The sequence below is a fragment of the Secundilactobacillus yichangensis genome, assembly GCF_016861565.1.
Classification (GTDB): domain Bacteria; phylum Bacillota; class Bacilli; order Lactobacillales; family Lactobacillaceae; genus Secundilactobacillus; species Secundilactobacillus yichangensis.
The window spans coordinates 57672-169951 of record NZ_BOLK01000002.1; the positions used below are offsets into that span (position 1 = coordinate 57672).

Consider the following 112280-nt stretch of genomic DNA (forward strand, 5'->3'; position numbering starts at 1 on the left):
GTGAAGTTGGTCGGTGGCGTGTTACTTGCCGGTTACCGATCAAAACAACCAGTCTCAAACGAAACAACCAGTCGGCTTTCCCAATACCTAGACACTTTTTAAAGTGCGACGTTGGGAGGTCGGCTTTTTTGCTAGAAACGTTAAATTGGATCGAACGCTATTTTGATGAAGTCACGGACGCAGTTTTTATTTTTAAGGAAGAGCAACTATTAGTCAGCAATCAATTAGCTAAAGACCTGCAAGAAGAACTGAATATCGACCCAAACTACCTGGCGGAAATTGCGAACACTTCCGTCAAGCAAAAACTTTCGCCTTCCGATGACTGCTTCAGGTGTTCCATCCGCAACCTGATGAAGGAAATTTCAATTCCAATCACTTTGGCAAACGATCGATTACACCCGTTGGAGTACTTTTTGATCTACCACGTCATCGACGCTGATAACCACATCTTTTCACTCACGCTTAAGAGCCGCGGTATTATTGAACGAATGGATCAAGTGGCTCAGCAGCGACAGTTGAACCAGTACGTGAATCGGGCTCACGAAGAAGAACGTAAAAAGATTTCCGAAGACCTGCACGATAGCATCGCACAAGGTGTCTATTCCGCCATTATGGGCGTTCGCCGCCTGCAAGAAGAAACGCTTGATGAGGCCGATATCAAAGCACTCGCCAGTATTATTGAACGACAGTTAACGGATACGCTGACCGAAGTTAAGGGTATGGCACTGGATATCCGCCCTTCCGTTCTGGATAACTTCGGCTTATTACCTGCCCTTCGCGTTTTAGCCCAGCGAACCGAGGAAAATTCCGGCATTGACGTTGACGTCGTTGGCAAAGCTGATACTGAGCAGCTGTCAACTAACGTGCAAAGTGTGCTTTACCGGATTGCTCAGGAATCAATTCACAATACGTTAAAGCACGCTCAAGCCAGTGAAATCAGCATCTTACTGGTTGCTCATAATCACTTTATTAACCTTGAAATTATTGACAATGGTGTTGGTTTCGATGTGCCAAAGCATCGTCAATTCAACGGCCGGTCACTTGGTTTGATGAACATGAACGAGCGGGTCAAAGCACTGAACGGGTCTTTTGAAATTATTTCAGCACCGGGAAACGGCACCACTGTGACCGCAAAGTTTCCAGTGGCAACAGCTTAAGGGGGAACGTTGATGTACAAAGTTTTAATTGCTGATGATCATGCCGTAGTTCGGTTTGGCCTTTCAACCTTAGTCAACAAACAGCCAGAGTTTGAAGTCGTGGACGAAGCAGCCAACGGTACTGATACTTATTTAAGGGTGGAACAAGGCGATATTGATATCCTCATCATGGATCTCAGTATGCCGCCTGGCGAAAGTGGTCTGATCACCACTAAACGGATTCACGATAATTTTCCTAAAGTGCGCATCCTGATTCTTTCCATGCACGAAGAACAGGAATATATCAATCAAGCGTTGCATAACGGCGCTATGTCATACGTTCTGAAAAGTTCGTCCGATGACGAACTGCTCCATGCGCTTCATGAACTCATGAACGGCCAAGAGTACGTCGATCAGAACATCAAGCTGACCACGGATGATTTAGCCGAAATCAACCAAGATGGCACCAACGTCAAACTTGAAGGCTATAAGGGCCTGTCCAAGCGCGAAAGCGAAGTGCTGCCGCTGATTACCCTTGGCTATTCCAATAAAGAAATCGCCTCAGAACTTTTCATTTCCACCAAGACGGTAGAAGCTCATAAGGCCAATATCATGGCTAAGCTTCACCTCAAGAATCGGGCAGAACTGATTCGGTACGCCATTCATAACAAATTAATTGATTTATAACTCATTTTAAGATTGCTTCATAGTAGGCTGTAGGCTCAAAACCAATACTTGTGTATTAGTTTTGAACCTTTTACTTTTAATTTTTATTGAGTGCTAGCAGCAAACGAGTTTATTGCTGTGGGGACCGGTGAAAGCCTGAGGGACGGTCTTTCACCTCGCATCTAAGCCACGCCAAAAACGCCTGTCTTAGATGTCGTCCCGTGCTGTAAGGGCGAAACGCCCTAACACCACCGACACAGCAGATAAACTCGTTTGCTACTCAATCTTTAAACTATTCATTTATATTATATGCGCTATTTCTTAGGTCTTTTCCCTATATCGTCCCCGCTGTTTATTGACTAAAATAAAGCTAACGAAATAAAACTGAAGGGAGCAACACTTATGGCACACAATGTTAGTCATGATGAGGAATTAATGGGGATCCTAAACGACGTCCACAACCACTGCTTTCGTCAGGGGCGTCAGCTAAACCCAAATTCAATGCTGTATACCACGATTAAAGCGGCCAACGACGAAGGCTATTTAAATAATGCGGTTTTGGACAATACCTACAGCGCAACCCTTGCTAGCGCCGATCTATCCGCAGCCACTCTCACCGAAAACGGCGAACAAAAACTGCAGGCCTTGATCAAGGCTTCAGAAGCATAGGAGGAAATCCGTGATGGAAATGGACGTCAAACAAAAACTAGCTAGCAAATATGACAATATTGCAATTTATACGTCCGGCTTTTATGCCGACCCCGAGGATGCTTTAGGCTCCCGCAGCAAATTAATGGAAACCTTAAAGTCACTGACCATGAACCAGCATGCTGACACCCCGTTCTCCCTTCAAATTATGACGACCAATGGCGAAATCAACGTGATGCCCCTGGGTCTTTTAAGCTTGGATGAACTAAAAAAATACGAAAATGACCACCGTAAAAAAGCTGGCCTCAATGCTGACGATGATAGTATTCCAATGGTGATTCAATTTGCGCCCCACACTGAACACGCCAAAATCCAGAAACAAATCGTGGGTACCACCAATGACCTGTTTGATCACTTTAACGACCAGTTTCCTAAGATTTGGGCAACTGTGAGTGATTACTTAGATGCCAATCAAGCGATTTTAACCGACATTGAACGGGATCTGCTGACCGATGCCAAAGACGTTCAGTCAGAGTATCTCAATAATTTTAAAACCATGACCCCCGATGAACGGAATCAAAATGTTGGCTACGAATTAAAGGATGAAGAACTAGACCACTTTAGTCATTTTATGGCTGATATGCATGAAGTCCAAGCTGTTGTAATGTCTGCCGCGTCCTTTACGCAGCATGAAATCATGGGTGATAACTTATTTACCACGGTGATGAATGACCGGGTACTGCGAAACACCTTCTTCTGGGTACTTGATAATACTTTTTACGAAATTATGTATTACTTCATTGAAAAAACTCGGAGAATGGCAGATAGCGACAAGATCATCAAGCATCTGCGCCATCAAAAGAAACTCATGATCATTAACATGCGTAATGATGCTTTTGAACGGGCTCAAAAGGCACTGGATGATCCTCAGCAAACCATCGATCTTAACCATTACTTTACGGACGTTTTCATTCCAGTGGCAGAACAGTTCTCTACTGAACTGGATAAGTTGACGTCTAAATAATGAGGAGATGTGGTGATGGTTTTTAATGTCAACAATTATACCGTTGACGTTGCACTGGAAGATGATTTTCAGTCATGGTTACGTCAACTGCCAACTACCGTCCTAGATGCTGCTAAAACCGTGGCTAATGATAATCAGCGCCATTTTCGGCAAGCGTTGTGGACAATGTTTTGTCAATCTAACAGTAACGCGCAAGATGGTGCCGAAACGTTATCGGGAACGGTTGAAGCCTTGGCTCTTGCCAGCGAGTTGATACCCGCCACCTTTAAGCCGCGGGCAATGTCGCTGAGCGATGTGGCGATGTCCAAAGCTAGGGCTTATAGCAGTCAGTACTTATACGGCCATGTCGTATCTACTTTTGCTACCGCTAACCTGCCTCAATCAGAAAAAACTACCCTTCTCCACACTGGTCAAGATTTTTGGCTAGCAAACAGTGCGCGCCTGCAGCTCAACTTTAACCAACGTGAACGGGTAGCTGATTATTTAAAAGATGCCAAGGCTAGAGACGGTGCTCTTTCAGCCATGACATGCCGTTTGGCTGCGGTAGTTGCAGGTGTCTCTGACAAAGCAATTACCGATTTAATTGGTACCATTGGGGAAACGCTGGGTGTCATCGTTCAAATTTTAACGTCAGTGAATAAGACTCACGACAGTTTAGACTTCAGGGCCTTGATCATGAGCGGTAACTATCCGCTATCACTACTGTTTGCCTTAGAGGAAGAAAGCGACTGGTTCAAAGCCTTCTTTCACGCCCCTAAAAAGCCAACTGCGGATCAATTTGAAATCGCACGCAAACTGACGATTCAAGCCGGCGAACAATCGGCCATCCAGTTGGCCATGGAATTGACCAGTCAAACTCAACTGGATGCCAAGGCCTTACCTGATGGGCCTACTCGGGAACGATTGAGACAATTTTTGAAGCAGTTAGAAACTGACTGCAACTACGAATCAAGTCGCCTAAGTACTAACTAAGAAATGGCCGTTGACGTACTTCACAAAAAGTTGGAAACCACTTTTGGGAGCATACAGCAACAGTCATTTTTCATTTGATACAAAAAAACGACCCTCACAGGTCGTTTTCGTTTGTTCTGTTTGATTTAGAATTTAACTTCGCTATCGTCAGAACCCTTTTCAATCAAGTTGACGTTGCTGTTCAAAGCATATTGAACCATATTCTTAACAGCAGTTTCAGTATAGAAAGCAACGTGTGGTGTAACCAGAACGTTTTCACGCTTGAGTAAGTTCTTCAAACGTTCATCTGGAATAGCATCAAAGCTGCCAAAGTCTGTGTTGAAGATACCAACTTCGTCTTCGTATACATCTAGAGCAGCACCAGCAACTTTACCTGAATCCAAGGCACGGATCAAAGCATCAGTGTCAATCAAAATACCACGAGCAGCGTTGATGATGAAAACACCATCTTTCATCTTAGCAAAGGCTGCATCGTTCAGCATATGTTCGTTTTCTTTTGTAGCTGGTGAGTGGACTGTAATAACATCAGCTTTGGCATACAGTTCATCCAAAGTATCAACATAAATACCGTCTTTTTCCAATTCAGGATTATGATAAACATCATACCCAATGATCTTAGCACCGAAGCCGCGGCAAATATCGATTACTTTGCGGCCAATACGACCAGTAGCAATCACACCAACAGTCATCTGATCTAATTCCTTAGCAATGGTTGGAGCCCACCGAAGATCACCTTGAGCAATTTTACGGTCAAAGGTGTTCGTCCGACGTAGCAAACGCATTAATTGTGTAACAGCCAATTCGGCAATTGCGCTTGGTGAATATGCAGGTACGTTAGTAACTTTGATACCGTTACGCTTGATAGCATCAGCATCAACGTTATCAACACCAACGTTACGTAGTGAAAGTGACTTGATTCCGAAACTAGCTAACTTGTCCAAAACTTTGCTGGTGTATGGCTTTTGTTGGTAAACAACAGCACCGTCATACCCCTTAGCTTGGTCAACAGTTGATTCATCTAATAACTCGGCAACAGCTTTAACCTCGATGCCCTTGTCTTTTGACCATTGTTTCAGATAAGGCATTTCATCGTCACGAATACCATATGCAATAATTTTCACAATTATTTCCTCCATTCACTAATATAACTCTATTTTATCATGCTTTTACCGGCTTGATAAGGGCTTCGTCAAATTGTGAAAAAAAGTGAACTGCTCCTTCATGCTTTACTTCAACAAGACACTTTAGTCCACGTGAACACCATGTGACGCTAAATAGGCTACCTTAGCCTCCCTTGGCTGATGCTTAAAAGCATATTCCGCTTTTAAAGCAGCTGATTTTGTCCCGAAGGTTTCAAAATAGATCAGCTTTAAGGGATGCCGGCTTTTCACCCTTGTATACTTAGCACCCTTGCCAGCTTGATGAGCAGCAAACCGTTTATAAACATCGGTTGAATAACCGCCATACAAGCTGTTATCCGCACAAAGCAACACGTAAAAGTAGTACTGATTCGTTTCGTTAGTCACCATATAACATCTTCTTTACTGGTGCTGAATACTCACCAGACTCATCATATGTCATGAGTGACGGCAGCACCTTCAGCCCCGTCATTCGGCCGTCTTTAATCGCTTCAACCAACACAATATTGGCATCACGACCGGGTTTAGGATAAACAAACTGCAGCCGTTTAACTGCCAGCCGATGCTTTGCCATCATGGAGGTTAAATCAAGCAACCGGTCTGGTCGGTAAACGAAAAAGGCCTTCCCCGTGGTTTTAAGCAATCCGCTAGTAACTGCCACTACCGTCTCCAATGAAGTCGCAATTTCATGGCGAGCAATCGCTAAATACTGATTGGGATTTTTCTTACTATCCGGTAGATCCGCAAAGTATGGTGGATTACAAACTACTGTTTCCACTGAATCCTTACGAATCTGGTCAAAAATTGTTGCCAGATCCTGTTCATACACCGTAATTTTTTGCTCAAGGTTATTTAAGGCTACTGACCGTCTCGCCATATCAGCTAAACGCGGCTGAATCTCCACCATGGCAATCTGCCCCTTTACCCTTGGTGCCATGAACAAGCCAACCGCACCGTTACCAGCACACAGGTCGACTAATCTTCCCGTCTGTTTGAGAGGCGGCTTGGCAAAATTTGCCAGCAAAACCGCGTCTAATGAAAACGAAAAAACTTGCGGACTCTGAATAATTTTAATATCCTGACTGTAAAGCTGGTCAATACGTTCACCTGGAAGCAATTCTGGAGCTGTCAAATAATCACCCATTCCGTTGATGTTTCAGCTATTTATCCTTATAATAGCTAATATTATAGTTCTTTATTTCAAATCAGCCTACCTGCTAAAACCGGTAGATCAATGCTTAACCATCTTACTATTTTAACCAAACATATCAAGCCTCAAATGGTTTGTTCATCTAATACCTGATTTCTCAAATAGCTGCAATATTCCTATTCAAGACTTTTAACACTGACTGGTTTATAATAATTATTACGATAATAACTTTACGTAAGAGAGGTTACACAATGTTTTATTCTTTTATCCGCGTTGTCGTTCGCATGATTGTTTACGTGATTAATGGTAAACCCCGGTTCGAACACACCGATAGATTACCCAAGGGCAATTATATTCTAGTCGGTCCGCATAGAACCTGGTTTGATCCCATTTACTACGCGTTGGCCGGCAGCCCCAAAAAATTTAGTTTTATGGCTAAAATTGAACTGTTTAAAAACCCAATTCTGCGGTGGATATTGAAACACGCCAACGCTTTCCCAGTGGACCGGCAAAATCCCGGTCCTTCAGCCATAAAAACGCCAGTCCGACTTTTAAAAAACAGTCATTTATCACTGATCATGTTCCCTTCTGGCACTCGTCACTCCCAGGACTTAAAAGGTGGCGTCGCGGTAATCGCTAAGCTGTCAAAAGTCCCAATTGTACCAACCGTTTACCAAGGACCACTAACTTTTAAGCAGCTTTTTAGCCGCCAAAAAATCACCGTTTCGTTTGGTGACTCATTCATGGTTGATCCTAAAATGAAGTTAAACGAAGAAGGGTTTAAAGTGATTGAGACCAAAATGCAAAATGGTTTTGATCGGCTGGATAAAGAAATCGACCCTAATTTCCACTACGTCGATCCCAAATCAAAGCCCCAATCACAAGCCTAGTTGCCGGCTGCACTTAATTTTCACTAAACCGTGGCTAGTTTGGCCGTTGAATGGTCGATTTACGTATCACTATCAGAAGTTTTATTCAAAAAGTCAGCTTTCGTAATTCAATACGGAGGCTGACTTTTTACTATTCGCTTTAATCTAAATGAGCCGTATTCTGCAACTGAATCATATCATAGTAAGCACCCTTTTTTGCCATTAACTCATCGTTGGTACCGCGCTCAATAATCTTGCCTTGCTGTAAAACAAGGATTAAATCAGCACTCTGAATCGTTGATAGTCGATGGGCAATTGCAATCGTCGTTCGACCGGATTGCAACTTAGCCAGACTCTTTTGAATTTCCTGCTCAGTTTCCGTATCAACGTTGGCCGTAGCTTCATCCAAAATCAGCACCTTAGGGTCGGTGACTACTGTTCTAGCAAAGGAAATCAGCTGCTTTTGACCGCTGGAATAGCCGTTCCCCCGTTCAATCACTTTTGAATCATACCCTCTGGGCAACGCCTCAATCATGTCATCTGCGTTTACGAAGGCAGCCGCAGCTCGAACCTGCTGATCAGAAATTGACTGATTGAACATTCTGATATTAGAGGCAACGGTTCCATAGAAAAGAAATGGCTCTTGAAGTACCAGCCCCATTTTTGAGCGCAGCGTAGCGTAATCATATTCACGAATATCATGATTGTCAATCAATACCTGACCTGACTGAAATTCATAAAACCGCATTAAAACGTTAATAATTGATGATTTACCGCTACCCGTTTCACCAACCAAGGCAACGGTTTGACCAGGTTGAGCAACAAACGAAATATCATCTAAAATTGGTGTTTCGCCATCGTACGAAAAACTCACGTGCTTAAATTCAATTTTACCGTTGGTAATGTCTCGACCAGTCACTGGATTCTGCTGCGGTACCGCCGTTTTATCAGCCATCAGCTTCATCACCCGGGAACCAGAAACGATCCCCTCTTGGAAATCACTCAAGTTATCCATCATGCTAGTCATGGGATTAAACAAATTATCCAAATACGTTACGAAGGCGTAAATCATCCCGGCTGGTACAAAACCATTCAAACCACGAACACCCAGCAAAGACAGAACGAAAATTACCCCAAGAGAATAAAAGAGGTCGATCAGCGGGCTCAATAACAGCGAATTGATTCGAATCATGGCTTGCCGTGACCGGAAATAAGCCCCGTTAGTTTCATCAAACTCACGGTTCATCCGCTTTTCCTGCCGAAACTGCTGGATAATGCTGATCCCAGTAATCGCTTCGGATAGCTTCGAATTAAGTTCACTTAACCGTTCACGCATCCGTCGGTAAACCTTTGAACTGTAACGTTGGTAGTACCAAATCGTGATTCCTAAAAGCGGCAGTAAAATCAATAACCAAACGGCTACTTTAGCGTTCAACACGAACATTGCGATCACTGACGAAATTACCGAAAATAGTGCCACGATCAGGCTACTAAACAATTGCCAAAACGTACTAAAAGACATCGTATCATTAGTGAGTCGTGACAGTATGGAACCACCTGGAATTTGATCATAAAAACGCATCCCAAAGTGGTGTAATCTTTCAAACAGCTGACGGCGGACACTTTCCAGCATGTATTCAGCACCCATATTGTACAGATATGCCTGACAAAACTGCATCACTGCACGGGTGAGCATTGCAAAAAAGTATAGCCCGGCAAATAGCCACATGATTTTTAAATCCGCGCGGCCGACTTTGAGGTAGTTATCCATATAATCCTTTAGGATCATAGGCAGCATGATATTAACCACGCTGACTAAGGCAGCCAACACGATGGCAACTACGAAATGACGCCAGTAAGGTTTGGCATAGCCAATCAACCGTGAAACGATGCTCATTTGTTCCTTCACTGGGATACTTTTCGCCCAGGCGGATTGATGTTCATTATTTTTCACCGTTAGCCTCCCCTTACGCGCATTTCAAGTTCCTGCCGTTCAAACATCTGGCGGTACCAGCTATCCTGTGCCATTAACTGATCATGGCTACCTCGTTCCGTGACCATGCCATGATCCATAACGATAATCTCGTCAGCTCGCATCACTGAACTTAACCTGTGAGCTGCAATGATAGTAGTTTTACCCGCCCGTTCATGATGCAAATTAGTTAATATTTTACTCTCGGTTTCCGCATCGACAGCAGACAACGCGTCATCTAAAATCAATAGTTCCGGTTTAATCAGCAAGGCACGGGCAATTGCCACCCGCTGTCGCTGACCGCCAGAAAGCGAAACTCCTTCTTCACCGACTAAGGTCTCATAACCATTTTCAAACTGTTCAATTTGATTGGAGAGGTCCGCGTCTTCAACGGCTGCTTCAACTTCAGCTTTGGTGGCAGTTGGTTTAGCAAAAGCAATGTTATCACGAACAGACGCTGAGAATAAAAAACTATCCTGCGGTACATAACCAATTGCCGGCAAATAACTATCCAATTGATAGTCAAGAATATTCGTTTCACCGTAACTGATCTGTCCTTGATACTGTTCAAATTGCCGTAGCAATAGACGCATAATCGTGGTTTTACCGGCACCGACCCGACCAACGATTCCCAAGGTTTTACCAGCTTGAATCGTAAACGACATGTTTTTCAAAGCGACCTGCGGATCATCTGGATAATGAAAATCAGTAATGTTGAAGACTAAATCACCTGCTGGTCGTTCACTGCGACCGCTAGTATGATCGATGACCTGAGACTTTTCGTTGATCAGCTTCATCACCCGATCATAACTGGCATTCCCACGTTCCATGGTATTAAACAGCATCCCCACCGCAAAAATTGGCCAGATCATCATGGATAAATAGGTAATAAATGAAACTAAGTTCCCAATTGTGATCACGTGGCTTACCACCAGCGACCCACCCATAACGATCGTAGCAACGTATGCTAAGCCAATAATGATGGTCGTGATAGGATCAAACATGGCATCCAACCGATTGACCCGGCGGTTGACTTTAATCGTTTGATCAACTTGCTGGTTAAAATCATCGATATCTTCTTGTTCTTGACCCAAACTTTTAATCACTTTGACACCGCTGATACTCTCCTGCGCCTTATTATTTAACCGTGAAAAAGCGGCTTGGGAATCACGAAACGCAATGTTGATTTTCTGACCTAAGTAATAAGCCATCACTGCCAAAAGTGGAAAAGGCAAAACAGCAATCAGCGTCAAGCGCCAGTTAACCAAGGTCATCATGGCAATCAACGTTGTTCCACCGGTAATAATTGAATCAGCAAATTGAAGGATACCACCACCGGCGACCCGCTGAATTGCCTGGAGATCATTAGTGGCTCGAGCCATTAAATCACCCGTCCGGTATTTCTGGTAAAAAGTTTGGTCCATCGTCATATAATGACCGAATAACCGTTGCCGCAAGGTTTTTTCCAGCTTAGCTGCCGCACCCCAAATAGCGGTCCGCCACATATAACGTGACCCATACTGACCCAGTGCGGCTACTAATAGAATCAGCAGATCCGTCACTAAGAGCCGGGCAGTTAGATGATGGCTGTGAATCAAATCAACAACATCCCCGATCATCCGTGGTGGAATCACCGCCAGCAAAGCGGTTATCAGCAGCCCTAGTAAGCCAAACAAATACGTTCTCCATTCAGCCTTAAAATACCAGCCTAACTTTTTAAAGATACTCATGTGGTCGCCTCCTTTATTTTGACAAAATTAAAAAAGACTCGGGATTAGATTACCCAAGCCTTCATTTCAAAAATGCGAATTAACGCTTTTCTGATTGCTGCTGTTTCATGCTGTTCATCATCTGATGCAATTTCTTTTCTGAAGGACGTTGTCCCATTTGCATCATCATCATGCGCAGTTGATCTTCGTTGATTGGCGGGTTTTCACGGATATACTTCTCCATGTACTTACGAGCTGCGAAGAACCCAAGTGCTAGACCAGCTAATAAAGCAACGATCACAATTAGAATCCAAATTCCAGTGCTCAAGCGGATGTGCCTCCTTTTCAGTAGCTTCCAATAAACAATATTACACAAGTTCAGCCCATTTTAAAAGGGAATCTGCAGGAATTGGTAAAACGATTACCGCAAACCCTTCTTTTTTTGAATTTCCTGAACCTTTTTAGGTGTAATTTCCTTACCGGATTTATCGAAGACACGTAACATTTCAATATCGTTTTTAAAGCCCTCACGGAACTTCTTCAAGTACTTCTGTCGAAGATCCTTACGTTCAACCTTTTCAAGCTCGGTTAAACCTTCTGACTTTGCTTTTTTAGCTAATTCATTAATACGGGCGATTAAATCTTTCATTTCGGTTTCAGCCATTAATATCACTCCCTTGTACAAACATGCTTTAATATAATAACGCCAAACCCTTATTGGTTCAAGAAAGAAAGCTTATCTATAGTAATAAATTTTCCTCAATTTTTAATTTAACGTGCCTTTTCCGACTATTTTCGCAAAAAAGCGAACACTTGTTTGAAATGGTGTCCCAACTATGCTATTATAACGGTAATAAAGAGGACATAGTGAGGTGAAATAATGACAAAATCTTCAGAATCGAAACAGCTCGCAATTTTGCGTTTTATTTATGACCAGACACAGTCACACGGTTATCCGCCAACAGTACGTGAAATCGGTGAAAAGGTTGGTTTAAGCTCAACTTCTACTGTCCACGGTCACATTGCTCGACTTGCTAAAAAGGGACTGTTAATCAAAGATCCTACCAAGCCACGAGCTTTGGAAGTTACCGATTTAGGTATCGAAGCCCTTGGTATCGTCAAAACACCGACTAAGATTCCTGTTTTGGGGACGGTTGCTGCTGGGGAACCCATCTTAGCTGTACAAGAAGCAACTGATTACTTCCCAATACCCGATCAGTTAATGGATGAAGCCGGTGATTTATTTATGCTGCAAATTCGCGGTGAAAGTATGATCAACGCGGGTATTTTAAACGGTGATAAAGTCATCGTCAAAAAACAGCATTCTGCAGAAAATGGCGAGATTGTGATTGCCATGACTGAAGAAAACGAAGCAACCTGCAAGCGATTCTATAAGGAAGATCACTACTATCGGCTGCAACCTGAAAACGATACGATGGACCCAATCATCTTAAACCAGGTAACTGTCCTGGGTAAGGTTATTGGCTTGTATCGTGACCAAATTTTTTAAACACGATTATTTTCCGTTAAAAAAGAAGCAGGCTCAATGCCTGCTTCTTTTTTAGATTGGAAAAAACGATCATGCCTGCTGACGGTCTAAGTATTGCCGTTGATCATGTTTAATGCCGGTTAACACAAACCGCGCGTCATCATGGCTTAAATCCAAGAGAACGTCGTGAGCTGGTAACTGCTGTGAGAAGAGCCGTTCATATTCCGGCATGTTCAGCCGCTGACGGTTCTTGAAAAAGTTTGCAAATTCATCTCGGGAAACCTGAACGTCAAATTGTTCACTGATTGTTCCGCTGAAGAACTCTCCTTCTGCCCCCGAACCATAGCTGAACAGGCCAATCCGTTCTCCTGGTTTCAATGACGCATTATCAAACAGCGAGCGTAAACTCAAATATAGCGATCCAGTGTAGAGGTTACCCACCCGCTGGTTATACTGCCGACTGGCTTCAAAATTTGCCATTAACTGTTTTTGCTGTGCTTCGCTGGCTTCTGGTAAAATTGCCCGCAGTGCTTTTAAACCCATCTTAGTAAACGGTAGATGGAAAGCAAACGCCGTAAAATCAGCAATGGTTCGGTTAGTTTGCTGCTGATAATCCTGCCAAACTGTTTTGAAGAAATCAATGTAGACGTTTTCTGAAAAACGCCCATCCACTAATGCCTCAGTTCGATATAATGGCCGCCAGAAATCCATGATGTCTTCAGACTTGAACGCCGTTTCATTATCGAGATTAAGTAATTTAGGTTCAGCACTGATTGTTAAGGCCACTGCCCCGCCACCCTGCGTTACTTCTCCCGGGGTGTTCAGTCCGTAACGGGCAATGTCAGCGCCAATCACCAGAACCTGCTTATCCGGGTGCAGAAAAACGTAATCGTGAGCAAACTGCACGCCAGCTGTGGCACCATAACAGGCTTGCTTTAATTCTATAGCCCGAATATTGTCAGGCAGGTTCAGCAGTCGTTTTAGATACACTGCTGCCGATTTTGAATTATCAATCCCTGATTCAGTACCGAACAATACCATGGCGATTTGGTCACGATTAGTTTCGTCGACAACTTTAGCTGCAGCATTGGCTGCCAAAGTGACAGCATCTTGGGTGACCGGAATGACTGCCTGCTCATATTGACCAATCCCAATCCGATATTTATCCGGTTCCTCGCCCCTTGCATGAGCGAGATCAACAAGATCCAAATAAGTGCTTGGCGTATAAAACGCTAACTGATCAATTCCAATTTGCATAATTCTCTCCTTACTGCTGTCTTTCTTTACTTTCCTAAATAGTGATAATTATAATCCATACCTTCCTTATACAACTGATAGGATGCCTCAGTTTCATCCGCAAAGATCACCGAAATGGCAGGTGTCCCCCATGATGAATAGCCCCAAAAGACGGTGTCATCATAGTCATAACTGTCATTAGGCTTACGGTAGAACCCCCGCGTGCGATCCCAGACCGTGCCATGAGTCCGTACCCAATCCTCTGCGATGCCGGCTTTGACTTCATCCAGCCGTTCATCATTATCTAAGATCAGCTGTCGCAGCCGATCCCAATCAATCTGCCAATCGTGCTGCTTTGGCCGGGGCTTCCCCGGTTGATAAACCGTTGAAGATTCAATAACGTTTAATTCAATCGGGACAAGATCTTGAAAACGCATTTGAATCACTCCTTATAATTAAATTCACTAATTACTGCTTCTGCTTTTCATTTAATCCCATACCATGCTATCATAGTATTAACCGCTTACCAAGCAGTGTCTTCACAACGAACGGCTGTTACAATGAATAAGAAACGCAAACTAATTTTATCTAAGATGGGGTGTTGAGATTGGTAAGTACTACAATTAAGGTCGTTGCATCAGATGGATTAACAGGCGATGTTGTCAACCAATTGACAAATGAATTATCAAAATATCAATTTAAAATCATGCTTAAGTATCAGGGAACCACCACGATTGCCACCAGTTCACTTGGCGTGATGAGTTTAGGCGTCCCTAGTGGTGCTAATATTGAATTAAGTGTTGACGGTACCACTGATCAACTGGAAAAGGTTGTTCAAACTTTAATTGATAACCAACTGGTTGCCAAAATATAACGTCCGATAATTAACCGATTGCCGATGAAGCAGTCGGTTAATTTAATAAAAAATAAATTTTATTCGAGTTATACTATTACTGCAACCACTACAACGAAAATGTTTAAGGGGATTTTATTAATGCAATTATCAAAACAATTATTAACCAGTCTGGTTACAGCTGGTGCCGTCTTTTTAGTCGGCGCTCACAGCGCCAGTGCTGCCCTTAGCCCTAACAGTTCACAGCCGCGAACTGATATGGTCGACTTATCCAGCTGGCAGTCTAATTTGGGAGCCAGTGATTACCAAAAAATGCACGATGCCGGTGTTAAAGCGGTGGCTATCAAAGCCACTGAAGGAACCTCTTATAAGAGTCCCGTTTTGTCCTCACAGACACAAAATGCGCAAAACGCTGGCTTGGCCGTTAACTACTACCATTTCGCTCATTTCACCTCTGTCGATAGTGCTAAAGCGGAAGCTCAGAACTTTATTAACGCTGTTCAGTCCGTCACCAGCTCAAAGAATATGGTCTTGGTAGTTGATTTTGAATCCAGCGAACTTTCAGGCTTATCCAAGAGTCAAAACGATGCTGATCTAGCTGCTTTCGACAGTGTCTTAAACGCTGCCGGATACAATAAAACTGATTTATACACAATGGCCAGCTGGGTTGGCAGCAAAATTGATACCAACGATAGTAATAAGGGCTGGATTGCACAGTGGCCTTCAAACCCAACCGGTACCGAGTACCCTTCCGCCAACGCATGGCAATGGGCCTCTGATTACCGTTTCAGCGGCGAGTCACAAAACTTAGATGTCAGTCAGCTGAACAACAGCTTCTACGTTAATGGTAATGCCAGCGCCTCAGTGCCTACTAGTTCCAGCAACGCAACACCAAAAACAACGTTGGTTAAGGTGCCTGCACCCGCTCCAGCTTCGACTTCATCTTCAACTTCTAATTACTCTGCTGCACGTTCAAACTCAGTTTCTCTTGTTTGGCGGGCCTCAATGCACCGACACGCCTACTGGACGCTTTCCGGTGCTCGCTACTCGAAACATTTAGGAATCAAGTACGCTGATATGAAGAATTTACCGCACACCACATGGTATACTGATGGTCATGAAAAGCTGTATCGCAAAGCCTCTCATAATTCAGCTATCTATTACCACGTCAGAAGCGGTAATGGTAAACACGCTGGTTGGATCTGGCGCGGTTATCTGCACGCTGGGGTCAATCCAAACGCTTAAAAAATCGTTTCATTAGCAAGAAATGGCGGATAAGACCTAAGTAGGTTTTATCCGCCATTTCTTGCTTATTAAAGCTACGTCGTTGAAGTTATTTCACCCCGATAATGCTATACTAAAACTGAAAAAGGAGTGACAGAAATGACTGATAAACCCGAAAAACCGGCAACTACCTTCAAAAAAATTCGTCGTGGTATGCTTGGTAATTGTCCTCAATGTCACCATGAAATGACCATCTACTACGGGATGAATCATTGCCCATCTTGTGGCTATCTTTTTAAATCAAATTTTATCGTTAAATAACGGTTAAGGAGAAGCAAAATGATTCAAACCTATCTTGAGTACTGGTCAAAGCTGACTGTTTTTAACGCGACGGCTACCCGTAAGCAATATTGGACTGCCTACATTATAAATACCGTTGTGATTTGACTTTATGGCGTGCTGACTCATCAATCCCAATATTTTGTAAACGGTCACTATGAAATGGCCGCCAATTTGAACGCCGTCATTTTCGGCCTCATCTTAGTTTTGGTGTGGATCGCTAACTTCACCATTCGAGCACGTCGGTTGCACGATTCGAATCACAGTAACTGGTGGTTACTGATTTCAATCATTCCCGTGCTTGGCATAATTTGGCTATTCATTCTGCTACTAATGCCTACCGTTGAAAACGAACGTTGGCCGTTAAATCAATCGCAAGTTCAGTAATAACAATGTAAAACAAAAGATCAGTCATTTTACCTAATGGGTTAAATGACTGATCTTTTGTTTTAAACTATTCATTCTCTTCTTCTGCGTTAACGACTAATACTTGAACGTTAGCGCGCCGAACAACGTACGCCGTAGTGGAACCAATCAATAACCGGTTAAGGGCGTCCACACCTGATTTGCCAATCACAACCAGATCATAATCGTTATGGTTAGCAGTGTCTACAATGACACTCTTGGGCGACCCGTTTTCGATGATGGTCTTGGCATCAATGCCAGCTTCTTCAGCCATCTCTTTGCCTTCTTTGAGGACCTCAACGGAATGGCTCCTTAATTCACTTTGAATGTCCATTGGGACGTTGCCAGCTGCCAGCGTCATTCGGGTCTGATCGACAACTGAAATCAACGTAATTGTAGAACCAAAATACCTGCTGATCTTAATAGCAACTTTTAATGCTGACTTAGAATTATCACTACCATCAAGTGGAACTAAAATATGGGAGAACATAGTCATCGCTCCTTCCGCAAGCTCATCATGAGCTATGCTAGCAAATCCGGCTTCCAACTGTTTTTAGTATGAATGATAATTCTAATGAAATCAATTTATATGCCCTTAATAGTGAAGAATCATACAAAGTGCGGTTGGTTTGAAGTTGAGATTCCACCACTGAAAGTTACCTGTTTTTGACCGCTATATACCCTTAATGAGTAGTTTCCTGGTTGCACCTTGATTGCACGAGTCATATGCCCGTCAGAAAACGATCCGGTGCCAACAGCTCGACCATTTTTAAAGAGCCGATAGTTGTATTGATGGTGACATAAATCCCCATTTTGATCGTAAGCCGTCACGACCATGTGCAGTTTATTCATGGGCCTTAATACAACTCGTCTCGTTGAAATCGATGTTGAGTTTGCCTGCTGTAAAGCCGAAGTTCTCCGGCTGGCTGCGGCTGTTGGCTGACCGTGACCAAATAACGGTCCTGCTGTCCCACAGGCCATAATCATTGCAACTATCGCTATCTTTAAAGGCTTTTTCATGTGGACCTCCTTTAGTTTCTAAGTTCATGACTACTAGAATAACCGAACCGGATTAATACACAATAACGAGAAGGTCACATTTTTATGACGGATTATTTCAAAATTTAAATTAATTGAAATCTTTTGCTGGTAATTAGTTCCAACTTAGGTTAGTCTTGTAAAAGTGATTTTAAGTAAGGAGTCGATATTGATGAAATTAAAAAAAGCGACGTTAGCAGATCTTGATACAATTATTGCGATTTTAAAGGACGGCAGCAACCAATTAGCAGAATCCGGTGTTGATCAATGGCAAGGCGATTACCCTTCCCGTGACCAAATCACCTATGATATTAACAACGGTTTTGCTTATTTAGCACAGTCAGATGATAACGAAACGGTTGGCGCAATTGCCATCGTCACTGCACCGGATACATCCTACGATACTATGCAGGGCACTTGGCTCAATAATTCTAACGACTACATTGTCATTCATCGGGTTGCCGTGCATTCTCAACATGCAGGACACGGCTACGCTACCCGTTTATTCGAAGCGGTAATCAGCCACGTGATTTCGGATCACCCAGAAATTAAGAGTATCCGAATTGATACGCATGCTGATAACAAGCCAATGCAGCATTTGATTGCTAAAATGGGCTTCACCAAAGTTGGCGAAATCTTTGGTGTTTACCACCCTACTGATCAAAGTTTTGTATATGAAATGCTGCCTCATGAAGATAATGCGGCAAAACACCAAGCAAGTTAATTTGATGTTACTGAAAACGCAGGTAAACCGTCAACTCGGTTTACCTGCGTTTTTTAATTTGTGAAGCATTTTTATAGGGATGAGGTTCGCCCTTTATTTCATGTGAAACGTGGCCTAGCATCGCGTCCACCATTTCAAGGATATGCGGATCATCCAAGCAATAGAAAACATGAGTCCCCATCTTATTCCGAGTTACCAGCTGATACTGATATAAAATTGCCAGTTGATGTGATACTAGCGGTTGCGGCAAATTGACGTTATCAACAATTGTCGACACATCCGCCTCATTATCTTCCAAAAAATAAAGAATTTTAATTCGGTTAGTATTGCTTAACACCTTATAAATTTTAGCGGCTTCCTCTAAAAGCGCATTGCTGACTTTCACGCCGATCACCTCAACTTTAAAGGATTAATACCTCTATTATGGTACAACTATCAGAAGAAAGCCACGATATGACTAATTAATCCACTATCCCAGAATACCCATAGACCAATCAAAACGTAGCAAACCTTCATTAACTTTTCACCATATCGCGTCATCAGATTAGTAATAACGGGAATTTCCGCTACTAATTTAATGATTAAAACAACTAGCAACGTTAATGAGCCGATGAAAACAAGCGTCAGTAAGAAGTGTGCGAAAGATTCGCCAACTAATACGGGCAGAAAAATGGATAGATTACACCCTGCACAGACCGATAAGTAAGTCATTGTCACACTCAGAATCTGAGACCGCTGGTGCTTATCACCAGTCTCATCGTCATCATCATGAAACGCCAGGTAAATTGGCAGAATTCCTAAGATACCTAGCAGCCATTCCGGTAGAAAGACTAACAGCGCTTTACCTACTGCATAGCTTAAAATCAGCAAGATCAAGTTACCAAACAGATAGCCGAGCATCACTTTGACAACCTGATATTTCTTGAGTAGAAAAATCAGCATAAAGAAAAAATCAAGGTTCACGCTTAAAAACGTTAACGTTAATAACCAATAATTCAAATTATTATCCTTCTCTCTTATTACGGATATATTATATGCCACATATAACATATTTAAAAGTAAATTCATAAAAAAACATCTCCAAGACGACTGGCCGTCATGAAAATGCTTTTCGACACTATTTCAAAATTTGGTTCAACTGCTGATACTGACTTAACATCCACTGCTTGTAGGTTAGATTATTTGGCAGCGTTTCAGTGACCTTCAAAACCGGAACGTGATTCTGCTTGGCCATTGCCACCAGATTATTAACCGTTTTACTATCAACTTGCTGATTGAAAACAAAGAACGCCACTCGCTGTTTCTTCAAGCCATTTTGCATTTGCCGAATCGATTTGGGTGACGGATCACTGCCATTTTCGATTGCTTCTTCAAAGCTATGGTTAGCCACTTTAAAACCTAGTGCCTGAATCGCATAGTCAAAAACTGGTTCGCTGACATAGACTTGTTTTTGTCCCCGCTTAGCACTGAGCTGTTTAATTTCAGTGATTTCATTGTTGATAGGTCTCAGCGATTGAATGTATCGGGCAGCATTTTTATCAAAATACGCTTTATTCCGAGGTTGTTTCTTACCAAATTGCTTGGCCAATGTTCGAGCTAAAGTCGGCATAGTTTGCGGTCGATACCACAGATGCGGATTATCACCGTTTTGTTTATTTAACAAATCATTGCCGACCCGAATGTAAGTCGCCTTCTTGCCCGTAACCAACCGGTCCATCCAACGATCATAACCGATACCATTAGCCACCACCACGTTGGCTTGGTGAACAGTCTTTGCAACCTTTGGAGTGGGTTCATAATCGTGAGGATCAGTTGCTGGTTGGTTAATTACCGAATGGACAGTTCCCTTATTTCCGACCACCGCACGGGCAACTTCACCGTAAAAATCCGTGCTAGTTACCACCTGAATTTTACCAGATGACGACTGCTTTGCGGCATGACCGCATCCACTTAATAATGTCCCAGCACCCACGACCGCAAACCATAATGCCACCAACGTCCTCATTCTCTTCATGCCAAACATATCATTGCCTCCAGCCCAAATAGTAATAATTACTCTTTAAACAATACAGGAAATTAGCTCATATGTAAATAGTAATTATTACCATTTTTCCTAGTTGTTTTGACCGCAACTATTTATGAAACGGTTTGACGCTTTATTGTTCGATTCAAAACGAGAATCAATAACAGTGAAATCAGCGAATAAATTGCCGCCCCAAAACTAATATCCCTTAACCCGATCACATCAAACATGATGGAAGCGGTCGCTGAACCTAATGAAATGCCGTAGTTGAAAAAGATTGAGCTCAATGACGATGCTAGCAGCAATGCTTGCGGATAATGATTTTCAGCAATTTCTAGAAAATAAACTTGAAGCGGTGCGCTGAGCAGTGTCACGATCATCGTCAGAATCATCAACGCACCTAGCCCCAACGCTTCATTATTGAGTGCTTCCGGTAGCAGCATCAGAATCACCAGATCAGCAACATAATATTTTGGCAGTCGTTTCAACCCGCCATGCTTGGCCAAGTGACCAGACCAGCGATTCGATACAATACTCATCAGACCAATCATAAATAGTAAGCTATTCAGGCTGCTTCTACTGAACCCTAGACCACTAGTGAGCAATGGCCGAATGTACGTGTAGTAGCCATACATTGTAGCTGCTGTAAACAGCGCCAATAAAATACCAATCTGAATTCGCCGATCCCGCAGTAATTTCAACTGAGCCCCAAAAGTACCAGTCACTTGTTTGACGTGTTTTGGCAGCAGCCAGACTAATAACCCATAAGCTGGCACCGTCAGCAATGACACCAATATGAAAGCGTCGCGCCAGCTATATTGACTGCTAATCATCGTTCCAATGGGCACCCCAAAAACTGACGCAATACTGTAGCCGGCAAAGACCCAGGCAACTAAACTGGCCCGCTTTTCTTTGGTAGCAATTACTGAGATAAACACCATCAACAGCGAAATAATGGCACCAGCAACGCTTGCCGCTATAACCCGTGAAACCAGCATCCAGCCATAGCTAGGGGCAATAGCGCTCAACGTATTACCAATGAGAAAAATACTGATCAGTACTAACAGCGTTTTATACCGATTATATTGACTGGTAAAAATGGTGATGACTGGCGTACTGATTGCATACACAACGGCGAATACCGTCACTAGATACCCAACTTGTGTTAGTGAAACGTGTAAATAATGCGCAATTTCCGACAAAATTCCAACCACCATAAATTCATTACAGCCTAATAAGAAAGTCACCCAAATAAAGGCTAAGGCTCTCAAACGCTCTTTATTCATTTCCAGCTCTCCTGTCGTAAACTGATGTTTGGACACCCGGTTTTAATCACAGGCAGTATAACTCAATTCTCAGGTGATTACTTAAATGGCATTTCCATGGCTAATTTTTTCACTTATACAGACAAGTCATTTGCAATCAGTGCTGATTTTTATCATAATTATGGTGTTCATAACTTTAGTAAAAAGGGGGATTATTATGTTTGATGCAAAAGTTGCACTTGGTACCTGGTCTTGGGGATCAGGTAAAAACGGCGGCGATCAGGTCTTTGGCAATCACCTGACGCAAACTGATTTGCAGGCCGTCGTCGATTCAGCAATGGCTAATGGCTTAAATCTTTGGGACACAGCTGCTGCTTACGGCGAAGGCTCCTCAGAAACGCTGCTGGGTAATTGTTTAAAGCCTTATAACCGCGATGAATATTTCCTATCCACTAAGTTCACACCAGTATTCGCTGGCTCAGGCGATGATGCCGTTGAACAAATGCTCGCTGGCAGTTTAAAGCGGTTGCATACTGATTATATTGACTTATATTGGATCCATAATTCAGACGATGTCGAAAAGTGGACACCAAAGCTGATTCCATTGGTTAAAAAAGGCGTCATCAAGCACGTTGGGGTTTCCAATCATAACCTTGCACAGGTTAAGCGTGCTAATGAGATTTTGAAGGCAGGCGGCGTTAAACTGGATGCCGTGCAAAATCACTACAGTTTACTCTATCGTCAATCAGAAAACACTGGGTTATTGGATTACTGTCATCAAAACGGTATCACCTTCTTCCCTTACATGGTTTTGGAACAAGGCGTGCTAACGGGTAAACACGATACTGCTCACCCATTTGAAGGCAACAGTGCCCGGGCAAGAACCTACAACCCAATGTTGCCAAGTCTAAACGAATTATTGGCAAAGCTGATTGAACTAGCCAATAATTACCACGTTGCTGTAGCTGACATTGCCACTGCTTGGGTCATTCAGAAGGGAACGACCCCAATCATTGGCGTCACCAAGCAGCATTACATTGCTGATACTAAGCACGCAATCTCACTCAGCCTGACGCCAGACGAAATGAAGGCGCTTGAAACTTTAGCTGATCAAGCACAAGTCAACACACGGGCAAGCTGGGAACAGAACATGAATAAGTAGTTTATAAGACAGCAAAAGGTCGGTCAATACCCATATTTGGGCGTTAGCCGACCTTTTTGATTTTATTTCAACTCTGCTTCAATTAGGTAATGGAGTTGTGTCTGAACTTGACTGAAAGCCTGTTTACTCAACTGTTGATGATTTTTGATCAACAGTGTATCGTTGATTGCCTTTTGAAAAATAGCAATGATCACCCGTCCTAATGACTGGCAAGCTTCGACTCCCAATGTTTTATTAACTTCACAGCTAGCCAAGCTTTGGCTCAGATTATCCTCCAATTGTTGCCAAGCTTGAGTGATTAAACTAACTTCTTCACTGGTTAGCAACAAACGTTCTCTAATAATGATCACGAACAATTCATAGATATCTTGAGCTTCAAATACTTTGCAGACTTGTTCAAAGACGGTCAATATGCCAGTTTCAAGCTCATCTTTGGTTGAAGCCTGACTAAAATCGATTTGAATACTGCCCAATTTCTCCAAACCGTTCTGTTTTAGAATACAGCCAAGAATCTCACGCTTCCCCTTTGGAAAATAATAGTACAGTAACCCCTTTGCAGCACCGCCCACCCGTTCAATAATTTCCCGGGTAGTTGTGCCGGTGTAACCTTGAGTAGCAAATAATGCCTTAGAAACAGTAATAAATTGACTCTTTGAAAATGTATTTTCCTTAGTCATACCCAATGCCTCTTTGATGGACTAAATCATTTAATGATTTGATTCTGAATTTATTTTTGCCTCAAGTCGCTTATTACCGCGATACAAGTCATAGATCGTCCAAACAAGTAACGCTAGAACAGCAGCAATCAAAACATAGGCAATCATATCAGCAGTGGCTAATTGTGACTTAGTTGCATGATCGCCGAAGAAACTTTCGATGGACCCAGGTAATCCCTTCATATTTAAGAAAGTTAAGGCAACCACAGAAATCCAGCCGAAAATTTTAACTAGTAAATTGTTCTTGAACCGTTCACCCATTTCCAACTTACTGTTGGTCATGATCAGCAATGGCAGCATTGAAAATGGTAGTGCGAAGGCTAAAAACACCTGAGAGTTGTTCATTAATGTATTCAGTGCTTCGTGTTGCTGCAACGGCGGTTTGCTCCCCGTCATGGCCACACAGATCAATACTGGAATCACCGAAATGAGCCGAGTCACTAACCGACGTAGCCACAGCGGCATCTTCATGTGGACGAAACCTTCCATGATCACTTGTCCGGTTAAGGTACCAGTAATCGTTGAATTTTGGCCTGAAGCCAACAAAGCAACAGCGAAAAGTACAGAGAGCACCCCTGACTTGGCAACGCTGATCAGCAAACCATTGCTTAACATTGAAGTATTGGACAGTGCCTGAAACAAACCGAAGAACGATGGGTCTTTGACAACCCCGCTCTTAAACACTGCCACACCCATAATCAGTAACAGCGAGTTCACAATAAAGGCAAACGACAGCTGAATGTTTGAATCCCAAGTGGTGAAACGCACGGTTCTTGCAACATCTTCCTCATCATCATGATTAACTTTTCGTGATTGAGAAATGGCTGAATGGAGGTACAAATTATGTGGCATCACTGTGGCACCAATAATTCCAAGTGCTCCAGAAATTGGCGTCATTCCTTGAACGTGAGGCTCGCTGGAAAAGGTCTGACCCGTTGGAATCAAGCCTTTAAAAACGCCCGCCCAGTTAGGATGAGACAAAGCCACTTCATAAACGAACACGAATAAGATCACCAAAATTAAGCAAACAACGATGGCTTCAATCTTTCGAAAACCGACTTTTGTCAGCAATAGCAGCAACAAGACATCAAACACGGTAATGAAAACTGCGTATACCAGCGGGATATGGAATAATAGATAAAGCGCTATCGCAGCCCCAATAACTTCCGCAATATCAGTTGCCATGATGGCCAACTCAGTCAAAAGCCAGAGCACTACCCCTAATGATTTACTAGTCCGTGCACGAATTGCCTGTGCCAGATCCATCTGACTCACGATGCCAAGTTTAGCTGCCATGTATTGTAATAACATCGCAATCAAACTTGACATTAAGATGACAGACATCAGTATGTACTGGAAATTTTGACCCCCGGTAATCGATGTTGACCAGTTACCAGGATCCATGTAACCAACCGCGACTAGTGCGCCAGGCCCAGAGTACATAAACAACGTTCGCCAGAATCCCTTTCCCTTTGGAACTTCAACGGTACCATTGATTTCTTCCAACGATTTACCGTTGGCATATTGAATCAAACGGTGCTTTTTGTTCGCGTCATCGTTCTTCACAGCATAACCCAACTTTCTTTAAATTTTATTCCTTTGGTATTGTACAATATTTCTATACTTAATCAAACTACTTATTTGATATACCTAACTTTTTTTGATGACATGAAAAAAATCCATCAGCGAATGAACGCTGATGGATCAATTTCACTAATTAATTTAATTAAAGGATGATCAAGGACTTAATTGCCTCACGTTTATCCATTGCTCGATAAGCTTCATTGATATCATCTAATTTAAAGGCTTTCGTAAACACTTTTCCTGGATGGATATCGCCATCTAGCACTGCCTTCAGTAACACCTGTTTATCGTAAGTGGTTACAGCGGCAATTCCACCAGCAATGATGGTGTTTTTGTAGAATGAATCGGTCATGTCCATTTTAGGTTCATGTGGCAACCCCACTCGGCCAACAGTGGCACCTGGCCGGCCAACCTTCATGGCAGTGTCATTAGACTGCTCAGTGCCGACACATTCCAAGACAGCATCCGCACCGGCATTATTCGTCAATGCCATCACCTTTGCTACGGCTTCATCGCCCCGTTCAGCGACAATGTCGGTGGCACCAAATTCAGTAGCCAGTTTCTGACGGTCTGCGTGCCGGCTCATCGCAATGATTCGTTTAGCACCGCGCATTTTAGCAGCGATCACACCACAGAGGCCCACGGCACCGTCACCGACAACCACCACGGTATCACCCGTTTTCACGTTAGCGACTCGTGCCGCATGATAACCGGTAGCCATGACATCCGCTAGGCTTAGCAGCGAGTTCAGCATGCCATCGGTGTAGTCACTTGGTTGACCAGGCACTTTGACCAGCGCCCAATCAGCATGCTGAAAACGGAAATACTCGGACTGAACCGCAGAACTAAAGTTATCGTCATGATTCTGACAGTCACCATCGAAGCCCGCTAAACAAGCCGCACAATGGCCGCAGCCGTGTGTAAATGGTGCAATCACAAAGTCACCTGGCTTAACCGTTGTAATGTCACTGCCGACAGAATCAACGATCCCAATGGCCTCGTGTCCTGAATTAGCAGAGTGAGCAGTCTTATCTTCCAACCCGCGATACGCCCACAAGTCGGAACCGCAGACACAGGTTCTAACAACTTTAATAATGGCATCATCGCTTGCCTGAATGGTTGGTTTATCAACGTTTTCAATCGCTACTTGACCAGCTTTTTCAAAAATCGTTGTTTTCATTGATGATATCCCCTTTCAAAGTATACTAAGATTGACTCCTAATTAAAAATCCATTAATAGTATATCAGTTAGAGTATGGGCTAAGTCAAGGCGTCCTTAGCGGTCGTTCAGACCAGAACGGTTGCCCCATAATAATGTTAAAATGAAAGTATCAATTAAAGAGGAGTTGGTATTTTGACAATTAAAAATAAAGTTGTGGTCATTACCGGTGCTTCTAGCGGTATCGGCCGTGCGACAGCTGAAAAGTTAGCGCAATCAGATGCTAAAGTTGTTATTGGTGCCCGTCGCGAAGACCGATTAAAGACAATTGCGGATGAATTTCCTGCTAACACGGTTTTGTATCAGCAAACAGACGTTACTGACCGCGATAGTGTTGCCAGTTTAGTTAAATTAGCAACCGATAACTTTCAACGGGTGGACGTTATCTACAACAATGCTGGGTTAATGCCCATTTCGAAAATGGCCGAATTAAAGGTTAATGAATGGGAGCGTATGATTGACGTTAACATCAAGGGCGTTCTGTACGGGATTGCAGCGGTGCTCCCCATCATGATCAAACAGCAAAGCGGCCAAATCATCACGACTGATTCAGTCGCCGGCCACGTTGTCCATCCGGGAACTGCTGTCTACGCGGGAACTAAGTATGCCATTCAAGCAATTATGGATGGCCTACGTCAGGAACAAGTCGGTAACCATATCAAAACGACAATGATCTCACCTGGTGCGGTGAATACCGAACTGTTCAGCACGATCAGTGATCCTAAGCAACGCGCACAAACCGAAAAGCAGGAAAAGGAAAACGGCTTGAACGCCGAAGATGTCGCCAATGCCGTTGCTTACGCCATCGATCAGCCAGCAGATGTGGCGATTAATGAAGTATTGCTACGTCCCTCTTCACAAATTATCTAAGATTTCTAGAACGATCAGTAGACGCCTGCATATTTAAAACAAAAAGAGCGGTAAATGCCTCCGTTATGGGAAAGGCGTTTATCGCTCTTTTATGATGCCGGGTGTAGTGGACCGTCATCTGTAATTGTAGTTGAGAATTGTATTTCGAAAGAAAGTACAACTATGAGTCTACTAAAAACCAATATTAAAAACAAGCCTTTTTTGTAAATTTGTTTAAAAAATGAGAAGGTTTCTTTAATATAAACAGTATTAGTTGCTACTATTGTGAGTTAACATACAAAAAAATTATTAAATAAAATCAATTAGTTTTTATAAAACGTCACATAGATTGTGAAGATAATATTCTAATGCAATACATTCCAACTGTTTGTATCTAAAACAAAATATTTTATAAATTATTAGTATCCTCAATTTCGTACTCCCCTCCGTCTTCTACACATAACTATAACTGTTAATTTAGCTTACTTGACTAACTTAATGGCCGTCCTTAACAGAAAGGCTGCTTATTGAAAATTACCGTTGTTAGTTATATCATAGAAGTTGATTTAAAAACAATGAAGGCGGTTACTAAACAATAATAACCGCGTCGTTTTTATATTGATAAATGGCGAAATTCAAAGCTTAAAGATTTGACTGGTGCAGTCCAGTTAGTCTAACAATCGATATGCTGATGCAATTGATCAGCTAAACAAAGGAGAATTATAATGGCAGAAGAAAACGAAAAAAGTAGCAAGCAAGACGCTTTAAATGTCAGCGAAGAATTTAAAAAGGTGCTTAATCAAGCATACGAGGAGAACAAGGACGCAATGGACTTGTTGAAGAGTCTATGACAGTAAGATATTTAACTAAAGATGAATTAATTGCCATTAATCAATACTTTATTAAACAAACCGGTAAGGGCTCCGCAGCAGTCGTTGATCAGGATGGCCTAAGTGCGATCGTTGAACAACCCCAAATGGTGTCATATGGTCACGAAGTCTACCGAACAATTTGGCTTAAGGCGGCGTGCTTACTGCAAAAGCTCACGAAGAGCCGGGTTTTTGCAGACGGTAATATTGGAACGGCCTATCTCAGTGCCGTGATATTTTTGAAACTCAACCACATTGAGTTTACGCTGTCAGCTTCAGATGCCAGAGATTTCATGTTTGACAGAATGTTTTCACCAGATAATAAAGATCAAATGATTTACATTGCACCAGCTTTTAAATTTTATAGTAAAAGCACAGAATAAGGATTACTCTTACCAACGAAGTGCCGCATACATAGTTAGCCAGAAATCTAGCTACGTATGCGGCGCTTTATTTTCTCTAAATTTCCACGATTCTTTCTTTGGATAATTCAACAAATGCTGGAATAATAAGGTAATACGCATCCTCAAATATACCTTTACGATACTCTACTTTCTCGCCTTTTCTAAATCTAGCGAAAATGCTCAGCACTTGATTATTTACAAAACTACGAGTCGTAGGTTGCAACCGTCAATTTCGTCACTACTGTAAATTTAATTCTCCCTTTAACTAATAAATCAATTAGAGTAATATAAATTCTATCAGGGGAGGAAAAACACATGAAAAATTATATTGTTGCTACACTCGCAATTACATTAGGACTGGCTAGTGGTGCTGGGATATCTACCACAACGGCACAGGCAGCCTCTTGGCATAAAGGTAATCCAAGCTGGTTAGTTAATAAAAAATATCACACTAAGCTTTTACCTAAATCTGAACAAACCGGTCCAAATCGACGGGAGACCATTATAGCTACAAAATCAAAAATAAAAGTCATCGGCTATCAATATGGTGACACCTTAAAAAATATGAAGTACAAAAAAGTTGGTAAATATTATTACATTAAAGGAAATAGCGACGCTACCTCATATGAAACTATTAAAGTTCGCCGTTACAGTTCTAGTAAAATTCATATTAACTTATATGGTTTAAAAGAATATATGTATCGGTATTAACCAATCAATCTAAATACGTTTCAGCTTTTCCGCGGATCTTCAATACCGTTCTTACACTAATAGTGTGACAAATATCTAATCATATTACCTTTGTAGGATCCACGTACCTGGTCTGGATTACGTATTACTCCATTTTCGAATCGATCAAACAGATCTTCACCATTGCTGGCGTAATCATTTGGTTTAACTAAAATCATGTCTTTTCCCCTCTTAATTTGATATTAACTAATACATAAATTAGCGGTATATTAAGAACGTCAGGGGGAGATCAATATGAAAAAATCTATCTTAGTTTCATTAGCATTTGGCGCAAGTCTATTAACTGGTCTGGGTACGGTGTCTACTACTGCTAACGCTTCAACGTGGCATAAGGGCATTCCGTCCGCATTAAGCGGAACATACACATTCCACCGTCATCATTCAGTACGTGGTAATGACTGGGTTGAGTTTCATAAATCAAGCTGGACAATGATACCGAATGGTACTAAGGCCAGCGTAACTAAGAATGCTAAATGGTCACACATTAACAAGTCTTATCGAATCAAAGGAACTATTTACGCCTATGGCCGTAAGTTCAATTCTGATACCGTCATCTATAAATCGGGAAATAAACTCAAGATTGCGGATTACTCACAATACAAGCACCACGGTTTCAAAGGCAATCACGATATTTGGTACAAAGGCAGGTCTTAAAGACCTGTTTTTATTTACCTTTAAATTACAATCATTTCTTTAACCCTGATATGCGAGTTTTAAACATCTGTTTGGCAGTCTTCATATGCGGCCTTTGTGACAATTCAGTATTCGAACCTGCTTCAATGAAGTGATCTCTACAATAAATGACGCAAATTTTTGGGCAAAAGAAAGACCCCATCAATTCGGCGATTGATGAGGTTCGTAAATGAAATAGATATTAAAACCTTAACCAAGTCACTCAAAACGTGCGAAATTGACCACAAGAAATTTCACTTTCATAGCTGTTGCCATGCTTCACTATGCGAGTATATGCGTACTTGATTGACGAACACAAAAGCCATTTTATAAAGTTTAAAATGGTTTATTTTTTTGGGGGGGAATTTATACTTCTGTGCAGAATGTGTGCAAAAATATTTAAAACTTTTTATAACGATGCCAAAAATAAAAGCTCCCCAAATCAAGTTTTAGAGAGCTAATACTATTTGTAAAACACCACATTTAAGGAGAGTACAGGTCTCCTCAATGAATTCCTGTATATGCTTTAGGATCAACGATTATAGCTAATTTTAACACTATTATTTTGAGCTTGCTTAGCTCTTAGCTTAGTAAAACCCTTTTTAGGCGTATTTTCTTTTACCACTCATTTTTGAGTGGTTTTTCTTTACTTAGATAAAATTTTATAAAATAAAATAACGTATCTATATTTGTTAGAGAGGAGGAAAACATATGTCTATACTAGCCTATTATCCCACAGACGATAGCATGGACGTTTGGCTTGATGGTGAGATTGTCCACCTCACACACGAGAACTTGATGGAGTACGAGGAAATCATCCGAGACTGTTGCCTATAATATATTAGAAAGCCACTCAACTTAATTAGCTGGGTGGCTTTTTAATTGGTTCAGTTTTAATTGACTACCATGTATTCTTCATTTAGCCTCTCTATCAGCCAATCAGCGTGTTGCTGATCCCTTAATTCGATGATTGTCATTCGCATAACAATTTCGCCAGCCCAATGATCATGGGCACGTTCTTCTTTATCAAGTTCAACCGAGCCAACTTTCCATACCCATTCTGGGACTGAACTCACTGGGATATCTAGCAATCTTTGAGGGTTATCAATTGTCTCTTGGCTGACCGCATGGATTTCAATCCTATATTTTTTCTTACTGGGTGGCAGGGATAGATTAGGCGTTTCACAGTGAACAGCGGTGATAGTCATCAAATAGTACATATAGTATCCTTTCGTGGTTGAGTGCGACTAGAACTATATGAATATAACACGTGTAATGTTTGGCTACTAACAACAGCACTCGAAATGGATTGAATTTAGATTTCCTTAATAAATAAGCCACCAATAAGGTGACTTACTCCAGTGGACTTTTAGTTTTCTGTATGACTGTTTGCTTAACCGGCCAGACTTCACCAGCAAAGCCAGTGTAGTGAATGCTGAGCTGTGTGTGCTTCTTTAACTCGTCTACAACCTGCTCGAGAAACTCCAGTCGGTAATCAGTGAGCGAGTGCAGCGGTGTGGACTTCAATCGCATACCGGCATGCTGGCTCTCAAAGAAAAAGTTGTACGTCTTGTCGTAGATATCGTTAGATATGCTGATATTGTATCGTGTGCGGCTCATTCGTTTAAAGAGTGGCTCAATACGGCTATAGATCAGGTCAGCTTCCTTAGCTGGTGTCACCCTCATCACCTCGTCAAATATTATAACATAATATGCGAACACACGTTTGCAGTAATTTTAAAAATTTATGTTATTTGTTTTGACAGAAATAAAAAGAATATGTACACTGTATTTGATAGATGACAGCGTGCATATTCTCTGGGTGGCTAACTACAATTTGTAGCTAGCTTTTTTAGTATGAAGCATTAACAAGGTCTAACACCTTATCTAATACCTCTTGCGGGCAACGTTCAATAAACTCTACTTTACGCGCCTGTGGGTCAATAGACCTTTCCTGCTCAGTCAAAACTTGCCCATAAGTTTGCAAACCTGCGGGAAGCATTACATGGAGTGGAAAGTCTGTGCCATGACTTGTGATTGCTACAACCTTCACCATTCGGGTAAACCGATTATAAGAATCACTTGAAACGACTAATGCTGGACGCTGGCCACGTTGTTCATGGCCTTCAGTGCCATCGAAGCTAACGGTGATAATATCACCTTGGCGTAATTGCATAGCAATTACCTCCTAGAAATTGAATTTATGCTACCTCCAAGTGGAACCATAAGGTTCTCCGGTCAAGAGATAGCATGGTGCCTAGAAGATAATTACCATACCTCATGCCCTACAGGAGCGCCCCAGTTTACTTCATGTGAGCCTGGATGTTCCTTAAAATATTTTTCAGTGTCAAAGCCTTCAAAAAGTTTATCCATTTTTGACTCATTTGAGATTTTCTTTATAATGAGCCGATCGCCATCTACATCAACATCGATGCTTTGGTTAACCGGTTGATGAATCCCAATCTGTGCCAATAATTTTTTTGAAATCATAACACCTTGCGAGTTACCCCACTTTTTGATTGTAGTTTTCATATATCCGGTTCACCTACCTTCCTTTCACCCATTAGCATACTTATACCTCCTTGATTACACACAGTATTATTTCTAATACCACACTAAGAGTATAGCATATGTTTAAACATGTTACAACGTATCATCTAATCTTTATCACCAGCTACATCAAATGGTAGGTAGACAATTTTTCTCTCTCAATAATTCTATCTTGTTCCAATTAAACAACAACCATATATTGTGTACAATTTGATATATTCACTTTAAATGTCACTTTCGCACACAAAAAAAGCCGCCCACCCATTAACGGTAGACGGCTTTATTATCGAGATTACTTATTTTGTTTTGTGTTACTTTACATATGAATTGATTAACTTGTTACCACTGATGTACGTACCATCAGCTAGTTGCAATCGTGTGACGCTTCCAACTTTGACCACTTTGGCAACATCAAACAATGTTCCAGCGTGTAAACTGGCAACTAGATACTTATGGTCGAACTTCTTAGACTTGTATTTGTTTGTGCCACGTACTGATTTGACCCGCTTGACATGGTTCTTAGCCGTCGTGTAGTACAAGTTGTTGACGTAAGCTGTGTTAGCTGTGATATAAAGCCCGTTAGTCAGCTGGAAAACAGCATGCTTAGAAGTCTTGGCCTTTACCAGTGACTTGACGTGCAATTTAGTCTTGGCTGAGTAGTGTTTGACCACACCTTTGCCATGACCAACTTCAGCTGCTGTCTTGTAAGCTGCCACGGTATAACGTGGATAGATCCAAACTGGGTTCCAGTCGAAATACTCGTGTAGATTCTTCGGCTTGCTACTCGTGGCTCCCTTAGTATAGAAGTCCGAGTAAGCTACCGACACATCAAAGCGTGATGAACTGCCAGCGAAGTGAGCGCCAGACGTCCATTGCCAGGCGTTATATGAGGCGTATAGCTTCATACCTGACGGATTGTATGGATAATTGGCAATCCAGCCTGCCCGACCAGCGTTGTTGATGGACACTGAATTAGTCCAGCTCCCCATGGTATATAGGTCGTAGCGGTAACCGGCAGCCTTAACAATCTTGGCGAATGCCTTAGTCGTAGCACCATTTTGTGACCAGCCTCGATTGTAACTTTCGAAGTCGCAGACCAGCACGGCACCCTTAGGTACACCAGCGAACTTAGCACATTTAACTGCAAAGTAAGCTTCTGCTCTGGCACCAGATACCGTTGTAAAGCGGGCAAAGTGATAACCGTGGATCTTTAAACCAACTGACTTAGCACGAGCCAAGTTAGTTTTTGCTGTTGAATCGTAGTAGTACGTTCCCTCACTAACCTTGCTGATGATAGCTCTGACACCCTTAGACTTCATAGCTCTAAAGGTGGTTGTGCTGATATAGCCGTTGTTATTGGATATATCGACAATGTCATATCTAGGCATCCTTGTCACCACCCTGTGCTTGTTCCTTTTCGTCCAGAATCTTTTGAGCAGAGGCAATAGCGTTGCGTAGCTTGGTCAGACTGTCTTGTTCAGGGTCTGCAGAAGCTTCAACTTTAACTGGCTCTGCAACTGCCTCTTTGAACTCTACGTTAGGTTCAGACACAGTTTCAACAGCTTTTTGTGATTCTTTGTCAGCAGCAGATAGACCGTCATTAAACTCCGATTGCTTAGTTTGAGCCTTAGTATCAAGGGATGTAAAGTATTGATAGGCTTTTTCAATCGCCATATCAATCTCTTTAGCATCCACTGACTTGATACCTTTTGTTGCAAGCTGTTCCGAAATGGTTTGCAGTGCTTGGTCATGCTTAACACCAGATGGTAAGTCATATTGAGTGGCTAGCTTGGCGACGGTGCCTTCTGCCAGCTTATCCAACACGTCATAGATGTTGGAAACCTTTTTAGTTTTAGCAGACTTATGACCTTGATTGATCAGTGGAATAACCACAGCAGTTAAGATAGCCATCAGAATGGTTTGCAAGGCACCACTATCACTTAATACTTGAAGTGCATTTTGCATGCTCACACCCCCTATTCAGCGTCTTTGACAGCACTGTTGATGTCTGATACCACTTTGTCAGTGTCTTCGGTATCGTCTGACTTAACCACTACTGGTGCTGCAGGAGCATCACTTGATACGGGTGCTGGTTCGTCAGTAGTAGCCGTTTCATTGGCACCAGCAATGTCAATATCATTAAAGAAATCGAGTTCGGCTTGCACGCCAGCTCTTAACTTGGCAGGTACATCATCAATTGACGCCTTGCCATTTAAGATCAGCGCTGAAAATAGCACATTTGTTGGGTTGTTTAATTTAGCCATGTTTTCCATTCTCCTTATTTGTTTTAGCTTTTTCATTTTGCAAAACCTGACGCAGTTCAGCCAGTTCGTCCTCGGCTTCCGTGCGTCGCTTGCGTTCTTCCTCGGCAACGTTTTTCCAGTAATTAATCTCTTGAAAACGCTCCTCACGGTCTGACTTGCGCTTGCCAAGTAGATAAGTAAGGTAGGCTGCTAGCGTTGCTGGGATGATGGCAATAATAGGGTTGAGTTGAAGCAAGATGTGTCCCCATTCGGGTACCATCACTGGCTGTCACTCCGTCTTGCCAGAATCATGATGACCGCGGTCAGCGCAGCGTTACTGATCCATGGCATGTCGATTCCCAGCACAATCCAGTGCATGAATTGATACAGTGTTAGTACACACATCAAGAAAGATGAAGCAATCAGCACAGCGTGGTCTAGCCGTACTGACCGTTCTTCATCAACCACCCAGAACAGCATGACCGCACCGACGAGCACGAACAGAGCGCCAACGATGTCATCGTTAGCTATTCCATCAATGACAGGTGGCCACTGGAAATACTGATCATGGTCAATGAGGTGCACACCGATTCCCAGCTCCACTAAGCCAATCACCGTGTGAAACGGATTGTTCTTCATACAAGAAAAAATTCGATACATCGTCTACTCACCATCCTTCCTATATCAGAAGCCCAATTAGAAAGGCACCAATTAAGCAGCCGGCGTAGTAGAGGCAGTGGTAGAATCGGCGCTGTCGTCGTTTTTTAGGATACCGGCAACATCATCACGCAAAACTTCGGGGACTTCGTCAAGTGTCCGACCGCCGTCAAGCACGTTAGCAGCATACAGCATGGTTAAAGCAGAAAACTTTTTATTTAAAGTCATAATAATTTACCTCTTTCTTATTTTTGATCTAGGATTTTTTGGACTTCGGGACGAATAACAGCCGGTACCTGTTCAATCTTACGGTCACCGGCTTTGACTGAGTTAGCATACAATGTGGCTAGTGCGTTCACTTAGCATCACCTCCTGCAGGAGCAGTTGTACTGTCAGTAGCAGGTTTAGCAGTCGTCGCCGTATTGTCAGCCGGTGCAGTGGACAGTAACTGGTCAGACAGTTCCAGAATGGCTTCGTTGGTAAGGTCACTGTCTTGCTGATAAGTGGTCTGCAGAGTCGTGATAGTTTTGTTGGCTTTAGTCAGCGAGTCGTTTAAGTTCTTGATGGTATCAAGCGCTGTTGCCAGCTGATTATTGACATCTTCAATAGTTGCGGCATCAGCACCACCACGGATAACGGTACCGTCATCGTTTATTTGATAGTGCATGAAGTTCTGCTTAAAGTCGTTGTCGTTAGCTGTAGCGATCGTGACTTGCAACCACTGCTTTGGATCGTCGCTGTCAGCTAACTTGGTTGCTAGTTTGGTGCCGAATTTATCGGCATCACGTTGTACATAGAATTGACTCATTATGTTACCTCCTTAAATTTGAGTATTAAAAAGGCACTCAAACGGTTTGTCGAGTGCTAATAAGCAGTTATTGAATCAATCATCACAAGGCCAACGGTCAAAAGGCTAGAACCATCGAAGTATTGATAAATCACTGTGGAATTATCAAGCCGCTGCGATGAATCGAAATTTCCCTGCGTATAAAACTTCAGGTGTGTGTCATCTACCGCCTGAACATAAATGGTTTGTGATTCGCCAGAGGCTATTTTTATTGTCGCTCTGGACTTGATCTGAGCGACTGTAAGTTTGACAGACTGAACTGAACCATAGTCGCTAGATGCGGCTAGAGAAAACGAAGAACTGCTGTTGCTATATAGCTTCCCTACTAATACAGATTTTGAGACATTAACTGAAACACCATTCTTAAAGTTTTTTAGTGGGTGGTTAAGTGATATAGTCTGCCCAATTGATAGCCTGCCTTCTGCCGGCACGTTAACATTTTCTCCATCTTTTAAATCAGAAAGACTGTTAACGAATGCCTTCGGTCCTGTCCATACTGGCGTACCCACTGAAAGCATTGAACTATAAATTTTCTTCCCTTTGTACCATAGGCTACCGATTTTTTGCCCCTTATACATTAGGTTGGTCAGTTTATGTCCATTCATAAAAATCGCCATATTAACAGCCCCCCATCTGTGTGATGAGAGGCTGTTCAAGCTCGAAGCGGTTTAGGCGAGGGCTACGTGCCCCCCCCATTGTAAATGCCGTCATATCAACGTTTGACATAGTATACCTCCTAATAAGCGACTACTTTTGAAATGATCAACCATTGGTTTGTACTAATTTGTAAGTTTCCCAAATTCGTTGAATTTAAAAATTTTTGACCATCATTGATTGCCTGAAATTGTAGTATTGTATCATTTATCATCTTGACATTAACTTGCCATCTGCCAACATCAGTTGACTGGAAAGGCAACCACTTTGCACTCAGTAAATCAACCTTAGAAAATTTAACCGAAGGCTTATAGCCATCTGGCGCTTTCCAATTGGTTTCATATCTGCTTCCATCACTGATCACAGCACTTGAACTGACATTAATGGTTAACCCATTTTCTAATTTAGAAATAGGCTTTGCTAATGTTAAGGTGCTGTCAGCTTTGATGAATGAAGCCGTTTTAAAGTTGGTTTCCACACCATGTTCTATGCTAGAAATGAAAGCCTTGTTTTCAGACCAAAGAACAATTCCAGGTGATACGTGGTAGCCATAAATTTTCTGGCCTTTTAAATAAATTGAACCAACTGTCTGACCTTTGTATGCCAAGTTATTAAGCTTATTGCCTTTATACATGATTGCCATAGTTTATCACCTAGCTTTCAATAGTGTAATGAAGCAAACCATCACTGGACTTTGTTTTTGCGGTTGCTTCATCAGGATCCGCTGCACCGGCTAAAGTAACTACAGGCTGAGTATTAACAATCAACTGACCATCATTAAACTTAACCGTGTGATTAGTGACTTGTGATGTTGATGGATTAATTCCAACATAATTTGCAAGTTTAGTATTAGTATCGTTATCAGCTTGCGTGATAGCGGCCTGCTTAGCAGCATTGACATCATTTGAGGTTGCCAAAGCAAACCAGGCTGTATATTTTGTATCACTGCTCCACCCGCGAACACTCATAGCCCCAGTATTGGAATTAATGGCGAGTTGTGAACCGTTACTGCTATCACCTCGTAGAACCAAGATATTAGTCCAAGTAGTCCCATTACCTGGTAAGTTAGTAACACCTGTTACGCCTTCGATAAAGTAGTTTCCAGTCGTTTGCAGAGAATCAATATTTGTCCCAGCTGCGATAACAGTGGGGATCGCATTAAACGGCTGAATCTTTTTACCACTTAATTGCTCAGTACCATCGCCGTTATCAGTAACCTTTTTAGCTAACTTCGCGTCTACATCAGTAGTTGTATCAAGCAGCTTCAGCGTCTGGTTAAGTAACTCCGTCTTGGTGTACGCAGCAAGTGAACTATTGACGTCAGCATGAGTGGCATAATCACCCTTCGGCTGTAGCCCGGTCAGGTCAGGATTAGGCACCTCATCCTTGGTAATGTACGCGTTGCCCTTGCCGTCTACCGCGCCAGCCGAAAAAGTCTGTTGCTCACTAAAAGTATTTGGCTTATCAGTGAATGCAATATCTTTCGGGATGTTGTCAGCAATCAACTTTGGCAAATCAACTGTTTTGGTGTATGCTGCTAGGTTTGCTTGAAAGGCTGCCTGAGACACAACGTCCGCGTCTGAAAACTCCGCCGTGACCTGAGAAGTATTGCCAACGACAATCTTAATATTATGCGTGTTGACATCATGTTCAGGAGATGGCGTCATAGCTTGTGACTCCTGTAAGCATTCAACAGCATACAGAATCTCTTTGTTATTGCCATCTGTAGCAAACAAGCCAACAGTTGCAAGCTCATAGGAAGCCTTTAATTCCTGCTGGTTAAAGTCAATTTGAACTGTTTCAGTAGTAGTTCCCTGATTAAAATTCCCCATATATTGACCAGTCTGCTCGACAGAATCAATATCCGTCATTGCCCGAATATCATCTAAACTGTCATTCCAGTGCGGGGCGCTCGAAGCAACTGCCCGAAATGCCGTGATGGTATTTGATTTTGCAGCCAGCTGATCAATCAGCTGAACCCCGGCATCGGTAATCGTGGTAAATTTTGCTGGCTTTTCATCAGCCATCAGCTTCAACTCCTTCCAAGTTAGAGGTAATTAATGTCGGATTATTTTTACGCCAGATTTGAGTAGCAGCGCCGGCATAGAGTTGAGCTACTGTAATAGTTGAAAACTGTACTTCAACGATTCGTACTTCTGGTGTGGTAGCTGCCTCTAGTGAAGCAACCAACAAATCTCGCTTACGCTTCTCATTGTATTTATCAGGAATATTGATAATCTTTAGTGCTTTAGGCTCACCGTTTAGTAGTGCACGGTCAACGACTAAGCTGAATTCACTAGGGTCGGCCTGCAGCGCATATGAAATTAAGCGAATCAAGTCATTCTCGGTAGTGCCAATCCGATGGCGCATTCGAGCAAGCCGGATTTCCATCCGTAGGTAATCATCATCACTATCGATTCGATGTACACCCCAGTCGGCAGCATACATATCAAGTGTCCCTGAATCAGCTTTGTCTAATTCATAAGCATCTTTGATCTTCATCAAAACATCGGCAATCGTTTCAAAGCGCTTAGCGATAACATCTAGTAATGCCTGATTGATAGAGGCATCTTCCTGATTAAAGTAAGCCGGAAGCCCACTGCGAATCCGGTCGGCAATCTCATCAATGTTAAAATCATCCAGCATTCACGTTCACCTCGATTGCATCATCATCCGTGACTGCTAGTTCAAACTCATCTACTTTGACATTATCCAGTGCCAGCTTGGTCTTATCAGTACCCATGGCTAGCTTGATATCCGTGATGCCGTGGACGTTCCAAATTTGACCAAATATCTGGCTAAATAACACGGTTTCACCCATCTTGAGTTCCGAAAAGAATTGTTTGATGTTAGTGCGAATATCAGCTAGTCCATTATCGGAATCAAAATCATCTGTAGTAGTGATATTGATTTGAATAAACACCGGTACTGTCTTGGCACGGTCAAATTTGATTGTTCGTGCGTCCCCTGACAGGTTATAAACAGTTTTTGCAATTGAGCCAACTGTGTACTCAGTTACACCAAGTACATGGAAGTACTCATCCGCAACCTCTTGATCATCGCCACCAATCACATATAAATGGTCCGATTTCGCTGGATTACCATACTTATCTGGCTCCATTGTCCGATTAGAAACTAACTTAGCCTGTTTAACATCGGGCAAATTTCCTACTGCAGTTGTGATACCATCTTCGGAACTGGCACCACCCGCTAGCCGGTCACTGATAATTCGGTCAGCATAGCTTTTATCAACCTCGGCATCTTGACCGCCAGCTGCTGCCTGAACATTTGTAATCGCATATATATCTTCGTTAGCATCGGCGTTATATGTAATAGCGCCAGCTTTGACGTTGCCACCAATACCGGAATCAACTGCCATTGCATTGACAGTTACCCGGCAAAGGCCGACACCGTTATCGTTTTGCAGCTGAATCTTGGTTCCTGGATTATCCGGGTCGTCAATCATCGTGATATCACCGAACGTCACATCGTCAGTTGTTTCAAAAAGCACACCATCATCCGTTGAAAACAGTGAATTGGCGGCAATAAAACCGCCGGGATAACCATCGACCTGCAATTCAACTGAAGCTGGTGCTGCTGGTTTTCGCAGCACTCCTTCTTCAATACCGATTCGGTCAAGAGTGTCTCCGTGAGAGCTCAAGACGAATAAAGAGAAATAAACTGCTTCTAAGCCTTTAAAAATTAAATCATCACGGTCAGAAATAATACCTAAAAACTGACCAAGTAAATGAGCATCATCAGTCGGGGCATCAGGTGATATATCCTGTTTGGCAATGTCATTGATATCTTCTCTGATATCGCCAATTTCAGGACGGTCAAACTGACCATCCTTAGTCATTAATGCCATCATCATCCACCTCCAAACCTAGTTGAATGTCGTCACCGTTGCTAACGACGATTTTTAAACTGATCGTAGCCACCCGCTTGTTAAAAGTGATGGAGTCAACGACCACTGAATCAATTTCATCAAAGTAGCCTGTCAGCCATTCCTCCAGTTCACTCGACAGTGCCGCCTCATTGTGGATATCCATAATGATCTGCAGCATATCAACGCCAAAGGTTGGGTTCCATGACAGTTCACCTTGATTAGTGTTCAAAAAAATGACAATCCCTTGTTGGAGATTGTCATTCGTTACTTCTATATCTTTACTGTTTGGATCAAGCAAAATATCATGCTGATCGTCATACGCAAAATCACCCATGTTGAATCACCGCCCCGATAATACCATCTGAAAGATCATGATTGCGGTCAGAGTCATAGGTATAGCCTTTCGAATTGAGATTGGTGATGTCATGATCGACAAAATTAATGAGCACTAAATCGCCAACCTTTAAAGGTTCATTTTCCTTTTCGCTGACCGCTATCCACTTGCACGAATCAGAAATAATAACGTCTCGTAAAATTAGTGATTCTTCATCGGCAGGTCTTCCAGTCAGTTGGCAGTCGGCTAACCCACCATTAATACTCAAAACTCTGGCATCAGAGGAGGTATGGGTGTCTGAGCTAGCTGATTTTGGCACATCTTCAGCAATGACTTTAGCTAAATCGGTTAATGCATTTCTTTTAGCCAACTTCTTCCACCTCACATTGTGTCGTCCAGTCCGCACTATCATGTTCACCGCTAATTACGCGGACAAAACCATCAACTGTCCGTGAATTCAAATCAATTATTACTCCGCCGTATATCCGGGGATCTAATGCAGTTGTAAAAGAATACGTGACTTTACCGTCATCATCTTCATTCTTAGTTGGTTCACTAGCCAATTCATTGGAAGTCAGATAAATATGGTCTTTGTATACATCCGGTTTAGAGAAGTCGTCAATCACCCATCCATCAGGGGTAAAGTACAGCTTACTGCCACATTGTTTGGCGAGTGATTGTAACGCGTTAAACGGCTTGGCACTTAGGGTATAAGCCTTTTTGATTGGTTTATCCGTCTTAAGATGCTTGATTTTAACCGTCATTTTGGCCTGTCGAATAATCCGCTTCATGATTGTACTTGGCTTGGTACCCTTTTTAAAAGTCAGCTTCACTTTCAAACGTTTAGTGGTATTCCACTTAATGACTTCACCTTTTTTAATCGTGACCGCGTGTTTAACGTCCTTAGAGCCAGAAGCGGTTGAGTAAATATTCTTTGTTTTTGAGTAATCAACTCCACCTAGGCAGTTAAGCTTGATAGGGTAATCCAAATTATCATCGGGATCTTCTTCCGTGCTGATAATGGTACCTTCAGTGAGCTTACTGAACAGGTCAGTCGGACCTGAGGTGACCTTTACATGGTTGCCCTTTTTTAATACAGCGGCATGTTCTTCAGAAATGTTATACAGAGTAACGGTGAATTGCTGAATACTGCCATCGGTATTAAACGGAATCTCGAACTCAATAGTCAGCCCATAACCACGTGGTTTCTTGGTTGTGAATGTATACGTGCCATCGCTGTTAATGACTTGCAGGTCAGTCTCATAACCCCAGAAAGTACCCTTATTAGTTGTGATATTAGCCATCATCGTCACCTGCATCCGTTAAATCAGTGCTGGTATCAGCAATTTCAACCGTTAAGTTCAGATTGTCGATATTTACTTCGATTTCATTGCCAGATTCATCAATAGGCATCAATTCAATCAGTGGCAAACGATCCTTGTAATGTACCGCCTGAAACATTGGCTGTTTAAGTACTAGTGGTTCACGGGCAATCAGCCCGTCATCATCCGAAATTGAGACGGTAATCTGGTCAGAGTACTCATTGTACTGAAAACCCAATGTATAGGCCTTTTCGTCAAAGATAATCGTGTACTCATAAGGTAACTGATTGGGGTCACATGGAATTGTGTCATATTGTGCCATTCAAAATACCTCCTATGAGTAATAGATTTTGTCGCCAACGTGCAATTGAGTAGGAACCAGTTTAGGATTGAGCTTTTCAACTGACTTAAGCGATACCTTCTTTGCAACTGATAGTGCCCACATCGTATCTCTGGCACTCTTAACTGTGATGTACTTACGGGTACTCTTCGAAGACCCTGTCGACTTAGTTTTTGGGCCTTTGTTATTGTTTTTGCTCTTACTTGAGCCAGACTTAGCCTTCTTACGTTTAAACATAATTTCGCCTTTTTTGGCGTAATCAAACGTGATAGATACTTCAATTGCGTTCTGATGGACAGTACCTTTAACAATCTGCGATATCTGGGCATGGCCCCAACGAGAAAAGCCACGAACTGTGACCTCATATCCGTATCGCTGCCACTTCTGAAAGGCATCGAACTTCTTATCGATATCCGCAAAATCTTTACCAAATAAGAAGTAAGTCCCGGTTAGTTCCTTAGAATTACGCCGGCTGTAACGACTTCTTGGATCACCATTATCAACTGCATGTGAATCCACATCGTTTGAATCAGTCTCACTAGGTTCTTTTTCACCAAAGAAAAAGACGGTATCTTTCGACTTGTCAGTCAAATAAATACTCGTTTTACCGGCATTACCAGCGTTCACTCTAGCTTCCTGAGCAGTGATCTGTTTCATGATTGAGGCAGCATTTTTCTTCTGTAGTTCAGCAAAGGCGGCAGCCTTACGCTTTTCCTGCTCTTTCTTATAAAGGCTCGCATAACTGGCATTGCTGGTTTTAGAACCTTTCTCTTTGGCAAGATTCTTCTTCAGCGTTCCAAGCTTGTTCAGTGCCTCAGTCATTGACTTCTGGGTTTTACTCTCAGAGGACGACTTTTTCAATAAGTTTTTATACGCATCTTTCTTTTGGTTCGTTAAGCTCTTAATTTTAGTCTTCAGGGTTTTAACCTTGGACTTATCCTTGGCTGAACTTAACGCCTTTTGTGCGGCTGCTAGTTGTTTATCAACCTGGGTGTAAGCCTCCTTGGCGTCGTTGTATCCATTTTTCTTGCCTAATTCATCGTTCGCTTTATCAAGCTGGTCTTGATATTTATCAATTTTGCTCTGAGTGGTTCTAATTTGCTTATTAGACGCACTAACAGCTGAATCCCACTTCTTAATTTTGCTCGAAATAGTTGTGTTCGAAAAATGTTTTACAGCGGATTTCAAACTACTACTTGGTGTTGCCATATTCCATCCCTCCCACCCCGAACTTTGAATTAGCCGAGAAATTCGTATGCAGCATCATCGCCAACTTCAGCACGAACTAAAGTTACTAATTCTTGATCGTGGCTTTGTAATGCTTGCTTGATTAACTTGAGAATGTGGGCGTCGCTATCGCCACCCTTAACTTCAACGTGTACGTCATAATGTGGTTCAATCTTCGTAGCACGACCACCGCCAGCCACAATCTTCTGTGACTTCTTGTGGTCAACAACTGTACCGGCAGTCTTGGGCTTGAACAGCTCAAAATTGCCACCCTCATTGACTTTGCTCCATTTGTTGAGTGGTGGCTCGCCACCATCTTTGAAGCCTTTCAACGCGCCTTCAATTTTGCGTGCGCCGGCAACGTGTTGGGCATTATATCCACCACGTTCCCACTGTGAACTGAAGGCATTAGCCAGTGAAGCGACTGAACCAGTTCCTCTTAATATCCGTTTCAAAATAGCACTGTTAGCACCATCGCCATGTAGCGCGAAATCAACCTGAGCCCCAGCATTCTTCCAGGACATGTTGTGCTTTTGAGCATAGCTAATCAGACTTGATTTACGAGGCCCTAGCCATTGTCCTAAACCAGAAGCACCACCGCCAGGATTAATTGCACCAGGGTTTAAACCAGATTCAAATTCCCAATTTCCCAGGACGGCGGCAATCCCCTTATTGGTTGCTGAGGGGTATGCTTTCTTGATTGCATCAGCCAAGGTACGAGCTCGTGCTGCAATACTACCGGACAAACCGAATGCACCAACATCGCTTTCAGTTAAGTTTTTGCTGACCCACTTGATCTGTGGAGCCAGCTGCTTCTTAACATACTTATCAAGTGCCGAATTCTGTTTAGCCTTAGCCTTTTTAACCTTGATTGCTGAACTTTTAATGGTTCGAGGGTCAAGCCAACCAGCTGTGGACGAACCACCAATTGAGAACATTGGGTGTTTAGTAGCACCGACGTGGACGTGTGTTGCACTAGACCCTAAGATGGCAATTGCCTGACCAGCTTTAACCTGATCACCTTTGCCAACCAAGATTTTAGCGCCAGACCCATATTTACCATTTAGTTCTTGGTAGATATAGTTCAAACCACCGCCACCGATGACAACAGACTCACCGATACCTCTTGCACCGCCCCATTCACCGGGTGGACCGCCAACGCGTTGAACGGTACCAGTGTTCATACTATGAACAGTCCTACTGCCTGAATAATCGACACCATCATGCTGGCTATAACCACCACCGACAGATCCACGATTACCAAAACCAGATGAAACGGACCACCCACCACCAGGACTATGTGTGACGGGCCCACCGGCGCTTGAACCACCGGAATTCATCGCATTACTCAATGCATTCCAAGCAGCAGCTGACCACGCATTACCAACACCGGTTGCACCATTCTTACCAAGGGTTGTTAAGCCCCCAGAAAGTGGTGACTTGGCAGACTTGCGATTAACGTTATTGCTAAATTCAGCTGCGAATGCTTTTTGTGGATGAGCACTGTTGCTACTAATTAACTTTCTTAGAGCAGTCTTATTGACTTTGGTACCTTTGGCGTAGTGAGGCATGGCGTCCATGATTTCTTTAACTTGAGCACCGTTAAGCACTTCATCGTTCTTCTTCAGTGGCGTATAGACATTGTCACCTTGTGGGAACATCAGCTTGTTATTGCGAACCACTGCTTCTTGTCGTGGACCAGATTGCGCATCATTTAAGACAGCAAACTGATCTTCACGAATCGGACCTTTAGAACCTTCAGCGTAATGAATCGGAGAAATAACCGAATGACTGCCACCAAATTGAGACAGAGCGGAGTTAATTCCCTTAATACCACCGTTCAAAGAACCAATGGCACCACTCATGCCACTATGTGCATACGGGCCTAATCGAGAAAAGATCGAATTAAAATCTTTAGTCGTCGCCTTGGCAGCTGAATTCATGCCTGAGTGGAGCTGGTTCATATTCTTCTGGGCACCCTTTTGCATATCATCAAAATCACCAGTGGTGTTTTTCTGGATCTGCTGGGTCGTCTTCTTGGTATCGCGAGAAATCTGCTTCCAACTCTGCTTGGATTTGGATTCAAAATTCGATATTGACTTCTTCGATTTCTTGGTCGAAGTTGAGTAACCGTCAGTTACTGATTTTGAAATCTGTTTCATGGAACTCTTAGTCTGGCGAGCGGTCTTGGATAGGCTATTGTCCCCACCAAGCGCACCCGTTGCGACAGCCTGTTTGGGTAGCTTCTTAGTAGTTCCATCAGCATACCCAGGCAGAACTTTGCCAGCTCCAATACCGCCACTAAAGGCTTTACGGGTATCTTTGGCATTCAGAATCTGTTCACCTGGCAGCACCCGTTCAATGGTCGGCCCATTAGCACCAAGCATACGGAACAGCCCAGTTCGTGGATTATAAGCAAGTTCAGTACCTTTTTCACCAACCATGGCCATTTGTGTTTTCCGAATAGCACCACCAGCAGCATGGCCAAAGTAGCTTTTGGGTAGACTGGAAGTTTTCTTAGTAGAACCTTTTCCCATAGGAACAGGTCCTAAATTGGGTTTACTAAATGTAGACTTCCCATGTGCAATGTCATTGGTAAGCCCATTCTTCTTTTGCCTAGTTGGTTGTTGATTTAGCCCTACAGAAGCAAGTTGATTCAACATGTTACCAATTTGACCGGGTATTGCATCAAACATCCCGCTCATCGCATGCTTAACTTCAGTTGCTTGTGATTGAGCTTGGTCAACCACTGCATTTCGTTGCTTTTTAGCCCATTTGACCGTACCAACATATTGACTATATGCCCGATTAATGGTCTCGATACGTTGACTTTGTGCCTTATCGATAATGGCTTTGCGTTGACTTTCGCTAATGCCTTTTATCTTTTTAGCAGCTGAAACTTCTCGGTCATATCTCTTGTCAGCATAGCTTGTTTGAGAATTATAAGTTTTCTTTGCAGCACTAACAGTCGAACGATAGGCTTTATTACTACTTGCGACTACCTTTTGGTAACCACCAATAGTTAACTGTGAAGTTTGCCTATTTAGTGACCGCTGTAAAGTTTTCTGCTTTTGTGCCCCAGCATCAGTAATACTTAAAATTTGACGATTGACCCGATTAATTTCACTAATCCGGTCTTTGCCACCCTTTTTATCAGAGCTAACTAGATCATTCAGAGACTTTTTCAAATTAGCTAAGCGAGTGGTCATACTAGTTTTCTCTTTTTGATATGCCTGTAGAGATTCACTAGATGATATCAGCCCTTGCTTTTGCAGATAGCCATAAGATGCTTTGTCCGTCTTTAATCGTTTGGAGGCATAGCTACTTGCAACATCATATAAATCCTTATAGGTTGCTTTAACTTTGCCATAGGTTTTATCAGCAGATGTGTACCACTCTTGGTTAGCTTGGGTTTCAAGTTTTACAGCAGATTTAATGTAAGATTGATCCGATCCGCTTAATGATGACAAGGTACTTTTAGCGGCCCTATTGTCAGCATTTGCCCAATTTTCACGAGTAGACAATACTGGTTTTGGTGTCTTCTTCTGCCTTTGCAGCGGTTTAGCACCGCTAGCATTCAGAATCTGATTCGCATCATCAGTATCTAGATCTCCACTAGAATTCTTATAATACTTACCACGAAGTTTGACCCTTTGCTTTTGCTGTTGGTCCTTAATGGTTTTATTAGGGTCTTCTCCAGTTTTAACATCAGAAAGGCCTTTGACAATCTTGTGAACATCAATTGCTTTAGTAACTGCATCGCCAATAGCGGTACCAGCCATAGCGCCAGCAGGACCACCTAAAGCAAACCCAATGGCACCACCAACAGCTTGACCACCAGCATTCCAAAGCTCACTGCCGCCACGTTTAGTGTCAACGCCATCTTTGAATGCATTAGCAGCTTCTAAGCCAACCCCAGCGCCAAGTGCAACAGTGCTGGCCTTGCCTAATAAGCTAGAGTTTGCCCATTGGCCTTTAATTCCACCGGCAGCACTGCCGTACCGAGCTACTCTTGAACCTACACTGCCACCAGAAGTTGAAGCAGCCAACTCTCCGGTCTGTGATACAACGGGCTTAGTTGCTACTGCTGGTACTCCTTTGCTCATGGACCCAGAAAGTAATACCCAGGCAGTTCTAGCGAAACCTAGTGCTTTAGCCAAACCGCCAATTGCCAGTGACAAAGGTGCAATAGCAGCCGTCCCCATAATTGCATAGGAAACAAACTTCTTAGTAGCTGGTGAAGCACCATTGAGAGCAAGCAGCATCTTGTCGAGACCTTTAATGAAGTCGGTAATGTTTGGCAATACAGTCGTTGCAAATGATATACCAAGACCATTAACTGCCTGCTTAAAGATGTTGATCTGTGCCTGAGCGGACATTAAGTTCTTAGATGAAAGTTGGGCAATGTAGCCCCCACCTTTCATGTTCTGCGACTTAGAAACTTGATCGTTTAAGCTCCGTAACTGATTAGTGTTCTTCGCTAGAATCAGTGCAGATTCCTGACCAGTCGTACCAAAGAACTTGTGGAATACGTTCATCCGGTCTGCGTCGCCCATATTCTTGGTCTTGTTATTGATGATATCCATCAAATCTGCCAAGTTCTTGAGTTTACCATTAGCTTGTTTGAAATCTGAAGAGGTCAAGCCTAACTGATTCATAACTTGGGCTTGCTGGCCCTTAGCCATGTTTGGTGAGCCAAATGCGTTGATGATTTTCTTTAAACCGGTACCAGCAACAGTGTCTTCCCAATTTTGTTATCATAGGGGCTCTTTATCCTCTATTTCTTACAGTTTCCTGCAAGTTCAGACTATCTTTCCACCTACAGCCTGACTGTTTAGGTGCTCCGCCTTCGTGGATATTTCGCCATACAAAAAGCACTCAGTTGAGAGTGCTGCTTAGGTTACACTATCTAGTCGTTACGCCTTCTCGGAGTTTCCTGCCGAGCTTGGTTCGGGATCAACTTGTGTCACATGACATTTAGTCTTCCCCGAGTTAACGGAGTTTAATTACGCTGCCATTTCTGACTGCGAGGCCAGTTTCCAAAGCCCATTGTTGCTAAGAATACCAATCGCAGACGTCGTCATTGATAATGACTGATTAGCCGAACGACCAGTTGCCGCTACGTATCTAAGTGCATCACCCATGCCCTGGAAGTTAGTCGCAGTCAAATCAGCGGCATATGCCATCTGGTTGACTGCAGTTTTCGTATTCCGAGCCATGACCGTGGTGTTATTGGATTTAAGACCAAAGCCTTCCAGTGCAGCCGTTGCATTGTGGACAACGTCGGTGTAATCATCACCTGAAGCTAAAGCACCTTGTAAGAACGTCTTCTGAGTTGATAGAGCTTGATTAGTTGAATAACCACGCCGAATTAGCTCTTCATATCCGGCAGACAGTTTAGTTTGAGCAACCCCGTATTTAACGGAGTAGTTCGTACCTTGTGCCTGCATTTTATTGACGTTTCGTTGGGCTTCAGCCTGCTTTTCACCGCCATAAGTGGCTAAGTTAGTGATCACCCGATATTGGTTCTGCAGTTTAACGGCATCATTGGCACCTTTGAGCATGGCAGCGCCAATCACTGTTGACGTTACTGCCATACTTTGACCAGTACGAATGAACTTTGAACCGGTCTCGCTTAGACGTTGCGAAGCATTACCCATCTTCTGCGATGCACTCGTTGTCTTCGTATAGCTACGAGTTACATCATCCGTACGAGTTCGACTAAAGCGCTGTACTGCAGACTGATTAGCCTGAACTGCCCTGGTTGCAGTACGCGAGCTGTTCGCATACTCCTTTTGCGCATTCGACAAGCCCTCCAACTGCGACTTGTTGCGGTCAAAGGCTGATTGCAGGCTAGTTAGCTCTCCTCGCAATTGCTTCACGTTGTTGGTACTACTGTCAAAGCGATTATTAATGGTATTAAGGCTACGGCTCATACCGCTGAACTTGCTGGAGGAAAACATGTTTCCAGTGAGTTCACTGACTTCACGAGTTTTCGCCTTTAACTTGTCGAATTGTTCATCAATTTTCGAGAACACCTCGAGGTTCGCCTTGATTTGAAGACTAATATCTTCAGACTGGAGGGAGCCCGCCATTACCTTCACCTTCTTTTTCTGACCCAGCACCGAAGGCTTGTGCAACTCCGATTTGGATCATTGCCTCAGTTTCTTCGTCGATATCTTTCATCACTTCCATTGCTAGAATCCATTCGTCTAAGGTCATGTTGAGAGCGTCTTTAACGGAGTCAACAATCCCTAAACGTTTAGCTTTGGATGCAAAAAAAAGACGGCCATACATCGGATCTGCCTTGATTAATCGCAGGTCGAGATCGCCGTCTTCGTTTTGATATTTAGTTGATCTAGATTTGTTCCTGCAGAAAGGAGTATGCTTCACCGATTATTGCTAGGAATCCGGTGTGGACTAAGGCTGTAGATAAGTTATCAACAACCTTAGGAATGGCATCAAAAATGCCACCATGTTCTTGCCAGAAGTCCCAGGTCAATTTTTGACCCTTTTCATCACGGAATACGTCGTCATTCAAGGTTTGAACGACTTGGCGCACGTTGGCTGAACCATCTGATTTAGTGAAGTTAAAGATAATGTTGACAGCTTCACGAGCATTCGGAAAAATCGTGTCTAGTTTGACCGTTTCATCGTTCTTATCAGTGAACTCGATTGAACTCTTATCATCATGGTTTTTTTCAACTTGCTCGTTGATAAATTTGTAGTCTAAGTGCGGCGTAACCAGCACCTTTTCCATTGTTTTCGCGTAAGCTTCACCGAAATCTTGGAACCCGTTAGGCCCCTGGGTTAAATCAGTGATATCCAGTGCATCAGGATAACTAGGGGTATTCAAGGTGATCTCTTTAGTCACCTTTTTTCCGTCCTTATCCTTGTAGTCCACCGTTCGTTTAACTTGCTTTAAATCCAGTACATCTTTTTGTTCAGCCATTGTGGCATCCTCCCTTTAATCTGTATCTTCTAAATATTGAAAAGCTTATAAATCAACGTATGACTCACGTGAGTCATCAAATCCCCAGCCAAGGAAGAGGTAATCAGCATTATCAAAGCTGTTACTCTTTTGACCATCTGGTACTTTTTGGCAGAAAGCGAATGGTAATGAAACCGTCTTACCGCTGTTCTCATCAACCATCTTCAGACCAACGGTTGGAATTTCACCTTGTTGATACGTTTTCTGACGGTTAATAACTGCGTCAAAGTATTCAGCTGACATCCCATTTTCGTTGCATGAGTATGTGAACTGACCTTTGCTTGAGTGGTTTTGCAGAGCTAATGGATCACCGGTGAAGTCGGAATCAAGGTCAAAATCGTTATCAACCTTGCTCCACTTAACGGCATCCGTAGCACTAAAACCGAATAATTCATGCGTGTTCCCGTCGACAATCAAATAGTTATGAATGAACCGGGTATCCTTTAAGTACACCCATTTGTCAGCGGCATATTGAATTTTGTTTGCCATAGATAGTTTCCTCCTTAAATTGTGAAGTTGATTTGACCATCAATTGTGTCAATCAAGTTGGCCAGGGTGACGTTCACTGTCATTTGAGTACGACGAGCTTCAACACTAGCGGTCGATACCTGTGCGCGAGTTGGCACAGTGACTGAAGCTAATGGCTTACCGTCAGCACCTTCAGCAAAGAAGCCCATGGTGCCAAGCTGGTCAAGTAATGATTGTGCTTGTGCCTTCAATAGACTCAAGCCAGCATCGTTGAACTTAAAGAAGCGTTGAGCTGGCAAGTCCAACCATTTCTGCAAGCCAGCTTGCATGAAGTCGTAAACGTATTGAATGCCAAAGATATTATCGATATAGTGACCATCGAGACCACGGCCATGTAGGAACATGAAGTCGCCAGCCTTGTTGACTACTGGAATGGCATTGTCGTTATCCAGTTGCTCAATTTCGGGAACTGTCCAGTCGTTTGGTTCAATACCTGGTAAACCTCCGATATGACGCCAGTTAACCGGCACAGTATCAGTGGCAACCGCTACGGCACCCCCAATGGTTGGTTGCCCTTCTTTATCAGCTAAGACAATGACCGGCAGCATCTTGTTCGTGTCAGTGTACTTAGTCGCGTATTGTTTCAAGGCGTCCGCATCATCAGTGGTTGAGACTTGGGTAAGCAAGATACCGTCTTGGTTGTCGTACAAGAAGTCCATAGTGGCTTCAAGTTGCTCCGTGGTAGCTTCAGGAGCCATCACAAAACGCCAGCCGGCCTTGAAATAGTTGGTCAGCATATGAACTAAACCGTTAACGTTTGGCACTGTTGCTGCTGACAAATCAACCGTGGCAGTAGTATCAGTCGTGGTAACGCTGTTGACCACTGGTGCGTCATTAACCACACCCATTGGATCTGGTTGGTCTTGATCAATATAGGTAGCAACTGCTAATGGTTGGTCATAAACTGAATCCTGAATCAGCTGGTTAAAAAACTCTGCAGCTTGTTTGTATATCTCAGTACTTTCGTCGTATTTTTCAGCGACTTCGTCTAATGACCCAAAGGTTGTGATGCCTTCAGCAGTACCTGGAATCGCGATCAAAAAATTAGCAGCCTTATCATAAGTGGCTGCCTGCTTAATTAATGTTCGAAATGAAACATCATAGAATAATTTGACTTTACTCATTGTTTTCCTCCTTGATATTGGCTTTAGCGTTGATATCAACGCCTTCGATATAGCCTGGTTGGGTGGCATCATCGTATGTGTCATTAGCCACAATCGTGACTAACAGCTTCGATTCAGTTTCATAGCTCACACCAAAGTTGGTCTCAACGTTAGCCAGCGATTCAACCCGTGGAATAGAGATTCCAACTTTGGCTAAATCAGCTAGAACAGCCCAGCTTTGCAGCAACATCCGCATGTCATGAGCTAAATCCGAAGCTTCGATTGGATCCTCAGCCACAGCGGTTAATTGCAACGGAAAAGAAAACGGCTCGCTTTCAACATCATTGAAAGTAAGTCGCTCATAGTCGCGCCTTATGTTGTAGTAGAAGAATGGCAGCGACGGTCTAACATCTGGCGTTGCACTCTTCGTTATGATCCAGTCCGGTTGGAATTGATGAATCTCATCAATCAGCTGACTAATCGTATCTCGATAAATCGCCATTATTTAGTCACCGCTTTCAAATAATATGTGGTTAATCCGGCCACTTCGTCAGGGGTGAAGCTTTCCACTTCATAGTCGTGGTTACTAGCTATGACATGTACCCGTGTACCCCGTGGAAAATCAGGGTGTAGGGAAACCCATTGCATTTGTGCAACCTCCACCGTGCCACCACCTTCAGCCAGAAACTCCGTACCTGGTGACGTCCAGGTATTGGTCGTAGACTTTACAATTGGCTCACAAAGCTTCTGCACGTCACTGAATTGCTTCTTAGGCGTGCCAGTGCTATCGAAGTCTTTAGCTGTTGGCTTATGGTCACTGACTGGCACCGTAACTTCGATGTCTTGTTTCAATCGGTCAAACATCCACCGAAAGTTATTGAAGTTCTTAAATTGAAATGCCATCATTCACCACTCCCTAAGAAAGTCCACGTAATTGACCCAATCAGCTTACCGGTATCCATTAATGGATCGTTTTTACCCTTCCGTTCAACGGTTAGTGGTGCGTTAGCTGGATCAAAGAAGTCGCGCAGGGTGATCCGAATGTCATTTGTCATTGTCCGGGCTAGTTTGTGCTGCAGAATGTCAGCAGTTGACTTGCCATGGATAATTTCAATGACACCCTCACGCATCATCCGCGCATATTTCGCTCGATTCTTCTCACGAGTCGTCCAAATAAACGGCCGTGGCGGAATCTTAACGGACTTCTTGAGGATAAACATAACGGTTAATTCACCGCCGTTGTCGACTGCCAGAATGTTCTTACCTTTCGGTTTAAACAGTCCTGATATCTCACTCGCTTTACGCGTGCCAGCTGCAGCCGTTGGAATGGTCAGCCATTGCCGTTTAGCAGTGATCACGGCACCGTTCTCATTAACGCCAGCAATCATTTGCAGATAGCTGTCATGTAACGGAACACCCGCAACAATTCGGGTATGCGTCAACTTCTCGATTTCAGCCCTTACTTCGGGTTTCCTATCAAAAGACATCGATAGACCACTTCCCTTGTCCGAACTGACTGACTAACCGGTTGTAATCAATGAGATATGGATCATGATCCGACCAATCAAAATTGGTTTGGGTGTAATCCTTCGTGCTACCACTTGCAACACCACCTGAGCTGGCAATGCTGTGCATGAGTAAATCATGCAGAACAAGTAGCCGGTGGCCACGCTCACTAACACTATCAGGCAACTGATCTGCTAGAACCTGTTGCCAGGTATCATTAATCGACTGTTGAATGGCTTCGTCATTGTAGCCAACCGCATCGGGATAGTTTTTGATGGCCGCTAGCGTCGTTTGATGAGTTGCTTGTGCCATCTAATCACTCCTTATCTATTTGCTAGTTCCAGTTGTTGAAGAATCAGGCGCTGTAGCAGTAGCTGCAGCAGTCGTGAAATCATCTAAAGTAGTTTGAGCAGTTGCCCCAACGTAAGCGGCCTTGTATCCTTTATAGGTTTTACCAGCAGTTAAGCCAGAAATAGTAACCGGTGAAGGCTGTGCATCCACAATCTTCTTACCTGAGTCGTCAAAAATATCAAATTTTACAGTTGTATCAGCCATGTTGTATCCTCCTATTCAAGTGTGACAGTTGCTGTCGTGTCTGTAGTTTCAACGCCATCAACCTTTGGTGTTGGTTCAACCACCGTAATTGTTGCCGTAGCGGTCTTAGCACCATCTGTCGTGGTTGCAGTAATTGTTGCTGTACCAGCAGCAATCGCTTTGCCATTGCCATCAGTGTCAACTGTGGCTACCTTGTCATCACTTGTTGTGTAGGCATAAGTAGCGTCAGTAGCTGTAGCAGGAGCAACGGTGGCAACCAGCTTAAACGTCGCGCCAACTTTAACGTTGACTGCAGTTTGGTCTAACTTAATGCTAGTAACTGCGACTTTGGCAGGTGCTTTAGTCACAATGTCACCAAGCGGTGTTTTGGCAGTGGCGCCCGCATAACTAGCGGTATATCCCGTGTAGGTCTTCGAAGCCGTTAAACCATCGATTTCAATTGGTGATGGTTTGGCGTTGACGATCTTGTTACCTTTATCGTCATAGATATCAAATGTTTTTGTATCAGCCATTTAAAGTACCTCTACTTTCCTGAAACGTTCAAGATAGCAATCTGGTTGGCCACGTCTAATACAGGCATGACCCATTGATCAACCTTAGTTGTCCGTGCAACTGGATCGGATTGGTCATAAACATGAACGGCAACACCACTACCGGCAATGGCAACAGTGCCTTCTAGCCGTGTAGATTCTTCTTCTTCAGGAGTAGCTGCATAAGCCATCCGACCAACTTGACCTTCATTAGGCAAGAAACTGACCACATCATCTGGAATGAAGGTGTGGAAACCAGTGCCGTCACTGTAGCCCTTGTTGTAGACTTGGATAGTTAAGCCAAGTTCGCTAAAAAGAAAACCAGTAACTACTGAATTGGGCACAAAAGCCACTGCCGTATTAGCGTTGTTAGCCAATAAAGTGGACTTCAATGTGTTGTTACGTACCAACTTGTTAAAGGTCTTTTGGTTCATAACTGCCCGACCTAAAGTTGTTCCAGTCTTTTGAGCTGCAGCAGTTTGAAGGGCATAAATGTCGTCGTAAGGGTTTGAACCATCGGCACCCCAGTCAGCAGTTGCCTTAGCTTTTTGCCAAGTCTTTAAACCGAAGTCAACGACCTTCTTGCTATCAAGCGTCAACTTACCAGTTGTCAGTTCTTCCATGGCCATGGCTTCACGCCGGTATGCTGCATTCTGCAGTAAGCGGGTTTGGTCAGCATAGATCCGGTTAAGCACAACGTCTGCTAACCCTTTATCAGCACTAGCCTGGGCTCGACGATAATCACGAATATCTTTTTCGTTGATGATCATTGAGTTCTTGAAACCAGGGACTTCTTTGGATGAAGTCTCTAAAGTGCCACGGGTCAATGGAACAGCCTTGGCATCACGAGAAGTGGTGTCAAGCAGTTGAGGGACCGTATCTGAGCCAGTCACAATGTTGACCGTGTCATCTGTCAGACGAGTGCTGGCAAATAACACACCATCGCCTAGATATGGCTCGGTTAATTCTTGGTTAGTATTCCAGAAGCTCACCACATGAGGAGCAGTGGTAGCGTCATAGATATCTAAAATTTCGTCGTTATCCATAATTTCCTCCTAATAAAAAAAGACCCGTAAAGGTCTTTTAGTTTTTATCGTTTAATAAATGTGATATCTGGTAAGGCTGCTTTGATATCGTCAGTGATCAGTGCTTGAACATCTGCGTCCATGCGGTTGATATTGACAATACCGGCAGTCATGACTGATACCGTGTCAGCACCATCCGCAGTTGGATTGGCTTCGTGGAGCAGTAGTCCCTGCGTGGTGGCATCGGCAGTGGCGGATAACTCTGCTGTTTCGTCAGCTAAGAAGTTCGTTGCACCACCAACCGGTGTACCAGCCTTAAGCTTTGCTGTGCCAGTGATATAAGCCGGCAGTTCGAATGATAATTCTGGTGCGACCCGAAAGTCTGATTGAACGCCATAAATTGCCATGAGGTTTCCTCCTATCGTTTAATGATATGAATCTTGGGCATATTCGCCTTTTGTGCTTCGAGTAATGCTCGCACATCGCTCGCGGTTCGATTGGCATTGATATAGCCCTGCGTCATGATTGCAACCGTTTCGGGCCCATCCGTGACGTCAATGTCGTGCAGTAAAACGCCTTGAATACTTTCTGCCATGTCGTCACCCCCTATTCGAGTGTGACTGTGGCGGTAGTGTCAGTTGTTGTGACGCTATCCACCTTTGGACCGGTAGACGTATTATCAGGCGTAGACCCGACAGCGTGCAGTACCTGCGTGCCATCTTCTAGCCAGCCATCAGCAACAACTGGTGTACCCGCTTTGATGATCTTGCGACCACGCCTGTTTGCAGTTACGCCAGTTGCATCAATCGTGCCAGCTAACGAAAACGACAGTTCAGGAGCTACTCGAATGTCTGACTGAGTACCATATTCTTGGTCTGCCATGCTAACGCCTCCTATGCATTAGGTTGTTTGAAGTATGGATTCTTAACTTTTGAATGATTCTGTTTGGCAATTCGTGCACCAACGTCTTCACTGTTACCGTTTGCTGAATTGACCTGGTCCTTTGGTACGCGACCATTGCGCAGCAGGTCATTCTTCACTGAAGCTTTCACATCGTTGTAAAGGCTAATGAAGTCGTTTATGCGCTTATTAGTATCTTCAGCATCTTGACCAACCACGAAGCGTTCAACTGATTTACTAGGTAATGAGATATGTGCCTCCTGCAGGCGGTCATTAGCCGTAGTAACCATTTCAGAACGAGCTTTCTCCTGCTTCATATTTTCAAGCTCACTTTGCATCTGTTCAAACTTGTATTGCTGCTTTTCGTCATCGCCCATTTTGGCTAACTTTTCAGCTTCCGTTTTCCCAGCTTCAATGCCCTTTTTATATGATTTAGAGCGTTCCCGTTCCGTTCTTTCCGCAATCATCTTTTCAACCTCAGCCTGGGTAAAAGTCTTAGACTTATCATCATCAGGGTTATCCGATGGATCATCACCGGATTTATCGTCAGGTTTTGTGGCTGATGGATCAGTTGGCTGTTGGTTCTTAGGATCGGTCGTTTCAGTACTTTCACTGTTGCCGGCACCGCCATTGGCACCAGTATCTTCAGCAAAATATTGCAGTTTCATTGGTAATGAGTTGCTAAATTGATTCAATAACATAGTTAATCGTCCTTTCACGTTTTAAAGTCTTGGCATGACTAATATCACTTGCACAGTTTTAAGTCTTAAGCATGGTTTGGACTGTCATTTAAACTCGATGTTCAACTTTTATACAACGGCAATGTGGATGCGTATCGTCAGGAATTGAAGGTGCATCGTCAATTGGATATGGGCCACCTTCCGCAATCCCCACACACTTCTCACAAGCACCTGGTTCATTCACAACGTCAACCATCAATACACCCTGCATTTTCATCGCAGCCGTATTGACTCGGTCAGATACTCGTGATGATTCAGTTACAATCAGCCGTTCTGCATTGCGCTTAGCTACCGCCAGCCTATCTGCAGCATTGATATTAGGTTTCTCCAACGCTTTGCTGTGTGGTACCAAAGTATTAATGAGCTCATCAACAGACGTGCCATGGCGAATGTGCTTACTGACAACGGACTGCAGGTCACGAGTGAACTGATCACTGTCGTCCCAGAGGTTAGTACTCCATTTCGTTGCATTGTCTGGATCAGTAACGATTGACACTAGTCGGTTAGCTTGTCGTGGTTTAACTTGTGCCCGCACTATTTCAGTTGCGCCATCGGCTTTCACACGTCGCTGAACTAGACTGTGCTGATGGACGAAATAGGCTAAAACACCAGCACCAACAATCGCATTCATCATGTGGTGAACATTGATACCGGCATCCTTTGCGAGCCCTGTAAGACGTTTTTTAGCCTCTTCAGGCCAGTCATGTGTATCTAATTCTCGGATTGCATTTAACCATTCCTGCTTATCCCAACGTGTGATTCGCTGTGAAACTTCACTAGGTGTCAGCTGGTTATCCTTGGCATATTGATAGCAGAATGCCTGTAAGTGATCGCGAATGAAGCTAAGGCTTTGCTGGTAATCCTGGTTGTTGGTCAGATTGTCCTGCTTGTCCTGGTTGAGGAGCTCCTGTATTCGTAGCTTCTCCATTGTCAGGTTGGCCATTATCTTCACCTACTTTTGCGGTTGCCTGAGCTAGATTAATACCATCTTTCTCACGGTCTTTGGCCATTTCTTTAGCAACAGCCTTTGGATCATCAATCTTAGATAGATACTGCAGTGCTTTTTCATCCGGGATCTTGCCGTAAACAGTCGAGAATGTAGTAGCTTCTTCACTGTCGTTGTGCGGTACCGCCTGCTGATATGTGAAGGTCAGGTTAGTAATCTCACCGTCAATATTGGCGACATCAAAAAAGATGCTAAAGAGTTTTCTCAGCATCTTCGACATTTTCCGTGATTTAGTTTTCGCCATGGCTTGCATCGCCTGGTACTTATTAATCAGGGCAACACCAGAAGCAGCATCAGCACTCATCCCAAAGGTTGAGTCACTGAGATTAACTACTTGCGTGATTTGATACAGCATATCAACTGCCCGATCTAAGTAATGTTCCTGAGTTTCATCATTTGAGAGTTTGTTCAAAAACTCTACGGTGGGCTGAATGTTGCTATCCATCTCATCTTCACTGGGATAGAGGTTAAAGAGCTTACTGTCTTTAATCTCCGCTTTCTGTTTATCAGTCAGCTTTACACCAGTGATTGCTAAATAAGCGTCACCAAAGTAATCCACATCATTCATTTTTTCCGACATAGACCGGTCAATGGAATCAATAATGTTGACCACATCATCAAGCAGTCCTAAGCGTTCTTCGTTTTCCTCGAACTCAATAACGGGACAGATTGGCAATGGATGGGTATCAAGCGGCGAACCGTCTTCATCAAGGTTCGTGAAATGAGCCTTATCAGCAGTCCCATCTTCATTCGTATTACTGATTTGATAATCACCTTTATCAGTAATCACAGTCGCCTTCATCTGAGCGTTGCGGTACGTATAGCGAACTGCAGCAATCTGATTATGCTCAACGGTGTCGTCATAGATGGCAAACGTATCAATGGGGCTGGTCACTGTCATATGAAGCTGTGGTGTTGGCTGATCATCCATGTAGCAATACAAATACGAACGCCCATAGATATCTGCCATCTTAGAAGCTTCGCTGAACACGTCATCATAATCATTGCGTTTCAGGAAGTCCTGAATCTGCTTGTTGATGGTCTCATTGGGGTTACCGTTTTCCTCGTAGCTAACCTGAACTGGATCACCACTGAAGAAACCATTGAATGTATTGATCAGCTTCTTTGGATAGTTAACGATGATTCGGTTATCAGGTTTGCCCAGCGACTTACCTTTCTGCCGAATGATTCGCTCGTGCCGGCCTTTGTAGTAGTCCCGTTTCATTTTATAGGCACCAACTAGGAAATCACGGTGGTAGTTGATCATAGTGTTGACGTCTTCCAAATGAGCCAGTAGATTCATCTCTGCTGGGTAAGTGAAGACATCACTGTCATTGATTTGGATGTTATCTCCTAAATCAATTGCATCACCGAAACGGCCTAGGTTAGCCAACCGCTGACCACTGATCAGTAAGTCTTGATTGTTATGCCGCTTAATTTGCTTAACCAACTTCACACCTCCTAAAAGTCTTTGTAGATTTGAGCACCAGCATGCTGAACCTTGCGGACAATCTTGTAAACGAAATACCGCATGGCATCACAAGCATGGTCATGTTCTTTAACTGGTTTATCTTCGCCACGTTCCTCAGCTTTTTCATCCCAGATGTAACTGGCTAACTCTTTAAACAAGTTCTTCAGTTCTGGGGTGAATTTAATCTTGCCAGTATTCATGGCAACTTGCGTCTCACGAATCCCGTCCAACACATCATTGTTAGCTTTAACAACGTGATAGCCACGCCGTCTTAATAGAGCAATGAAGGAAGCTGCAGACGGGTCAATGATGATGGTTGGATGCAATGTCCCTAGGAACCTGTCTAAGTCATCTGCATACTGTTCATCCGTTTTCTGGCGATTGCGCGTGCGCCCTGAGTAGTAATACTCTTTGAGGCAGTACCAAACACCATGAGAAAAGCCCCACAGCAGAAATACCGTAGGGTTTAAAGTACCGTAGTCACACGATACATAGTATTTAGTTATCTGAGATTCAGGTGGTGGCTGAACCACCATGTTGTCTTTATCGAAGTTGTCGTAGATGATTCCTTCTGACAGCACCCATTTACCTTCGATGTAGCGCATATAGAACACACCGGAATAGTTACGCTTGTATCTATCCTTAACGGCTTCAGATAGTGATGGGTTGTCGTCCATCATAAAATGAATATGTAGTCCTCTATGCTTTTTTAGCTGATCCAGCCACTCTAGTTTGAACCAGTGATATGGACCAGCTGGGTTGCAATTGAACCAGTACTTACCTCCATCTTTAGAAACACGCGCAGTTGCTTGATTAACAAACGATTCTGGCATCAAGGCCACCTCATCGAAAAAGAAGCCAGCTGCAGTCAGCCCTTGTACTAAGTCCTGGCTACCCTCATCCTTGCCACCAAACAAATAATAATGGTTGGTGACGTTACCGCGAGTAATCTCTAGCAGATTGTCTGAACGTCGGTCTTTAACTTGGTAGCCACGGCCACGCAAAATCCGCAGCAATGGTGTGACCACGTTACGTCTTAGTGAGCCAATCGTTTTGCCGGCAATGCCAAACTGTTCATCATTAAATCGCGCCATAGACCACTCAATGTAACTGGTCGACATAATTAAAGTCTTACCGGCACGGACTGAACCATCACAGATAATGGTTTCATAATCCTTATACGGGGAGTCATCCGTCCACCAGGCACTGACTTGTAGCTGTTTAAACGAGAACGGTGCAAACTTAAACTGTGGTACCTTCATTTGCTGTCACCGTCCTTTTTAGAGAACAGGTCTTTGACCCCGTCACGAATTGCTTTGAGGTAAGTATCACCTTCATCATTCGTGGCTTCCGGTTCAGGCAAACGATCTAACAACTCTTTCATTGCTTTTTGCTTGTCAAACAGCTTAACAACCGCGCCATCATGACCTAAGTGAATCTCACTAACCAATGAAGTATCGGCGTCTTTGCTATCTTTTAATCGCGCATATGACTTCTCACGGGTAAGATAACCACCAGTAACTTTATCCTTTACTGGCTTGAACCATCCATCACGTACAATTTCGGTTTCTGTTCCAAAATCAACGTAGTCACCGATGTCTGCGAATGCTTGCTTGACATACTCGACCATAATGTCATTAGCTGTTAAATATAGATCTTCTGACTGTTGCTTCTTTAGCTTGCTAAGCGCCTGTTTGACGCTATCTTTTGATAACAGTCTAGCGCCACCCGAATGAGCTGTATCCCAATCAACTTGATAAGCTTTCTGGTATGCCCAGGTGGCATTATAGCGTTGAATATAGTACAAACAAAAAAGCTTCCGCTTGTCCGTTAGTTCATGGTTATCAGCTAACTGTTGCACTGCAACGTGTTGCGTTTTTGTTGCAACATCTGACTGTTGCGTTGCACTTTTTGTTGCGCCTTTTTTAGGCGGTGCTGAACCGTCCCATTTATAGCGCGATTTCCAGGCTCTAACAGTTCCTTCAGATACGCCATATTGTGTTGCAATTTCTTTATACGACTTACCAGCCAGGTAATCTGCTTTAGCCTCATCTGCTTTCTTAGTCATCGCATATCACCACACCTCCATTCGCAGAAGGCAGCGGGCTAGTTGTCGCTAATATATCCTGCTTGTCGTAAACCAATTACAAACGCTTGATCATCATTAAAGCCCTGATTTAGGGCTTTTAGATATGCGGTTCTGGCTATATAAGTTGAGCCTTCAATCATATTATCAAGGGTGCCATCTTCGCGTTCCCGCTTAATGGTTTCACTTCGAACAGCATCTTGGTTCACTATTTTGTTGATCTCATCGTTATACAGTGAAATAAAGGTTTCTTTATCCATTACTTTTCCTCCCAATATCCTTGAACACCTTGATTACGGACATACTCGGCAGCTTTGTCCAATGATTCAGCTACCACACTGGCCGGCATCCCTTCAGCTAAATTGGTAACAGCTTGAATATATTTCTTCTGATCAAAAGTCCGGATTCTGTGACCAGCAAAATCTTTATCGATTTCATTGTCTTTTTTTCTGATTGCTTTGACTAAATCGATTAATTTATCACTCTTATCTTCTAGCGATCTTTTTAATTGAACTGCACAGCACTCATTTGAATTATTAAAATCGGTGCTAACCTCAGTGATCACGTAATCATGCCCATTGATATCGATTCGCTGAGCATTGCGACTAGCTTGAAACAAATCAGTTGTAGGAACGCCTTTAATTAATAAAATTTCATTTTCAGTGTTCATCTTTGCCTCTCCTTTTTACTGATAGCTTAATAGGCTGTTGATTGATTGAGTACTTGCGTTGCTTCTTTTTGAGTTTTAAATCACGGTCTAACTCACCGAATATCTTGGCTTCGATTGGGCTGACATAACCGTACTTACAATTGACCATCCTCATGACAACCACCACGCAGCTAGAAGCGCCAAGACAAATGCTAACAGCGCTCCAATATCGTATTTGTCCAAGTTGGCACCTCCTCAATTTAATTAAGACACCCACCGGAATTGAACCGGCTACACTCCCACTGAGCTGAGTGTCAGAATACATCACGCCTGCATACAGAAAAACGGTAACTTTTTAATATTGGCATGATGTATTGCTTGATCATTTCTGTCTCGTTGAGTTTTTAAATTATTGTTGTGTCGAGGGTGAGTGATCAAGCGGTTATACCACGGTTTCCGTCCATGATATACATATTAAAAACGACCGCGTTTCCACAGCCGTCCAGGCTAGGTGTAACTCACAAGCAATGATGTCCTTTGAGACCTCTCTCTAGATTGCACCCAGCTCGATTAAAGGAAAGTGTCGGTGTGGCGTACACCGGCAAAGGAGTGACAGGGATTTGAACCCTGCTCAGCAATACAGCTCTGCGCCCCAGTATGCCTCGATACTGCATTGCTAACCAATCATCTTTAAGCGCTGAACCTAAAGTCACACTCCTAGTTGGGCTAGTTTTATAGAATGCCCTACCTCGTCTTGTACCTTTGCTATCCCGGTGCACCGGTGCTTTCTTCGCATCATAGGGAGCTACCCAGAGCTTCGCAGGTATTCGACTCAACACCTCACCGTGGATTCGAACCACGATTAACGGTTTTGGAGACCGTCATGCTGCTATTACATCAGTAAGGTATATTGACACCTATAAACTTAAACTCGGTGCCTGTCAGTACCCAATCATGGGATTAGCCTAATATAGGGGATGCACACGCCCACAGCCAGTTTACGAATGACTGTTTCCGACTGACGTTTTGCTTGCCGAATTGTGTGCTTTCAGCCTCGACAAGAGTAAGAGGCTAAGCAACCGGCAGGAGTCGAACCTGCTTATACCATCTTCGGTTGCACATGGTTGACCGCATGCAACGGCCAATCATCTTAAACTGAGGAGATTTCACTGAAATCAAACGCCGGACTACTAAACCGGCAACAAGTGACACGGGGCTTAAACCCGTCTGGTGTTCTTGCAGTCACTTTGCACATAAATAATCGTTTGGGGTTAGGTTCACTCTACGGGGATAGAGTAGTACGTTGATTAATCTATCAACGATACTAGAATACCCCCTTTTAGAGCGTTAGAACTGCCACTTTTCGCCCACTTATCTTCGAAAGTCTCCCAAAAACCTCCCATCTTTTTTAGGAGCCTATTTTTACAATGAGATCATCCCGTTCTGGATAGATTCTGACGAATAACAAGAGTGCTTCGTTTTCGTCACGGTGGAACTTTGATTCTGAAATATAGTCGAGATGAAACAACATTGCCAACCGTTCACAACAGCTTTTAACTGAATAGCGCTCTATGTATCTCAAACGAAGCAGCGTTGACAGTTGCTGTGACTCTTGTGTTGGCTCACCCATCACATCTAAAGTTTTTTCGACCATGACAATCTGGTGTTCCAAACGGTAGCAATCGTCATCTAACTCGGCTATTTGCCGGATCAAGGAGTTCTCGGTACCATTTTCGTTAGTCTCACTTTTCAGCATCCCATCATACTGAATTGCTGACAGGGATACTTCGAGTTTCAGGTGAGCAACTTCTTCCCTCCACTCGTTAAATTGTCGTAAGACCTGTTTAGCATTTTTGCACGTTTCGTTGATATCCCAATCTGAATAATGCACCCTCTACACCCCTTGTTATTGCTGACTTTGTAGCATACAATATTAACTGATAGGTTTAATTCGTATGCTGCCCAGCCAAGGGTGGCTTTTTAGTCTCCTGAATGAATCATCATATAGCCGAATAACGGCATATTAATAAACAGCACACAAGCACCACATAACCATGGTGATACATAAAATAAGAGATATGGTATGCCAAAGAAAAGACATACAAAGATGAAACAAACAATCATGACGAACATGCAGACTTTAAATCCGTCCCACCAATCATTTAGTAATCGCTTGATTTTAATCATTATTTCACCCAGCTCCGTTACTTTTTTAGTTCATCTGGAAGCTTATAGAGTATAAATTCGTTGTCTTTTATACTCACCAGGTACCCTCTCTTTTCCCAAACCCTGACTAGATCATTTATTCCATTATTTAAAATCACTTCAGGGATTTTTAGTTTGGTAACTAACTCAGCATCACCTGATTTGACAAGTAATTCATTGATTGCTTTTTCCTGCCATTCAATTTGTCTATTGATCCCTTCCTTTTCGAAATCAAGTCGCTTATCGATATAATCGTAAAAATCATGTTCGGATTCCATATGGAACATGTATATTACAAGTCCTATAATTACGAGCATACTGACGATTACAGACAAAGGTATTAATTGAACGAACTTTTCCATCATTTATCCACCACCTCTTCGATTTGTACCAGACCAATTCTTGTTTTATACAAGTGATCTCTTTTAATCCAAGAAACGGCTGGAAAATATTCTGTAAATGATTGATCAGGTTTACCAAAATTGAACCAATCCTCTAGAGCTTCTTGAATCAGCTGGTGTCCTTTAAATATAAAAGATCCATCTGAATGCTTACCTGTTTCAGTCATTATTCTCACCAAGCTTTCTGATGCTCCTAATCGAGGGGCTTTTTTAATGCTCTTTTTTGGCCTTCTGTTTCTCTTCCCATGCATTGTTGTATGCCAGGAACTGTTCGTAAATTTCTTTTGCTTGTTGGTAACTTAGATCAGCAATTCCTTTGTCAGTAGTAACCCCAAATTTCATATCTTCTGGTTTAATCATTATCTGCCTCCAATTTTCGGCCGCATACAGGGCAGTAACTTAATCTAAAATTTGTAAAGCCAAAGTTTGAGATTATGGTTGTCAAATAACAATCTCTATCCGATTTACTAATTAATTCCTTAATCCCAGGCTCATCCAATAAAAGTTTATACGGTTCGTGGCAGTAAGGGCATTCCTGCTGTGCTTTCGTTTCAGCTATTTGTCTTCCTCCAGCAATTCAGGGTTCTCGTGAATATTGCCAATGGCTTCAATGATATTGGCATCTTTACGGCAAGCACAATCCAGCCATTCTGGCGTTGAGAAAGACCTAGAATTTTCTTGTACTACAAATCCAGCACCACGATACTTGACCAAGCCGATCCAATCCTGTTTTCGATAAATGTTTGAATGCCAGGCAAGAATGTCGCCCTCATAAATGTCTTTGCCGTTCCTATCTTTTAAGCCAGTAAACTGCTCAAGAACATCATCAGGATTATCTAGCTGAAAGATATCGCTCATCGAGTAGTTCAGAAGGCTATCCCATGATTCCATCCAGAATGTTTTGTTATACTCATCAGGTGCTCTCCAAATACGGAATTTAATTTCTCTGCTCATTAGTTACCTCCACAATAGTCATTGCTGGTGTCGTCCACCAGTCGGGCATGTCATATGCTGCGTCCATGAAGTTGTCGGCTTCATCATAGGTGTCGAACGTCGCGATGATCTCGTGTGAAAAAATATCTTGGCACTCATACTTAATTGTCATTTTTCTTCCTCCAATAGTTCCGGATTTTCGTGAATTCTTCGCTTAATGGTACTCCAATCGCATTCATAGTAATGCGAAATCCAGTTAATACTTTTACCATCTTTTAAAAATTCCTTTAATTCATCCAAAGGGACTTTAACTGTACGACGAATTCTCATACCTTTCTGCTGATGATCAGCTTTTACTGTCATTTCTCTTTGCTTATCTGTTACTATATGCCCTTTCATACGATGGCTGTTGTGTGCCCCCGCAACCATAATTGCTAAATTAGCAATTGAATCATTCATCTTATTTCCATCAAGATGGTGAATACAAAATGTACTGGGAATATCATTAAGCACTTCATATTCCATCAATAGCCTATGCACATGTGTTTTTATCCCATCAATTGTCACCGCAGCATAGTTTCCGTACTTATAAATGTGCTTAATAGATGTCATAGGTCTTTTTGATTTCCACAATGAAGCCTTTGTTAAAATAAATTCATCAACTTTGCAATTACAATCATTGATCCATCTTATTTTTCTTTGAATTTTAACGGTCAATCAAATCACCATCCGTATGCACGTCACCAATAATTTCACAGTCCATATATTCTTCACCCAAATCATAAACTAATCCTAAATAATCACTAGATAGTTCAAATTTGCCTTCATTTAAAATAATTAGATATGGTTGATCGTCTGGGTCAAGTAGCACTAAATCATTTTCATAAATATCATCACCATTGGCATCTTGAAGGCCGGTATACTGCTCAATTACAATATCTTTTAGTCTTCCTTCATTCCCAAAGTTATCCGTCCACCCGTCAAAATTAAAGCACTCCGGATTTGTCCCAGAGTTCCATAACTCAGAAATATGAAAATATTCTTTTGTCTTTTTGTCCCACGCTCTAAATTTTGGTACCATCATTCGCCCTCCCAATCTCAACATCACTTGGTGCCACCTCAATATGCCCGTGGCTGCCTTTAATTTTCACCATCGCTAACCGCCTATAACCACGAGTGATCCAGCATAGCCACGTAGCAGGTTGCTTAACGTGATGGTGTCGGTGGTAATACACCTTATCGCCGTGTTTCATTGTCTGCCTCCCGTAGCTTCTCTCACATGTAGCGCACCCAATCCTTGTCGATGAATCATCACATTAGCTTGCAAATCACTATCACCGACAATAATCTTGCCTTCATGGCAGTACGGGCATTAATCGCCAACTGTTGTTAGCCATTGTCTGCCTCATATTCTTTAACCTTGATAATGACGTGTGGCTGTTTGGCATAATACTTGCGGGCATCTACGTGCTGAATGATGTTGTCATCCTCCCAAATAATGCCTGTGAGCGCATCCAAGATAGATTTAACGTAATTATCCACGTCTGGCTTAGTCAACGGCACAGACGTTTTTTTAGCCCGCCGTTGTGCTTCAACTTTGCTGATATGTTTCTGATTCTTGCGGTAGGCTTCGATGTATACTTCCAGCGGTTTACCACTGATCGGTTCACCACGGTACTGACTGCGTGCCGCCCAGCCTAGCAATGATTTAAACTCACGCGCTTTAGCTGGATCATATGTTTGAATATAATTGTCATGTCTGGCAAATCTTGGTCGTCCTGCGGGTACTGGCTCACCCTCATAACGAATAACGATCATGACTGGTCACCTAACTTATCCCAGTCCTTGAATACATCTTTCCAGGCATCAAACAGTTTCTGGCCCTCATCCTTTGCAGTGGCTTCCAACTTGGTCTTATCGTGCTTTGACCCATTTTCCACCATCTTTTTCATGACTCTATCGCTATCTGATTTAGACAGAATGGTGTTGCCCATTTCGTCATGTTTTGGCCCTTCAAACTTAATCAACCGATCCAGATAAGTTCTAGCTTTTTGTAAGTCCTCAGTACCGTTCTTGTCTTGATAACGCGTCACATATTTGATGATGTTGCCTTTGTAGAATCCACGTACTTGTTCAGCAGTCATCAGACCACCCTCAAATCGGTCAAGCAGGTCTTTACCGTTGTTGCTGTAATAACTTGGCTTAGTTGCGCTCATCTGACAACCTCCTGTATTTCCCAGCCTTTCAGCTTTTGATGTTCATTCATGGCTTCTTCCAGTTGCCACTTCTTGCAGCCAATCACCTCGCATGCCCATTTTTCGCTGACATTTCGGTGCCAGTCGTGATGCAAGTCGTCATTGCGTATGATGGTCACTTTCATGAGCCACACCTCTCTGCTTCCCGTTTTACTCGTGGTTTTCTTGTTGGCTCTCGTTTACCCTTCCATGGCAATCCGTGCTGATTTAACAGAGCATATACCGCCTGTTCCTCGTGGATATTCCGTCCATGGTCGTTTAAATCGGGATTACTGTCGATCATTTCCGTCAGCTCTTTAACCGTGTAGTTGGCCGTCTGGGTCTTACTGAGAAACTCATTTATAGCCTGCCGATAAGCCTTACTGCGTGAGTATTTTGCCCAGCGCTTATCCTTTTTCTCAATATGCTCACGTTCAAGTGCTTTGCGTTGTTTAACAAATTTTTTGTATTTATCGTCTGGTACATATAGAAAACTCACTTTGCCGTTTCTCATATATTCGTCTTCCAGCTTGTGTACCAGGTCTACAAGCTGTGACATACAATCCCTCCTAACTGTCCGCTGGCTCCTTACATATCAAATACATCCGCATTGATTTCTCATAGGTCGTTCGCCGATGGTAGGCTGGTGAAGCCTTAAACATCAGTGTTGGTAATGTGAGATGCAATCGGTTAGCTAACTCTTCACGAGTACCAACATCGATAAACTCGTCACCGCGGTAAACGGCAAATATCTTTCTTGCTCGCATTACTTCGCCTCGGAATATTCCTCATTATCTTTGTCCATAAGGTATTTATTAAACGCACGTTTTTGAGCATCAACAGCCAATTTCTTAGTAGCAAAATCACTGTCAAGATATTCATGGCCGTCAATTGTGAGAACTGCGCGCCATCGGTTACCTCGTGGAGAAATTCCTTTATTTCCAAGCTCATACTTTGTTTTCAATATTTTCCTGTGATGATTAGTAATAACTGGAATATCTTGAGTATCGCTACCATATACGGTGCCATTTCCTATACTGTTAACTGTTCCAACAGGACATCCGTAATGCTTAGAAATAATATCTGAAGGAATCCCAATTAAATATTCACGTTTAATACTTCGTGCCTGTAGCCTCGTCAATTTAGCTCTGACGCTGTGGCTTCCCATCGGTGTCAATCCATTTTTTATAGCGTGATCAATGTTTTCCTTAGAAGTAACCCATTCAAGATTAGAGACCTTGTTATTCCATTTATTAGCATCAATGTGATTAATCTGTTCCACTTTTAAAGGATTAGGTATAAATGCTTCTGCCACCATGCGATGTACATATAAGTTTTTATGATGATTGTTAACGCTCAAAGTTACTTGCATATATCCGTGGCCATTATCGTTAAACTTCAAAATGTTATTTCCAACGGATCTAGACTGCTTTCCAAAATGAACTTTTCGAGGCTTACTTTTAACTCGTCCTAGATTGGATACCAGGTAATACTGTTCATAGCCCACTACCGGTTTCCATATTTCTTTCATCAATTGCATTCATCCTTTTCTTAGTCATAACTCCTAACTTGATGAGCGCTTCTTCGTCCAATTTGATTGGTGTTAGATGATTTTCCTTACAGAAATTGTGAATACCAATGTCGTGTTGCCTACGGTGGCAAACAGGACACAGGCACAAGAAACGTAACTTACGGTGGTCCACCTTAGCTCTGCTCCGATTACCCACTGCATCATAGTGGGCAATTTGAGCATTGGATTTACCGCATACCATGCATTTACGATGCCGACAGCACTGATATAGGAAATGCTCTTCATCACGAGGTAATAACGAATAGGCTGAATTAATCGGCACGTCATACTCAAAAATGAAGTCAATCACCATATCAATAAGCGTATTAATATCGGACACGCTGCTGTCACTTTCACTCGACAGGCTGACTGGTTTTAACATTCGCTCAGCAAACAGTGGATAGAAGTAATACTTTCGTAGCCACTCCGGTTCTTCACCGCTCCAGCGTCCAATATCGCCCATCAGAGCGAAGAACAGCCGTCGCTGCTTGTCAGTTACTTGCCTAGTGTCAGCTACCTCATAATCGACCCAGAATCGTTTCTTATTGCCGGCTACGGTTTCAATGTGATCCATGTTCAACAGCTCGGCTAAATGGATCACTAAGTCTTTGCCTTTTATTTCTGCCGTTGCCCGTTTCAAGCTATCACTCCTTAACGTCTCATATCACTCGTCTCTGTCTGCAGTTACTATCCTAAAATCGTGGGTTTACCAGGGATGTTGGCCTTTAGAAATTCTTTAATCTCTTCAATAGCCTCGTTTTTCCACATACCACCATCAGCTTCAAAGATGGCTCCCCTCATTCCCTGGGCCATCCGAAACACGAATTGAGATACAGGCTGTCTGATTTCTGTAAACGTCCGATATGGCTTTAAAACAACTGGATTAGGTACTTTGGCTCTGCCAACACTGGCAACGCCCGTCTTGACTGTGGCCGTTTGCGTCACCCCATCATCTGTTACCTCTGAGGAATCTTTGTCCTCTTTTAAATGGCTAATAAAGTCGATGATGGCCGTTTTATCTGGCGTGTCTTTAAATTGTGCCTGCAGCATGATGTTGAGTTCTTCACGGTCAATAAATTGGTTGAACATGACCCAATCCTGTACTAAAGTAGCTCTCAGCAATGTTTCCCGTTCACCATAGTCATTCATCGGACCATATAGGCAAACTTCGCTTGGAGACACAACATGGATCATGATGTGCTTACGTTCGTCCGCACCGGATTTTAAATAGTCAATAATGGCTGTCAGCGTGTGAACCTCAACCGCCTCTTTAGCCGTCACATCATCGTGCCAGGGATGGACATCGTCACCGATTAAAAACGTCTTTCCGTCCTTAACTTGGACTTTCTTGTCTGCTGCAGTGTTAGATAAGCTATTAAGATACTCAAATGCGTCTTTTTCCATGATTAGGCCTCATTCCCTTTGTGTTGAAAATCGATTACTTTGTCGTTCTTCTTTTCCACTTCATCCACCGGTTCCCCAGTGTCGGTCTTCAACTGGCTGTCATCAGGATCAATATAGGTCTGCCCCACAGCTCCTGATTTAAGTTCGGCTGCTACTGGCTTGCCATGGTCTTCGCCAACTAGCAATGTAGTGGATACCCCAATTTCTGGTGCTAAACTGGTACGCACGTCAGTTGAAACATCTACACTATCTCGATTGTCGTTTGGCGCTAAACCAATATTAATAGTGACTTTACGTTTCTTTTTTGCTTCCGTATTCGGGTCAAGAATATTTTTTGTAACCTCAGCCAGCGCACGGTCTACTTTTTCCTGTAGCCCGCCATCAGCAATTTTTGATAAATCGAAGTTAATATCTTTTTTCGTCATAATGTGTCTCCTTTAATTAAATTTAGAACGGTAAATCATCATCAGAGATGTCTATCGAATCTGAACTATTAGCAAATGGATCTTGGTTGTTGTTTGGCTGGCTGTTACGGTTACCACTGACGTTGTTACCACCACCAGATCCATAGTTATTGCTTTGACCATTACCACCGTTTTGTTTCGGCTCGAGCAAGGCGAAGTTATCTACGACGACCTCGGTCACGTATACCCGTTGTCCCTGCTTGTTGTCGTAGTTACGCGTCTGAATGTGGCCGTCAATACCTACTAAAGCACCCTTATGCGTGAAGTTAGCGAAGTTCTCGGCCGATTTACGCCAGATAACACAGTTGATAAAGTCAGCTTCACGTTCGTTGTTTTGATTGGTAAATTGCCGATCAACAGCTAGAGTGAAACTGCCTGCAGCAACACCCGATTGCGTATACCGCAGTTCCACGTCTCTAGTCAGCCGTCCAGTTAACGCTGCTCGATTTATCATGCAATCTTTTCCTTCTTTCTACTGATCTGCTTCGATACTTGTTTGCTTTGACGGCGGCTCTGCTGATCCAGTTCATCAATAAACTGCTCAGTTAACCGCTCTTCATCTGTGCATTTGGTTAGATCACCCTGGTATTTGAGCATTAAGGTATTAACGTACTCCTGCCCGTTCTCCAGAAACTGCCAGCCTTGCTTCTTTTCTTCCATGGCCGTCCAGAGTGCCATCTTGATAGCCTCCTGCCGGTCTTTATCAGCTTTTTCCATAAAGTTCAGAGTAACTGGATTCGGGTCATCATTCATATAGTCGCTATAAATCTTCACCCAGCGCATTTGCTTAGCAGCCTCTAGGACAAATGACTTAACGGCTCGCGACTCTACGAGATGATTTTTCTGCATGTATTCCTTGTACGTTGCCGCATTCCATTCGGTCATGATGTCAGCTTCTCTCTATCGATCTCCATGAATTTCATTTCGGACGGTGTAAATGCCAGGTAAATATCACCCGTGGCACCTTCCCGATTCTTTTCAATGGCTAAACGTTCTACTTGGGGTGCTTCTTCTTCGTTTGGTTTATACAAGAATCCGACAACATTGGAATCCTGCTCAATCGACCCTGACTCTCGCAAGTCGCTTAAAGTAGGCCGCTTATCCATCCGTGACTCAATCGCACGGCTCAATTGTGATAGGGCAATGATTGGCACATCGTACTCGTTAGCCGTCACTTTTAACTGACGAGTGATCTCACCAACTTGCAGATACCGTTCAGACTGCGCTGGTACACTAACTAGTCCGATGTAGTCCACGATTGCCACATACTTATTTGGCTTAGCCTTAGCAGCATTACGGCGGATTATAGTTAGAATGTCACTTAAGTTGGGTGTCCGGTCAAATACGCGGATATCTAGTTTGGAATAGTCCTGCATACTCTGTTTGACCACCATCTTGGCACTGCTGCCGAGGGTGTATGGATTACGAAGTTTGTAACTGCTGATTCCTGTATCAAGCGAAATCAAGCGGTTAGCCATTTCACGTTTACTCATTTCCAATGTGAAGTAGTCAACGTGAACCTCTGGATCGTAAGCTGTAATGTCATACGCTAAGTTCACACAGAACGCTGTCTTGCCAACGGCTGGACGTGCACCAATCGTCATAAGCATGCCACCGTATAGACCACCACCAAGCAATCTATCCAGTGACTTCATCGTTTTAATACCCGTAGGCTGTTCCACTTCCATGTTGCTGTCTAAACGTTCAAACTCGTTTTCGAGTGATCCGTCATCATTGACTGTTTCAAGGTTATCTAGCAATGACATGGTCTCTTTAACTTGCTGACGGTTAGCATCCGTTGGCGCATCATGGTAAGCTCGCATATCCTGATCCAGTTTTAAGCTGAGATGATTATGTCGCAGCTCTTTCACTAACATTGGTAGATTGCCATCCGTCACAAAACCACGTTGATAGGCATTCAATTCTTTGAGCTGGATTGAACTGTCTGGGTGTGCTTTCTTCATGTATCCATACACGTTAAGTGGATCAACTTGGCTATCATCCAGATCCATGATGGCTTCGTATGCCCAGCGTAGGTTAGCAGTGGTAAACCAGTCGGCGTTGATATTAGCCAGCGACTTGTTGGCTGGCCGATTCAGCAGAATACTGATTATTTCCTGTTCAACGTTCATCCGTACCATTTCTTTCTTTAGCGGAATTTTCTTTCTTTTGGGCTAATCCCTCAGCAATTGCTTTAGCTTCGTCTGCAGCTCTCTTAGCTTCTCCAGTTAAAGGTGGTTCAGAGGGGTTAGACTTAGTGGCATCTTTCTGCATCTTCAGATACAACTGATCAAACTGTTTTCTTAGCTTGCTTGCTGATAGAATGTTGGTTGACCAGAAATCATCCTTCTGACACCAATCAATTACTAGACTTACATCGTGCTTATCACGCTTATCTATCTCTACAAGCTTCCTCATAACGTCTGCCCACTTCTGCAGGTTTGGTTGTTTAGCTTTAGGATTATTCTCATGGATCTTCTTATTGAGAAAGTTAGCTAAAATCAGATAAGGACTATCGTCGTCATAAATCTTGGATTTGTGACTAGAAGGTTTTGTAGTAATCTCTGGTAGTCTATGGTTATTGTTAGTGACATTTTGTCCCTTTGAGAGAGTGACATTTTGTCCCTCTCGTGGTGACATTTTGTCACTATGCGTAGATTCAACGATTTGGGTTAATTTGTCGTAATCGATTGAGTACCAGTTAGTCCTGTCAAAGCTTAACTTGTTATAGTTTCCAGTGATTATGACGCCTTGCTCAACCAGTCCTTTAACAATTCGCTTTATGGTCCTGATATTTAACCATGGAAATTGTTTGTTCCAATCTTCAAATGAGTTGTAAATCCACTTGCGATCATCTCGATAGTTACTTGATTTAGACAACCAGTATTGAAATTGTTGAAGAATAATTGCCTGATTGATTCCAAACGCAACGGCCAACGATGGTAAAACGTTCATTGGGTTTTCATTTATAAGGTAAGGACTCGACGCCGTTACATTGGTCAATCAAATCACCTCCAGATATTAAATCTAAATGATGTTCAGAACTCCAATCACAGATTTCTGGAAGTGAAATGTCGTACCACTCACCACGAATCAGTTTGTCCTTAAACATTTCATGAGTTATATCCTCGTCAGAACGGCAATCATTTGTTTCAAAATATGCCCTTAATACGAGATTGTTGGGCGATGATGTTTGCATCCCTTTAAAACGTGATTTAAGGTTTACAGTTGACCCTATCTTGAAATACTTTTCATCAGCTTGAATAAAGTAAACATATCCTTTATCCTGTTTTCTTTGCCTGGGTCTTGCAGCCTCTTCATCCATACGTTGGTACAAACGATCATCAACGCCCTGGTTATACTCATCTATTTCTGACTGAGTATGTTCAGAGAGAAACCTCTGCTGGGATTCAATCAATTCCTTTACTTCATCAACTGAAATAATGTGACCGTTTGTGTCACTTAAAATTCCGTCTTCAGCCCAAACAAGGAACTTGTCATTGGTTGTATAATATTTTGTCATTTACTTTGCCCCCGCGGGTTCAGCCTCGGCATCCTTTAAGTTTTGTGCTGACGCTTCGTCTAACGCCTCAGTTAACTCGTCCACATCAGGAGCTGGCTTCTGTTCAGCTTTAATCTTGTTCTGCTGTCTAGTCAGTACCATGATTACTTCATCAGACTGCTTGTCAGTTAGATGTTCAAAGTTAACGTGCATTTTTTCTTGAAATACGGGTGCGAGCTTCTCAACTGTCGTATTTTTCAACTTAGCAATAGTTGCTAGTAACAGACCGATGGTTTTTAACTTCCCAGCATTCGTTTGTACCGGCTTAGATGGCTTGCTTGTTTGCGGTTTGCTATTGGTGTTCTGAGATTGTTGTGGACGTTTATTCCACCCTTGCTTAGGGACATTATTAGCGGCCTTTTCGCCATCGTCATCCGGTGTAGCTGATACACCAAACGCTGCAGATAAACTGTATCGACGAGCATAAGTTTCGGCTGATCCAAACGCTTGAGCATCCTGTCGCTGGACAGGCATTAATAATGGCCCATAGGTGATAAACTCACCGCTGGCGTCCACCACCATCGTGCTCACAGACACGCCATTTTCAACGCTGGTGACATCTTGTGTATAGCCAAGTCCATCTGGCAGTGATCCATCAATAGCGGCTGTAAGTGACTCTAACGTGACGTAGTTTCCATAGTGGCTCTTGCCCTCTTTACTAGGCTGGTTTTTTAACATGTTTTTACGGAATAATGCCATCTTTTTAGCAATTTCCTTGGTTGATTCGCTGGTTTTCATAATGATGCCCCCGTTTCATTGAAGTGGAACGTGACTTTAGTCGTAGCTTCTTTAGGCGTTGCGCCTTCGATAATTTGACCATCTTCGTTGACGTACTTGCCACCTTCAGTGAACTTGAATGACTTCTTGATCTTAGCTTTGTCCGGTTCTTTCTTGATTCGAATAAAGTCGTCCATACCCTGTTTTTCGAGGCTTTCCATGACCTTTTTGTCAGACCAGTTCACACCAGCCGGTGACTTACGTGTGCTGACCATGCCATAAGGTGTATTAATACGAAATTTAGGATCCTTCTTGCGTTGTTCGAACATATAATCAGTCAGCAGTCCTTCAAGATATGAACGGCCATCAGCGTTAGCTTCCAGCTGGCGTTTAAGCCAGGCGTTGATACTATCGATCTGATCCTGAGCCGTACGCTTAAAGTCTTTATCCTGTTCATCAAACGCTCTTAATTTCCGCATTGCCCAGGTTGCTGAGCCAATGTCATTCACCTTAAACGTTTTCTTTTCAGTGCTGTTATCTTTCAGGTCATCTTTAATCAATGGATTCATCATGCTTGATCACTCCTAATCTCTAATAGAAATAACTTGGTTTCTGTGGCATATAACTGCCGAAAATCGTGAGTTAGCTGCTGGGCATCGTGGATGTCCGTTTTGCCAATACGTTTCTTTAAGCTTTCAACCATCGTTTGATAGGCTACAATCAACGCGTAGTCTGTTGTTTGAGTACGAATTATTAACTGTCTTCCTCCTCGTCTTCAACCTGATCCCAGTATTCTTCATCAGCCTGCTTTTCCGCTTTCTTGTCGGAATCCTGATCCTTGTAATACTGGGCTTCTAACTACTGGTAATATCTATCTTCGTTGTACATATGAAAGACCTCCTACTGATTGCAACAGTTGCCCTGATGCAGTAGAATTGAACTGAAATATATTTACCTGAGCCAATAACTCTGGTGTGAACTTCGACTGACGGGTCGAGGTTCTTTTTTTATGCCGTTTTGGTGCCGTGTAAATCATTGGTGAACTTAGTTTTAACTGCATGCTGATTACTGCCTTTCTGTGATTTGCTTAGAGTGAGATAATTAATACATCTTTGTCCAAAGGAGAGTGAATAATGGACGATGAATTTCCAGAACTAACTCATAAAGAACGTTCCGAATTTAAGAAACTAATTAAGCAATGTTCAAAGGATCCATGTGGAGCGGTGAAATTCACGCAGCCCAGAACGAGTAGTTTAACCGGGAATTATTACTGGGATCGTTTTGTTGGCTTCAATTTAGCTACAACAGTTGCTTATGATGATAAGTGGAACGGCCTTGGGGAACCTGAGCAACTAGCAATTGCCATTACAGCTGATGGCAAACATTATTTTGAAAAGTTCCATGATCAGCAAATTAGATGGCTCACCAAAAGTGCTTTAATTCCACTTATTATTTCGATATTAGCCAACACACCCAATTGGTGGCCAATGATACTAAAATGGCTACAATCAATCCGATAAGATTTGCATGTCGATGGCACCAACTTTCGATATTATCTATTTTTCGTTGTAATTTGCCTGGTTCCTTATAGTTCATCTTTTTTCCTCACTAACTTTTGAGTTTTATTTCTACCCCGTCCACTAGTGCAAAAAGATTATCTTTTGCTAGTGGATATTTTTGTAGAATTACCTTTAATTCAGAATCGGTGAATGTAACTGCTGCAAATAAGTTGTCATCAACTGATACATTTACGAAGTGGTTAAAACCGCCTTGCTTGTAATAATGAATTATTTCGTGCTTTTTCATTTCCACAACTCCCTAATTTGGATAAATAACAATCCTAAAACTCCTAATGCAGTAATGATGTTTAAAATCATAATGGCAATATAAATTGTCATGAGGACGTTGCCTCCTTACTTAATCCCGAAAAAGTCTTTTGGGTCTTTGATGGCTTCGTGAATCATCCAGCCAATTCCGCTGACCACTACCAAACCAACCAGTGCAATTGCACCGTCTACCAAACATCTTCCATAAAATACATAGTCGTTCGTGTTCATTTGAATCACCTCCCTAAATCTCGCCAAACTTGTTTTTGAGATACAGTTTGTCGATATCGTAACGGTCAACTCGCTTGATACCACCGATTACAGTGATTGGAATCAATCCCTGCTTGCGCCATGAATTAAACGTTTCATCGCTGACGTTGGCATACTTTGGAGCCTCTTGGAGTTTCAGATAACGTTTTTCGGTATGGTTAACCGTTTGCTCAACAACCTGTGTCACAACCTTGTTGATTACATCTGAGGTTAAAATTGCTTCGCTCATTGTTAAGCTCCTTTCTAGGCATCTAAATATTCATCATTGAGAAACTTATTGATGAAGTACTGCTGACCTTTGCCAGTTACCTTGACTGTTTTGCTGACCGTCACACTGCCGTTTGAATGGGCAATACTAGTCTCCTTAACTTTGAACAATCCCTGCTGCATTGAACGTTGCGTTGGCATGTTCCAGTCAGTTCCTTTGCGGTGGATCAGGTAGCCGTTTGCTCTCATCCAAGCGAACAATCGGTTCTGACCAATATCGATACCGTTTTGCTTAAGCAGCTTAGCCAGCTCACCGACCAATATCGTTGTGTGTGAAGCAGATACTGCGTCAGCAAACAATGCTTTCGGCTGCATGACCGTGTTCTCATCGTGCAAGCGTTGGTTCTCTTGCTGAGCATCACGGTACCGTTCGAGGAACTTGATCATGTTATCCGGTTGGCTCATCCAATCAAACGCAGTTTGAGGAGTGACATAAGCGCCCTCCTTGCGGATTGATGGAAGAACTTCGTTAGTCACCCAGTGCTTAAACTGTTTAGCCGCTGGTAACTTGGAACTGAATATTAATGAATAAACACCGGACTCTTTAATCATGGTTGGATACTGTTTCCGCCCCATTGAATCTACTATCGATGGGGTAGCGTTTTGCGACCCTATTAGTTTGTCCTCAACATCAACATGCTTATTTAAAGCATCGTTTGTATTGACGTATCCAAGAACATTGGCAACATCTTTACCAACGAAGTATGGATTTCCTTTAAACACAGCAGTTCTGACAGTATGGCCTTGAAAATTAAATGATAAAATTTGGTTTTTCATATTACTTCTCCTTATGTTAAGTTTCGATTTCATTAACTTTTTGGGTAAATAAATCTTTATATGAAATTTTCAAAACCTTATGCAGGATAGGAACGTATTTCGCATCAAAGGAATAAACACCATTTTCATAACGGTTGTAATCGGCTTTATTGTTCATACCAAGCCTCTTAGCCATATCTTGTTGAGTCATTTTAAGTTGTACTCGTCGTTCCTTAATCAGTGCAAGGTTGAGTTCTGGCACTAGCTTCGCCTCCAATCGGTTAACGTTTTATTAACCATGACTACATGATATGTTACTAATTCAGTAATGTCAATAGCTTTTGTTACTTTTTTAGTAATTATCCGTTTCTTTTACAGTAACAGTGGTATATTAAAGTTGTTAAATCGGTAACCTATTTGGGGGTGTAATAGAAATGGACAATGAGCTTATACAGAGAATCATAAATTTAAGAGAGTCGCATGATTGGACACAAAAAGACCTTGCTGACAGAATAAATACCAGCAAGGTTACAATGAATAAAATCGAACATGGAGTTCGTAAAGTTAGTAGTTCAGAATTAAAACAATTAGCTGACGTGTTTGGGGTTTCAACTGACTACCTGCTTGGACACGATACATCATCTACACCCAAGCACATTGATGTTGAAGATATTGTTGATCAGCAAGCTATGCTAACATCTCGTAATCATGCCCTATCAGATGAAGACCGTAATGCTATTCGTGCATTATTGACGACTTACCTCAATTCATCTGAAGGCCAAGATAGATTGCGTAAGTTTGGCGGATATGATGACGAAGGAAATAAAAAGGACGAGAAGTAATATGATTTTTGACAGTTTAGAGGAGGCTATGAACAACCTCGACACTTTTATTTCATATGATATTGACGCCTTTATTAAGTACTTCAAAATCAGTTTGCATTATACAGAATCCCTACCGGAAAACATTAATGGTTATACCGTTCCACTAACCCGCACGATGTTTATTAACGAGCACGCAAGGAACAAACTCTTCGTTAAACATCATGAGTTCATTCACTGCCTATTGGACGAAAACGCTGAACCGTTAATAGAATCAGTTTATATGGAGGGTACGCGAATAGAGCATCGTGCAGACGTTGGTGCCCTCGCGATGATGATCAAATAATATGTAGGCTGTCTGGATATAAGGCCGTCAGAGCTAAATATCATACATTTACAACAGTATTATGGCCTCGATGACAAGTACCTTTATGACCTTGCTGATGTGGCTGAAAAATTATATGGAATCAGAATAGATTTGTGAAATAATTTCATTTTACACATTGATAAACTAACTAATTATGCTGGGAGATATAACCATGGAGAACACGAGATTCTGTAATAAATGTGGCAAGGAAATACCAATTGATTCAGAGTTCTGCCCCTATTGTGGTGCTACGCAACCAAAAATTGATGCCGTGGCTAGTCAAAATGTTCAGTCGGCGTCAGGAGACGCAAATCACCCCTCTCAATCTAAAAACACAACTGCCAATTTAAAGCAAAAACCCAAAAATCGTTTATGGCTATGGCTTGCTTTGCTTATTGTTATTATCGTTGTTTCAGGCGGTGGATATGCAGCATACGCTCACCATGAGGCCGTAAAGCGTCAGGAAACGATTGCAGCTAATAATGCATCCTTTAATGAATACCACGATGACTTTATAGATCAATCACAGAAGATAGGAACAAATCTTGAGAATCTAGGGAACGACGTTCAAACTGCTTGGCACGATGCAATTTTTGAGGACGCAGGAGCAAAAGTAAACGGTAAGTATTATACAGATTTCAATAAGGCCACCCAAGCTGTTTTTGACAAATACACAGCCAACGGAAAAGTTGATAAGATTCTTAAAGAAAAATCGGATATTAAAGAAGACTACAAATTAATGCAAAGATTCAAGACAAAGGACAAACAGAGCAGCTTTGATGATGTCAAAAATACGTATCAAGATGTGAAGACCATGTACTCTACTGTTACTAACCCAACAGGAACATATAATGACTTTTCTAGCGCATTTTCAAAGGCTGACAATGATTTAGGTAGCGATTTAAATTAATTATTAATGGATTGGGGAGATTCTAAAATGAAATTCAAAAAATATGTAATGCTTGCCGTAGCCACCCTTGCATTGGGTACTGGTCTGAGTTTAGGACAAACAAATGCTCATGCGCTTGCATCTTATTGGAAGTCCGCTCATTGGGTCACGCTCACCCAAAATGTCACTGTCTATAAAATTAACAACAATAGTAAACATGTTGTTAAAAAGTACACCGCTCATTCAGGTTCCCATTACAAAATGAATCACTGGGATGTTAACTACAGCTGGGTATTGCAATCAGGCCACTTTAACACCGGCAACACGTATACTTACACAGTTAAACGTGCTTGGAATAGTTCCAGCTGGTTCAAAATGGGAACCCACAAAGTAACTAGTAAAAGAAGCTCTGTAAAATATAAATCCTTCCACGGTTATCGGATAGCAACTTCAAAAAGCGATATCTCCTATAATACTTTCTATGATACAAAAACGCATGCAACTTTGTCTGATTATCGCCCCACTCAAGCAAGTAAAGTGATTTTCAAATATGGATCCCATGTTTCTCCTAAGGCTCATGAATGGACTTGGTTCCACGGCAAAGGTCAGAGCTTATTAACTGACTACCGTTATATTGGTGGAAAATGGATAAAAATAGATACGACAGATACCAGCAAAATTTAAGACTATAGATTAGGAGCTATTTCAAAATGAAACCAAGAAACTATGTATTATTAGGGGCTACTGGTTTAGTACTTGGTGTCAGCATACCGTTTACACAAACAAAAGCCAGTGCTGCAACATGGCACACATCTTCACTGCCAGTTAAATTACGTGGTACCTGGCACGGCAAATATACCGGACAAAAACTTTATGTTTATCGACACTCGATTCGATATGCCGGTGAAAAAGCCATGACTCATATTAAATGGCTTTATGCAGGCAACAATTACTATCGTTTAAAAGGTCACGGATTTTCCGATTCCACACTTTTTCATTACATTAATAGGCATAAACTGACAACGTATTCGATGGAACATACATTTTATAGATAGTTAAATAGTTCTTTCTGGTACTTCTATTTTAAGCAATTCCAAAATATTGATGCATAGTCCAGATACCGATGACTATAAAAGCTGAATTCATTTAATGAGATCAGGTTTTAATGCGTTTTAGAAAACTTGTCACTTTAGGTATTACTACTCTTTCTTTAGGTACAGCTGGTGCTGCATTAGCACAACCAGTTGAAGCCCATGCTGCCACGGCCATCCCCGCCCGTTTCCGTCATAATTGGAAATATTATGGCGATGGTCACACGATAATTCTTAGAATGCACAAATATTCTGTAAGCTATTACGATGGTAACAAGGGCTATGGCGGTAGTTGGGAAAAACGTTATTATAAAAAAGCATCTAAAAATCACTACTACGTTTTAGCACCAAAAAGGAAGACTGAACAAGGTATGGGTGTTAAATACGTTAACAGCCATAAATTACATCTAGAATATGATGTAAGTATCCTTACTATGCATCGCTATTAATATATTATGCCGAATATTAGCCCACGAGGGCTTTTATTTGACACCAAAAAAGAACGTACATTTGATAAAGGCAATAACATGTAGAAAGGATGATGATATATGCCGAAAAGACGTAACTCATCTATTAAACCTTATAAGGTTAAAAATAGACAGTCAGGCAAACTAGAGACCAAATATCGGTTTCAGATTTATGTGGGCATCAATCCCCTAACCGGTAAGCAAACGTCTACTCGCCGGTCTGGATTCTTGAGCTATGATGCTGCCGATGAAGCTTATAACCAACTGCAGGTTCAGATTGATAATGGTTCTTATTTTAAAGAGCAGCGGGAGCATAATGAAACCTTCCAACAAATATTTGACCTCTGGTGGAAAACTTATGAGCCAACTGTCCGCTTAACCACTGCTCAAAAGACAAAACAGTGGTTCCACTTGCGGATACTCCCCCCGTTTGGGAAAAAACTAATCCGCGAAATTACTCCTGCTCAAGTTCAAACAGAGATCAATCGTTGGGCGGCACAAATTGTCCGTTATAAAACTTATGTAGACTATTTAAACCGGGTCTTCAAGTTTGCAATGATTATGGGTGCGATTGATGTTAACCCTGTAGATCACGTTATTATCCCCAAAAAAGGTAAACCATCCACTCGGAAATCGAAAGAAAACTTTTGGGAGCCAGGTCAACTGGAAATCTTCATGAAGTTTATTGATGATAAGCCACTGGATATTCTTGCCTTTTACCGGACAGTAGCCATGACTGGCCTTCGCCGTGGTGAATTACTTGCTTTGCGTTGGTGCGATGTTGACTTCCATAACCAATGTCTGTCGGTTAAACACTCTGTGTTTCATGACGAGGAAACGAACGAATATGTACTGGGACCAACGAAGACGAAAGCTAGTGTGCGGGAAGTCCCTCTTGACCCAAAGACAGCCAAGATACTTGCTCAGTGGCGGAGCACGCAGCATGCATTAATTGGCGGTCGATCTTTTCATCTGGATCAATTAGTTTTTCCCAGTCCGGCTGACCATAACCGAGTTATGCAATTCGATCGCCCTGGTATAGTTCTGGATCGGCTAATCAAGGAGGTCAAACTGCCACGAATCACCATGCATGGATTTAGGCACACGTATGCTACCTGGATGTATGAAACTAATCCAACTATTACACCTAAAGATATGCAGCTCTTGCTGGGTCACGAAACTATAAGAATGACGATGGATATCTACACCCACTCAACTGATACCGGACAGCAAAAAGTTGCTTTATTTCTCAACAGTAAGGTTGATTTCTAGCGGTTTCTGACGTGTTACTAAGCAAGATCGATCTGATTTGAGCTTGCTTAGTTCCCAGCTTAGATAAAACACCTTAATATTTGGAAGCATTAGGATGCTGATAATATAAAAAAACCACAACGGCAACCTTTTAGATTACCATTGTGGGCTATTGGGATGAATTAAAGGAGAGTACAGGATTTGAACCTGCGCGCCGGTATTAGCCGGTTCGCCGGATTTCGAGTCCGGTGCATTACCACTCTGCCAACTCTCCATAACAACACACTAAATAATTATAACAAACCTAGCCAAACTTGCAACTACTAGTCATAAATATTTAGTGTGTTAATTTAATTTTTAATATTCCATCAAACTAAAGATATCGTAACCCTTGATCTTATCGCGACCGTGCAAATCCTTTAATTCGATAATAAAGGCAGTTCCAACGACAATTCCGCCAAGTTCTTCTACCAAGTCAATCGTTGCACTGATCGTACCCCCAGTAGCCAATAAATCATCGGTTACCAACACACGTTGACCGGGTTTAATTGCATCCTTATGCAAATAGAGCGCTGACTTACCATATTCAAGATCATACGTTGCCTTGACCGTCGCACGGGGTAACTTACCCTCTTTGCGAGCCGGTGCAAAACCAATGCCAAGTTCATATGCCACAGGACAGCCCACAATGAAACCACGTGCTTCAGGTCCAACGATCATATCCACATTTTTACTGCGTGCGTAGTCCACCAATAGGTCAGTTGCGTAGCGGTATGCCTTGCCATCTGACATCAATGGTGAAATATCACGGAACATTACACCGGGTTCAGGATAATTTGGCACCGTCGCAACGTAATTCTTTAAATCCATTGTCATTTTTAATAGCAACTCCTTTAATCTTGTGCAATTAGCGAGGTCAACAAAGACTTAAAGTCAGCCGTTTCGCTATACAATAGTTGTTTTTCAGTTTCAATCTGCTGTTGTCGTTTTTGGTAACTTGGTGCGTCTGTGATCTGATGATGAGCTGGTTGTTCTACCTCATTCAATTTACCATTGGCAATAGTCACAAAACCCAGCTCACGAAAAATCTGCAACATCAAGACTAACTGAGTTGGAACGATTTGTAAATACTTTGCCAGCTCATTCAGCCGATGTGAGACGTCCACGTCATGATGTGTTTGAACGAACCTAAACAGTTTAGCATATTGTGCGCGATCTGGCATCCCCAAAAGATAATGACTTTCCTTTAAATAAAAATAAGCAACAATTTGATCAGCCTGAACAGCATTTAAAGCCACCTTTAAATCGCCAATTTGAGCCGGACAATCCACTAAATACACAGTTGGTGTACGGACCTTACCAAGTCGTTTAGCGTCCGTCAGCAGCCAGGAATTAGCCGTAGCGGGAATTTGCGGCTTAAGTTTCTCATAAAGTCGCTGATTAAAGAAAACGTAGGTTGCGTTTGCATCCTGGAACATGTCTTGACGCAACTTTTGCGTTCGCTGATCACTGATGACTAATCCGTCAACTGCCAGGTCCTTTACCATAACTTGCATTGAGGTACGGCCCTGCCAAACGTTGATGTCAATCTGCCCCACTACTTTCACCTGCTGCGGTGCACTCTGAAGAACTGGTGCCAGCTCACCTGCTCCAAAATCAATGGCGTTCAGCTGATGATTTTGGTCGGTTAACTGAAACTTCAAATGTTTACCATCAGCACCAATCGCTTTGACGTTTTGAACAGCACTAGGTTTAAAAGCAAACATTGGAACCGGATTATCAGTCCCAAACGGTGCTAACTGACGGAGTTGCTGGTACAAATCTTCCGAAACATCACCAACCGGCATCTCAGAAGCCACCGTTAGTTGCGTCTTAGGCTGATCAGCTAACTTTTGATCTACAGCGGCCTGATCAAAACCGGCTTGTAATTGGTCTAATTGATCAGCTTTTGCCGTCATCCCAACCGCAGCAGCATGACCACCAAAATTAACCAGCAGGTCACGCTGACCATCGAAAGCATCGAACAGGTTAAACCCGGATACGCTGCGGCCTGAGCCCTTCGCTGTACCGTTTTCCGAATTAACGTCCAGCACGACGGTCGGCTTGCCAGTAACCTCAACTACCTTACTAGCCACGATTCCAAGTACGCCTTCATGCCAGCCCTTGCCGGTAATCAGCATGGTTGGGTGATCGCGATGATTTTCATCCTGAGCTTGAGCAAGTGCCACTTCACTAATATCAGCCACTAACTTTTGTCGATACTTATTTTGCTTTTCAGTCAATGCTGCAAGCTTCTCAGCCCGATCTTCATCCAAAGTTGTCAGTAACTCAACGGCTGGTGCAGCATCATCTAAACGCCCCAGTGCATTCAACCGAGGTGCGATTCCAAATCCAATCGACTGTTCATCAAGTCGGTCTGGGTCAATGCCAGCTTCCTTAATGAGGGCAACTAGGCCCAGCCGATCCGTTTGAGAAAGCAGCTGTAAGCCAGCTGTAACCAATACTCGGTTTTCATCAACCAGCGGTACCAAGTCAGCAACCGTACCAATGGCTGCAAGGTCCAGCATTTCCTGCGGGACTTCGTCTAATAGTGCTGTTGCCACCTTAAAGGCCACTCCAGCACCAGATAAACCACCAAAGGGATACTGAGCCTCAGGATGACGCGGGTGAATAATTGCGTAAGCATCAGGCAGCTTAGCCGGCAGTTCATGGTGATCGGTAACGACTACATCACAGCCAAGTTCATTGGCGCGAGCAATGGCATCATTACCAGCAACCCCATTATCCACGGTAACAATCAGCTGGGTGCCGTCCTTAATCAAACGCTCGAACGCTGCGACGTTAGGACCGTAACCATCAACAAAACGATTGGGAATAAAGTAATCAACGTTAGCACCGATTTGATCTAACGTTTCATATAGAATCGAAGTGCTAGTCACACCATCCGCATCATAGTCACCGTAAATCGTGATGTGATCACCATTCGCCACTGCACTTTGAATCCGTTCCACGCCCTTTTGCATGTCGTGCATCGCCATTGGATCATGCATCTGAGAAAGATCAGGTTGAAGGAACTGTTCAGCTTTCTCCTTAGAATCGTAACCACGGTTCAGTAAAATTTGACCCACCATTGGTTCAATAGACAATGCATCAGCCAGCTGCGTTGCTTCATCACTGGGACGATCCACGTTTTTTATTTGCCAATCATAATGTGGTTCAATCATGAACATCATCCTTTGCTTCTGGTTGTTTTTTCTTCACCTCACCGGCGTTAACTGAATGAGTTTTCACCGTTTGGGTTTCATCCAGGCGAGTCTCCAAAGCTTGAATGCGACTCGTCTGATGCTTAATGGTTTTCTTATTGTGATAATTGGAAATTGTCGCAAAAAGGAACATTAAAAGTGCCCCCAAGAACACAGCAACTAGTAAAATCAATACTAGTGGCCACGAAACGGTTGTAAACCCGAAATGAATCGGAATCGACTCCGTATTCATCACCGAAAAAATTGCGATTAAAATCACAATTAAAATGGCAATGATCACTTTTCCTTGACGTTTCATTGAAGAGTCCTCCTATTCCCGTTCCTTATCAAACGGGATATCAACTACATCAAAATCCTTCACCACTTTTGTATTACTGAAGACCGCTTGCGCCTGCTTTTCTAAATCATGGGCGAGCTTCCCATTATACCGAGCAGAAATATGATTCAATAATAGCTGACCGACATGCGAAGTTTTAGCAATGTTGGCTGCCTGCACGTTAGTTGAATGGTAGTAACTATGAGCCATTGCCGCTTCGTCCTTAGCAAACGTACTTTCATGAACTAATACATCTGCATTTTCGGCTAATTTGTAACTATTAGCGGTTTTGCGCGTATCACCTAAGATAGCAACAATCCGCCCCTTTTGAGCATGCCCAATATAGTCCTGACCATTAATTTTTCTACCATCCTCTAAAGTAACGGTTTTACCAGCTTTAAGCTGACCGTATACTGGCCCAGAAGGAACGTTGTCCTCGTGAAGCTTGTCAACCATTAACTCACCGGGATGATCGCGTTCTACAACCCGATACCCGAACGTTTCAATCTTATGATCTAAATGTTCAGCGTACACCGTAAATTTATCGTCATGGAAGATTTCACCGCCGCCGGTTAATTCCACAAACTCGATGAAGTAAGACAACTTGGTTTCCGAAACTTTCAAACTTGTTAGTACGAAATTACGAATCCCTTTAGGACCGTAAATGGTCAACTTATCGTTACCACCTTGAAAGGAGCGGCTACTTAGTAAGCCTGGCAACCCGAAAATATGATCACCATGCAGGTGAGTAATAAATATTTTATCGATTTTTCGCGGTTTGATCGTTGTTCTTAAAATCTGTTGCTGAGTACCTTCGCCGGCATCAAACAGCCAGATGGAATTGCGTTCTTCTAGTAACCGTAATGCTAAGCTGCTGACGTTTCTAAACTTTCCAGGGGAACCAGCACCGGTACCTAAAAATTCAATTTGCATATCTGTCGTCCTTTTCTATCTATCTTGCACCGAACATCTCAGCTGGTGTTATCTGGTCCCTTTTATCAGGGTTCCTAACCCTATAATTGTATCAGATTCAGGGTGTGATTGTTTGATTATTTCACTGAAATTCAGAATGTTATGCTTGGGGAAACTAAAGTGACACGTTGCGCAATTGTTGTCAAAGATAATGTATAATTAAGATTAGAGGAAGTGAAAAATTTGCGTCTAGGAGAGCTTATCACATTAGTGCACCAGTTAGGCCCTAACTTGAAGCTGGGTTTCGACACTAACCCAATAACGCCCATCTCTGGTATGTCAACTGCCGAAAATCACCTGCTGCTGCACGGCGTCACTCAAACGCCTTTAACTGTTGGCTCATTTCGGCAGCATGCCACTCACTTCAATCACCAACTAACCGTTTTCAAGTCTAACGGTAGCAGGTTATACGGATTTCGCCAATCGGAGCACTGGTTACTATTTAAATAATGGAGGATCTTTAATATGTCACATAAGCATTTAATGCTAACTGCCATTTTGACAATTGGCATGATTCTAGTCGGCTGCGGGAGCCAGGCAAAATCAAATAAAACAGCTAAATCAGGTTCGCAGACCTCATCCAGCCAGCAAGTCAAAACACCGGAAAAATCAGTGTCTGATCAAGCTACTATGAAGCCCTATAAAGTACCACGTTCAGAAAAGAGTAGCCACAACTACCAAAAATCAGGGCTGCTTTCGTTTCCTGGCCAGTTTGCTTATGATCAAGCTGGCACTAAACTGACCTTGTCACAAAACAAGCGGCTAAATCAGCAAACTGCAAGTCAGGGAATAAGTTATCAGGTCACTGACGTCAAGCGCTTTAATAATAATGCCAAAACAAAACGGGCTATGCAGATGGCTCAACAGGCTTTTAACATTGGTCAAATTCCCAATCCTTACCAAACCCTGCAGATTAAATTTACAGTTAAAAACACTTCCGACCATCCGGTTAAAATTGACGGTATTCAACGGGTCACTCTTAACGGTTCAAGACCCATTGCTTCTAATGGAATCAGTGACCCAAGTGCCGGACAAGTCCTTAATAAAAACAGTGCCAAGACCTTCTCCGGAATGATTCTGATTGGCCCCAGTAATTTTAAAGTTAATCAGATAAACGTTAAATTCTCGGGCAGTTTCAACGACTCCGGTCAGTTAGTTTCAAAATCACCAGCTGCACTTATAATCAAGCTTTAACCCTTGCAATCGACATAAAACACCGTGTACTGACGCAAAGCGTTTGTACACGGTGTTTTTGATTATTTTTCTGTAGACGCTCCAGAATCAGTCAACCGCTGAACTAATAAGTGCGTATAGTTGCGGTTCCCCGTTGGATTAGGGTGGACATTATCATTGTAGAACCATTCCTTATGGTTCTTACTGAGATCATGCCAATCAACTAATTCAACGTTTGGGTAACGCTTGGCGGCCTTTGCAATCGTGGTGTTAACGGACGTTTCCCAGTTTCGGGTTGGCACGTGTGTGTTAACCCAGAAGATGTGGCGCTTTGGACCGACCATGTGGATCACTCGATCGATTTGGTGATCAGTCATTGGACTGTTAGTACCCAAATTAATAACCACTGTGTTCGCCAAAGCCCCCTGTGATTTGAGGGATGCAATCTGCCTTGGTGCTTGCCAGATTTGACGCCCAACGCCTGCCGAAACATAGGTGTTCGGAATCACCTGACGAATATCTTTAGACACATCCACCATGACAGAATCCCCAATAGCAGTCACAGACAGATTCTTAGCCTGGACATACTGACGCTTAGTTAAGCCATAGGCCCTAACGAGTTCTTTTTGATGGGCAGTTAACTTAACTTTTCTCCAAGTTTCTTCGCGTTTTTTCTCAGCCGCAGCCTTTTTGGCAGCTGCTCGCTGTTTCTTTAAGGCTGCTTTGTTAGAAGAAGCATCCTGTTTTTGATTATGCTTAATATTAGTTTGCAGCGCTGAGTCATTGGCTTCCGAATGCGTTGGGGAAGTTGCAGCCCCAAACAGCGCTACAACCGTAACCAAAACGGCTGGAATCACCGCATAACGGTGCTTGCCAAAAGCCTTCGGATTCTTGAAAAACTGCTTCACCAAGGCTGGCAGCTGACCATAATTGTAATGGCGTAACGGCCGCTCCAAGTACCGGTAGGATAGATCACTAGTGATCAAAATTAAAATGGTTTCCACCAGCGCATTTAACACCGGATGGGCAGCAATATTAGTTACTTTAGCTTCGTAAAAAATCATGATTGGAAACTGGTACAAGTAAATGCCATAGCTGCGCTTCCCCACCCAATCAAAGACTCGGTTAGTAAACAGTTGATTCATAAAGCCGGCTGGATGAGCTACAGTAGCTACCAGAATAGTCGACAAAAATGTAAACAGGAACATGCCGCCATGGTACGTCAAACTTGACTGACCTGACATCGTGAAAAACATCGTGATCAAAATTAACAAACTAACGATTCCAGCACCATTTAAAAGCCACTTGGCTTGACTGTCCAGTTCACTCTTCAGCTTAGTAGCTGGCCAAACGAAGGCCAACGCAACACCAAACAAAATGGCAAACATCCGTGTATCAGTACCGTAATAAACCCGGTTGGTCATTGCGGTACCGGTATACAAGTATCCCATCCAAATTGCTGACATCACCGATAAACTTAAAACAAGGTAGAAAATTGACTTTCGTTCCTTAAAAATAAACAACAGTATCACTAAGATAGCCGGCCAGAATAAATAAAACTGGCCTTCAATTGAAAGCGACCAGAGGTGTGTAAATGGTGACTCACCATTGAACCGGTCAAAGTATGACTGCCCATGGCCAATTTCCCACCAGTTGTACACGTAAAGTAAATTAGTACTAATAATGGCCTTCAAGCTGACAAATAGCGAACGCTGAAACAAGGTGATATACGCTGCCGTCGTCAGTACCATTGTAACTAACGCTGGATAAAGCCGTTTCATTCGTCGAACATAAAAACTGGCGATATCGATTTTTCCATTTTGTTCGTATTCCTGTAATAGCAGATCAGTAATTAAATAACCAGACACCACAAAGAATATTGGAACGCCTAAATAGCCCCCCTGCAAGCTATAAGGCAATAGGTGATAGACAATCACACCAATCACCGCAATAGTCCGGATTCCGTCAAACCCAGAAATATAACGGCTATGCTTAAGCCGTTTACTCCCTGCGTGTTGCATCGATTCTCCCTCGTTTCATCTCTTAAGTTAAACTTAAAAATTCTATTCCACAAATTCAAAGGTAAAGTCATCGATTTGAACTAAATCACCGTTATGAGCACCCTTTTCTCTCAAAGCGTCATCAACTCCCATACCTCGCAGTTGCCGTGCAAAACGCAGCGTACTTTCTTCGTGATCCATGTTGGTCATCTGGAATAGTCGCTCTAACTTGGCACCGGTTAATACCCAAGTGCCATCTTCGTCACGGTTAATGTCAAAGTCGTCCGAATCAGCTGGCTGTTCATCCGTAATCAGCATCTTCTGAAGATCATCCACACCCTTAACTGGGAATGCAGGTGTCTGATCAAGAATCTCAACCGTCTTTTGAATCAGCGGTGTTAATCCTTCATGCGTTACGCTAGAAATAGCCATAACAACTGGCGGTGTTGCTAACGTGGTGTCTTTTGCCAGCTTCTCTTTCAATGTAACTAAATTATCCGCTGAATCTGGCAGATCCATCTTTGTTGCCACGACAATCTGAGGCCGTTTCAATAAATCTGGATCATACTTCTTTAATTCAGCGTTGATCTTCAAAAAGTCATCGTACGGATCACGGTCTTCGAACCCACTGACATCAATTAAATGCAGCAGTACCCTCGTCCGCTCAATGTGCTTCAAGAACTCAATTCCAAGACCAACGCCGTCAGCAGCACCCTCAATCAAACCGGGTAGATCGGCCACCGCAAAATCACGGCCATCACTCAACTTAACCATCCCTAAATTAGGGGTAAGGGTCGTAAAATGATATTCGCCAATCTTCGGTTTAGCACTGGTGATGGCTGACAGCAAGGTCGACTTTCCAACTGATGGAAAGCCAATTAGACCAACATCCGCCAACAATTTTAATTCCAAGCGAACGCGGCGCTCTTCTCCAGGAGCACCATTTTCAGCTAATTCCGGTGCGGGGTTCTTCGGTGTCGCAAAGTGGACGTTACCACGTCCGCCACGGCCGCCATGAGCGACAACCAATTGATCATCTGGCTCAACTAAATCAGCAATCACCATGTTAGTTTCATCATCAATCACCGTTGTGCCTTCGGGAACCAAAATGACCCGATCTTCCGCACCGCGGCCTGTCATTCCTTTAATACCGCCATTTTGACCATGGTCGGCCTTAAACTTTTGGTTATAACGAAAATCCATCAGGGTACGAAGCCCCGTACTTACTTTGAACACAACGCTGCCGCCGCGGCCACCATCGCCGCCGGCTGGTCCACCATTGGGCTCATACTTTTCTCGCCGGAAAGCAACCATTCCGTTGCCACCATTTCCGGCCTTAACATTTATTGTAACGTGATCTACAAACATAGCATTTCTCCATTATTCCATTTCATTCGGACATTCCTAACCTTGCTATTATCTAATGAATACCGTTAAATTACCACCGTTTATTGAAACTTTTTTAAGTTTGCGCTAGCTAGTCTCCGTTGTTTTGGCTAAAGTCAGGTGGATAGTATCGGCCACCGACTTAGAAATACCCAGTTCATGCAGTTCCTCTGGAGTTGCAGCAGCAATCTTTTTCATTGAGCCAAACTTCCGCAGCAACTTATTTCTGGTTTTGGGACCAACTCCGTTAATATCGTCCAAGCGTGAGCTCAGCGAGTTCTTTGCGTGAACTTTCCGGTGAAAGGTGATGGCAAACCGGTGAACTTCGTCTTGAATCCGCTGGAGCAGATAGAAGCCCTGCGATTTCGGATCAAGATGCAACGGTGTGTCGTTGACCTCTGATAATAAATCAGCCGTCTTATGCTTATCGTTTTTAACCATTGCAGCCACTGGGATTTCAAGCCCTAATTCGTTTTCCAATACGTCTTTAGCTGCTTCCAGCTGAATGGCACCACCATCCATAAGTACCAAATCAGGCATTGCCTCATGTTCCTTCAATAGCCGCGTGTAACGCCGTCGAATAACTTCACGGGTACTAGCAGCTTCATCTGCATGATGCACCGTTTTTAGCTTATATTTGCGATACAAGCTTTTATTCGGCTGCCCATCTACAAAAACGACCATGGCCGAGACCAAATCTGCTCCTTGAATATGGGAGTGGTCAAAGGCCTCAATTTTATGCCCTGGCGCAATCCCCAGCGCATCCGTGATCTCTTTCATAGCACCAGTGGTCTTTTGCTCATCAAGCTCCAGCAACCGAAACTTTTCCTCCAGCACTAACCGAGCGTTCTTTCCAGCCATCTCAAGCAGTGCCCGTTTTTCACCACGCTGCGGCGTTCTAACCGGCATTGGCAGCATCTCTTCCAAAATATCCTTCGGCAAACTTTCGGGTACCAAGATTTCCTTTGGAAAAACACTATTTTTCCGGTGGTAAAACTGAATAATAAAACTGGTCATTTCTTCAATTTCATCGTTCACGATTGGAAATAGCCGTTTTTCACGTTTAATCAATCGTGCTTGACGAATGAAGAAAACCTGAACCGACAACCAGCCCTTATCCAGATAAAAATTAAAAATGTCCCGCGGTGTTTGGTCATTGGAAATGATTTTTTGCTTTTCAACCGTGACTTCGATGTAATGCATCTGATCACGAATCTCAGCAGCCCGCTCAAACTCCAGGTTATCTGAAGCCTTCTTCATCTGGGCATTTAGATGCCGTTTGACAGTGGCTACATTGCCATTTAAGAAGGACTTGATACGTTCAATCTGTTTATCATATTGTTCTTTTGGTACTTCTTTAAAGCAGGCCCCTAAACATTGCCCCATGTGATAATACAGGCACGGCCGGTTCTGGAAGCCGTTGCAGCGACGCAACGGATAAACCTTCTGCAGAAAATGCAAGGTTTCTTCAGCAGCGTAGACGTTGGGATACGGACCAAAGTAATACGCCCCGTCTTTACGAATCGAACTGACGATCTGCATAGTAGGGTCGCGTTCATTGGTAATCTTAATGTAGGGATAGCCTGTCCCCTGTTTTAACTTGATATTGTAATGCGGCTGATGCTTTTGAATCATCGTAATTTCAAGCAAAAACGCTTCTTTATCAGTGGAAGTCACAATGGTTTCAAAATCAGCAATTTCCGAAACTAATCGTGCTGTTTTCCCTTCATGACTGCTTTTAAAATAGGACCGGACGCGGTTCTTCAAGTTTTTTGCCTTGCCAACGTAAATGATGTGCCCATTGATATTTTTCATCATATAAATACCAGGCATGTCAGGCAAAAGTGCTAATTTATGTTCTAGATATTCGGTGGCCAAAGAGACGACCTCCTTCCGCTTCATTCTCTGGGATACAGCTATCTCGAGCTTCCCCAGTTTCGACGTTTCATTATAACCCCGAATAAGTGTTTGGGGCAAGCTACCTGCTTTTACCGGTCTAACTAACCATTTGACCGTAACACACAAAAACACCATGATTCAAAAATCGAATCATGGTGTTTTATGCATCACTATCTAAATTAGCTGTTGATAATCTTGCTAATAAAGTCCTTAGCCCGTGGATTTTGCGGGTGTTCGAACATCTCATTTGGCTTATTCTTTTCCAAAATGTAGCCGTCAGCCATAAACCAAACCTCATTGGCAACTTCTCTGGCAAAGCCCATTTCGTGAGTAACAACCACCATGGTCATGCCATCTTCAGCCAGTTCCTTCATAACAGACAGCACTTCACCGACCATTTCAGGATCCAACGCACTGGTTGGTTCGTCAAACAGCAACATCTCCGGATCCATTGCTAAGGCTCTAGCAATCGCCACACGTTGAGCTTGCCCACCTGATAGGCTGCTTGGATAAACGTTGGCTTTTTCTTCCAAACCAACCCGTTTAAGCAGACTCATTGCCTTTTCTTCAGCATCCTTATCAGACATCTTTTTAACCCGAATTGGTGCTAATTTCAAGTTATCAAGAACCGTCAAGTTAGGGAATAAATTGAAGCTTTGAAATACCATCCCCATCCGTTCACGTAAGGTGGTTAATTCTTCTTCAGAAAATTTTTGCGTGTCTTTTCCTTCAAATAATACCTGACCTGCCGTTGGCTTTTCCAACATGTTCAAGCAGCGTAAGAACGTACTTTTACCGGAACCTGAAGGGCCAATCACACAAATCACCTGACCAGGCATAACCGTTCCATCAATTTCTTTTAGGACTTCGGTTTCGCCATAGTTTTTTTGAAGCTTTTTAACTTCAACTAATGGTTTATCTTGCATGTTTCATTCTCCCCTCGAAGTAGTTTAGAATTCTCGTTAAAATAAACGTCATCACGAAGTAAATGCACATTGCGATGAACACTGGCATAACCCCACGATAAGTATCGGCACGCACAATGTTTAACTGGTAAATCAAATCAGTGACACCGATGATGGAAACAATTGAACTTTCCTTAACCAGTGAAACAAATTCGTTACCAAGTGCTGGCCAAATATTCTTCAATGCTTGAGGTAAGACCACAAAACGCATGGTATCACCCTTAGCTAACCCTAGACTAGCTGAAGCTTCGGTCTGTCCTTTATCAACCGAGTTAATACCACCACGGATAATTTCCTCGACATAAGCACCACTGTTCAGCGACACGGCAATGATACCTGATAATAACGCTGGCAGATTGATAATGATTCCAACACCAAAGTAAACAAACATCACTTGAACCATCAATGGGGTCCCACGAACGAATTCGACGTACGCCACCGAAATTGCCTTAAGCAGCTTGCTCTTGCTAAACCGCATCAAAGCTAAGATAGTTCCCAGCAAAACCCCAAAAACGACTGAAATAGCTGAGATCAATAAGGTATATTCAATCCCTTTAGCAAAGTAAGTCCAGTAGTGGATCATTGAGGTATTGACAGTGTTAACCTTCATATACTTCCCTGCATCAGCCAAGTACTGAGTCGTCAAGTGCTTTGCCTTGATCTTATCAATACTCTTGTTAACAGCTGCCGCTAAAGTACCGGAACCCTTTCTAAAGGCCATCGCGGAACCAGTTTCGTTCTTATTCAAATGATAACCGGATTTGATCATTGCCAAATCATGGTCGTTCTTAACGTAAGCTTCAGCTGATGGCGTTTCAATACCAAGCGCATCGATTTTGTGAGTCTTTAGTGCCAGTACAAGGTCGGTGTTCTTGTCCATTCCCTTAACTGTTGCTCCAGGAATCTTGGATTTAGCTAAATTATATTGCAGCGTCCCTGTCTGGGCACCAATCTTCTTGTGAGCTAACGCAGCTTTATTCTTATATTTACCAACATCGGTCTTATTGATCAGGAAACTTTGACCACCATTGTAGTAAATTTCAGAAAAATCAACACTTTGACGCCGCTTAGCAGTTGGGTTGATCCCACTCATGGCCACGTCAGCTTTACCAGTTTCAACGGCTACCAAAACTGAATCATATGACATGGACTTGATTTCAAGTTTAACGCCTAGATCCTTGGCAACCTGTTTCATGATATCAACATCCATACCAACAATTCTGGATTTCCCATTTTTGCTGACTTGGAATTCATAAGGCGGGTAATCTGGCGAGGTCGCCATAACGATTTTGCCCCGATCCTTAATTTTTTGAAGTGAATCATCCGCTGCATACGCGGTGGTATGGTGCGTTGGTTGAACTGTAAATAAAACGAATAATGACAAACACAGTGTCACGATAGTGAGTAATATGTTTCTCCCCTTGGCTTTCATTCACCCTAACTTCCTCTCTAAATTTAAGTAACTCCTACATTACACCCAAATCATTCTTTATGCAATAAAAAACGGAAAAAAGTCTCGTTTATACAAAATAAAGTTGCTTTTTGCGTTATATACACTTTTATATATATTATGCATCTGATTGAAAGAATCCACTTAAATTGGAACTGTTTGGCCGCCGTTTAACACACCGCTCTTACCGCACACCTTCTTCCACCTTTCTTGCTTTCCCCCTTTCTCCATGATAAACTAAGCCCAATGAAGGAGTTGACTGCATCATGGGATTGAAAGTAAAACGTCAAAATGACCTCGACGCAATGTTCGGTAAATTTGCCGAAGCCGATATCAAAGATGAAAAACGTGACAAGTTTTTAAAACACGACGAACAAAAAGATGCGACTAAAAAGGCTAAGGCTTTAATTAAAGAGCATCGCGACTATCATAAATAACAAAAAATGGCACCCCTCTGGGTGTCATTTTTTTATGCATCAATTTCTTTTTTGGCCTGTTTGATTTGTTTACGAACCTGATCAAAACCAGTTCCGCCTTCAGAATGACGGCGTTCAACCGCAACTTCTGACTTCAAATCGTTATAAACGTCTTCTTCGATCTTGGGCGATGCCTTCTTTAACTCGCTTAATGACATATCTTGTAAGTTCTGATGGGTCTGAATACCCTTCAAAACTAACTGCCCCACAATGCCATGCGCTTCTCTAAAAGGCACCCCTTTAGTTGCCAAATAATCCGCTAATTCCGTCGCGTTCGAAAAGTCATTTTCCGTTGCGGCCTTCATGTTGTCGGCCTTAACAGTTACCGTTGAAAGCATTCCGTTGAAGACTCGTAATGCTGGTAATAAGGTTTTGACTGTATCGAAGACTCCCTCCTTATCTTCTTGCAGATCCTTATTGTAGGCCAGCGGCAATGACTTCATCGTGGCTAATAACCCCATCAAGTGGCCGTATACCCGGCCGCTCTTACCACGAATCAACTCCGCCATATCTGGATTCTTCTTCTGTGGCATGATCGAACTACCGGTGGTATAAGCATCCGATAATTCTAAGTACTGAAATTCATGGCTGACCCACATACTAAGTTCTTCGCAGAATCGAGACAGGTGCATCATTAAGATTGAACTGTTACTGAGAAATTCCAACGCAAAATCACGGTCTGAAACCGCATCTAATGAATTAGCGTAAACCTTGCTGAAACCTAACGTTTTTGCCGTCATCTGACGATCGATTGGAAAGGTCGTACCAGCTAACGCAGCAGCTCCCAGCGGTGAAATATCCGTATGCACTTCATTAAACGTAAACCGTTCCTTGTCACGCTTAAACATTTGGTAATAGGCCATCAAGTAATGACCGTATGAAATCGGCTGTGCGTGCTGCAAATGCGTGTAGCCTGGCATGATCGTCTCAAGGTTCTTTTCAGCCAAGCTGATCAGCGTTTTTTGTACCGTCGTAATTTCATCAATAATCTTTGGTAACCGTTTCTTCAAGTACAGATGGAAGTCCGTTGCAACTTGATCGTTACGTGATCGAGCAGTATGCAGTTTACCTGCCACAGGACCGATACGATCCGTCAAAATACTTTCAATATTCATATGAATATCTTCGTTTTCAACGGTAAAAGTTAACGTACCGGCTTCCAGATCTTTTTGAATGCTTTCCAGTCCAGCAATGATCTGATCACAATCATCAGAAGGAACGATTCCAGTTTTTTGTAACATTTTAACGTGGGCTAAAGAACCTTCAATATCTTCTTCAGCCATTAATTGATCAAAGGAAATGGAAGCCCCAAAAGCATCGACCCAAGCGGCCGCCTGCTCTTGAAACCGGCCACCCCAGAGCTTTTTGGTTGCCATTACTTTGTCGCCTCCGTTTGATGCTTCTTCTCTGATTTCACAGCTACCTTTACCTTACTCTTGGTGTTCTTGGTCACTGCGTTAACGAATGCTGACTGCTGGTTCTTCATCTTGACTTGTGAGTAAACCGTAGTTGGTAAGCCCCAGAGCTTGATGAAGCCCTTAGCTGCTTCTTGGTCAAATGAATCAGAAGCGGTATAGGTAGCTAAGTCCTTGTCATATAATGAACTGTCTGACTTCCGGCCTAAGGTGATCACGTTGCCCTTGAATAATTCAACCTTGATCACACCGTTAACAACTTCTTGACTCTTCTTCAAGAAAGCAAGTAAGGCATCCATTAATGGTGAGAACCAAAGCGCGTTATAGATCATTTCGCTTAATTGTTTTTCAATCACTGGCTTAAAATGAGCTAAATCCCGTTCAAAAGTTAAATCTTCCAACTGTTTGTGGGCCTTCATCAAGACGGTAGCAGCTGGTGCTTCGTATACTTCACGAGACTTGATACCGACCAGCCGGTTTTCAATGTGGTCGATCCGGCCAACACCATGCTCGCCCGCAATTTTATTGAGCTTTTGAATTAAATCAGCTAGCTGCATTGACTTCCCGTTTAACTTCGTTGGGACCCCTTTAACAAAGGTAATCTCAATATCTGTTGGCGTATCCGGTGTTTTATCAATTGGGTTGGTCAATGCATAAGCATCTTCTGGTGCACTTACCCATGGATCTTCCAACACACCGGCTTCGTTAGCACGGCCCCAAATATTGGCATCGATTGAGTATGGCGAGTCTAAATCAATTGGAATTGGAATGTTGTGCTTCTTAGCATAATCAATTTCTTCTTCCCGTGACCAGTGCCAGTCCCGAACTGGACTTAATACTTCTAGTCCTGGGTTCAATGCGTGGATGGCAACTTCGAACCGAACTTGGTCGTTACCTTTACCGGTACAGCCATGGGCAACTGCTTGCGCATTTTCCTCTTGTGCAACTTCAACCAACTTTTTACTGATTAAAGGCCGTGAAAGTGCTGAAATCAACGGATACTCACCTTCATAGTAAGTATTACCCTGTAATGCGACCATTGCATAATCTTCAGCAAATTCTTCAAGCGCATCGATCACATAAACTTTAACAGCACCAACATTCAGTGCTTTTTGCTTGATGAAATCTAGATCCTTACCTTCACCAACGTTGATGCAGCAAGCAATAACATCATAGCCCTTATCTTTCAACCAAGGAATTGCCACGGAAGTATCTAGTCCGCCAGAATATGCTAATACTACTTTTTTGTTATTTGTCATGTGAACGCCCTCTCATTTCTTCTTTTAACTTAATGATACGAGATTAACACCTGTATTCAGTAAATGCAAGTGTTTTTTATTATTTATACATAAAAATAGCCAGTATTACAGTTAATATACATTATTTATGACTGACTTTAGTGCCAGAACAGTATGTATTAAGCCCTTTTCACCTAAATGTAGCATTCATAAAAAAATTTTAAAAAGCTCGCAAACCAGTTAATGAATCAACTGATTTGCGAGCTTTTATTAATTAATGATTATTAGGTGAATCTGGGTACCGCTTATTCAAGCGTTCAATATTACCATTTGCGACGTCCTCAAAGGGAATATCTGCCCACTCAGCAACTTGTGACAAGTACCAAAGTACATCGCCCATTTCTTTTACCAGCTGCTGCTTATCAAGTGACTCTCCTTGAAAAGTATACTGTTTAACTAAATCGACAACTTGCCCTGTTTCACTGGAAAGACCCAAGGCACAATTAGTCAACACTTGTTCGCTGCCGAAAAGGGTCCGGTTAGCAGCTTTTTGATACTCATTAAATTCCATTATGATTTTCCCCCAAACGCATGTTGTTCGATCCACTGCCATACTTCGTCCTTACCTGACTTGGTTTGCGCAGAGAAAGGCAGTAAATCGTCTTCGGGACGAATCTGTAACGTCTTTTTCACGAGGCTGAGCTGTTTGTTCCACTTAGCTCCAGGAATTTTATCCATTTTAGTTGCTACCACTAGGGTTGGAATTTCATAGTAGCTCAGCCAAGTGTACATCGTTTGATCGTCACTTGTAGGCGCATGACGGCCATCAACCAGTGAAACGACACCTCGTAAGGTATCCCTAGAAGTGAGGTAAGTTTCGATCATTTCGCCCCACTTTTCTCGCTCTGTTCGAGATACTTTTGCATAGCCATAACCAGGAACATCCACGAAATAAAGCTTGTCTTCTACGTGATAAAAGTTTAACGTCTGAGTTTTCCCTGGTTGACTAGACGTTCTGGCATAACTGTTCCGGTTGATCAATACGTTTGTCAACGACGACTTACCAACGTTTGACCGGCCAACTAACGCAATTTCAGGCTGACCTGTTTTAGGATACTGTTTGGGATCAACCGCACTCATCACCAGTTCAACATTGTGTACTTCCATTGTTACCTCCCGTTCAGCCCTTGACCAAATAAAAGCCGTATGTCCCATAACGCGGAACATACGGCGTAAATGTCGGCTGACATTAGTTGCGGATCAGCTGCTTAAGAAGCTTTTTGATCCTTTAAGATGAGCTCAGGTTCTTGATGATCTTTTACAGTATCACCCGTAACGATGACCTTCGCAACATCATCTCGACTTGGCAATTCAAACATAATATCACGCATAACATCTTCAATAATTGACCGAAGACCACGTGCACCAGTATTACGTTTCAACGCCAACTTAGCCATTTCCCGTAAAGCTTTGTCTTCGAAGTCCAGCTCAACACCATCAAGCGAGATTAATCGCTGATACTGCTTAACCAGAGCGTTCTTGGGCTCCGTTAGGATTCGAACCAAATCGTCCTCAGAGAGCTTCTCTAAGGCTGTCAAGATTGGTAAACGACCGATAAATTCAGGAATTAAACCAAATTCCAGCATATCTTCAGGAACAACACGCTGCATCAAGCTTTCTGATTTATCAATTGGTTGGTGAGTTGAGTCCGCACCAAAACCAATGGTCTTATCACCAAGACGGTTTTTAACGATGGTCTCAATCCCATCAAAGGCACCACCCACAATAAACAAAATGTTTGTGGTATCGATCTGAATAAACTCCTGTTGTGGATGCTTACGACCACCCTGCGGCGGCACGTTAGCAATGGTACCTTCAAGAATCTTCAAAAGTGCTTGTTGAACACCTTCACCAGAAACATCACGAGTAATCGAGACGTTTTCAGCTTTCTTAGCAATCTTATCAATTTCATCGATATAGATGATACCCTTTTCAGCCCGTTCAACGTCATAATCGGCGTTCTGTAGCAGCTTCAATAGGATGTTTTCAACATCTTCACCAACATACCCAGCTTCCGTCAAAGTCGTTGCATCAGCAATGGCAAATGGCACGTTCAAAATTTTAGCTAGTGTTTGTGCCAGATAAGTTTTACCAGATCCTGTAGGTCCAATCATGGTAATATTACTCTTTTGTAATTCAGGACCATCATTTTTGTTAGCGGCCATTTCGTTCACACGCTTGTAATGGTTATAAACGGCTACTGAAAGCGTCTTTTTAGCCTCAGTTTGACCAATAACGTACTGATTCAAAGAATCAACAATTTGCTGTGGAGTAGGTACATCAAACACAGTTTGTGAGCTCTCTTCACTAAATTCCTCATCGATGATTTCTTTACATAAATCGATACATTCATTGCAGATATAGACACCGGGACCAGCAACAATTTTTTTAACCTGATCCTGCGACTTACCACAAAAAGAACAATTTACGGGGCCAGTTGTATCAGTATTTTCAAACAATTAAGAGTCACCCCTCTTTAAATTCTACGATTATATTTTTCTTTAACGCAACTGCTACTATACCATACAAAGATAGTAGTGGGAAAGGAAAAGCTCAAAAGAGATACGCTACAATCAGCGTGGCAATACGCTTTATGACAGATATAGTTTTCTGTTAAATACCGCTTTTAGGCTTTCTAATTATCCTGCATACACAAACAAAGACCCTAACAAGAATCAAATATTCTCGTCTTTAGGGCCTTTGTGTGCAATGCTAACGTTAAAAACTACTTTTCGTTCTTTTCGTTTTCTTCGTCTTTTTTAGACTTGTCTTGCTTAGCTGAATCAGTAATTAAGTCAACAGCCTTCTTAATGGCAATATCATGCTTAAGCATATCGTCTGAAAGTGCTGAACGAACAGCGCTTTCTTCCATACCATATTGACCGGCTAAGTCCTTAACTTCTGCCTTCAAATCGTCTTCAGAAGGGTTGATCTTTTCTGCTTCAACAATGGCTTCCAAAACTAAGTTGGTCTTTACACGACGTTCTGCATCAGCAGCAAATTGTTTGTGTAAGTCATCTTCGCTGGTACCAGTTAACTTGAAGTAAGTCTTAGGGTCGATACCTTGTTGTTGCATGTTTGCCAAGTATTGATCCATTTGACGATGGATGTCTTCTTCCTTCATTGCTTCAGGAATTTCTTGAACTTCAGCGTTATCAACGGCTTCGCCAATTGCTTCGTCTTCGATAGCATTGTGAGCAGCTGTAACCTTCTTTTCCTTCAGTTCGTCCTTGATCTTAGCCTTTAATTCGTCTAAGCTGTCAACTTCTTCATCAACATCTTTGGCAAATTCATCATCAAGATCAGGTAATTCCTTCTGCTTAACTTCGTGAATAGTAGTCTTGAAAGTGGCTTCTTTGCCCTGTAAGTTTTCAGCTTGGTAGTCATCTGGGAAGGTTACCTTGACATCAACATCTTCACCAGCCTTGTGGCCAACTAATTGGTCTTCAAAGCCTGGGATGAATGAATTAGAACCTAATTCGAGTGAATAGTTGTCAGCTTTTCCACCATCGAATTGCTTGCCATCAACGTAACCGTCAAAGTCAATAACAACCGTGTCGCCCTTAGCAGCTGGTTCGTCTTCTTTCAGAACTAATTCAGCTTGTGATTGACGACGGCTCTCTAATTCAGCATCAATGTCCTTTTGGTAAACACGAGTGTTTTGCTTAGTAACGCTTAAGTCTTTGTATTCACCCAGCTTAACGTCAGGCTTTACAGTAACAACGGCCTTTAAGACCCATGGCTTGTTCTTTTCCATGGATTCAACGTCAACTTGTGGTTGATCAACTGGTTCGATACCTGCTTCTTTGATTGCTGCCTCATAAGCATCAGGCAAAACAATGTTCAAAGCATCTTGATAAAGGGCTTCTTCGCCGTACATCTTGTTAAAGATCTGACGTGGAACCTTTCCCTTACGGAAACCAGGAACAGCTAAGTTCTTCTTGGTCTTTGCGAAGGCTTGGTCTAAGCCCTTTTTAATTTGGTCGGCACCAATTTCAAAGGTTAATTCACCTTTGGTGGCGTCCTTTTTTTCCCATTTTGCAGACATTATATTCCCTCCGAAATTAAATATATCTTCGAATACGATCATATTCAGATTGCGTACAGACTTTAGTTTAACGTAAGGAAGCTGAAAAGTAAACATCAGAGTGTACTGCAACGTATGGAAGACATCCATTTTAGCATCAATTTATTTTACTTTGAATAAACTTTCAAAAAGCTTTAAACGGTCATTCATTCAAATAAAAAAGTCCGAAAAGGTAACCTTCTCGGACTTTTTATGTTCATTTAGGTAGGTATTAGTCCATGATTTCTGAAACAACACCGGCACCAACAGTGTGGCCACCTTCACGAACAGTAAACTTAGTACCCTTTTCAATGGCAGCTGGAGCGATCAAGTCAACTTCGAAAGTGACGTTATCGCCAGGCATAACCATTTCTACACCATCAGGCAATTCAATAACACCAGTGATATCAGTGGTGTGGAAGTAGAATTGTGGACGGTAGTTTGAGAAGAATGGCGTATGACGGCCACCTTCTTCTTTAGAAAGGATATAAACTTCACCCTTGAACTTACTGTGGGTTTGGATCGAACCTGGCTTTGCAAGAACTTGGCCACGAACAACTTGATCACGGTTAATACCACGAAGCAAGACACCAACGTTATCGCCGGCTTCACCAAATTCCAAAGTCTTACGGAACATTTCCAAACCAGTAACAGTACTCTTAAGAACTTCTTCCTTAAGACCAACGATTTCAACTTCATCGCCGACCTTGATAGTACCACGATCGATACGACCAGAAGCAACAGTACCACGACCAGTAATGGTGAAGACGTCTTCAACAGGCATCAAGAAAGGCTTGTCGTTATCACGAACTGGAGTTGGGATGTATTCATCAACAACGTCCATTAAGTGTAAGATAACCTTTTGTTGTTCTTCATCGCCTTGGAGTGCTTTAAGAGCAGAACCGCGGATAACTGGAATATCATCACCAGGGTAATCGTATTCTGAAAGTAATTCACGGACTTCCATTTCAACTAAGTCGATCAATTCATCATCGTCAACTAAGTCGGTCTTGTTTAAGAAGACCACGATGTATTCAACACCAACTTGGCGAGCCAAAAGGATATGTTCACGAGTTTGTGGCATTGGGCCATCGGTAGCAGCAACAACTAAGATAGCACCATCCATTTGAGCGGCACCAGTGATCATGTTCTTGATGTAATCAGCATGTCCTGGGGCGTCAATATGAGCATAGTGACGTTTCTCAGTTTCGTATTCAACGTGGGCAGTGTTGATCGTGATACCACGTTCACGTTCTTCAGGTGCCTTGTCAATATCAGCGTAATCTTCTTCCTTAGCTAACCCTTTTTGGGCTAAAACCTTGGTGATCGCTGCAGTCAAGGTAGTCTTCCCATGGTCAATATGGCCAATAGTACCAATGTTTACATGGGGCTTAGTTCGTTCGTATGTTTCTTTTGCCATTAATGAAACCTCCTGTATTTTTCACAAAGATTATGCCAACAAGCGAATTGTTGGCAACCCTTTGTTGTAAATTATACTACTTCTTCTCGAAAAGGTAAATCGAGAATCCCTCAAGAAGAATCCTTAAATATTATATAGATTAGGTTATCGTTTGTAAACAATAAACTCTAAATTAGCTGGAACTTTTTTATGCACCCGTCATCTCTGACATGATTTGGGACAGTTGCCGTTGCCACCATTCAACGCTATACATTGTCGGTAAGGCTGCTGATTGTACCTGGTCTCCTTCAATTAAACGGGTGACCCAAGCCTTTACATCCGGAATGGCCCGATCAATGAATGGGTATAATAGCGTTACTTGTAAACCTAATTCATTTTGATACAGCTGCTGCGTCACGGGATCGTGGTCACCAATCATTTCCTGCAGCGTTCGTTCTAGTAGTCCAACCTTATCGAACTCTGCTAGTGACTTTAATTGATTACCGGTAATACCGTAATTCTTATTATCCAGCCAACGAAAATCAAAGCGCTCCGGTAATTTGAGCTTTTGCACCATTTCCAATAAGCTGACTCGAATAATTGGCTTAACAAATGGGTCAATCAACAATGCTTTTGTTGCAGTAACCCACTCTTCTAACGGCAACTCTTTGCCCTTTTCAAACGCTCGCTGCTGCTGGGTCAACGTTAACGCGCTCAACTGGTAAAAGGTCTGATAAGCCTTCTTAAATTCCGGCTTTTGGCGGGCAGCATCTTCCGCCTGCGAAATGAGCTGGTCAACCCGTTTAGGCAACTGCGGAACGGTCGCCGTTAAAATGTGGGCCATCAAGATTTGATGGTTAGCTAATAACACCTGTACCATCAAGATCACGTGCTGTCCATCCATTAAATAACTGTTCAAATTATCCATCATTACCGCATAGGCCATTTTATCCTGATGATTTTCAAACAGACTTTTCACCAGCAAGTGATTGATTTTCTCGCTTGGTGCCGATTGATATTCTTGCTCATAAAACTGAGCCGCTTGCCCCCACTTCTGGTTTTTAAACGCTTCGTTTGCCAGCTGCAAATTTCGATCCACACACATTCACCTCCGTTAAACGAAAATCCCGTACGTTTTCGTTTAAACATACGAGATTTATGAGCATTACTTTTCAGCTTGATGATTTTTTTGCGTAGCCTGCTTCTTATGCTTGCTCTTCGGCTTATGACGTCGCGGATCGACTTCCATAATAACTGGTAAGATCACTGGGTGACGTCGCGTCTGGTCAAATAAGTAATGATTGAGCTTCTCCCGAACGTCCTGTTTCAGATGCGTCCAGTCAAACTCCTTATTATCCAAGTTAGTCTGTACTGCTTTTTTAATGATCTCAGCACTTTCATGCATGAGATCTTTATTGGCTTTAACATAAACAAAGCCACGGGAAGTAATCTTAGGTTCACCGATAATTTGCTTCTTTTTATGATCGATAGTAATCACTGCGACAAAGATACCATCCTCGGAAAGTACTTTACGGTCTCTCAGAACAATATTACCGATGTCACCGACACCGATACCGTCGATCATCGTGTTGCCAACTTCAACACTGCCGCTAAGCACCATGTTCTTACCGTCGTAAACCAGCTGATCACCTTTAGCGGTCATGAAAATCTGATCGGTGGCCATACCAACCTCTTCTGCAGCCCGCTGATGAGCTGACATCAACCGGTATTCACCTTGAATTGGTACTAAGTACTTAGGATGCAAAATATTAATCAGTAATTGAAGGTCATGTTTGCTGGCATGTCCTGATGAATTTAAATCATCCGAAATGGATTTCACCTCGCCGCCAGCGCGGTAGATCATGTCACGGGTTTTAGCAACGTTAGTTTCCATTGCGTGAGATGGCGTGGTTGTAATAAAGACCAGATCGCCCTCTTCTATACTCAAACCCTTTTCCTGCTTATTAGCCATGCGCTGAAGAGCTTTGATAGGCTCACCCATTTTACCCGTTTGAATAATCACAGTTTGGTCAGCCGGCAATTTTTCAAGCTGATCTTCTGATACGAGTAAATCGTCCTCCGGTAAAACAAGCTTGTTTAACCGCATTGCCGTATCAACGATCTTTTCAATGTCTCGACCCGTTAAATAAACCTTACGGCCCGTTTTAGCAGCTGCATCGAAGACCTGCTGTAACCGTAAAATATTCGATCCAACACTAGCAACCACGATTCGGCCTTTAGCATAGTTGAACGTTTCAATCACGTTTTCGGCAATATCACGCTCACTAGCTGTTTCACTGGGATTTTCAGCATTAGCAGAATCGCTTAATAAAGCCAGTACCCCGTTGGTACCGATCTGGGCTAGCCGTGCATAGTCCGTTTGATAACCAGGTGCAGCAGTCTGGTCAAATTTAAAGTCACCGGTGTAAACCACGCTGCCAGCACTGGTATTCAGCACGATCCCCATTGATTCTGGAATTGAATGAGTGGTCTTAAAGAACGAAACTGTAACGTCGCCAAAATCAATTTCAGTCTGTGCATCCACCACGTGAAAGTCGTCGAAGTCCTTCACGTTTGGGTCAGACTGGCAATTTAATTTAGCCAGTTCAATGGTCATTTCAGAGCCAAATACCGGCACCTTAAATTCCTTCAGGAAATATGGCAGTGCACCAATCGCATCCGCGTGGCCGTGAGTCAAAAATACCCCGACAATACGGTCTTTGTTTTCTCGCAGATAACCGAAGTCTGGAATCACAATGTCAATTCCTAGCAGTTCGTTTTCCGGGTACTTTAATCCACAATCCAAAACATAGATGCTATCATTAACATCTACGATATACATGTTCTTGCCATTTTCGCGAACTCCGCCCAATGGCATAATCTTTACGTTTGCTTTATCCATAATTCACCTCAAAATATGTTGTTCTTACTTCGTCAAATCAATCAACTGCATAAACTCATTCGTTGATTATGAACGCTTACTTTTTTCCTAAACTCTAAAAATTTAGGCACGACTACAAACTGTTTACAGTTTATCACACTTAATTCAACTATGTAACAACCCAAACTAGCTCAGGTGAAAAAAGTCCTTTTCAGAATAACAAAAAAAGCCCTCCAAAAACGGAGAGCTCCAAATAATCAAAATTAACGACGCAGACCCAATGACTTGATCAAGTCACGGTAACGTTGAATATCAGTCTTACGTAAGTAAGCTAACAAGTTACGACGATGACCAATCTTCTTCATCAAACCACGTTGTGAATGGAAGTCCTTCTTGTGAACTTTCATATGGTTGTTCAATTCGTTAATGTCTGCTGTTAAGACAGCGATTTGAACTTCTGCTGAACCAGTGTCGCCATCGTGACGAGCATACTGCTTCATAATTTCGGTTTTCTTTTCTTGTGTAATAGCCATGAAAAAATTCCCACCTTTAATATTATTTGTCCACCCGTTACTGAGTTGTCGTGAGTGAGATCGCAATCAACTAAGTAAGGGCAATTTAAGAACCTTTGTTATTATATCCGTTATGTCACAGAATAACAAGGCTTTATGTGAAACCCCTTATCAAGTATTTTTACTTTACAATTAATGTAGAACTGTTGCAATCGTTGATTTTATTCTGTATAATGACATTCGTTGAATATTACAGAGCCGTCTGGCTTATGAGTGTGGAGGTGAATTCATTGCCAATTATCAAATCTGCGATTGAACGTGCAAAAACGAACGTTAAAGCTAACGAACGTAATTCTGCACAGCTTAGCAGTATGCGAACAGCCGTAAAGAAGTTTGAAAAAGCTGTTACGAATCACGACGATAACGCAGCTGAGTTATACAAAGCTGCTTCTAGCGCCGTTGACCGTGCTGCTTCAAAGGGTTTAATCAAAACTAATAAAGCTTCCCGCGACAAGTCACGTATGGCTGCTCGTTTAGCTAAAGCAAACGCCTAAATTAAACCAATATTAAAGGACCGATTCGATTATGAATCGGTCCTTTTTTGTTTTAAGCCACTTCATCTAAGTATTTCAGCATGAAGAGTTCAAAAAGCATGATTGGGTCACGACTGGTAGATTTCAGTGAGCGTTCGATTTGAATCAATCCAAGGTACGCGCGACGTAAATGTCCTAATTCAAGGTGACGCACACTTTGCATCGCAAGTTTAACCCGGTATGGATGGACCTTTAATGAGGACGCAATGCTCCCCTGACTATACCCGTTGCGCATTAAAATCTTGGTTTGGATCAGCAATCTAAACTGACTGACTAAAACGGCATTGATCCGCAACGGCTCTTCCTTTGTCAAAATCAACTGCCGGTAAAGGTTCAAAGCCGCCTCAATTCGCTTTCCCATCACGTCGTTGACCAAGTCAAAAACGTTTTGATCCAGAGACTTTGAAACAAGTTCCGCAACCACTGTTTTATCGATCTGCTGAGATTCCGCGGACGCCAATTTTAGTTTGGGCAACTCATTCATAATCAGGGACAAATCCGTTCCCGTCCGCTGAAGCAGAAGGTTTAACGCATCGGGCTCAATTTTAAACTGATCCTGTTCAAGATTCTGCTGAACCAAGGAACGAATCTGTCTCTCACCCACCGCCTCTAAGCTAATCACTTCGGCGGCTTTTTTGATTGTTTTAACAACCTTTTTACGACTGTCTAATTTCCCATTGGTCACAAAAAACACCACGATAGAAGTTGGCTCTGGATGCTCTAAATACTTCAGTAAGCCATCGATATCATGATCAATTTTATTGCCACGGTGATTTTCCGTAGTCAAAAAGTAGGCCCGCTCAATAAATACCAGCCGTTTTTCGCCAAAAAACGGTGCTGACATAGCATCGTCCAAGGCTTGAGCCAGAGGCGTCGATTCCATGTCGTAAGTAGCATAATTCATCGTTCGCTCAGCCTCTGGAATAACGTTCAAAAAAGCCTGCTTCAAACGCTGAGTCAGGTAGGGCTGATCACCGGTAATCAAATAAACCGGTTTTGTCGTGCCCTTCTTAAGCTGTGCCATTGTTGTTTCGTAGGTCACAATAACTCATTCCTCCTTCAAAAAGGTCTGCCAATGGCCACCGCCACTATTTGTGTAACGATAGCGAATCATTCCGTTTACCTGCGTGTTAAAGGTCGGAATATGATCAGCGCTTAGTGTAGCTAAGGTTTCTTGATTAGGATGACCATAACGATTGTTGCGACCGGCGGAAATGATTCCAATCTTCGGCTGCAGTTGTCTGATCACCTCTGGATCAGACGACGTTTTACTCCCGTGATGTCCTAATTTTAACATGTCCGTACGTAATGTTGGATAATGAGCCAAAATTTCCCGTTCACCCGCCCGGTCTAAATCACCGGTAAACATCCAATGCAAGCTATGAATTTGCCCTGCTAAAACCATGGAGTCTTCGTTAGTACCCATTCCTGCTTTAAAGGGGTGAACCACTGTAAACGGAGT

The 112280-nt window shown here is 42.7% G+C and carries 145 protein-coding genes, 1 tRNA gene and 1 pseudogene (2 of these 147 cut by a window edge); 31 read left to right on the plus strand and 116 right to left on the minus strand.

Annotated elements, in window-relative coordinates; genetic code table 11:
* From JUE95_RS02015 to JUE95_RS02040, 6 genes are all read left to right on the plus strand, one after another.
* Positions 1-102, plus strand: the 3' end of a protein-coding gene (locus tag JUE95_RS02015) for a GAF domain-containing protein (RefSeq protein WP_203648820.1). The gene continues 333 nt to the left of window position 1, outside the view; the window shows 102 of its 435 coding nt (coding positions 334-435); its start codon lies off the left edge, out of view; its stop codon occupies positions 100-102.
* 26 nt (positions 103-128) lie between these two features.
* Positions 129-1157, plus strand: coding sequence for a sensor histidine kinase (locus tag JUE95_RS02020; RefSeq protein ID WP_203648821.1), 1029 nt, complete (start codon positions 129-131; stop codon positions 1155-1157).
* 12 nt (positions 1158-1169) lie between these two features.
* Entirely contained in the window at positions 1170-1823 is a 654-nt protein-coding gene (locus JUE95_RS02025; protein ID WP_203648822.1) for a response regulator, read from the plus strand.
* 381 nt (positions 1824-2204) lie between these two features.
* Positions 2205-2471 (plus strand): hypothetical protein, encoded by a 267-nt coding sequence (locus JUE95_RS02030; protein WP_203648823.1) that lies wholly within the window; start codon positions 2205-2207, stop codon positions 2469-2471.
* Between the two features lie 19 nt (positions 2472-2490).
* Complete coding sequence (locus tag JUE95_RS02035) at positions 2491-3474, plus strand: hypothetical protein (protein WP_203649126.1); 984 nt, start codon at positions 2491-2493, stop codon at positions 3472-3474.
* A 15-nt stretch (positions 3475-3489) separates the two neighbouring features.
* On the plus strand, positions 3490-4446 hold the full coding sequence (locus tag JUE95_RS02040) for a hypothetical protein (RefSeq protein ID WP_203648825.1): 957 nt from the start codon (positions 3490-3492) through the stop codon (positions 4444-4446).
* A 125-nt stretch (positions 4447-4571) separates the two neighbouring features.
* On the opposite strand, the gene JUE95_RS02045 is transcribed toward JUE95_RS02040, so the two are convergent.
* The 3 genes from JUE95_RS02045 to JUE95_RS02055 all read right to left on the minus strand — a co-directional run bounded on the left by JUE95_RS02045 (position 4572) and on the right by JUE95_RS02055 (position 6717).
* Complete coding sequence (locus JUE95_RS02045; protein ID WP_203648826.1) at positions 4572-5567, minus strand: D-2-hydroxyacid dehydrogenase; 996 nt, start codon at positions 5565-5567, stop codon at positions 4572-4574.
* A 123-nt stretch (positions 5568-5690) separates the two neighbouring features.
* A complete protein-coding gene (locus tag JUE95_RS02050) occupies positions 5691-5975 on the minus strand; it encodes a GIY-YIG nuclease family protein (RefSeq protein ID WP_203648828.1) in 285 nt (94 codons plus the stop codon).
* Positions 5965-6717, minus strand: coding sequence for a tRNA1(Val) (adenine(37)-N6)-methyltransferase (locus JUE95_RS02055; RefSeq protein ID WP_235995083.1), 753 nt, complete (start codon positions 6715-6717; stop codon positions 5965-5967). The genes JUE95_RS02050 and JUE95_RS02055 overlap by 11 nt, the downstream gene beginning before the upstream one ends.
* A gap of 269 nt (positions 6718-6986) precedes the next feature.
* Between JUE95_RS02055 and JUE95_RS02060 the strand changes: the two genes are divergently transcribed.
* A complete protein-coding gene (locus JUE95_RS02060) occupies positions 6987-7625 on the plus strand; it encodes a lysophospholipid acyltransferase family protein (RefSeq protein WP_203648830.1) in 639 nt (212 codons plus the stop codon).
* A gap of 139 nt (positions 7626-7764) precedes the next feature.
* Here JUE95_RS02060 and JUE95_RS02065 read toward each other — a convergent pair whose 3' ends face one another.
* The 4 genes from JUE95_RS02065 to JUE95_RS02080 form a co-directional block, all read right to left on the minus strand.
* Positions 7765-9501 carry an ABC transporter ATP-binding protein gene (locus tag JUE95_RS02065; protein ID WP_203649127.1) on the minus strand — a complete coding sequence of 579 codons (1737 nt, stop codon included), beginning with the start codon at positions 9499-9501 and terminating at the stop codon, positions 7765-7767.
* Positions 9502-9560: 59 nt separating this feature from the next.
* On the minus strand, positions 9561-11306 hold the full coding sequence (locus JUE95_RS02070; protein WP_203648832.1) for an ABC transporter ATP-binding protein: 1746 nt from the start codon (positions 11304-11306) through the stop codon (positions 9561-9563).
* A 79-nt stretch (positions 11307-11385) separates the two neighbouring features.
* Complete coding sequence (locus JUE95_RS02075) at positions 11386-11613, minus strand: YneF family protein (protein WP_203648833.1); 228 nt, start codon at positions 11611-11613, stop codon at positions 11386-11388.
* Positions 11614-11706: 93 nt separating this feature from the next.
* Entirely contained in the window at positions 11707-11949 is a 243-nt protein-coding gene (locus JUE95_RS02080; RefSeq protein WP_203648835.1) for a DUF896 domain-containing protein, read from the minus strand.
* Between the two features lie 216 nt (positions 11950-12165).
* Here JUE95_RS02080 and lexA point away from each other — a divergent pair, with 216 nt between their 5' ends.
* A complete protein-coding gene (lexA, locus tag JUE95_RS02085) occupies positions 12166-12795 on the plus strand; it encodes a transcriptional repressor LexA (RefSeq protein ID WP_203648836.1) in 630 nt (209 codons plus the stop codon).
* A gap of 69 nt (positions 12796-12864) precedes the next feature.
* Here lexA and JUE95_RS02090 read toward each other — a convergent pair whose 3' ends face one another.
* Positions 12865-14031: a hydroxymethylglutaryl-CoA synthase gene (locus JUE95_RS02090; RefSeq protein WP_203648838.1), complete on the minus strand. Its 1167-nt coding sequence runs from the start codon at positions 14029-14031 to the stop codon at positions 12865-12867.
* A gap of 26 nt (positions 14032-14057) precedes the next feature.
* Positions 14058-14447 (minus strand): hypothetical protein, encoded by a 390-nt coding sequence (locus JUE95_RS02095; protein ID WP_203648839.1) that lies wholly within the window; start codon positions 14445-14447, stop codon positions 14058-14060.
* A 170-nt stretch (positions 14448-14617) separates the two neighbouring features.
* On the opposite strand from JUE95_RS02095, the gene JUE95_RS02100 reads away from it, so the two are divergent.
* The 4 genes from JUE95_RS02100 to JUE95_RS02115 all read left to right on the plus strand — a co-directional run bounded on the left by JUE95_RS02100 (position 14618) and on the right by JUE95_RS02115 (position 16813).
* Positions 14618-14884, plus strand: a complete 267-nt coding sequence (locus tag JUE95_RS02100; protein ID WP_203648840.1) for an HPr family phosphocarrier protein — start codon at positions 14618-14620, stop codon at positions 14882-14884.
* Positions 14885-15004: 120 nt separating this feature from the next.
* Positions 15005-16108, plus strand: a complete 1104-nt coding sequence (locus JUE95_RS02105; RefSeq protein ID WP_203648841.1) for a GH25 family lysozyme — start codon at positions 15005-15007, stop codon at positions 16106-16108.
* 138 nt (positions 16109-16246) lie between these two features.
* Positions 16247-16408, plus strand: a complete 162-nt coding sequence (locus tag JUE95_RS02110; RefSeq protein WP_203648842.1) for a 50S ribosomal protein L4 — start codon at positions 16247-16249, stop codon at positions 16406-16408.
* A gap of 135 nt (positions 16409-16543) precedes the next feature.
* A complete protein-coding gene (locus tag JUE95_RS02115) occupies positions 16544-16813 on the plus strand; it encodes a DUF805 domain-containing protein (protein ID WP_203648843.1) in 270 nt (89 codons plus the stop codon).
* A 67-nt stretch (positions 16814-16880) separates the two neighbouring features.
* On the opposite strand, the gene JUE95_RS02120 is transcribed toward JUE95_RS02115, so the two are convergent.
* Both JUE95_RS02120 and JUE95_RS02125 read right to left on the minus strand, forming a co-directional pair.
* Positions 16881-17321, minus strand: a complete 441-nt coding sequence (locus tag JUE95_RS02120) for a universal stress protein (RefSeq protein ID WP_203648844.1) — start codon at positions 17319-17321, stop codon at positions 16881-16883.
* 119 nt (positions 17322-17440) lie between these two features.
* Complete coding sequence (locus JUE95_RS02125) at positions 17441-17851, minus strand: hypothetical protein (RefSeq protein ID WP_203648845.1); 411 nt, start codon at positions 17849-17851, stop codon at positions 17441-17443.
* Positions 17852-18041: 190 nt separating this feature from the next.
* On the opposite strand from JUE95_RS02125, the gene JUE95_RS02130 reads away from it, so the two are divergent.
* A complete protein-coding gene (locus tag JUE95_RS02130) occupies positions 18042-18593 on the plus strand; it encodes a GNAT family N-acetyltransferase (protein WP_203648846.1) in 552 nt (183 codons plus the stop codon).
* 40 nt (positions 18594-18633) lie between these two features.
* On the opposite strand, the gene JUE95_RS02135 is transcribed toward JUE95_RS02130, so the two are convergent.
* From JUE95_RS02135 to JUE95_RS02150, 4 genes are all read right to left on the minus strand, one after another.
* The gene (locus JUE95_RS02135) at positions 18634-18978 is read right to left on the minus strand and encodes an ArsR/SmtB family transcription factor (RefSeq protein WP_203648847.1); all 345 of its coding nucleotides are present in this window, start codon (positions 18976-18978) and stop codon (positions 18634-18636) included.
* 50 nt (positions 18979-19028) lie between these two features.
* Positions 19029-19592: a cadmium resistance transporter gene (locus JUE95_RS02140; protein WP_235995102.1), complete on the minus strand. Its 564-nt coding sequence runs from the start codon at positions 19590-19592 to the stop codon at positions 19029-19031.
* Between the two features lie 118 nt (positions 19593-19710).
* Positions 19711-20607 carry a metal ABC transporter solute-binding protein gene (locus JUE95_RS02145; RefSeq protein WP_203649130.1) on the minus strand — a complete coding sequence of 299 codons (897 nt, stop codon included), beginning with the start codon at positions 20605-20607 and terminating at the stop codon, positions 19711-19713.
* Between the two features lie 122 nt (positions 20608-20729).
* Positions 20730-21902, minus strand: a complete 1173-nt coding sequence (locus JUE95_RS02150) for an MFS transporter (RefSeq protein ID WP_203648848.1) — start codon at positions 21900-21902, stop codon at positions 20730-20732.
* A gap of 196 nt (positions 21903-22098) precedes the next feature.
* Here JUE95_RS02150 and JUE95_RS02155 point away from each other — a divergent pair, with 196 nt between their 5' ends.
* On the plus strand, positions 22099-23043 hold the full coding sequence (locus JUE95_RS02155) for an aldo/keto reductase (RefSeq protein ID WP_203648850.1): 945 nt from the start codon (positions 22099-22101) through the stop codon (positions 23041-23043).
* Between the two features lie 62 nt (positions 23044-23105).
* Here the strand turns inward: JUE95_RS02155 and JUE95_RS02160 are convergent, their stop codons facing one another.
* The 3 genes from JUE95_RS02160 to JUE95_RS02170 all read right to left on the minus strand — a co-directional run bounded on the left by JUE95_RS02160 (position 23106) and on the right by JUE95_RS02170 (position 26523).
* A complete protein-coding gene (locus tag JUE95_RS02160; RefSeq protein ID WP_203648851.1) occupies positions 23106-23720 on the minus strand; it encodes a TetR/AcrR family transcriptional regulator in 615 nt (204 codons plus the stop codon).
* Positions 23721-23750: 30 nt separating this feature from the next.
* The gene (locus tag JUE95_RS02165; protein ID WP_203648853.1) at positions 23751-25325 is read right to left on the minus strand and encodes an Nramp family divalent metal transporter; all 1575 of its coding nucleotides are present in this window, start codon (positions 25323-25325) and stop codon (positions 23751-23753) included.
* 160 nt (positions 25326-25485) lie between these two features.
* Positions 25486-26523, minus strand: coding sequence for a zinc-binding dehydrogenase (locus JUE95_RS02170; RefSeq protein WP_203648854.1), 1038 nt, complete (start codon positions 26521-26523; stop codon positions 25486-25488).
* 174 nt (positions 26524-26697) lie between these two features.
* On the opposite strand from JUE95_RS02170, the gene JUE95_RS02175 reads away from it, so the two are divergent.
* The 5 genes from JUE95_RS02175 (at position 26698) to JUE95_RS02190 (ending at position 30088) form a co-directional block, all read left to right on the plus strand.
* The gene (locus tag JUE95_RS02175) at positions 26698-27432 is read left to right on the plus strand and encodes an SDR family oxidoreductase (protein WP_203648855.1); all 735 of its coding nucleotides are present in this window, start codon (positions 26698-26700) and stop codon (positions 27430-27432) included.
* 704 nt (positions 27433-28136) lie between these two features.
* Entirely contained in the window at positions 28137-28262 is a 126-nt protein-coding gene (locus JUE95_RS12800; protein ID WP_268920900.1) for a hypothetical protein, read from the plus strand.
* Positions 28259-28663, plus strand: coding sequence for a type II toxin-antitoxin system death-on-curing family toxin (locus JUE95_RS02180; RefSeq protein ID WP_203648856.1), 405 nt, complete (start codon positions 28259-28261; stop codon positions 28661-28663). The genes JUE95_RS12800 and JUE95_RS02180 overlap by 4 nt, the downstream gene beginning before the upstream one ends.
* Positions 28664-28999: 336 nt before the next feature.
* Entirely contained in the window at positions 29000-29395 is a 396-nt protein-coding gene (locus JUE95_RS02185; RefSeq protein ID WP_203648857.1) for a hypothetical protein, read from the plus strand.
* A 273-nt stretch (positions 29396-29668) separates the two neighbouring features.
* A complete protein-coding gene (locus JUE95_RS02190; protein WP_203648858.1) occupies positions 29669-30088 on the plus strand; it encodes a hypothetical protein in 420 nt (139 codons plus the stop codon).
* 911 nt (positions 30089-30999) lie between these two features.
* Here the strand turns inward: JUE95_RS02190 and JUE95_RS02195 are convergent.
* The 71 genes and pseudogenes from JUE95_RS02195 to JUE95_RS02535 form a co-directional block, all read right to left on the minus strand.
* Positions 31000-31326: a hypothetical protein gene (locus JUE95_RS02195; protein ID WP_203648859.1), complete on the minus strand. Its 327-nt coding sequence runs from the start codon at positions 31324-31326 to the stop codon at positions 31000-31002.
* Between the two features lie 133 nt (positions 31327-31459).
* Complete coding sequence (locus JUE95_RS02200; protein ID WP_203648861.1) at positions 31460-31792, minus strand: acetyl-CoA carboxylase; 333 nt, start codon at positions 31790-31792, stop codon at positions 31460-31462.
* 166 nt (positions 31793-31958) lie between these two features.
* A complete protein-coding gene (locus JUE95_RS02205; RefSeq protein WP_203648862.1) occupies positions 31959-32282 on the minus strand; it encodes a type II toxin-antitoxin system PemK/MazF family toxin in 324 nt (107 codons plus the stop codon).
* A gap of 92 nt (positions 32283-32374) precedes the next feature.
* On the minus strand, positions 32375-32638 hold the full coding sequence (locus tag JUE95_RS02210) for an AbrB/MazE/SpoVT family DNA-binding domain-containing protein (protein ID WP_203648863.1): 264 nt from the start codon (positions 32636-32638) through the stop codon (positions 32375-32377).
* Between the two features lie 329 nt (positions 32639-32967).
* Entirely contained in the window at positions 32968-34044 is a 1077-nt protein-coding gene (locus tag JUE95_RS02215; protein ID WP_203648864.1) for a GH25 family lysozyme, read from the minus strand.
* Complete coding sequence (locus JUE95_RS02220) at positions 34037-34621, minus strand: phage holin, LLH family (RefSeq protein ID WP_203648865.1); 585 nt, start codon at positions 34619-34621, stop codon at positions 34037-34039. Before JUE95_RS02220 ends, JUE95_RS02215 begins: the two co-directional genes overlap by 8 nt.
* An 11-nt stretch (positions 34622-34632) precedes the next feature.
* Positions 34633-34920, minus strand: a complete 288-nt coding sequence (locus JUE95_RS02225) for a hypothetical protein (RefSeq protein WP_203648866.1) — start codon at positions 34918-34920, stop codon at positions 34633-34635.
* Positions 34913-35182: a hypothetical protein gene (locus tag JUE95_RS02230; RefSeq protein WP_203648867.1), complete on the minus strand. Its 270-nt coding sequence runs from the start codon at positions 35180-35182 to the stop codon at positions 34913-34915. Before JUE95_RS02230 ends, JUE95_RS02225 begins: the two co-directional genes overlap by 8 nt.
* On the minus strand, positions 35179-35559 hold the full coding sequence (locus JUE95_RS02235; protein ID WP_203648869.1) for a hypothetical protein: 381 nt from the start codon (positions 35557-35559) through the stop codon (positions 35179-35181). Before JUE95_RS02235 ends, JUE95_RS02230 begins: the two co-directional genes overlap by 4 nt.
* 51 nt (positions 35560-35610) lie before the next feature.
* Positions 35611-35784 carry a CD1375 family protein gene (locus tag JUE95_RS02240; protein ID WP_203648871.1) on the minus strand — a complete coding sequence of 58 codons (174 nt, stop codon included), beginning with the start codon at positions 35782-35784 and terminating at the stop codon, positions 35611-35613.
* A gap of 17 nt (positions 35785-35801) precedes the next feature.
* Complete coding sequence (locus tag JUE95_RS12805; RefSeq protein ID WP_268920901.1) at positions 35802-35915, minus strand: CD1375 family protein; 114 nt, start codon at positions 35913-35915, stop codon at positions 35802-35804.
* Positions 35912-36364 carry a hypothetical protein gene (locus tag JUE95_RS02245; RefSeq protein WP_203648873.1) on the minus strand — a complete coding sequence of 151 codons (453 nt, stop codon included), beginning with the start codon at positions 36362-36364 and terminating at the stop codon, positions 35912-35914. The genes JUE95_RS12805 and JUE95_RS02245 overlap by 4 nt, the downstream gene beginning before the upstream one ends.
* Positions 36365-36420: 56 nt before the next feature.
* Positions 36421-37020 (minus strand): hypothetical protein, encoded by a 600-nt coding sequence (locus JUE95_RS02250; RefSeq protein ID WP_203648875.1) that lies wholly within the window; start codon positions 37018-37020, stop codon positions 36421-36423.
* A 119-nt stretch (positions 37021-37139) separates the two neighbouring features.
* Positions 37140-37700 (minus strand): hypothetical protein, encoded by a 561-nt coding sequence (locus JUE95_RS02255; RefSeq protein ID WP_203648877.1) that lies wholly within the window; start codon positions 37698-37700, stop codon positions 37140-37142.
* 10 nt (positions 37701-37710) lie between these two features.
* Complete coding sequence (locus JUE95_RS02260) at positions 37711-39084, minus strand: pyocin knob domain-containing protein (protein WP_203648879.1); 1374 nt, start codon at positions 39082-39084, stop codon at positions 37711-37713.
* The gene (locus JUE95_RS02265; protein WP_203648881.1) at positions 39077-39703 is read right to left on the minus strand and encodes a hypothetical protein; all 627 of its coding nucleotides are present in this window, start codon (positions 39701-39703) and stop codon (positions 39077-39079) included. Before JUE95_RS02265 ends, JUE95_RS02260 begins: the two co-directional genes overlap by 8 nt.
* Positions 39693-40925, minus strand: coding sequence for a baseplate J/gp47 family protein (locus JUE95_RS02270; protein ID WP_203648882.1), 1233 nt, complete (start codon positions 40923-40925; stop codon positions 39693-39695). The genes JUE95_RS02265 and JUE95_RS02270 overlap by 11 nt, the downstream gene beginning before the upstream one ends.
* Positions 40909-41280: a contractile injection system sheath initiator gene (locus tag JUE95_RS02275; protein WP_203648883.1), complete on the minus strand. Its 372-nt coding sequence runs from the start codon at positions 41278-41280 to the stop codon at positions 40909-40911. Before JUE95_RS02275 ends, JUE95_RS02270 begins: the two co-directional genes overlap by 17 nt.
* Entirely contained in the window at positions 41273-41650 is a 378-nt protein-coding gene (locus JUE95_RS02280; protein ID WP_203648884.1) for a hypothetical protein, read from the minus strand. The genes JUE95_RS02275 and JUE95_RS02280 overlap by 8 nt, the downstream gene beginning before the upstream one ends.
* Positions 41643-42584: a hypothetical protein gene (locus JUE95_RS02285; RefSeq protein WP_203648885.1), complete on the minus strand. Its 942-nt coding sequence runs from the start codon at positions 42582-42584 to the stop codon at positions 41643-41645. Before JUE95_RS02285 ends, JUE95_RS02280 begins: the two co-directional genes overlap by 8 nt.
* The gene (locus tag JUE95_RS02290; protein WP_203648886.1) at positions 42577-42924 is read right to left on the minus strand and encodes a phage baseplate plug family protein; all 348 of its coding nucleotides are present in this window, start codon (positions 42922-42924) and stop codon (positions 42577-42579) included. Before JUE95_RS02290 ends, JUE95_RS02285 begins: the two co-directional genes overlap by 8 nt.
* 12 nt (positions 42925-42936) lie before the next feature.
* Positions 42937-44151 (minus strand): hypothetical protein, encoded by a 1215-nt coding sequence (locus tag JUE95_RS02295; protein WP_203648887.1) that lies wholly within the window; start codon positions 44149-44151, stop codon positions 42937-42939.
* Between the two features lie 29 nt (positions 44152-44180).
* Positions 44181-48374, minus strand: a complete 4194-nt coding sequence (locus JUE95_RS12860; RefSeq protein ID WP_308440885.1) for a phage tail tip lysozyme — start codon at positions 48372-48374, stop codon at positions 44181-44183.
* Positions 48366-48896, minus strand: a pseudogene (locus tag JUE95_RS12815) (phage tail tape measure protein); the annotation flags it as partial. The pseudogene JUE95_RS12815 and the gene JUE95_RS12860, both read right to left, overlap by 9 nt.
* A gap of 279 nt (positions 48897-49175) precedes the next feature.
* Complete coding sequence (locus JUE95_RS02305; protein ID WP_235995117.1) at positions 49176-50264, minus strand: phage tail tape measure protein; 1089 nt, start codon at positions 50262-50264, stop codon at positions 49176-49178.
* The gene (locus JUE95_RS02310; RefSeq protein ID WP_203648889.1) at positions 50242-50391 is read right to left on the minus strand and encodes a hypothetical protein; all 150 of its coding nucleotides are present in this window, start codon (positions 50389-50391) and stop codon (positions 50242-50244) included. The genes JUE95_RS02305 and JUE95_RS02310 overlap by 23 nt, the downstream gene beginning before the upstream one ends.
* Positions 50392-50527: 136 nt before the next feature.
* A complete protein-coding gene (locus JUE95_RS02315) occupies positions 50528-51121 on the minus strand; it encodes a hypothetical protein (RefSeq protein ID WP_203648890.1) in 594 nt (197 codons plus the stop codon).
* A gap of 45 nt (positions 51122-51166) precedes the next feature.
* Positions 51167-51649 carry a hypothetical protein gene (locus tag JUE95_RS02320; protein ID WP_203648891.1) on the minus strand — a complete coding sequence of 161 codons (483 nt, stop codon included), beginning with the start codon at positions 51647-51649 and terminating at the stop codon, positions 51167-51169.
* Between the two features lie 14 nt (positions 51650-51663).
* Positions 51664-52812: a hypothetical protein gene (locus tag JUE95_RS02325; RefSeq protein ID WP_203648892.1), complete on the minus strand. Its 1149-nt coding sequence runs from the start codon at positions 52810-52812 to the stop codon at positions 51664-51666.
* Entirely contained in the window at positions 52805-53293 is a 489-nt protein-coding gene (locus tag JUE95_RS02330) for a phage neck terminator protein (RefSeq protein ID WP_203648893.1), read from the minus strand. Before JUE95_RS02330 ends, JUE95_RS02325 begins: the two co-directional genes overlap by 8 nt.
* The gene (locus JUE95_RS02335; protein WP_203648894.1) at positions 53293-53694 is read right to left on the minus strand and encodes a hypothetical protein; all 402 of its coding nucleotides are present in this window, start codon (positions 53692-53694) and stop codon (positions 53293-53295) included. The genes JUE95_RS02330 and JUE95_RS02335 overlap by 1 nt, the downstream gene beginning before the upstream one ends.
* Entirely contained in the window at positions 53694-54278 is a 585-nt protein-coding gene (locus tag JUE95_RS02340; RefSeq protein WP_203648895.1) for a hypothetical protein, read from the minus strand. Before JUE95_RS02340 ends, JUE95_RS02335 begins: the two co-directional genes overlap by 1 nt.
* The gene (locus JUE95_RS02345) at positions 54268-54609 is read right to left on the minus strand and encodes a hypothetical protein (protein WP_203648897.1); all 342 of its coding nucleotides are present in this window, start codon (positions 54607-54609) and stop codon (positions 54268-54270) included. The genes JUE95_RS02340 and JUE95_RS02345 overlap by 11 nt, the downstream gene beginning before the upstream one ends.
* A gap of 15 nt (positions 54610-54624) precedes the next feature.
* Complete coding sequence (locus JUE95_RS02350; RefSeq protein ID WP_203648899.1) at positions 54625-54852, minus strand: hypothetical protein; 228 nt, start codon at positions 54850-54852, stop codon at positions 54625-54627.
* A gap of 11 nt (positions 54853-54863) precedes the next feature.
* Complete coding sequence (locus tag JUE95_RS02355) at positions 54864-55364, minus strand: Ig-like domain-containing protein (RefSeq protein WP_203648907.1); 501 nt, start codon at positions 55362-55364, stop codon at positions 54864-54866.
* An 11-nt stretch (positions 55365-55375) separates the two neighbouring features.
* A complete protein-coding gene (locus tag JUE95_RS02360) occupies positions 55376-56428 on the minus strand; it encodes a major capsid protein (RefSeq protein WP_203648909.1) in 1053 nt (350 codons plus the stop codon).
* Between the two features lie 44 nt (positions 56429-56472).
* Positions 56473-56814 carry a hypothetical protein gene (locus JUE95_RS02365; protein ID WP_203648911.1) on the minus strand — a complete coding sequence of 114 codons (342 nt, stop codon included), beginning with the start codon at positions 56812-56814 and terminating at the stop codon, positions 56473-56475.
* A gap of 11 nt (positions 56815-56825) precedes the next feature.
* Positions 56826-57002: a hypothetical protein gene (locus JUE95_RS02370; protein ID WP_203648913.1), complete on the minus strand. Its 177-nt coding sequence runs from the start codon at positions 57000-57002 to the stop codon at positions 56826-56828.
* Between the two features lie 11 nt (positions 57003-57013).
* Positions 57014-57289 carry a hypothetical protein gene (locus JUE95_RS02375; RefSeq protein WP_203648915.1) on the minus strand — a complete coding sequence of 92 codons (276 nt, stop codon included), beginning with the start codon at positions 57287-57289 and terminating at the stop codon, positions 57014-57016.
* A gap of 11 nt (positions 57290-57300) precedes the next feature.
* Entirely contained in the window at positions 57301-58008 is a 708-nt protein-coding gene (locus JUE95_RS02380; protein ID WP_203648916.1) for a DUF4355 domain-containing protein, read from the minus strand.
* A gap of 88 nt (positions 58009-58096) precedes the next feature.
* Positions 58097-58990, minus strand: coding sequence for a structural protein (locus tag JUE95_RS02385; protein ID WP_203648917.1), 894 nt, complete (start codon positions 58988-58990; stop codon positions 58097-58099).
* Positions 58890-60503, minus strand: a complete 1614-nt coding sequence (locus JUE95_RS02390; RefSeq protein ID WP_203648918.1) for a phage portal protein — start codon at positions 60501-60503, stop codon at positions 58890-58892. The genes JUE95_RS02385 and JUE95_RS02390 overlap by 101 nt, the downstream gene beginning before the upstream one ends.
* A gap of 11 nt (positions 60504-60514) precedes the next feature.
* Positions 60515-61786, minus strand: coding sequence for a PBSX family phage terminase large subunit (locus JUE95_RS02395; protein WP_203648919.1), 1272 nt, complete (start codon positions 61784-61786; stop codon positions 60515-60517).
* Positions 61783-62592, minus strand: a complete 810-nt coding sequence (locus JUE95_RS02400; protein WP_203648920.1) for a terminase small subunit — start codon at positions 62590-62592, stop codon at positions 61783-61785. The genes JUE95_RS02395 and JUE95_RS02400 overlap by 4 nt, the downstream gene beginning before the upstream one ends.
* Before the next feature lie 38 nt (positions 62593-62630).
* A complete protein-coding gene (locus JUE95_RS02405) occupies positions 62631-62870 on the minus strand; it encodes a hypothetical protein (RefSeq protein ID WP_203648921.1) in 240 nt (79 codons plus the stop codon).
* The gene (locus tag JUE95_RS02410) at positions 62870-63280 is read right to left on the minus strand and encodes a hypothetical protein (RefSeq protein ID WP_203648923.1); all 411 of its coding nucleotides are present in this window, start codon (positions 63278-63280) and stop codon (positions 62870-62872) included. Before JUE95_RS02410 ends, JUE95_RS02405 begins: the two co-directional genes overlap by 1 nt.
* A 1387-nt stretch (positions 63281-64667) precedes the next feature.
* Complete coding sequence (locus JUE95_RS02415) at positions 64668-65150, minus strand: hypothetical protein (RefSeq protein WP_203648925.1); 483 nt, start codon at positions 65148-65150, stop codon at positions 64668-64670.
* A gap of 313 nt (positions 65151-65463) precedes the next feature.
* Positions 65464-65829 (minus strand): hypothetical protein, encoded by a 366-nt coding sequence (locus JUE95_RS02420; protein ID WP_203648926.1) that lies wholly within the window; start codon positions 65827-65829, stop codon positions 65464-65466.
* Positions 65826-66032, minus strand: coding sequence for a hypothetical protein (locus JUE95_RS02425; RefSeq protein WP_203648927.1), 207 nt, complete (start codon positions 66030-66032; stop codon positions 65826-65828). Before JUE95_RS02425 ends, JUE95_RS02420 begins: the two co-directional genes overlap by 4 nt.
* 43 nt (positions 66033-66075) lie before the next feature.
* Positions 66076-66225: a hypothetical protein gene (locus JUE95_RS02430; RefSeq protein WP_203648928.1), complete on the minus strand. Its 150-nt coding sequence runs from the start codon at positions 66223-66225 to the stop codon at positions 66076-66078.
* A 195-nt stretch (positions 66226-66420) separates the two neighbouring features.
* A complete protein-coding gene (locus JUE95_RS02435; protein ID WP_203648929.1) occupies positions 66421-66819 on the minus strand; it encodes a YopX family phage-derived protein in 399 nt (132 codons plus the stop codon).
* The gene (locus tag JUE95_RS02440) at positions 66803-66970 is read right to left on the minus strand and encodes a hypothetical protein (RefSeq protein ID WP_203648930.1); all 168 of its coding nucleotides are present in this window, start codon (positions 66968-66970) and stop codon (positions 66803-66805) included. The genes JUE95_RS02435 and JUE95_RS02440 overlap by 17 nt, the downstream gene beginning before the upstream one ends.
* Complete coding sequence (locus JUE95_RS02445; RefSeq protein ID WP_203648931.1) at positions 66967-67515, minus strand: HNH endonuclease; 549 nt, start codon at positions 67513-67515, stop codon at positions 66967-66969. Before JUE95_RS02445 ends, JUE95_RS02440 begins: the two co-directional genes overlap by 4 nt.
* Positions 67505-67879 (minus strand): YopX family protein, encoded by a 375-nt coding sequence (locus JUE95_RS02450; RefSeq protein ID WP_203648932.1) that lies wholly within the window; start codon positions 67877-67879, stop codon positions 67505-67507. Before JUE95_RS02450 ends, JUE95_RS02445 begins: the two co-directional genes overlap by 11 nt.
* Positions 67863-68051: a hypothetical protein gene (locus JUE95_RS02455; RefSeq protein WP_203648934.1), complete on the minus strand. Its 189-nt coding sequence runs from the start codon at positions 68049-68051 to the stop codon at positions 67863-67865. The genes JUE95_RS02450 and JUE95_RS02455 overlap by 17 nt, the downstream gene beginning before the upstream one ends.
* Positions 68052-68187: 136 nt before the next feature.
* Entirely contained in the window at positions 68188-68616 is a 429-nt protein-coding gene (locus JUE95_RS02460) for a RusA family crossover junction endodeoxyribonuclease (protein ID WP_203648935.1), read from the minus strand.
* Entirely contained in the window at positions 68613-69014 is a 402-nt protein-coding gene (locus JUE95_RS02465; RefSeq protein ID WP_203648937.1) for a DUF3310 domain-containing protein, read from the minus strand. Before JUE95_RS02465 ends, JUE95_RS02460 begins: the two co-directional genes overlap by 4 nt.
* A complete protein-coding gene (locus JUE95_RS02470; RefSeq protein WP_203648938.1) occupies positions 69011-69178 on the minus strand; it encodes a hypothetical protein in 168 nt (55 codons plus the stop codon). Before JUE95_RS02470 ends, JUE95_RS02465 begins: the two co-directional genes overlap by 4 nt.
* Positions 69175-69591 carry a hypothetical protein gene (locus tag JUE95_RS02475; RefSeq protein WP_203648939.1) on the minus strand — a complete coding sequence of 139 codons (417 nt, stop codon included), beginning with the start codon at positions 69589-69591 and terminating at the stop codon, positions 69175-69177. Before JUE95_RS02475 ends, JUE95_RS02470 begins: the two co-directional genes overlap by 4 nt.
* Before the next feature lie 10 nt (positions 69592-69601).
* Positions 69602-69799 carry a hypothetical protein gene (locus JUE95_RS02480; RefSeq protein ID WP_203648940.1) on the minus strand — a complete coding sequence of 66 codons (198 nt, stop codon included), beginning with the start codon at positions 69797-69799 and terminating at the stop codon, positions 69602-69604.
* On the minus strand, positions 69799-70563 hold the full coding sequence (locus JUE95_RS02485; protein WP_235995148.1) for an NUMOD4 domain-containing protein: 765 nt from the start codon (positions 70561-70563) through the stop codon (positions 69799-69801). The genes JUE95_RS02480 and JUE95_RS02485 overlap by 1 nt, the downstream gene beginning before the upstream one ends.
* Positions 70529-71242, minus strand: coding sequence for a putative HNHc nuclease (locus tag JUE95_RS02490; protein WP_235995119.1), 714 nt, complete (start codon positions 71240-71242; stop codon positions 70529-70531). The genes JUE95_RS02485 and JUE95_RS02490 overlap by 35 nt, the downstream gene beginning before the upstream one ends.
* A 47-nt stretch (positions 71243-71289) precedes the next feature.
* Positions 71290-72006: a hypothetical protein gene (locus JUE95_RS02495; protein ID WP_203648942.1), complete on the minus strand. Its 717-nt coding sequence runs from the start codon at positions 72004-72006 to the stop codon at positions 71290-71292.
* Positions 72007-72008: 2 nt separating this feature from the next.
* Entirely contained in the window at positions 72009-72431 is a 423-nt protein-coding gene (locus tag JUE95_RS02500; protein ID WP_203648943.1) for a YfdP family phage-associated protein, read from the minus strand.
* A gap of 22 nt (positions 72432-72453) precedes the next feature.
* Positions 72454-72924, minus strand: a complete 471-nt coding sequence (gene ssb, locus JUE95_RS02505) for a single-stranded DNA-binding protein (RefSeq protein WP_203648945.1) — start codon at positions 72922-72924, stop codon at positions 72454-72456.
* A complete protein-coding gene (locus JUE95_RS02510; RefSeq protein ID WP_203648947.1) occupies positions 72921-73355 on the minus strand; it encodes a hypothetical protein in 435 nt (144 codons plus the stop codon). Before JUE95_RS02510 ends, ssb begins: the two co-directional genes overlap by 4 nt.
* Positions 73352-74602, minus strand: a complete 1251-nt coding sequence (locus tag JUE95_RS02515) for a DnaB-like helicase C-terminal domain-containing protein (RefSeq protein ID WP_203648949.1) — start codon at positions 74600-74602, stop codon at positions 73352-73354. Before JUE95_RS02515 ends, JUE95_RS02510 begins: the two co-directional genes overlap by 4 nt.
* The gene (locus JUE95_RS02520) at positions 74592-75473 is read right to left on the minus strand and encodes a phage replication protein O (RefSeq protein WP_203648951.1); all 882 of its coding nucleotides are present in this window, start codon (positions 75471-75473) and stop codon (positions 74592-74594) included. Before JUE95_RS02520 ends, JUE95_RS02515 begins: the two co-directional genes overlap by 11 nt.
* Positions 75433-75993 carry a GIY-YIG nuclease family protein gene (locus tag JUE95_RS02525; RefSeq protein WP_203648953.1) on the minus strand — a complete coding sequence of 187 codons (561 nt, stop codon included), beginning with the start codon at positions 75991-75993 and terminating at the stop codon, positions 75433-75435. The genes JUE95_RS02520 and JUE95_RS02525 overlap by 41 nt, the downstream gene beginning before the upstream one ends.
* Positions 75994-76770 carry an ERF family protein gene (locus JUE95_RS02530; protein ID WP_203648954.1) on the minus strand — a complete coding sequence of 259 codons (777 nt, stop codon included), beginning with the start codon at positions 76768-76770 and terminating at the stop codon, positions 75994-75996.
* Positions 76767-77321 carry a host-nuclease inhibitor Gam family protein gene (locus JUE95_RS02535; RefSeq protein WP_203648956.1) on the minus strand — a complete coding sequence of 185 codons (555 nt, stop codon included), beginning with the start codon at positions 77319-77321 and terminating at the stop codon, positions 76767-76769. The genes JUE95_RS02530 and JUE95_RS02535 overlap by 4 nt, the downstream gene beginning before the upstream one ends.
* 561 nt (positions 77322-77882) lie before the next feature.
* Between JUE95_RS02535 and JUE95_RS02540 the strand changes: the two genes are divergently transcribed.
* Positions 77883-78269: a hypothetical protein gene (locus JUE95_RS02540; RefSeq protein ID WP_203648957.1), complete on the plus strand. Its 387-nt coding sequence runs from the start codon at positions 77883-77885 to the stop codon at positions 78267-78269.
* A gap of 88 nt (positions 78270-78357) precedes the next feature.
* On the opposite strand, the gene JUE95_RS02545 is transcribed toward JUE95_RS02540, so the two are convergent.
* From JUE95_RS02545 to JUE95_RS02565, 5 genes are all read right to left on the minus strand, one after another.
* Positions 78358-78555, minus strand: coding sequence for a hypothetical protein (locus JUE95_RS02545; protein ID WP_203648958.1), 198 nt, complete (start codon positions 78553-78555; stop codon positions 78358-78360).
* Positions 78556-78662: 107 nt separating this feature from the next.
* Entirely contained in the window at positions 78663-78806 is a 144-nt protein-coding gene (locus JUE95_RS02550) for a hypothetical protein (RefSeq protein WP_203648959.1), read from the minus strand.
* A gap of 13 nt (positions 78807-78819) precedes the next feature.
* Positions 78820-79074 carry a helix-turn-helix domain-containing protein gene (locus tag JUE95_RS02555; protein WP_203648960.1) on the minus strand — a complete coding sequence of 85 codons (255 nt, stop codon included), beginning with the start codon at positions 79072-79074 and terminating at the stop codon, positions 78820-78822.
* Positions 79075-79088: 14 nt separating this feature from the next.
* Positions 79089-79889: a phage antirepressor gene (locus JUE95_RS02560; protein ID WP_203648961.1), complete on the minus strand. Its 801-nt coding sequence runs from the start codon at positions 79887-79889 to the stop codon at positions 79089-79091.
* A 16-nt stretch (positions 79890-79905) separates the two neighbouring features.
* Positions 79906-80130: a helix-turn-helix domain-containing protein gene (locus JUE95_RS02565; RefSeq protein ID WP_203648962.1), complete on the minus strand. Its 225-nt coding sequence runs from the start codon at positions 80128-80130 to the stop codon at positions 79906-79908.
* Positions 80131-80302: 172 nt separating this feature from the next.
* Between JUE95_RS02565 and JUE95_RS02570 the strand changes: the two genes are divergently transcribed.
* The 7 genes from JUE95_RS02570 to JUE95_RS02600 all read left to right on the plus strand — a co-directional run bounded on the left by JUE95_RS02570 (position 80303) and on the right by JUE95_RS02600 (position 84775).
* The gene (locus JUE95_RS02570; protein WP_203648963.1) at positions 80303-80710 is read left to right on the plus strand and encodes a helix-turn-helix domain-containing protein; all 408 of its coding nucleotides are present in this window, start codon (positions 80303-80305) and stop codon (positions 80708-80710) included.
* A 28-nt stretch (positions 80711-80738) separates the two neighbouring features.
* Entirely contained in the window at positions 80739-81035 is a 297-nt protein-coding gene (locus tag JUE95_RS02575) for a hypothetical protein (RefSeq protein WP_203648964.1), read from the plus strand.
* Between the two features lie 193 nt (positions 81036-81228).
* Positions 81229-81966 carry a zinc-ribbon domain-containing protein gene (locus JUE95_RS02580; RefSeq protein ID WP_203648966.1) on the plus strand — a complete coding sequence of 246 codons (738 nt, stop codon included), beginning with the start codon at positions 81229-81231 and terminating at the stop codon, positions 81964-81966.
* A gap of 27 nt (positions 81967-81993) precedes the next feature.
* Positions 81994-82629: a hypothetical protein gene (locus JUE95_RS02585; RefSeq protein ID WP_203648968.1), complete on the plus strand. Its 636-nt coding sequence runs from the start codon at positions 81994-81996 to the stop codon at positions 82627-82629.
* Between the two features lie 26 nt (positions 82630-82655).
* A complete protein-coding gene (locus JUE95_RS02590) occupies positions 82656-83000 on the plus strand; it encodes a hypothetical protein (RefSeq protein ID WP_203648970.1) in 345 nt (114 codons plus the stop codon).
* A 110-nt stretch (positions 83001-83110) separates the two neighbouring features.
* Entirely contained in the window at positions 83111-83485 is a 375-nt protein-coding gene (locus JUE95_RS02595) for a hypothetical protein (protein WP_203648972.1), read from the plus strand.
* A gap of 99 nt (positions 83486-83584) precedes the next feature.
* Positions 83585-84775 carry a tyrosine-type recombinase/integrase gene (locus JUE95_RS02600; protein WP_203648974.1) on the plus strand — a complete coding sequence of 397 codons (1191 nt, stop codon included), beginning with the start codon at positions 83585-83587 and terminating at the stop codon, positions 84773-84775.
* A 165-nt stretch (positions 84776-84940) separates the two neighbouring features.
* Here JUE95_RS02600 and JUE95_RS02605 read toward each other — a convergent pair.
* The 5 genes from JUE95_RS02605 to rnz all read right to left on the minus strand — a co-directional run bounded on the left by JUE95_RS02605 (position 84941) and on the right by rnz (position 89266).
* Positions 84941-85028 (minus strand) — tRNA-Ser (locus JUE95_RS02605).
* Positions 85029-85111: 83 nt separating this feature from the next.
* Positions 85112-85630 (minus strand): adenine phosphoribosyltransferase, encoded by a 519-nt coding sequence (locus JUE95_RS02610; protein WP_203648976.1) that lies wholly within the window; start codon positions 85628-85630, stop codon positions 85112-85114.
* Positions 85631-85647: 17 nt separating this feature from the next.
* Positions 85648-87978: a single-stranded-DNA-specific exonuclease RecJ gene (gene recJ, locus JUE95_RS02615; protein ID WP_203648978.1), complete on the minus strand. Its 2331-nt coding sequence runs from the start codon at positions 87976-87978 to the stop codon at positions 85648-85650.
* Positions 87971-88315, minus strand: a complete 345-nt coding sequence (locus JUE95_RS02620) for a LapA family protein (RefSeq protein ID WP_203648980.1) — start codon at positions 88313-88315, stop codon at positions 87971-87973. Before JUE95_RS02620 ends, recJ begins: the two co-directional genes overlap by 8 nt.
* Before the next feature lie 12 nt (positions 88316-88327).
* Positions 88328-89266 carry a ribonuclease Z gene (rnz, locus tag JUE95_RS02625; protein WP_203648982.1) on the minus strand — a complete coding sequence of 313 codons (939 nt, stop codon included), beginning with the start codon at positions 89264-89266 and terminating at the stop codon, positions 88328-88330.
* Positions 89267-89488: 222 nt separating this feature from the next.
* On the opposite strand from rnz, the gene JUE95_RS02630 reads away from it, so the two are divergent.
* Together JUE95_RS02630 and JUE95_RS02635 are read left to right on the plus strand one after the other, a co-directional pair.
* A complete protein-coding gene (locus JUE95_RS02630; protein WP_203648984.1) occupies positions 89489-89755 on the plus strand; it encodes a hypothetical protein in 267 nt (88 codons plus the stop codon).
* 15 nt (positions 89756-89770) lie between these two features.
* A complete protein-coding gene (locus tag JUE95_RS02635) occupies positions 89771-90499 on the plus strand; it encodes a hypothetical protein (protein WP_203648986.1) in 729 nt (242 codons plus the stop codon).
* A 62-nt stretch (positions 90500-90561) separates the two neighbouring features.
* Here the strand turns inward: JUE95_RS02635 and JUE95_RS02640 are convergent, their stop codons facing one another.
* The 5 genes from JUE95_RS02640 to JUE95_RS02660 all read right to left on the minus strand — a co-directional run bounded on the left by JUE95_RS02640 (position 90562) and on the right by JUE95_RS02660 (position 98160).
* On the minus strand, positions 90562-92499 hold the full coding sequence (locus JUE95_RS02640; protein ID WP_203648988.1) for an acyltransferase family protein: 1938 nt from the start codon (positions 92497-92499) through the stop codon (positions 90562-90564).
* 42 nt (positions 92500-92541) lie between these two features.
* Entirely contained in the window at positions 92542-93846 is a 1305-nt protein-coding gene (obgE, locus tag JUE95_RS02645; protein WP_203648990.1) for a GTPase ObgE, read from the minus strand.
* Between the two features lie 105 nt (positions 93847-93951).
* Complete coding sequence (gene uvrC / locus JUE95_RS02650; RefSeq protein ID WP_203648992.1) at positions 93952-95742, minus strand: excinuclease ABC subunit UvrC; 1791 nt, start codon at positions 95740-95742, stop codon at positions 93952-93954.
* A 200-nt stretch (positions 95743-95942) separates the two neighbouring features.
* On the minus strand, positions 95943-96689 hold the full coding sequence (locus tag JUE95_RS02655; RefSeq protein ID WP_203648994.1) for an amino acid ABC transporter ATP-binding protein: 747 nt from the start codon (positions 96687-96689) through the stop codon (positions 95943-95945).
* The gene (locus tag JUE95_RS02660; RefSeq protein WP_203648996.1) at positions 96679-98160 is read right to left on the minus strand and encodes an ABC transporter substrate-binding protein/permease; all 1482 of its coding nucleotides are present in this window, start codon (positions 98158-98160) and stop codon (positions 96679-96681) included. The genes JUE95_RS02655 and JUE95_RS02660 overlap by 11 nt, the downstream gene beginning before the upstream one ends.
* Before the next feature lie 284 nt (positions 98161-98444).
* On the opposite strand from JUE95_RS02660, the gene JUE95_RS02665 reads away from it, so the two are divergent.
* The gene (locus JUE95_RS02665; RefSeq protein WP_179211632.1) at positions 98445-98615 is read left to right on the plus strand and encodes an SPJ_0845 family protein; all 171 of its coding nucleotides are present in this window, start codon (positions 98445-98447) and stop codon (positions 98613-98615) included.
* A gap of 32 nt (positions 98616-98647) precedes the next feature.
* Here the strand turns inward: JUE95_RS02665 and argH are convergent, their stop codons facing one another.
* The 10 genes from argH to rpsO all read right to left on the minus strand — a co-directional run bounded on the left by argH (position 98648) and on the right by rpsO (position 110246).
* Positions 98648-100030: an argininosuccinate lyase gene (gene argH / locus JUE95_RS02670; RefSeq protein WP_203648998.1), complete on the minus strand. Its 1383-nt coding sequence runs from the start codon at positions 100028-100030 to the stop codon at positions 98648-98650.
* Positions 100030-101328, minus strand: a complete 1299-nt coding sequence (locus JUE95_RS02675; protein WP_203649000.1) for an argininosuccinate synthase — start codon at positions 101326-101328, stop codon at positions 100030-100032. The genes argH and JUE95_RS02675 overlap by 1 nt, the downstream gene beginning before the upstream one ends.
* A gap of 253 nt (positions 101329-101581) precedes the next feature.
* Entirely contained in the window at positions 101582-101878 is a 297-nt protein-coding gene (locus tag JUE95_RS02680; RefSeq protein WP_203649002.1) for a nucleoside triphosphate pyrophosphohydrolase family protein, read from the minus strand.
* Positions 101878-102474 carry a ribosome biogenesis GTP-binding protein YihA/YsxC gene (gene yihA, locus JUE95_RS02685; protein ID WP_203649003.1) on the minus strand — a complete coding sequence of 199 codons (597 nt, stop codon included), beginning with the start codon at positions 102472-102474 and terminating at the stop codon, positions 101878-101880. The genes JUE95_RS02680 and yihA overlap by 1 nt, the downstream gene beginning before the upstream one ends.
* A 101-nt stretch (positions 102475-102575) precedes the next feature.
* On the minus strand, positions 102576-103826 hold the full coding sequence (gene clpX, locus JUE95_RS02690) for an ATP-dependent Clp protease ATP-binding subunit ClpX (RefSeq protein ID WP_203649005.1): 1251 nt from the start codon (positions 103824-103826) through the stop codon (positions 102576-102578).
* Positions 103827-104092: 266 nt separating this feature from the next.
* A complete protein-coding gene (gene tig / locus JUE95_RS02695; RefSeq protein WP_203649006.1) occupies positions 104093-105415 on the minus strand; it encodes a trigger factor in 1323 nt (440 codons plus the stop codon).
* Between the two features lie 250 nt (positions 105416-105665).
* The gene (gene tuf / locus JUE95_RS02700; RefSeq protein WP_089088519.1) at positions 105666-106853 is read right to left on the minus strand and encodes an elongation factor Tu; all 1188 of its coding nucleotides are present in this window, start codon (positions 106851-106853) and stop codon (positions 105666-105668) included.
* 187 nt (positions 106854-107040) lie between these two features.
* On the minus strand, positions 107041-107931 hold the full coding sequence (locus tag JUE95_RS02705; RefSeq protein ID WP_203649008.1) for a hypothetical protein: 891 nt from the start codon (positions 107929-107931) through the stop codon (positions 107041-107043).
* A gap of 66 nt (positions 107932-107997) precedes the next feature.
* Entirely contained in the window at positions 107998-109734 is a 1737-nt protein-coding gene (locus JUE95_RS02710; protein WP_203649009.1) for a ribonuclease J, read from the minus strand.
* Positions 109735-109976: 242 nt separating this feature from the next.
* Complete coding sequence (gene rpsO / locus JUE95_RS02715) at positions 109977-110246, minus strand: 30S ribosomal protein S15 (RefSeq protein WP_203649011.1); 270 nt, start codon at positions 110244-110246, stop codon at positions 109977-109979.
* A 269-nt stretch (positions 110247-110515) separates the two neighbouring features.
* Between rpsO and rpsT the strand changes: the two genes are divergently transcribed.
* Complete coding sequence (gene rpsT, locus JUE95_RS02720; protein ID WP_089088523.1) at positions 110516-110779, plus strand: 30S ribosomal protein S20; 264 nt, start codon at positions 110516-110518, stop codon at positions 110777-110779.
* Positions 110780-110831: 52 nt separating this feature from the next.
* Here the strand turns inward: rpsT and holA are convergent, their stop codons facing one another.
* Entirely contained in the window at positions 110832-111860 is a 1029-nt protein-coding gene (gene holA / locus JUE95_RS02725) for a DNA polymerase III subunit delta (protein ID WP_373305659.1), read from the minus strand.
* Positions 111861-111866: 6 nt separating this feature from the next.
* Positions 111867-112280, minus strand: partial view of a DNA internalization-related competence protein ComEC/Rec2 gene (locus JUE95_RS02730; RefSeq protein ID WP_235995122.1) — the end only. Its footprint extends 1845 nt past the window's final position; only the last 414 of its 2259 coding nucleotides appear in the window; its start codon lies off the right edge, out of view — the gene reads right to left on this strand; its stop codon occupies positions 111867-111869.

Bases quoted from the DNA above. Each gene is read 5' to 3' on its own strand.
- JUE95_RS02025 (WP_203648822.1), top strand. From the start codon at position 1,170: ATGTACAAAGTTTTAATTGCTGATGATCATGCCGTAGTTCGGTTTGGC.
- JUE95_RS02030 (WP_203648823.1), top strand. From the start codon at position 2,205: ATGGCACACAATGTTAGTCATGATGAGGAATTAATGGGGATCCTAAAC.
- JUE95_RS02035 (WP_203649126.1), top strand. From the start codon at position 2,491: ATGGACGTCAAACAAAAACTAGCTAGCAAATATGACAATATTGCAATT.
- JUE95_RS02040 (WP_203648825.1), top strand. From the start codon at position 3,490: ATGGTTTTTAATGTCAACAATTATACCGTTGACGTTGCACTGGAAGAT.
- JUE95_RS02050 (WP_203648828.1), bottom strand. From the start codon at position 5,975: ATGGTGACTAACGAAACGAATCAGTACTACTTTTACGTGTTGCTTTGT.
- JUE95_RS02060 (WP_203648830.1), top strand. From the start codon at position 6,987: ATGTTTTATTCTTTTATCCGCGTTGTCGTTCGCATGATTGTTTACGTG.
- JUE95_RS02065 (WP_203649127.1), bottom strand. From the start codon at position 9,501: ATGAGCATCGTTTCACGGTTGATTGGCTATGCCAAACCTTACTGGCGT.
- JUE95_RS02070 (WP_203648832.1), bottom strand. From the start codon at position 11,306: ATGAGTATCTTTAAAAAGTTAGGCTGGTATTTTAAGGCTGAATGGAGA.
- JUE95_RS02080 (WP_203648835.1), bottom strand. From the start codon at position 11,949: ATGGCTGAAACCGAAATGAAAGATTTAATCGCCCGTATTAATGAATTA.
- lexA (WP_203648836.1), top strand. From the start codon at position 12,166: ATGACAAAATCTTCAGAATCGAAACAGCTCGCAATTTTGCGTTTTATT.
- JUE95_RS02090 (WP_203648838.1), bottom strand. From the start codon at position 14,031: ATGCAAATTGGAATTGATCAGTTAGCGTTTTATACGCCAAGCACTTAT.
- JUE95_RS02095 (WP_203648839.1), bottom strand. From the start codon at position 14,447: ATGCGTTTTCAAGATCTTGTCCCGATTGAATTAAACGTTATTGAATCT.
- JUE95_RS02105 (WP_203648841.1), top strand. From the start codon at position 15,005: ATGCAATTATCAAAACAATTATTAACCAGTCTGGTTACAGCTGGTGCC.
- JUE95_RS02110 (WP_203648842.1), top strand. From the start codon at position 16,247: ATGACTGATAAACCCGAAAAACCGGCAACTACCTTCAAAAAAATTCGT.
- JUE95_RS02120 (WP_203648844.1), bottom strand. From the start codon at position 17,321: ATGTTCTCCCATATTTTAGTTCCACTTGATGGTAGTGATAATTCTAAG.
- JUE95_RS02125 (WP_203648845.1), bottom strand. From the start codon at position 17,851: ATGAAAAAGCCTTTAAAGATAGCGATAGTTGCAATGATTATGGCCTGT.
- JUE95_RS02130 (WP_203648846.1), top strand. From the start codon at position 18,042: ATGAAATTAAAAAAAGCGACGTTAGCAGATCTTGATACAATTATTGCG.
- JUE95_RS02145 (WP_203649130.1), bottom strand. From the start codon at position 20,607: ATGAAGAGAATGAGGACGTTGGTGGCATTATGGTTTGCGGTCGTGGGT.
- JUE95_RS02150 (WP_203648848.1), bottom strand. From the start codon at position 21,902: ATGAATAAAGAGCGTTTGAGAGCCTTAGCCTTTATTTGGGTGACTTTC.
- JUE95_RS02155 (WP_203648850.1), top strand. From the start codon at position 22,099: ATGTTTGATGCAAAAGTTGCACTTGGTACCTGGTCTTGGGGATCAGGT.
- JUE95_RS02160 (WP_203648851.1), bottom strand. From the start codon at position 23,720: ATGACTAAGGAAAATACATTTTCAAAGAGTCAATTTATTACTGTTTCT.
- JUE95_RS02170 (WP_203648854.1), bottom strand. From the start codon at position 26,523: ATGAAAACAACGATTTTTGAAAAAGCTGGTCAAGTAGCGATTGAAAAC.
- JUE95_RS12800 (WP_268920900.1), top strand. From the start codon at position 28,137: ATGGCAGAAGAAAACGAAAAAAGTAGCAAGCAAGACGCTTTAAATGTC.
- JUE95_RS02180 (WP_203648856.1), top strand. From the start codon at position 28,259: ATGACAGTAAGATATTTAACTAAAGATGAATTAATTGCCATTAATCAA.
- JUE95_RS02185 (WP_203648857.1), top strand. From the start codon at position 29,000: ATGAAAAATTATATTGTTGCTACACTCGCAATTACATTAGGACTGGCT.
- JUE95_RS02190 (WP_203648858.1), top strand. From the start codon at position 29,669: ATGAAAAAATCTATCTTAGTTTCATTAGCATTTGGCGCAAGTCTATTA.
- JUE95_RS02195 (WP_203648859.1), bottom strand. From the start codon at position 31,326: ATGTACTATTTGATGACTATCACCGCTGTTCACTGTGAAACGCCTAAT.
- JUE95_RS02200 (WP_203648861.1), bottom strand. From the start codon at position 31,792: ATGAGGGTGACACCAGCTAAGGAAGCTGACCTGATCTATAGCCGTATT.
- JUE95_RS02205 (WP_203648862.1), bottom strand. From the start codon at position 32,282: ATGCAATTACGCCAAGGTGATATTATCACCGTTAGCTTCGATGGCACT.
- JUE95_RS02210 (WP_203648863.1), bottom strand. From the start codon at position 32,638: ATGAAAACTACAATCAAAAAGTGGGGTAACTCGCAAGGTGTTATGATT.
- JUE95_RS02215 (WP_203648864.1), bottom strand. From the start codon at position 34,044: ATGCCTAGATATGACATTGTCGATATATCCAATAACAACGGCTATATC.
- JUE95_RS02220 (WP_203648865.1), bottom strand. From the start codon at position 34,621: ATGCAAAATGCACTTCAAGTATTAAGTGATAGTGGTGCCTTGCAAACC.
- JUE95_RS02225 (WP_203648866.1), bottom strand. From the start codon at position 34,920: ATGGCTAAATTAAACAACCCAACAAATGTGCTATTTTCAGCGCTGATC.
- JUE95_RS02235 (WP_203648869.1), bottom strand. From the start codon at position 35,559: ATGTATCGAATTTTTTCTTGTATGAAGAACAATCCGTTTCACACGGTG.
- JUE95_RS02240 (WP_203648871.1), bottom strand. From the start codon at position 35,784: ATGACTTTAAATAAAAAGTTTTCTGCTTTAACCATGCTGTATGCTGCT.
- JUE95_RS02245 (WP_203648873.1), bottom strand. From the start codon at position 36,364: ATGAGTCAATTCTATGTACAACGTGATGCCGATAAATTCGGCACCAAA.
- JUE95_RS02250 (WP_203648875.1), bottom strand. From the start codon at position 37,020: ATGGCGATTTTTATGAATGGACATAAACTGACCAACCTAATGTATAAG.
- JUE95_RS02255 (WP_203648877.1), bottom strand. From the start codon at position 37,700: ATGGCAATCATGTATAAAGGCAATAAGCTTAATAACTTGGCATACAAA.
- JUE95_RS02260 (WP_203648879.1), bottom strand. From the start codon at position 39,084: ATGGCTGATGAAAAGCCAGCAAAATTTACCACGATTACCGATGCCGGG.
- JUE95_RS02265 (WP_203648881.1), bottom strand. From the start codon at position 39,703: ATGCTGGATGATTTTAACATTGATGAGATTGCCGACCGGATTCGCAGT.
- JUE95_RS02270 (WP_203648882.1), bottom strand. From the start codon at position 40,925: ATGGCATTAATGACTAAGGATGGTCAGTTTGACCGTCCTGAAATTGGC.
- JUE95_RS02275 (WP_203648883.1), bottom strand. From the start codon at position 41,280: ATGGGTGATTTTGCGTATGACGATCAGCATGATATTTTGCTTGATCCA.
- JUE95_RS02285 (WP_203648885.1), bottom strand. From the start codon at position 42,584: ATGGCTAATATCACAACTAATAAGGGTACTTTCTGGGGTTATGAGACT.
- JUE95_RS02290 (WP_203648886.1), bottom strand. From the start codon at position 42,924: ATGGCACAATATGACACAATTCCATGTGACCCCAATCAGTTACCTTAT.
- JUE95_RS02295 (WP_203648887.1), bottom strand. From the start codon at position 44,151: ATGGCAACACCAAGTAGTAGTTTGAAATCCGCTGTAAAACATTTTTCG.
- JUE95_RS12860 (WP_308440885.1), bottom strand. From the start codon at position 48,374: ATGGGGACGGCTGCTATTGCACCTTTGTCACTGGCAATTGGCGGTTTG.
- JUE95_RS02305 (WP_235995117.1), bottom strand. From the start codon at position 50,264: ATGGCGGGCTCCCTCCAGTCTGAAGATATTAGTCTTCAAATCAAGGCG.
- JUE95_RS02310 (WP_203648889.1), bottom strand. From the start codon at position 50,391: ATGACCTTAGACGAATGGATTCTAGCAATGGAAGTGATGAAAGATATC.
- JUE95_RS02315 (WP_203648890.1), bottom strand. From the start codon at position 51,121: ATGGCTGAACAAAAAGATGTACTGGATTTAAAGCAAGTTAAACGAACG.
- JUE95_RS02320 (WP_203648891.1), bottom strand. From the start codon at position 51,649: ATGGCAAACAAAATTCAATATGCCGCTGACAAATGGGTGTACTTAAAG.
- JUE95_RS02325 (WP_203648892.1), bottom strand. From the start codon at position 52,812: ATGAGTAAAGTCAAATTATTCTATGATGTTTCATTTCGAACATTAATT.
- JUE95_RS02330 (WP_203648893.1), bottom strand. From the start codon at position 53,293: ATGGCGATTTATCGAGATACGATTAGTCAGCTGATTGATGAGATTCAT.
- JUE95_RS02335 (WP_203648894.1), bottom strand. From the start codon at position 53,694: ATGGCATTTCAATTTAAGAACTTCAATAACTTTCGGTGGATGTTTGAC.
- JUE95_RS02340 (WP_203648895.1), bottom strand. From the start codon at position 54,278: ATGTCTTTTGATAGGAAACCCGAAGTAAGGGCTGAAATCGAGAAGTTG.
- JUE95_RS02345 (WP_203648897.1), bottom strand. From the start codon at position 54,609: ATGGCACAAGCAACTCATCAAACGACGCTAGCGGCCATCAAAAACTAT.
- JUE95_RS02350 (WP_203648899.1), bottom strand. From the start codon at position 54,852: ATGGCTGATACAACTGTAAAATTTGATATTTTTGACGACTCAGGTAAG.
- JUE95_RS02355 (WP_203648907.1), bottom strand. From the start codon at position 55,364: ATGGCTGATACAAAAACATTTGATATCTATGACGATAAAGGTAACAAG.
- JUE95_RS02360 (WP_203648909.1), bottom strand. From the start codon at position 56,428: ATGGATAACGACGAAATTTTAGATATCTATGACGCTACCACTGCTCCT.
- JUE95_RS02365 (WP_203648911.1), bottom strand. From the start codon at position 56,814: ATGGCAATTTATGGCGTTCAATCAGACTTTCGGGTCGCACCAGAATTA.
- JUE95_RS02370 (WP_203648913.1), bottom strand. From the start codon at position 57,002: ATGGCAGAAAGTATTCAAGGCGTTTTACTGCACGACATTGACGTCACG.
- JUE95_RS02375 (WP_203648915.1), bottom strand. From the start codon at position 57,289: ATGGCAGACCAAGAATATGGTACTCAGTCAGACATTCGAGTAGCTCCT.
- JUE95_RS02380 (WP_203648916.1), bottom strand. From the start codon at position 58,008: ATGTTATTGAATCAATTTAGCAACTCATTACCAATGAAACTGCAATAT.
- JUE95_RS02385 (WP_203648917.1), bottom strand. From the start codon at position 58,990: ATGGCCAACCTGACAATGGAGAAGCTACGAATACAGGAGCTCCTCAAC.
- JUE95_RS02395 (WP_203648919.1), bottom strand. From the start codon at position 61,786: ATGAAGGTACCACAGTTTAAGTTTGCACCGTTCTCGTTTAAACAGCTA.
- JUE95_RS02400 (WP_203648920.1), bottom strand. From the start codon at position 62,592: ATGACTAAGAAAGCAGATGAGGCTAAAGCAGATTACCTGGCTGGTAAG.
- JUE95_RS02405 (WP_203648921.1), bottom strand. From the start codon at position 62,870: ATGGATAAAGAAACCTTTATTTCACTGTATAACGATGAGATCAACAAA.
- JUE95_RS02410 (WP_203648923.1), bottom strand. From the start codon at position 63,280: ATGAACACTGAAAATGAAATTTTATTAATTAAAGGCGTTCCTACAACT.
- JUE95_RS02420 (WP_203648926.1), bottom strand. From the start codon at position 65,829: ATGATGGAAAAGTTCGTTCAATTAATACCTTTGTCTGTAATCGTCAGT.
- JUE95_RS02425 (WP_203648927.1), bottom strand. From the start codon at position 66,032: ATGACTGAAACAGGTAAGCATTCAGATGGATCTTTTATATTTAAAGGA.
- JUE95_RS02430 (WP_203648928.1), bottom strand. From the start codon at position 66,225: ATGATTAAACCAGAAGATATGAAATTTGGGGTTACTACTGACAAAGGA.
- JUE95_RS02435 (WP_203648929.1), bottom strand. From the start codon at position 66,819: ATGAGCAGAGAAATTAAATTCCGTATTTGGAGAGCACCTGATGAGTAT.
- JUE95_RS02440 (WP_203648930.1), bottom strand. From the start codon at position 66,970: ATGACAATTAAGTATGAGTGCCAAGATATTTTTTCACACGAGATCATC.
- JUE95_RS02450 (WP_203648932.1), bottom strand. From the start codon at position 67,879: ATGGTACCAAAATTTAGAGCGTGGGACAAAAAGACAAAAGAATATTTT.
- JUE95_RS02455 (WP_203648934.1), bottom strand. From the start codon at position 68,051: ATGAAACACGGCGATAAGGTGTATTACCACCGACACCATCACGTTAAG.
- JUE95_RS02460 (WP_203648935.1), bottom strand. From the start codon at position 68,616: ATGATCGTTATTCGTTATGAGGGTGAGCCAGTACCCGCAGGACGACCA.
- JUE95_RS02465 (WP_203648937.1), bottom strand. From the start codon at position 69,014: ATGAGCGCAACTAAGCCAAGTTATTACAGCAACAACGGTAAAGACCTG.
- JUE95_RS02470 (WP_203648938.1), bottom strand. From the start codon at position 69,178: ATGAAAGTGACCATCATACGCAATGACGACTTGCATCACGACTGGCAC.
- JUE95_RS02475 (WP_203648939.1), bottom strand. From the start codon at position 69,591: ATGTCACAGCTTGTAGACCTGGTACACAAGCTGGAAGACGAATATATG.
- JUE95_RS02480 (WP_203648940.1), bottom strand. From the start codon at position 69,799: ATGCGAGCAAGAAAGATATTTGCCGTTTACCGCGGTGACGAGTTTATC.
- JUE95_RS02485 (WP_235995148.1), bottom strand. From the start codon at position 70,563: ATGAAAGAAATATGGAAACCGGTAGTGGGCTATGAACAGTATTACCTG.
- JUE95_RS02495 (WP_203648942.1), bottom strand. From the start codon at position 72,006: ATGGAAAAAGACGCATTTGAGTATCTTAATAGCTTATCTAACACTGCA.
- JUE95_RS02500 (WP_203648943.1), bottom strand. From the start codon at position 72,431: ATGACGAAAAAAGATATTAACTTCGATTTATCAAAAATTGCTGATGGC.
- ssb (WP_203648945.1), bottom strand. From the start codon at position 72,924: ATGATAAATCGAGCAGCGTTAACTGGACGGCTGACTAGAGACGTGGAA.
- JUE95_RS02510 (WP_203648947.1), bottom strand. From the start codon at position 73,355: ATGACCGAATGGAATGCGGCAACGTACAAGGAATACATGCAGAAAAAT.
- JUE95_RS02515 (WP_203648949.1), bottom strand. From the start codon at position 74,602: ATGAACGTTGAACAGGAAATAATCAGTATTCTGCTGAATCGGCCAGCC.
- JUE95_RS02525 (WP_203648953.1), bottom strand. From the start codon at position 75,993: ATGACAAAATATTATACAACCAATGACAAGTTCCTTGTTTGGGCTGAA.
- JUE95_RS02530 (WP_203648954.1), bottom strand. From the start codon at position 76,770: ATGAAAACCAGCGAATCAACCAAGGAAATTGCTAAAAAGATGGCATTA.
- JUE95_RS02535 (WP_203648956.1), bottom strand. From the start codon at position 77,321: ATGATGAATCCATTGATTAAAGATGACCTGAAAGATAACAGCACTGAA.
- JUE95_RS02540 (WP_203648957.1), top strand. From the start codon at position 77,883: ATGGACGATGAATTTCCAGAACTAACTCATAAAGAACGTTCCGAATTT.
- JUE95_RS02545 (WP_203648958.1), bottom strand. From the start codon at position 78,555: ATGAAAAAGCACGAAATAATTCATTATTACAAGCAAGGCGGTTTTAAC.
- JUE95_RS02550 (WP_203648959.1), bottom strand. From the start codon at position 78,806: ATGAACACGAACGACTATGTATTTTATGGAAGATGTTTGGTAGACGGT.
- JUE95_RS02555 (WP_203648960.1), bottom strand. From the start codon at position 79,074: ATGAGCGAAGCAATTTTAACCTCAGATGTAATCAACAAGGTTGTGACA.
- JUE95_RS02560 (WP_203648961.1), bottom strand. From the start codon at position 79,889: ATGAAAAACCAAATTTTATCATTTAATTTTCAAGGCCATACTGTCAGA.
- JUE95_RS02570 (WP_203648963.1), top strand. From the start codon at position 80,303: ATGGACAATGAGCTTATACAGAGAATCATAAATTTAAGAGAGTCGCAT.
- JUE95_RS02575 (WP_203648964.1), top strand. From the start codon at position 80,739: ATGAACAACCTCGACACTTTTATTTCATATGATATTGACGCCTTTATT.
- JUE95_RS02580 (WP_203648966.1), top strand. From the start codon at position 81,229: ATGGAGAACACGAGATTCTGTAATAAATGTGGCAAGGAAATACCAATT.
- JUE95_RS02585 (WP_203648968.1), top strand. From the start codon at position 81,994: ATGAAATTCAAAAAATATGTAATGCTTGCCGTAGCCACCCTTGCATTG.
- JUE95_RS02590 (WP_203648970.1), top strand. From the start codon at position 82,656: ATGAAACCAAGAAACTATGTATTATTAGGGGCTACTGGTTTAGTACTT.
- JUE95_RS02595 (WP_203648972.1), top strand. From the start codon at position 83,111: ATGCGTTTTAGAAAACTTGTCACTTTAGGTATTACTACTCTTTCTTTA.
- JUE95_RS02600 (WP_203648974.1), top strand. From the start codon at position 83,585: ATGCCGAAAAGACGTAACTCATCTATTAAACCTTATAAGGTTAAAAAT.
- JUE95_RS02610 (WP_203648976.1), bottom strand. From the start codon at position 85,630: ATGACAATGGATTTAAAGAATTACGTTGCGACGGTGCCAAATTATCCT.
- recJ (WP_203648978.1), bottom strand. From the start codon at position 87,978: ATGATTGAACCACATTATGATTGGCAAATAAAAAACGTGGATCGTCCC.
- JUE95_RS02620 (WP_203648980.1), bottom strand. From the start codon at position 88,315: ATGAAACGTCAAGGAAAAGTGATCATTGCCATTTTAATTGTGATTTTA.
- rnz (WP_203648982.1), bottom strand. From the start codon at position 89,266: ATGCAAATTGAATTTTTAGGTACCGGTGCTGGTTCCCCTGGAAAGTTT.
- JUE95_RS02635 (WP_203648986.1), top strand. From the start codon at position 89,771: ATGTCACATAAGCATTTAATGCTAACTGCCATTTTGACAATTGGCATG.
- JUE95_RS02640 (WP_203648988.1), bottom strand. From the start codon at position 92,499: ATGCAACACGCAGGGAGTAAACGGCTTAAGCATAGCCGTTATATTTCT.
- obgE (WP_203648990.1), bottom strand. From the start codon at position 93,846: ATGTTTGTAGATCACGTTACAATAAATGTTAAGGCCGGAAATGGTGGC.
- JUE95_RS02655 (WP_203648994.1), bottom strand. From the start codon at position 96,689: ATGCAAGATAAACCATTAGTTGAAGTTAAAAAGCTTCAAAAAAACTAT.
- JUE95_RS02660 (WP_203648996.1), bottom strand. From the start codon at position 98,160: ATGAAAGCCAAGGGGAGAAACATATTACTCACTATCGTGACACTGTGT.
- JUE95_RS02665 (WP_179211632.1), top strand. From the start codon at position 98,445: ATGGGATTGAAAGTAAAACGTCAAAATGACCTCGACGCAATGTTCGGT.
- argH (WP_203648998.1), bottom strand. From the start codon at position 100,030: ATGGCAACCAAAAAGCTCTGGGGTGGCCGGTTTCAAGAGCAGGCGGCC.
- JUE95_RS02675 (WP_203649000.1), bottom strand. From the start codon at position 101,328: ATGACAAATAACAAAAAAGTAGTATTAGCATATTCTGGCGGACTAGAT.
- JUE95_RS02680 (WP_203649002.1), bottom strand. From the start codon at position 101,878: ATGGAATTTAATGAGTATCAAAAAGCTGCTAACCGGACCCTTTTCGGC.
- yihA (WP_203649003.1), bottom strand. From the start codon at position 102,474: ATGGAAGTACACAATGTTGAACTGGTGATGAGTGCGGTTGATCCCAAA.
- tig (WP_203649006.1), bottom strand. From the start codon at position 105,415: ATGTCTGCAAAATGGGAAAAAAAGGACGCCACCAAAGGTGAATTAACC.
- tuf (WP_089088519.1), bottom strand. From the start codon at position 106,853: ATGGCAAAAGAAACATACGAACGAACTAAGCCCCATGTAAACATTGGT.
- JUE95_RS02710 (WP_203649009.1), bottom strand. From the start codon at position 109,734: ATGGATAAAGCAAACGTAAAGATTATGCCATTGGGCGGAGTTCGCGAA.
- rpsO (WP_203649011.1), bottom strand. From the start codon at position 110,246: ATGGCTATTACACAAGAAAAGAAAACCGAAATTATGAAGCAGTATGCT.